The organism is Agrobacterium sp. Ap1, assembly GCF_017313375.1.
Classification (GTDB): Bacteria; Pseudomonadota; Alphaproteobacteria; order Rhizobiales; family Rhizobiaceae; genus Neorhizobium; species Neorhizobium cellulosilyticum.
In genome coordinates this window covers 336,804-451,680 of the sequence record NZ_JAFLMY010000001.1, presented here as the reverse complement: position 1 = coordinate 451,680, position 114,877 = coordinate 336,804, and the positions used below count along the sequence as shown (strand labels likewise).

104 protein-coding genes (2 of these 104 only partly in view) are annotated in these 114,877 nt (G+C 59.7%); 60 read left to right on the top strand and 44 right to left on the bottom strand.

Features of this window, described 5'->3' with window-relative positions; translation table 11 throughout:
- Both JZX87_RS02165 and JZX87_RS02160 read right to left on the bottom strand, forming a co-directional pair.
- Positions 1-838: the beginning of a hybrid sensor histidine kinase/response regulator gene (locus tag JZX87_RS02165; RefSeq protein WP_502711287.1), read on the bottom strand. The gene continues 1,100 nt to the left of window position 1, outside the view; the window shows 838 of its 1,938 coding nt (coding positions 1-838); the start codon lies at positions 836-838; its stop codon lies off the left edge, out of view.
- Positions 839-1,006: 168 nt separating this feature from the next.
- Positions 1,007-2,143, bottom strand: a complete 1,137-nt coding sequence (locus tag JZX87_RS02160) for a helix-turn-helix transcriptional regulator (protein ID WP_206823415.1) — start codon at positions 2,141-2,143, stop codon at positions 1,007-1,009.
- 181 nt (positions 2,144-2,324) lie between these two features.
- Between JZX87_RS02160 and JZX87_RS02155 the strand changes: the two genes are divergently transcribed.
- The 6 genes from JZX87_RS02155 to JZX87_RS02130 all read left to right on the top strand — a co-directional run bounded on the left by JZX87_RS02155 (position 2,325) and on the right by JZX87_RS02130 (position 9,601).
- Positions 2,325-2,876 (top strand): hypothetical protein, encoded by a 552-nt coding sequence (locus JZX87_RS02155; RefSeq protein ID WP_286194044.1) that lies wholly within the window; start codon positions 2,325-2,327, stop codon positions 2,874-2,876.
- Between the two features lie 44 nt (positions 2,877-2,920).
- A complete protein-coding gene (locus tag JZX87_RS02150; RefSeq protein ID WP_148143109.1) occupies positions 2,921-3,193 on the top strand; it encodes a DUF4242 domain-containing protein in 273 nt (90 codons plus the stop codon).
- A 163-nt stretch (positions 3,194-3,356) separates the two neighbouring features.
- On the top strand, positions 3,357-3,959 hold the full coding sequence (locus JZX87_RS02145) for a TetR/AcrR family transcriptional regulator (RefSeq protein ID WP_183685270.1): 603 nt from the start codon (positions 3,357-3,359) through the stop codon (positions 3,957-3,959).
- Between the two features lie 59 nt (positions 3,960-4,018).
- Positions 4,019-5,182, top strand: coding sequence for an efflux RND transporter periplasmic adaptor subunit (locus JZX87_RS02140; RefSeq protein WP_502711286.1), 1,164 nt, complete (start codon positions 4,019-4,021; stop codon positions 5,180-5,182).
- 28 nt (positions 5,183-5,210) lie between these two features.
- Positions 5,211-8,378 carry an efflux RND transporter permease subunit gene (locus tag JZX87_RS02135; protein ID WP_206823410.1) on the top strand — a complete coding sequence of 1,056 codons (3,168 nt, stop codon included), beginning with the start codon at positions 5,211-5,213 and terminating at the stop codon, positions 8,376-8,378.
- A 143-nt stretch (positions 8,379-8,521) separates the two neighbouring features.
- Positions 8,522-9,601, top strand: a complete 1,080-nt coding sequence (locus JZX87_RS02130; RefSeq protein ID WP_206823407.1) for an enoyl-CoA hydratase/isomerase family protein — start codon at positions 8,522-8,524, stop codon at positions 9,599-9,601.
- A 605-nt stretch (positions 9,602-10,206) separates the two neighbouring features.
- Here JZX87_RS02130 and JZX87_RS02125 read toward each other — a convergent pair.
- A complete protein-coding gene (locus JZX87_RS02125) occupies positions 10,207-10,605 on the bottom strand; it encodes a RidA family protein (protein WP_206823404.1) in 399 nt (132 codons plus the stop codon).
- 159 nt (positions 10,606-10,764) lie between these two features.
- On the opposite strand from JZX87_RS02125, the gene JZX87_RS02120 reads away from it, so the two are divergent.
- Positions 10,765-11,364: a TetR/AcrR family transcriptional regulator gene (locus tag JZX87_RS02120; protein ID WP_206823401.1), complete on the top strand. Its 600-nt coding sequence runs from the start codon at positions 10,765-10,767 to the stop codon at positions 11,362-11,364.
- 98 nt (positions 11,365-11,462) lie between these two features.
- Entirely contained in the window at positions 11,463-13,526 is a 2,064-nt protein-coding gene (locus JZX87_RS02115; protein ID WP_206823900.1) for an ATP-binding protein, read from the top strand.
- 17 nt (positions 13,527-13,543) lie between these two features.
- On the opposite strand, the gene JZX87_RS02110 is transcribed toward JZX87_RS02115, so the two are convergent.
- The 3 genes from JZX87_RS02110 to JZX87_RS02100 all read right to left on the bottom strand — a co-directional run bounded on the left by JZX87_RS02110 (position 13,544) and on the right by JZX87_RS02100 (position 17,193).
- Positions 13,544-15,190, bottom strand: a complete 1,647-nt coding sequence (locus JZX87_RS02110; RefSeq protein WP_206823399.1) for a hypothetical protein — start codon at positions 15,188-15,190, stop codon at positions 13,544-13,546.
- Positions 15,191-15,199: 9 nt separating this feature from the next.
- Positions 15,200-16,216: a glycosyltransferase family 2 protein gene (locus tag JZX87_RS02105; protein ID WP_206823396.1), complete on the bottom strand. Its 1,017-nt coding sequence runs from the start codon at positions 16,214-16,216 to the stop codon at positions 15,200-15,202.
- 77 nt (positions 16,217-16,293) lie between these two features.
- Complete coding sequence (locus JZX87_RS02100; RefSeq protein WP_353654155.1) at positions 16,294-17,193, bottom strand: DMT family transporter; 900 nt, start codon at positions 17,191-17,193, stop codon at positions 16,294-16,296.
- 277 nt (positions 17,194-17,470) lie between these two features.
- Between JZX87_RS02100 and cysP the strand changes: the two genes are divergently transcribed.
- From cysP to JZX87_RS02075, 5 genes are all read left to right on the top strand, one after another.
- Entirely contained in the window at positions 17,471-18,454 is a 984-nt protein-coding gene (cysP, locus tag JZX87_RS02095; RefSeq protein ID WP_206823394.1) for a thiosulfate ABC transporter substrate-binding protein CysP, read from the top strand.
- A gap of 198 nt (positions 18,455-18,652) precedes the next feature.
- Entirely contained in the window at positions 18,653-19,477 is an 825-nt protein-coding gene (cysT, locus tag JZX87_RS02090; protein WP_112458887.1) for a sulfate ABC transporter permease subunit CysT, read from the top strand.
- A 4-nt stretch (positions 19,478-19,481) separates the two neighbouring features.
- Positions 19,482-20,360, top strand: coding sequence for a sulfate ABC transporter permease subunit CysW (cysW, locus tag JZX87_RS02085; protein WP_206823392.1), 879 nt, complete (start codon positions 19,482-19,484; stop codon positions 20,358-20,360).
- A complete protein-coding gene (locus JZX87_RS02080) occupies positions 20,357-21,376 on the top strand; it encodes a sulfate/molybdate ABC transporter ATP-binding protein (RefSeq protein ID WP_206823389.1) in 1,020 nt (339 codons plus the stop codon). Before cysW ends, JZX87_RS02080 begins: the two co-directional genes overlap by 4 nt.
- A 539-nt stretch (positions 21,377-21,915) precedes the next feature.
- Positions 21,916-24,006 carry a DEAD/DEAH box helicase gene (locus JZX87_RS02075; RefSeq protein ID WP_206823386.1) on the top strand — a complete coding sequence of 697 codons (2,091 nt, stop codon included), beginning with the start codon at positions 21,916-21,918 and terminating at the stop codon, positions 24,004-24,006.
- 39 nt (positions 24,007-24,045) lie between these two features.
- Here JZX87_RS02075 and JZX87_RS02070 read toward each other — a convergent pair whose 3' ends face one another.
- From JZX87_RS02070 to JZX87_RS02060, 3 genes are all read right to left on the bottom strand, one after another.
- Entirely contained in the window at positions 24,046-25,152 is a 1,107-nt protein-coding gene (locus JZX87_RS02070; RefSeq protein ID WP_206823383.1) for a DNA alkylation repair protein, read from the bottom strand.
- 126 nt (positions 25,153-25,278) lie between these two features.
- Positions 25,279-26,715: an NAD-dependent succinate-semialdehyde dehydrogenase gene (locus tag JZX87_RS02065; RefSeq protein WP_206823381.1), complete on the bottom strand. Its 1,437-nt coding sequence runs from the start codon at positions 26,713-26,715 to the stop codon at positions 25,279-25,281.
- 166 nt (positions 26,716-26,881) lie between these two features.
- On the bottom strand, positions 26,882-27,478 hold the full coding sequence (locus JZX87_RS02060) for a cupin domain-containing protein (protein WP_206823379.1): 597 nt from the start codon (positions 27,476-27,478) through the stop codon (positions 26,882-26,884).
- Between the two features lie 597 nt (positions 27,479-28,075).
- Between JZX87_RS02060 and JZX87_RS02055 the strand changes: the two genes are divergently transcribed.
- Positions 28,076-28,990 (top strand): GNAT family N-acetyltransferase, encoded by a 915-nt coding sequence (locus tag JZX87_RS02055; protein ID WP_206823375.1) that lies wholly within the window; start codon positions 28,076-28,078, stop codon positions 28,988-28,990.
- A 60-nt stretch (positions 28,991-29,050) separates the two neighbouring features.
- On the opposite strand, the gene JZX87_RS02050 is transcribed toward JZX87_RS02055, so the two are convergent.
- A complete protein-coding gene (locus JZX87_RS02050) occupies positions 29,051-30,226 on the bottom strand; it encodes an acyl-CoA dehydrogenase (RefSeq protein ID WP_148143144.1) in 1,176 nt (391 codons plus the stop codon).
- 131 nt (positions 30,227-30,357) lie between these two features.
- Here JZX87_RS02050 and JZX87_RS02045 point away from each other — a divergent pair, with 131 nt between their 5' ends.
- From JZX87_RS02045 to JZX87_RS01970, 16 genes are all read left to right on the top strand, one after another.
- Positions 30,358-31,275, top strand: coding sequence for a LysR family transcriptional regulator (locus JZX87_RS02045; protein WP_206823371.1), 918 nt, complete (start codon positions 30,358-30,360; stop codon positions 31,273-31,275).
- Between the two features lie 108 nt (positions 31,276-31,383).
- Positions 31,384-32,445 (top strand): LacI family DNA-binding transcriptional regulator, encoded by a 1,062-nt coding sequence (locus JZX87_RS02040; protein ID WP_246712515.1) that lies wholly within the window; start codon positions 31,384-31,386, stop codon positions 32,443-32,445.
- 84 nt (positions 32,446-32,529) lie between these two features.
- Entirely contained in the window at positions 32,530-33,453 is a 924-nt protein-coding gene (locus tag JZX87_RS02035; RefSeq protein WP_206823368.1) for a nucleoside hydrolase, read from the top strand.
- Positions 33,450-35,237, top strand: coding sequence for an adenine deaminase (locus JZX87_RS02030; protein WP_502711285.1), 1,788 nt, complete (start codon positions 33,450-33,452; stop codon positions 35,235-35,237). The genes JZX87_RS02035 and JZX87_RS02030 overlap by 4 nt, the downstream gene beginning before the upstream one ends.
- Positions 35,238-35,256: 19 nt before the next feature.
- Positions 35,257-35,934, top strand: a complete 678-nt coding sequence (locus JZX87_RS02025) for a phosphoribosyltransferase (RefSeq protein WP_206823361.1) — start codon at positions 35,257-35,259, stop codon at positions 35,932-35,934.
- Positions 35,935-36,020: 86 nt separating this feature from the next.
- Positions 36,021-37,070, top strand: a complete 1,050-nt coding sequence (locus JZX87_RS02020; RefSeq protein ID WP_206823360.1) for a dipeptidase — start codon at positions 36,021-36,023, stop codon at positions 37,068-37,070.
- 49 nt (positions 37,071-37,119) lie between these two features.
- On the top strand, positions 37,120-38,760 hold the full coding sequence (locus tag JZX87_RS02015) for an ABC transporter substrate-binding protein (RefSeq protein WP_148143642.1): 1,641 nt from the start codon (positions 37,120-37,122) through the stop codon (positions 38,758-38,760).
- A 286-nt stretch (positions 38,761-39,046) separates the two neighbouring features.
- A complete protein-coding gene (locus tag JZX87_RS02010) occupies positions 39,047-40,051 on the top strand; it encodes an ABC transporter permease (RefSeq protein WP_502711291.1) in 1,005 nt (334 codons plus the stop codon).
- Entirely contained in the window at positions 40,048-40,980 is a 933-nt protein-coding gene (gene nikC / locus JZX87_RS02005; protein ID WP_206823358.1) for a nickel transporter permease, read from the top strand. Before JZX87_RS02010 ends, nikC begins: the two co-directional genes overlap by 4 nt.
- A complete protein-coding gene (locus JZX87_RS02000) occupies positions 40,977-41,828 on the top strand; it encodes an ABC transporter ATP-binding protein (protein WP_206823357.1) in 852 nt (283 codons plus the stop codon). The genes nikC and JZX87_RS02000 overlap by 4 nt, the downstream gene beginning before the upstream one ends.
- Entirely contained in the window at positions 41,825-42,577 is a 753-nt protein-coding gene (locus tag JZX87_RS01995) for an ABC transporter ATP-binding protein (RefSeq protein WP_286194043.1), read from the top strand. The genes JZX87_RS02000 and JZX87_RS01995 overlap by 4 nt, the downstream gene beginning before the upstream one ends.
- 124 nt (positions 42,578-42,701) lie before the next feature.
- Positions 42,702-44,225, top strand: a complete 1,524-nt coding sequence (locus JZX87_RS01990) for an ABC transporter substrate-binding protein (RefSeq protein ID WP_206823354.1) — start codon at positions 42,702-42,704, stop codon at positions 44,223-44,225.
- A 382-nt stretch (positions 44,226-44,607) separates the two neighbouring features.
- The gene (locus JZX87_RS01985) at positions 44,608-45,555 is read left to right on the top strand and encodes an ABC transporter permease (RefSeq protein WP_206823351.1); all 948 of its coding nucleotides are present in this window, start codon (positions 44,608-44,610) and stop codon (positions 45,553-45,555) included.
- Positions 45,555-46,379: an ABC transporter permease gene (locus JZX87_RS01980; protein WP_206823349.1), complete on the top strand. Its 825-nt coding sequence runs from the start codon at positions 45,555-45,557 to the stop codon at positions 46,377-46,379. Before JZX87_RS01985 ends, JZX87_RS01980 begins: the two co-directional genes overlap by 1 nt.
- A gap of 120 nt (positions 46,380-46,499) precedes the next feature.
- Positions 46,500-47,054, top strand: a complete 555-nt coding sequence (locus JZX87_RS31190; protein ID WP_286194042.1) for an ElaB/YgaM/YqjD family protein — start codon at positions 46,500-46,502, stop codon at positions 47,052-47,054.
- A 6-nt stretch (positions 47,055-47,060) separates the two neighbouring features.
- Positions 47,061-47,510: a hypothetical protein gene (locus JZX87_RS01970; protein WP_206823348.1), complete on the top strand. Its 450-nt coding sequence runs from the start codon at positions 47,061-47,063 to the stop codon at positions 47,508-47,510.
- A 328-nt stretch (positions 47,511-47,838) separates the two neighbouring features.
- Here JZX87_RS01970 and JZX87_RS01965 read toward each other — a convergent pair whose 3' ends face one another.
- Positions 47,839-48,420: an RNA polymerase sigma factor gene (locus JZX87_RS01965; protein WP_148143172.1), complete on the bottom strand. Its 582-nt coding sequence runs from the start codon at positions 48,418-48,420 to the stop codon at positions 47,839-47,841.
- Entirely contained in the window at positions 48,417-48,611 is a 195-nt protein-coding gene (locus JZX87_RS01960; protein WP_148143174.1) for a NepR family anti-sigma factor, read from the bottom strand. Before JZX87_RS01960 ends, JZX87_RS01965 begins: the two co-directional genes overlap by 4 nt.
- A gap of 165 nt (positions 48,612-48,776) precedes the next feature.
- Here JZX87_RS01960 and JZX87_RS01955 point away from each other — a divergent pair, with 165 nt between their 5' ends.
- Together JZX87_RS01955 and JZX87_RS01950 are read left to right on the top strand one after the other, a co-directional pair.
- On the top strand, positions 48,777-49,571 hold the full coding sequence (locus JZX87_RS01955) for a response regulator (RefSeq protein ID WP_148143644.1): 795 nt from the start codon (positions 48,777-48,779) through the stop codon (positions 49,569-49,571).
- 382 nt (positions 49,572-49,953) lie between these two features.
- On the top strand, positions 49,954-50,895 hold the full coding sequence (locus JZX87_RS01950) for a sensor histidine kinase (protein WP_183820971.1): 942 nt from the start codon (positions 49,954-49,956) through the stop codon (positions 50,893-50,895).
- Positions 50,896-51,300: 405 nt separating this feature from the next.
- Here the strand turns inward: JZX87_RS01950 and JZX87_RS01945 are convergent, their stop codons facing one another.
- From JZX87_RS01945 to JZX87_RS01935, 3 genes are all read right to left on the bottom strand, one after another.
- Positions 51,301-52,227, bottom strand: coding sequence for an ABC transporter permease (locus tag JZX87_RS01945; protein WP_206823346.1), 927 nt, complete (start codon positions 52,225-52,227; stop codon positions 51,301-51,303).
- Entirely contained in the window at positions 52,220-53,230 is a 1,011-nt protein-coding gene (locus JZX87_RS01940) for an ABC transporter permease (protein ID WP_206823341.1), read from the bottom strand. Before JZX87_RS01940 ends, JZX87_RS01945 begins: the two co-directional genes overlap by 8 nt.
- 178 nt (positions 53,231-53,408) lie before the next feature.
- On the bottom strand, positions 53,409-55,118 hold the full coding sequence (locus JZX87_RS01935) for a peptide ABC transporter substrate-binding protein (protein WP_206823338.1): 1,710 nt from the start codon (positions 55,116-55,118) through the stop codon (positions 53,409-53,411).
- 325 nt (positions 55,119-55,443) lie between these two features.
- Here JZX87_RS01935 and JZX87_RS01930 point away from each other — a divergent pair, with 325 nt between their 5' ends.
- Entirely contained in the window at positions 55,444-56,607 is a 1,164-nt protein-coding gene (locus tag JZX87_RS01930; protein ID WP_206823330.1) for a M20 aminoacylase family protein, read from the top strand.
- 36 nt (positions 56,608-56,643) lie between these two features.
- Positions 56,644-58,491, top strand: coding sequence for an ABC transporter ATP-binding protein (locus JZX87_RS01925; protein ID WP_206823328.1), 1,848 nt, complete (start codon positions 56,644-56,646; stop codon positions 58,489-58,491).
- Positions 58,492-58,507: 16 nt separating this feature from the next.
- Here JZX87_RS01925 and JZX87_RS01920 read toward each other — a convergent pair whose 3' ends face one another.
- The 4 genes from JZX87_RS01920 to JZX87_RS01905 all read right to left on the bottom strand — a co-directional run bounded on the left by JZX87_RS01920 (position 58,508) and on the right by JZX87_RS01905 (position 61,035).
- On the bottom strand, positions 58,508-59,107 hold the full coding sequence (locus tag JZX87_RS01920) for a dual specificity protein phosphatase family protein (protein ID WP_148143187.1): 600 nt from the start codon (positions 59,105-59,107) through the stop codon (positions 58,508-58,510).
- A gap of 98 nt (positions 59,108-59,205) precedes the next feature.
- Entirely contained in the window at positions 59,206-59,451 is a 246-nt protein-coding gene (locus JZX87_RS31720) for a PilZ domain-containing protein (protein WP_353654154.1), read from the bottom strand.
- A 136-nt stretch (positions 59,452-59,587) separates the two neighbouring features.
- Positions 59,588-60,469: a methylated-DNA--[protein]-cysteine S-methyltransferase gene (locus JZX87_RS01910; protein WP_206823325.1), complete on the bottom strand. Its 882-nt coding sequence runs from the start codon at positions 60,467-60,469 to the stop codon at positions 59,588-59,590.
- Between the two features lie 68 nt (positions 60,470-60,537).
- Entirely contained in the window at positions 60,538-61,035 is a 498-nt protein-coding gene (locus JZX87_RS01905) for a DUF2244 domain-containing protein (protein ID WP_148143192.1), read from the bottom strand.
- Positions 61,036-61,056: 21 nt separating this feature from the next.
- Here JZX87_RS01905 and nth point away from each other — a divergent pair, with 21 nt between their 5' ends.
- Entirely contained in the window at positions 61,057-61,848 is a 792-nt protein-coding gene (gene nth / locus JZX87_RS01900; protein WP_206823321.1) for an endonuclease III, read from the top strand.
- Here nth and JZX87_RS01895 read toward each other — a convergent pair.
- Positions 61,826-62,404, bottom strand: a complete 579-nt coding sequence (locus tag JZX87_RS01895) for a TetR/AcrR family transcriptional regulator (RefSeq protein WP_206823315.1) — start codon at positions 62,402-62,404, stop codon at positions 61,826-61,828. The two genes, nth and JZX87_RS01895, sit on opposite strands and share 23 nt — an antisense overlap.
- A gap of 89 nt (positions 62,405-62,493) precedes the next feature.
- Between JZX87_RS01895 and JZX87_RS01890 the strand changes: the two genes are divergently transcribed.
- The gene (locus tag JZX87_RS01890) at positions 62,494-62,919 is read left to right on the top strand and encodes a VOC family protein (RefSeq protein WP_206823314.1); all 426 of its coding nucleotides are present in this window, start codon (positions 62,494-62,496) and stop codon (positions 62,917-62,919) included.
- Here JZX87_RS01890 and JZX87_RS01885 read toward each other — a convergent pair.
- A complete protein-coding gene (locus JZX87_RS01885; RefSeq protein WP_206823307.1) occupies positions 62,916-63,629 on the bottom strand; it encodes a sulfate transporter family protein in 714 nt (237 codons plus the stop codon). The genes JZX87_RS01890 and JZX87_RS01885 overlap by 4 nt on opposite strands.
- A gap of 409 nt (positions 63,630-64,038) precedes the next feature.
- On the opposite strand from JZX87_RS01885, the gene mcpU reads away from it, so the two are divergent.
- On the top strand, positions 64,039-66,135 hold the full coding sequence (gene mcpU, locus JZX87_RS01880) for a methyl-accepting chemotaxis protein McpU (protein WP_206823306.1): 2,097 nt from the start codon (positions 64,039-64,041) through the stop codon (positions 66,133-66,135).
- Between the two features lie 78 nt (positions 66,136-66,213).
- Here mcpU and JZX87_RS01875 read toward each other — a convergent pair whose 3' ends face one another.
- Positions 66,214-67,146, bottom strand: a complete 933-nt coding sequence (locus JZX87_RS01875) for a LysR family transcriptional regulator (protein ID WP_286194041.1) — start codon at positions 67,144-67,146, stop codon at positions 66,214-66,216.
- 111 nt (positions 67,147-67,257) lie between these two features.
- On the opposite strand from JZX87_RS01875, the gene JZX87_RS01870 reads away from it, so the two are divergent.
- On the top strand, positions 67,258-68,010 hold the full coding sequence (locus JZX87_RS01870; protein ID WP_206823303.1) for an SDR family NAD(P)-dependent oxidoreductase: 753 nt from the start codon (positions 67,258-67,260) through the stop codon (positions 68,008-68,010).
- Between the two features lie 74 nt (positions 68,011-68,084).
- Positions 68,085-68,486 carry a nuclear transport factor 2-like protein gene (locus tag JZX87_RS01865; RefSeq protein WP_206823300.1) on the top strand — a complete coding sequence of 134 codons (402 nt, stop codon included), beginning with the start codon at positions 68,085-68,087 and terminating at the stop codon, positions 68,484-68,486.
- A 27-nt stretch (positions 68,487-68,513) separates the two neighbouring features.
- Here the strand turns inward: JZX87_RS01865 and JZX87_RS01860 are convergent, their stop codons facing one another.
- The 9 genes from JZX87_RS01860 to JZX87_RS01820 form a co-directional block, all read right to left on the bottom strand.
- A complete protein-coding gene (locus JZX87_RS01860; protein WP_206823298.1) occupies positions 68,514-70,094 on the bottom strand; it encodes an FGGY-family carbohydrate kinase in 1,581 nt (526 codons plus the stop codon).
- Positions 70,095-70,147: 53 nt separating this feature from the next.
- A complete protein-coding gene (locus tag JZX87_RS01855; protein ID WP_353654153.1) occupies positions 70,148-70,879 on the bottom strand; it encodes an HAD family hydrolase in 732 nt (243 codons plus the stop codon).
- Between the two features lie 8 nt (positions 70,880-70,887).
- Positions 70,888-72,372 carry a mannitol dehydrogenase family protein gene (locus tag JZX87_RS01850; RefSeq protein ID WP_206823296.1) on the bottom strand — a complete coding sequence of 495 codons (1,485 nt, stop codon included), beginning with the start codon at positions 72,370-72,372 and terminating at the stop codon, positions 70,888-70,890.
- 45 nt (positions 72,373-72,417) lie between these two features.
- Positions 72,418-73,422, bottom strand: coding sequence for an ABC transporter ATP-binding protein (locus JZX87_RS01845; protein ID WP_206823293.1), 1,005 nt, complete (start codon positions 73,420-73,422; stop codon positions 72,418-72,420).
- Positions 73,423-73,434: 12 nt separating this feature from the next.
- Complete coding sequence (locus JZX87_RS01840; protein ID WP_183820989.1) at positions 73,435-74,259, bottom strand: carbohydrate ABC transporter permease; 825 nt, start codon at positions 74,257-74,259, stop codon at positions 73,435-73,437.
- Positions 74,260-74,270: 11 nt separating this feature from the next.
- A complete protein-coding gene (locus tag JZX87_RS01835; RefSeq protein ID WP_148143216.1) occupies positions 74,271-75,143 on the bottom strand; it encodes a carbohydrate ABC transporter permease in 873 nt (290 codons plus the stop codon).
- A 201-nt stretch (positions 75,144-75,344) separates the two neighbouring features.
- Complete coding sequence (locus tag JZX87_RS01830) at positions 75,345-76,661, bottom strand: ABC transporter substrate-binding protein (RefSeq protein ID WP_183685267.1); 1,317 nt, start codon at positions 76,659-76,661, stop codon at positions 75,345-75,347.
- Positions 76,662-76,807: 146 nt separating this feature from the next.
- Entirely contained in the window at positions 76,808-77,761 is a 954-nt protein-coding gene (locus tag JZX87_RS01825) for a sugar-binding transcriptional regulator (RefSeq protein WP_148143219.1), read from the bottom strand.
- 114 nt (positions 77,762-77,875) lie between these two features.
- Positions 77,876-78,880: a sugar-binding transcriptional regulator gene (locus tag JZX87_RS01820; RefSeq protein WP_206823291.1), complete on the bottom strand. Its 1,005-nt coding sequence runs from the start codon at positions 78,878-78,880 to the stop codon at positions 77,876-77,878.
- A gap of 198 nt (positions 78,881-79,078) precedes the next feature.
- Between JZX87_RS01820 and tal the strand changes: the two genes are divergently transcribed.
- The 3 genes from tal (at position 79,079) to JZX87_RS01805 (ending at position 82,238) form a co-directional block, all read left to right on the top strand.
- Positions 79,079-80,044, top strand: coding sequence for a transaldolase (tal, locus tag JZX87_RS01815; RefSeq protein WP_206823289.1), 966 nt, complete (start codon positions 79,079-79,081; stop codon positions 80,042-80,044).
- 194 nt (positions 80,045-80,238) lie between these two features.
- Entirely contained in the window at positions 80,239-81,948 is a 1,710-nt protein-coding gene (locus tag JZX87_RS01810) for a methyl-accepting chemotaxis protein (protein ID WP_206823286.1), read from the top strand.
- A gap of 101 nt (positions 81,949-82,049) precedes the next feature.
- A complete protein-coding gene (locus tag JZX87_RS01805; RefSeq protein WP_206823284.1) occupies positions 82,050-82,238 on the top strand; it encodes a hypothetical protein in 189 nt (62 codons plus the stop codon).
- A gap of 4 nt (positions 82,239-82,242) precedes the next feature.
- On the opposite strand, the gene JZX87_RS01800 is transcribed toward JZX87_RS01805, so the two are convergent.
- The 6 genes from JZX87_RS01800 to JZX87_RS01775 all read right to left on the bottom strand — a co-directional run bounded on the left by JZX87_RS01800 (position 82,243) and on the right by JZX87_RS01775 (position 87,588).
- Positions 82,243-83,538, bottom strand: coding sequence for an MFS transporter (locus tag JZX87_RS01800; protein ID WP_206823282.1), 1,296 nt, complete (start codon positions 83,536-83,538; stop codon positions 82,243-82,245).
- A gap of 93 nt (positions 83,539-83,631) precedes the next feature.
- Positions 83,632-84,033 carry a MarR family winged helix-turn-helix transcriptional regulator gene (locus JZX87_RS01795; protein ID WP_206823280.1) on the bottom strand — a complete coding sequence of 134 codons (402 nt, stop codon included), beginning with the start codon at positions 84,031-84,033 and terminating at the stop codon, positions 83,632-83,634.
- A gap of 61 nt (positions 84,034-84,094) precedes the next feature.
- Positions 84,095-84,928, bottom strand: a complete 834-nt coding sequence (locus tag JZX87_RS01790) for a metal ABC transporter permease (RefSeq protein ID WP_206823269.1) — start codon at positions 84,926-84,928, stop codon at positions 84,095-84,097.
- Positions 84,925-85,800, bottom strand: a complete 876-nt coding sequence (locus JZX87_RS01785) for a metal ABC transporter permease (protein ID WP_206823266.1) — start codon at positions 85,798-85,800, stop codon at positions 84,925-84,927. Before JZX87_RS01785 ends, JZX87_RS01790 begins: the two co-directional genes overlap by 4 nt.
- Complete coding sequence (locus tag JZX87_RS01780) at positions 85,781-86,692, bottom strand: manganese/iron ABC transporter ATP-binding protein (RefSeq protein WP_206823265.1); 912 nt, start codon at positions 86,690-86,692, stop codon at positions 85,781-85,783. The genes JZX87_RS01785 and JZX87_RS01780 overlap by 20 nt, the downstream gene beginning before the upstream one ends.
- On the bottom strand, positions 86,689-87,588 hold the full coding sequence (locus tag JZX87_RS01775) for a metal ABC transporter substrate-binding protein (RefSeq protein WP_206823264.1): 900 nt from the start codon (positions 87,586-87,588) through the stop codon (positions 86,689-86,691). The genes JZX87_RS01780 and JZX87_RS01775 overlap by 4 nt, the downstream gene beginning before the upstream one ends.
- Before the next feature lie 226 nt (positions 87,589-87,814).
- Here JZX87_RS01775 and JZX87_RS01770 point away from each other — a divergent pair, with 226 nt between their 5' ends.
- The 3 genes from JZX87_RS01770 to JZX87_RS01760 all read left to right on the top strand — a co-directional run bounded on the left by JZX87_RS01770 (position 87,815) and on the right by JZX87_RS01760 (position 89,680).
- Complete coding sequence (locus tag JZX87_RS01770) at positions 87,815-89,110, top strand: prolipoprotein diacylglyceryl transferase (RefSeq protein WP_206823262.1); 1,296 nt, start codon at positions 87,815-87,817, stop codon at positions 89,108-89,110.
- A 67-nt stretch (positions 89,111-89,177) separates the two neighbouring features.
- Entirely contained in the window at positions 89,178-89,360 is a 183-nt protein-coding gene (locus tag JZX87_RS01765; RefSeq protein WP_206823253.1) for a hypothetical protein, read from the top strand.
- Complete coding sequence (locus JZX87_RS01760) at positions 89,360-89,680, top strand: hypothetical protein (protein ID WP_206823250.1); 321 nt, start codon at positions 89,360-89,362, stop codon at positions 89,678-89,680. The genes JZX87_RS01765 and JZX87_RS01760 overlap by 1 nt, the downstream gene beginning before the upstream one ends.
- Positions 89,681-89,754: 74 nt before the next feature.
- Here JZX87_RS01760 and lysS read toward each other — a convergent pair whose 3' ends face one another.
- From lysS to JZX87_RS01745, 3 genes are all read right to left on the bottom strand, one after another.
- Positions 89,755-91,254: a lysine--tRNA ligase gene (gene lysS, locus JZX87_RS01755; RefSeq protein WP_206823248.1), complete on the bottom strand. Its 1,500-nt coding sequence runs from the start codon at positions 91,252-91,254 to the stop codon at positions 89,755-89,757.
- Positions 91,255-91,455: 201 nt separating this feature from the next.
- Positions 91,456-92,913, bottom strand: coding sequence for a glutamate--tRNA ligase (gltX, locus tag JZX87_RS01750; protein WP_206823247.1), 1,458 nt, complete (start codon positions 92,911-92,913; stop codon positions 91,456-91,458).
- Between the two features lie 126 nt (positions 92,914-93,039).
- On the bottom strand, positions 93,040-94,809 hold the full coding sequence (locus JZX87_RS01745; RefSeq protein ID WP_206823245.1) for an SLC13 family permease: 1,770 nt from the start codon (positions 94,807-94,809) through the stop codon (positions 93,040-93,042).
- A gap of 245 nt (positions 94,810-95,054) precedes the next feature.
- On the opposite strand from JZX87_RS01745, the gene JZX87_RS01740 reads away from it, so the two are divergent.
- The 4 genes from JZX87_RS01740 to JZX87_RS01725 all read left to right on the top strand — a co-directional run bounded on the left by JZX87_RS01740 (position 95,055) and on the right by JZX87_RS01725 (position 98,740).
- Positions 95,055-96,176 carry an ABC transporter substrate-binding protein gene (locus JZX87_RS01740; protein WP_206823244.1) on the top strand — a complete coding sequence of 374 codons (1,122 nt, stop codon included), beginning with the start codon at positions 95,055-95,057 and terminating at the stop codon, positions 96,174-96,176.
- Positions 96,177-96,384: 208 nt separating this feature from the next.
- Positions 96,385-97,374 (top strand): FecCD family ABC transporter permease, encoded by a 990-nt coding sequence (locus JZX87_RS01735; protein ID WP_206823878.1) that lies wholly within the window; start codon positions 96,385-96,387, stop codon positions 97,372-97,374.
- A complete protein-coding gene (locus JZX87_RS01730; protein WP_206823242.1) occupies positions 97,374-98,132 on the top strand; it encodes an ABC transporter ATP-binding protein in 759 nt (252 codons plus the stop codon). The genes JZX87_RS01735 and JZX87_RS01730 overlap by 1 nt, the downstream gene beginning before the upstream one ends.
- Before the next feature lie 65 nt (positions 98,133-98,197).
- The gene (locus JZX87_RS01725; RefSeq protein WP_206823240.1) at positions 98,198-98,740 is read left to right on the top strand and encodes a glutathione peroxidase; all 543 of its coding nucleotides are present in this window, start codon (positions 98,198-98,200) and stop codon (positions 98,738-98,740) included.
- Between the two features lie 41 nt (positions 98,741-98,781).
- Here JZX87_RS01725 and JZX87_RS01720 read toward each other — a convergent pair whose 3' ends face one another.
- Together JZX87_RS01720 and JZX87_RS01715 are read right to left on the bottom strand one after the other, a co-directional pair.
- Entirely contained in the window at positions 98,782-99,552 is a 771-nt protein-coding gene (locus tag JZX87_RS01720; protein WP_183821011.1) for a TerC family protein, read from the bottom strand.
- Positions 99,553-99,659: 107 nt separating this feature from the next.
- A complete protein-coding gene (locus JZX87_RS01715; RefSeq protein ID WP_206823237.1) occupies positions 99,660-100,355 on the bottom strand; it encodes a TetR/AcrR family transcriptional regulator in 696 nt (231 codons plus the stop codon).
- Positions 100,356-100,488: 133 nt separating this feature from the next.
- Between JZX87_RS01715 and JZX87_RS01710 the strand changes: the two genes are divergently transcribed.
- The 5 genes from JZX87_RS01710 (at position 100,489) to xylA (ending at position 107,439) form a co-directional block, all read left to right on the top strand.
- Positions 100,489-101,694 (top strand): HlyD family secretion protein, encoded by a 1,206-nt coding sequence (locus tag JZX87_RS01710; protein ID WP_206823234.1) that lies wholly within the window; start codon positions 100,489-100,491, stop codon positions 101,692-101,694.
- A 58-nt stretch (positions 101,695-101,752) separates the two neighbouring features.
- Positions 101,753-103,354: a DHA2 family efflux MFS transporter permease subunit gene (locus tag JZX87_RS01705; protein WP_206823231.1), complete on the top strand. Its 1,602-nt coding sequence runs from the start codon at positions 101,753-101,755 to the stop codon at positions 103,352-103,354.
- 148 nt (positions 103,355-103,502) lie between these two features.
- Positions 103,503-104,528, top strand: a complete 1,026-nt coding sequence (locus JZX87_RS01700) for a LacI family DNA-binding transcriptional regulator (RefSeq protein ID WP_206823221.1) — start codon at positions 103,503-103,505, stop codon at positions 104,526-104,528.
- A gap of 22 nt (positions 104,529-104,550) precedes the next feature.
- A complete protein-coding gene (gene xylB, locus JZX87_RS01695) occupies positions 104,551-106,005 on the top strand; it encodes a xylulokinase (protein WP_206823876.1) in 1,455 nt (484 codons plus the stop codon).
- A gap of 123 nt (positions 106,006-106,128) precedes the next feature.
- Entirely contained in the window at positions 106,129-107,439 is a 1,311-nt protein-coding gene (gene xylA, locus JZX87_RS01690; RefSeq protein ID WP_206823218.1) for a xylose isomerase, read from the top strand.
- A gap of 105 nt (positions 107,440-107,544) precedes the next feature.
- On the opposite strand, the gene JZX87_RS01685 is transcribed toward xylA, so the two are convergent.
- Together JZX87_RS01685 and JZX87_RS01680 are read right to left on the bottom strand one after the other, a co-directional pair.
- Positions 107,545-108,174 carry a hypothetical protein gene (locus JZX87_RS01685; protein WP_206823215.1) on the bottom strand — a complete coding sequence of 210 codons (630 nt, stop codon included), beginning with the start codon at positions 108,172-108,174 and terminating at the stop codon, positions 107,545-107,547.
- Between the two features lie 187 nt (positions 108,175-108,361).
- Entirely contained in the window at positions 108,362-109,246 is an 885-nt protein-coding gene (locus JZX87_RS01680) for an aldo/keto reductase family oxidoreductase (protein ID WP_206823213.1), read from the bottom strand.
- A 135-nt stretch (positions 109,247-109,381) separates the two neighbouring features.
- Between JZX87_RS01680 and JZX87_RS01675 the strand changes: the two genes are divergently transcribed.
- The 6 genes from JZX87_RS01675 to JZX87_RS01650 all read left to right on the top strand — a co-directional run.
- Entirely contained in the window at positions 109,382-110,278 is an 897-nt protein-coding gene (locus tag JZX87_RS01675) for a LysR family transcriptional regulator (protein ID WP_206823210.1), read from the top strand.
- A 140-nt stretch (positions 110,279-110,418) separates the two neighbouring features.
- The gene (locus tag JZX87_RS01670) at positions 110,419-110,760 is read left to right on the top strand and encodes a DUF6665 family protein (protein ID WP_206823208.1); all 342 of its coding nucleotides are present in this window, start codon (positions 110,419-110,421) and stop codon (positions 110,758-110,760) included.
- A gap of 163 nt (positions 110,761-110,923) precedes the next feature.
- Positions 110,924-112,459 (top strand): sugar ABC transporter ATP-binding protein, encoded by a 1,536-nt coding sequence (locus JZX87_RS01665; RefSeq protein WP_206823205.1) that lies wholly within the window; start codon positions 110,924-110,926, stop codon positions 112,457-112,459.
- The gene (locus tag JZX87_RS01660; RefSeq protein ID WP_206823204.1) at positions 112,456-113,457 is read left to right on the top strand and encodes an ABC transporter permease; all 1,002 of its coding nucleotides are present in this window, start codon (positions 112,456-112,458) and stop codon (positions 113,455-113,457) included. The genes JZX87_RS01665 and JZX87_RS01660 overlap by 4 nt, the downstream gene beginning before the upstream one ends.
- An 82-nt stretch (positions 113,458-113,539) precedes the next feature.
- Positions 113,540-114,505 (top strand): substrate-binding domain-containing protein, encoded by a 966-nt coding sequence (locus JZX87_RS01655; RefSeq protein WP_183821021.1) that lies wholly within the window; start codon positions 113,540-113,542, stop codon positions 114,503-114,505.
- A 79-nt stretch (positions 114,506-114,584) separates the two neighbouring features.
- On the top strand, positions 114,585-114,877 hold the 5' end (the start) of the coding sequence (locus JZX87_RS01650) for a sugar phosphate isomerase/epimerase family protein (protein WP_206823201.1). 760 nt of this gene lie beyond the right edge of the window; only the first 293 of its 1,053 coding nucleotides appear in the window; its start codon is at positions 114,585-114,587; the stop codon falls past the right edge of the window.

The window sequence follows — 114,877 nt, the reverse complement described above, 5'->3', positions numbered from 1 at the left end:
TCGCCTCCATCTTCTGCGCCTGGAACAGGTCTTCACGGGTCTTGGTCAGCGCCTTTTGCGCCTCGACCTTTTCCGTCACGTCCCGGGTGATCTTGGCAAAGCCGATCAGATTTCCGCTTTCATCACGGATGGCATCAATGACGACATGGGCCCAGAAAGTGGTACCGTCATTGCGTTGGCGCAGCCCCTCCCGCTCGACCCTGCCGACACGGCGGGCGATATCGAGATTGCGCTCGGGCTCACCCTTCCCCTGGTCCTCGTCGGTATAGAAGTGGGAAAAGTGCCTGCCGATCGCTTCGTCAGCGGTATATCCCTTGATGCGCGCGGCGCCGGCATTCCAGTTGGTGACGAAGCCATCGGGATCGAGCATGTAAAGTGCATAGTCGCTGACGCCGTTGACAAGCAGCTGGAATTTTTCCTCGCTGAGCCGCAGCTCCGCTTCCGCTTTCTTTCGCTCCGTCAGGTCACGTGTCACCTTGGCGAAACCCAGAAGGTGGCCATTACGGTCCCAGATCGGATCGATGATGGCATGAGCCCAAAAGCGGGTGCCGTCCTTGCGGATGCGCCAGCCTTCGCTTTCGTAATGACCGTGGGCTACCGCGGCTTCGATGGCCTGCTCCGGCAGACGGTCGAGGCGGTCCTCATTGGTGTAGAAGCGGGAGAAATGGTGACCGAGGATTTCGGCCGCCTCATAACCCTTGAAACGCTGTGCGCCGGCATTCCAGCTGACGACATGGCCGGATGGATCGAGCATGTAGATGGCATAGTCCGAGATTGCATCCACCAGCAGCCGATAGCGCTCCTGGTCGAGCAGTGAAACGTCGTGACTTTCCATCATTGCATGCATGTTCCCCCCGAAGCCGCACTCTCTCGCGGCTGGGCGCTATCTAACGCACAAACCGAAATTTCGTTCCCGCGGATTTTCTCAATTTACGCTGTATCTTGCTGATACCACTTTATCCGATAGCCTGCCAGAAAAACGGCCATTAACTTGAACAACTCATTACTAAACGTTTCTTTGTACTGGCGGCGTCAATTCCCGTATCAGTTGCTGAAGGCTGCGCTGATCTGAAGCGCCCGTCTTATCGTAGACCGCGCCCAACTGGGATTTGACCGTTCCATCGGAGACGCCCTGCGCTTCGGCAATCTGGTTGCGTGTCAGGCCTTCGGCGACATAGCCTACGACACGACGTTCGGCCGGGGTTAGTGCAAAAAGTGCCGCGACGGCTTCCAATGCTGTCTGTGTCACGGTTCCTGCGGCAGCTACGAAAATTGCGGCGGCGGCGTTGCGCTCATATCCACCGCCCTCTCGTCGGCGCTGGAGAGGCAGGACATGCGCAACTGCCGGCCTTTCGCTCGAGCCAAGCGGAACGTCGATGCCCGCGGCGCCGAGCCTGATTTCATCGCGCGCACCAAGCAGGACAGCGGTCGATAATGCGTTGCAGGCATACTCATTCAGGCAGGTCAATTTGCCGGCATGGGCGCGCAGGACATGTTGTTCGCGCAGTCTTGCTTCAGCAGTCTCGTTGGCAAAGAGGATCGACATGTCGTCTGCGACGATGAAGACCGCATGGTCGAGCGCGTTGATCACCTGGCGAAGAACGGCGCTCTTATCCCGCTCGATCTCCAACATGTCATGGATCGTTACCGCCCGCCTGATATGCGGGCCGAGCAGGCCAAGGAGATTGAAGATCGCCGGATCCTTCGGTTGATATTTGACCGAAATGTTGATCGTACCGACGCGTTGCGGGCGTTTCAGGATCGCCATGTCGATCGAGTTCAAAACGCCGTAGCGGGAATGGAAATTGCGATAGAGATCGCCGCGCTGCCAGACGTCTTCGCCGTCTGGGCCGTAAAGTGCGAACATCCGCTCCAGCGTATCCGGTTCGTCGAGTTCCATCCGGTGCAGCAGATGGAAGAAGGGCACATCCTTCGCATATCGAATGAGGGTGCGTATGGCTTCCTCGTCATCGCAGGCGATTTGCGCAAGGCTTGCGGATCGGGTCTGCGTATCGAAGACCGCAATGGTCGTCAGAAAGCCGTCAATCCTTTCGTTGATCAGACGCATGGCATTGGGCCACGACGCCTCGCTGGCGACGCAGTCGTAAATCGCGCCGATGATTTCAGACAGTTTCTGGTCCATGCGATGATCCTGCGCCTGCCGTGCCATGGCGGTCAATCTTGACAATCTGCAATTGTGATAATGTTTCGGAAAATATTGTTCATCCCCCGCACGGGAGATGCGCGGAGCGCCGTCTTTCCTAGAAATTGCGCCGGCCGGACGGGAGTTCCGGCATCAAGCACATTTTTTGGAGATGACACGCATGACGCGAATAAAAACGTTGTTGGCAATGCTTCTCGTATCTGCCGCCTTGCCGGCGGTGGCTGTTGCGGGCGGCGGCCTGCCCGACAAGGTGCGGGAGGCAAATGCCCGGTTCAAGGATGTGAAACAAGCGGTGAAGGAAGGCTATTCGCCCATTCCCTGCACGAGTGGCGTGGATGGCGGGGCGATGGGCATTCATTATGTCAATGCCGAGCTGATCAAGGACGAGGCTATCGATCTCTCCAGGCCCGAGGCCGTGATGTACGAGCCGGACACGCATGGCCGTATGGAATTGGTGGCGGTGGAATATATCACGACCAAAGGTCCGGCCAATCTGGAGGGGCAGTTGTTCAGCCTGACCGGAGCGCCCAATCGATACGGACTGCCGGCTTTCTACGAGCTGCATGTCTGGGCCTGGCGCAAAAACCCCAAGGGCACGTTTGCCGACTTCAATCCGAATGTCAGCTGCGAGCACGCTCATGCCCAGGCAGAGACGCCCGGGCCGACAAAAAGGCAGGCATTGCTGTCGACGGCTGCCGGTCACGTCCAGTAACTGCGCCAGGCAGGCGTCTCATTATTCCATCAAGGAGAATTCCTATGCCTCAATTCGTTATCGAGCGAAACATCCCTGGTCTTGGAGACATGGACCAGCAGACACTGAAGGAAATTTCGGCCAAGTCGAACGCGGTCGTCGATGGGCTGGGTGAGCCCTATACCTGGATCACCAGCTATGTGACCGGCGACAAGATGTATTGCGTCCACGAGGCCGAAAGCGCCGAGGCGATCTATCGTCACGCCAGAGAGGGCGGATTCCCTGCGGACCGCGTGACGGAGATCACCGGCCTCATCGGACCGCATTCGGGCCGGTGAGCGCGGTGGAGGGCGGCCGGCGAGGGGGCCGCCCTCCACTTATTCAATCCGTCTTTCTCCTGCAGCCAGAGGTTTTGCCGCCTGCGCCAATGTTGACAGTTTTCCTTTTATGAATTACGACTGACGAAAATTAAAATTCGTCAGTCGTAATTTGTGAGGGCTTATGGATAGTGCCGACATGCAGGCCGAAGCCGTGCGTCAGGAAAACATCACCCGGATTCTCGATGCGGCCGAGCGGCTGTTCAAGCACTACGGTTATTCGAAGACGAATGTTGCCGACATCGCCAAGGATCTGGGGATGTCGCCGGCAAACATCTATCGGTTCTTCTCGTCCAAGTCTGAGATTCACCGGGCGCTGGCTGACAGGCTGTTGAATTCCGGCCGTGCGGTCGCGCTTGAAAATGCCGCGCGGCCTGTGAGTGCCGCAGAGCGAATACGCGACCATTTCCTGCAGCAGCACGCCATCACGGTGGAGACCCTGCTGCATGAGAACAAGGTGCACGAGATGGTAATCGTCGCCATTCAGGAGCAGTGGTCGGTGATCGAGGACCACATCATGCAGATGCGCGCGATCGTTGCCGGCATCATCCGCGAGGGTATTGTCGCCGGTGAGTTTCGCGCTCAAGATGCAGACGCTGCCGCGGAATGTCTTTGTGATAGTACGGTGACCCTCTGTCACCCGCAAATCATCGCCGAATGCCTGATCGAGAACCGTCGCACGACGCCGGCCGATCTGGTCGATTTCGCCATCAGGGCGCTGAAATAGAAACACCTCGAAATCAATAGCCGGTGTCTTGAGGGCACCTTCTTCAATCGCCACCGGGAGTGGGGGCCATGTCCGTGATCCAAATTCGACGTTCTTGCGTTTTCGCAAAAGGGCTGCTTGTCGCAGTCGCTCTCAGCGCCCTTACGGCTTGCTCGGAAGAGAAAAAGGTTGAGGCACCTGATCCCGTCCGGCCGGTGAAGGTCGTCGAGATCGGTGGACCGGAGATCGGCCGCAGCCTCGTCTATTCCGGTTCCGTACGTGCCCGCACCGAGATGAACCTCGGCTTCCGCGTTGCCGGCAAGATCACCGAGCGCCTTGTCGATGTGGGTGACCGGGTTGAGCCCGGCACCATTCTCGCAAGGCTTGATGCTGTCGATTACCAGCTTTCGGTCCGTCGTGCAGATGCCGATCTTACCTCGGCGCAGAAGCAGGTTGAGATTACCGGGCTTGCCCGCAAGCGCGCCGAAACGCTGGCTGAAAAGAGCGTTACCTCCCAATCGCAGCTCGAACAGGCACAACTTGCCGCCGATCAGGCGCAATCACAGCTGCAATCGGCTGAATCGGCTCTCGAAGAGGCGCAAAACCAGGTTGCCTATACCGAGCTGAAGGCAACGCAGAACGGCATCGTGACGACTGTCAGCGCTGATGTCGGCCAGGTTGTCAGCGCCGGAACGACGGTGGTTGCCGTTGCCGTCGATGGCGAGAAGGAAGTGCAGATTGCGGTGCCGGAAACGGATATCGTGCATTTCAAGCCGGGCAAGGCGGTCAAGGCCAACTTCTGGTCGGCAAGGGATCTGGTGCTCGAAGGCAAGGTTCGCGAAGTTGCCGGTAGCGCCGATGCGCAGTCCCGTACCTTTGCCGTCCGCGTCAGCCTTCCAGCCGACGACCGTGTGCTGATCGGCATGACGGCAACGATCGATGCGGTCGAGGACAATGTGGTGCCGACCTTCGGCGTGCCGCTCGCAGCGCTTGCCCAGAAGGACGGCAAGCCGGTCGTCTGGATCGTCGAGCGCGACAAGGGCGAGGTCAGCTCCCGCGCCGTCAAGGTCGCCGGTTATGGCGACAGTGTCGCCCGCATCTCGGAAGGGCTTGCCAAGGGTGACCTCGTGGTCTCTGCCGGTACCCAGTTCATGCGGGACGGGTTGAAGGTCAAACTGCCCGAGACGGTTGCGTCACGCTTCGGCAGCGTTTCGACCCAGTCCACTGCTTCGATACAGCCTTAATCGCCCTGCGCTGAAAAGGACAACCCCAATGAGTTCTTCCAATCAGGCACATCCGCAGCAAAAGGGCGGTTTCAATCTGTCGCGCTGGGCGATCGGCCATCCGAGCATCGCGCGCTTCCTGTTCGGCCTCATCATCGTCATGGGTGCACTCGGCATCATGAACATGGGGCAGAAGGAAGATCCCGACTTCACCTTCCGCGTCATGGTGGTGCAGAGCGCCTGGCCGGGCGCCTCGGTCGACGAGATGCAGAACCAGGTGGTCAACAAGATCGAGCGCAAGCTGCAGGAAACTCCGCATCTCGACTGGATCAAGTCCGATACGCGCGCCGGTTTTTCGATCTCGACCATCCAGGTCAAGGGCGATACGAATGCGCAGGACGTGGCAGACGCCTTCTACCAGGTGCGTAAGAAGATCAGCGACATCAAGCAGGACCTGCCGACCGGGCTGCGCGGCCCCTATTTCAACGACGAATTCGGTGACACCTATATCACCCTGCATGCAATTACCGGCGACGGTTACGGTTATCCGGAGCTGAAGAAGTTCGCCATCCAGGCGCGTGACATGCTGCTTACCGTGCCGGGTGTCGAAAAGGCGACCATTCTCGGCGACCAGCCGCAGAAGATCTTCATCGACGTTTCCTCGAAGGCGCTTGCCGAGCGTGGCCTGACCGTCACCGACATCCAGACGGCACTCGCCGGCCAGAACGATATCGATGCATCCGGCAGCGTCCAGACCGCCGACCGTTCGGTGCGCATCTCTGTCGAGGGCGGCGTGACGACGCCGGAGGATATTCGCGAACTGAGGATCAAGACCGGCAACCAGGTCATCCGGCTCGGCGATATCGCCACCGTCAAGGACGGGCTGGTCGATCCCTATGAGCGCAAGTTCCGTTTCAATGGACATGACAGCGTGCAGCTGGGCATCGTCATGGCGAACGGCTTCAAGGTGACGGATGTCGGCCACAACGTCGAGGCAATGTACGAGCGTTTTGCCGAAACGCTACCGATCGGTGCCGAAGTGCACCAGATTTCCAACCAGCCGGAAGTCGTGACCGAAGCTGTCGGCGAATTTACCCAGGCACTGATGGAGGCGCTGGCAATCGTGCTCGTCGTCTCGCTGATCTCGATCGGCTGGCGTTCGGGCATCGTGATCGCGATCGCCATTCCGCTGGTACTCGCAGCAACGCTCGCCATCATGTATTATCTCGGCATCGAGCTGCAGCGTATCTCGCTCGGCGCGCTGATCATTGCTCTCGGCCTGCTGGTCGATGACGCGATGATCGTGGTCGAGATGATGGAGCGGAAGCTGGAAGAGGGGCTTCCGCGGCTCGAGGCTGCGACCTTCGCCTATTCCTCCACCGCCTTCCCGATGCTGACCGGCACGCTGATCACCACTGCGGGCTTCATTCCGGTAGGCTTCGCGGATTCGACCGCTGGTGAATATGTCCGCTCGCTGTTCTATGTGGTCGGCATCGCGCTGGTCGTGTCGTGGTTCGTGGCAGTCTACTTCACGCCTTGGCTCGGCTACATGCTGTTGAAGCAGCGCGCCCATGCGGGGACAGGCCATCATCACGACGCCTATGATACGCGGATGTATCGCGGCGTGCGGCATGCGGTGACCTGGGCCGTCCGCCACAAGGCGATTATCCTTCTCTCCACGCTCGGCATCTTTGCCGGCAGCTTGTGGTCGTTCCAGTTCATTCCGCAGAGCTTCTTCCCGCAATCGTCGCGGCCGGAAATCCTGGTCGACATGTGGCTGCCGGAAGGGACCGCGATCGAGGAAGTGGAACGTCAGGCCAAGGCGCTCGAAGACAAGATCATGCGCGATCAGGACAAGACCTTCATCGCCACCTTTATCGGTGAAGGCGCACCGCGCTTCTTCCTGCCGCTCGACCAGCAGCTTCGCAACCCGAACTATGCCCAGTTGTTGATCATGTCCAAGGGGCTGGAAGAGCGCGAACGGATGATCGTCAAGTTGCGGCAGATACTGGCCGACGATTTCCCGACCGTGCGCAGCAAGGTTGACCGCCTGTTCCTCGGCCCGCCGACCGGCTGGCCTGTGCAGATGCGCGTCATCGGTCCGGACAAGGCGGAAGTGCGCCGTATCGCCGATCAGGTGAAGGAGCGTTACCATCAGAACCCGCTTTTCGGTTCGATCCACGACGACTGGATGGAGCCGGTGCCGGGCATGAAGCTGGTGATAGATCAGGACCGCGCCCGGGCGCTCGGCGTCTCGTCTCAGCGCGTGCGGCAAATGCTGCAGGCTGCAACCGCCGGTGCTCCACTTGCCGATTTCCGCGATGGCGAGGAAACAGTCTCGATCGTCCTGCGCGAACCGGATGCGACCCGCGACCTGCTCTCTGCCGTGCAGTCGGTCTATGTGCCGACCGATTTCGGTGGCTTCGTGCCGGTGTCGCAGATCGCCGAAGTCGTGCCCGTCATGGAGCAGGGGATCGAATGGCGGCGCGACCGCCTGCCGACGATCACCGTCAAGGCAACGCTGCCTGATGGTATCGAGTCGACCCAGGCATCGATCAACTTCTACAATTCCATCGCCGACCTGAGATCTGCACTTCCGACCGGTTACAAGATCGAGATCCAGGGTGGCGCGGAGGATGCTGCCGAAAGTCAGGCATCGATTGCCGCCAAGGCGCCGATCATGCTGCTCGTCATCATGTTGCTCCTGATGATGCAGCTGAGGCATTTCGGCAAGGCGATGCTGGTGCTGGCCACCGGTCCGCTCGGCATCATCGGCGCTGCAATGGCGCTGTTGATCACCGGCGCGCCTTTCGGCTTCGTGGCGATCCTCGGTGTCATCGCGTTGCTCGGCATCATCATCCGCAATTCGATCATCCTGATCGACCAGATCGACCAGGATATTACGGCGGGCATGCATCGTCAGGAGGCGATCATCGGCGCTGCCGTGCGCCGTTTCCGGCCGATCATGCTGACCGCAATGACGGCGGTGCTGGCGCTGATCCCCATCTCCTGGGGTCTGTTCTGGGGACCGCTCGCCTATGCGATGATGGGCGGTATCATGGTCGCCACCGTGCTGACCATCCTGGTCCTGCCTGCGGGTTACGCCCTGTTCTTCGGCCGCGAGCCGAAGGTGAAGGAGGGCGAAAACGAGAAGCCGCCTGCCAATCAGGGTGATCTGTTCGAAGGTCGTCGGGATCTACCGATGGCTGCGGAATAAGAGCTTGGGCGCCGGCCTGTTCAGGCAGGCGCCCTCGCTCCGTCTATCTCGCCGATGCGGCAATCCGGTCCGATATTTTGTCTGGCCTCACCGCTTTGCCGCCCGTTATGATCGGGAACCGTCAATGACATCTCGAGGCAGGCATGAGCGACAGCGCAGTTCAGACCGACGAAATCCTTTTCGACCGCATCGGGTCGGCGGCGATCATCAGGCTCAACAGGCCGAAGGCGCTGAACAGCCTCAACCTTGCCATGGTGCATGCGATGAAGCCGGCGATGGAGCGCTTCGCCGGAAGCCCTGAGATTTCCTGCGTTATCTTGATGGGCGAGGGCGAGCGTGGGCTTTGCGCCGGCGGTGATATCCGGGCCATCTATCAGCTCGGCAAGGCCAATGATCCGGAAGTTACCCGGTTCTGGCGCGAGGAATTTCCGATCAACTACACGATCGCGCGTTATCCCAAACCCTATGTGGCAGTGATGGACGGCATCGTCATGGGTGGCGGCGTCGGGGTCGCGTCGCATGGAAAGCACCGGATCGTTACCGAACGGACGAAGCTTGCGATGCCGGAAACCGGGATCGGTTACGTGCCCGATGTCGGTGCGACATGGCTTCTGCCGCGTGCACCGGGTGAGGCAGGGACGTGGATGGGATTGACCGGCGAGATCGTCGGTGCCGCGGACGCGATCTATGCAGGTTTCGCGGATTACCATGTGCCTTCGGAACAGCTCGGTGCGATGACAGAAGCGCTGAGCGCGCTTCGTGCCGGGGCGTCGGATGCGGATGTTGCTGCGGTGATCGGCAGGTTTTCGACCGCACCGGGAGAGAGCAGGCTTGAAGGGCAGCGGGCGCTGATCGACCGAGTATTTTCCTTCGATACCATCGAAGGGATCCTTGCGGCATTGGACAGGGAAGAAGGCGATTTCGCCGAGTTCACGCGGGGCGTGATCGTCAAGCGTTCGCCGACAAGCCTCAAACTGACGCTGAGATTGCTGCGTGCCGGGCGGAAAAGCTCAAGCCTGGTGGAATGCCTGGAGCGGGAATTCACCGTCGCTTCGGAGCTTCTACGCAACCGCGATTTCTATGAGGGCGTGCGTGCTGCGGTGATCGACAAGGATCGCAATCCGCAATGGCAGCCTGCGACGCTTTCCGAGGTGACGGAGGCGGAGCTGGATCGGTATTTCGTCGGCGGGCATGCGCCGTTGTTTGCCGATCACCGGTTGTAGTGGTCTGCGGACCTTGAGCGAGGATATACCCCCTATGCCCTGCCGGGCATCTCCCCCACAAGGGGGGAGATCAGCAAGATGCCTGCGCCCAGTCCCCAAGCAAATGTCATCTTTATCTTGGCTGAATTCTGCGCCGAATAGGAAGCGAAGGTCGTGCCAAGTGTGATCTCCCCCTTGTGGGGGAGATGCCCGGCAGGGCAGAGGGGGGTAATGGCTGCAAACTCCCATATACACGCAGGCTCGCGCCGGCGTGGTTGAAGCGGGAATGGGGCAGGCAGTGGGTATCGGGGTATGAGGTAGATCTTGGTCTGCCTGCCCCGGCCGGTTCATTTGGTCTTTCCGGGACTTGTCAGTTCCCGTTTGACCGCATTCACGACCATCACCGGAAACCGAGTTGCGACCCGTTGCGAAGGAGGCCGGTTCGCGAACCCGGTTCCCATCCGATGACGGGGATATTGTCGCGCTATCGCCCGGCGTGAGGATGAAACGGACCCGGCATTCGGGCCAAGTCCTTTCGGTGCCACGGGAATAATTTCGGTGCCGGGTGATATCATCCCCGCCAAACGCAGGCATTGTATCATGTCGCCCCGTGTGCAGGCGGCGTGTCAGGCCGACTGCGGAACGCGGGCGATGACCTTGATTTCGAAATCGAAGCCCGAGAGCCATGTGGTGCCGATGGCCGTCCAGTTGGGATAGGGGGGCGAAGGGAAGATCCGGCTCTTCACCTCCATGATCGTGCCGAACTGGTTTTCGGGGTCGGTGTGGAAAGTCGTGACGTCGATGATGTCGTCGAGCCCCGCGCCGGCCGCCTTCAGGACGGATTTGAGATTGTCGAAGGCCAATTTTACCTGTGCCTTGAAATCCGGTTCCGACGTGCCGTCCTCGCGGCTGCCGACCTGGCCCGAGACGAACAGGAGATCGCCGGAACGAATGGCGGCGGAATAGCCGTGCTGCTCATAAAGAGCGTGGCGGTTCGGTGGGAAAATGGTTTCGCGCTTTGTCATGATCTGACCTTTCCTTGCAATTTCTGGAATCGCGCATCCGATGGAATGCGACTTCACAAGCCGGGGTCGAATATGATATACGGCCCGTATGTAGATTGGTCGCATACGTCTCGTATGTCAAGTTCATATACGTAGCGTATCTGAAATCCGGAGTCCGTCATGGCTGGAAAACGTCTGGAAAAGATGGAGGAGAACCGCGCGAAGCTGATCGCGGCGGCGCGTAAGGCCTTTGCGGAAAAGGGTTATGCGAATGCCTCGATGGACGATCTGACGGCGGAGGCCGGGCTGACGCGCGGGGCGCTCTATCATAATTTTGGCGACAAGCGTGGCCTGCTGGCGGCGGTTGTCGATCAGCTAGACGGGGAGATGGCGGCCCGTGCCCGAGAGATTGCAGCAAAGAAGGCATGCGGCGACGAGGGAGATATCTGGCAGGCGCTGCTCGCCGAAGGAGCGGCCTATATCGAGATGGCGCTCGACCCGGAAATCCAGCGGATCGTGCTGCTCGACGGGCCGGCGGTGCTTGGCGATCCGTCGCAGTGGCCGAGCCAGAACAGCTGCCTTGCCGAGACGCGCAAGGGGGTGCGGTCTCTGGTCGAAAGCGGGGTGATGAAGCCCGTCGATATCGAGGCCGCGTCGCGGTTGCTAAACGGTGCGGCGCTCAACGCCGCGCTCTGGGTCGCAGCAAGCGACAACCCGGCGGAGGTGCTGCCCAAGGCGGTGGAAGCTTTTGCGCTGATGGCGGGCGGATTGAAGGCGTAGTCGCGATATTTGTTGGCTGGCAACCGATTTCCTTGTTTCGGCGTTATGGTATTCACGTCCATCGCCGTTAAGAGGATCTGTCCTTGAGTTCTGACGAAATGCTTCATTTTCCGGATGACGATGCCCTTTTCCGGAGCGAAGCGCGATATCGCGCGCTTTTCGAGGCGATCGACGAAGGTTTCTGCATCATCGAATTCATCGACGGTCCGCATGGGCCGCTAAGCGACTATGTTCATATCGAAGCCAATACCGGTTATGAACGGCAGACGGGGATTGCCGATATCGTCGGGAAAAGGCTGCGGGAGATCGAGCCCGATGCAGCGGACAAGTGGATTGCTCTTTACGGCGATGTGCTGAAGACCGGCAAGACGGTTCGCTTCGAGCAGAAATTCGAGGCGATCGGCCGGCACATAGAGGTGTCGAGTTCACGGGTGGAGCCTGCGAGCCTAAGGCAGGTCTCGGTCATGTTCCGCGACATCACCGCTCGCAAACAGGCCGAGGAAGCATTGCGTGCCAGCGAGGCGGTGGCTCGTCGAAACGTTCAGCGGGTACAGCTCGCACTCGCCGCAGGTGCTATCATCGGCACCTGGTTCTGGGACGTGCAGGCCGACCGCTTCACCGGAGACGACGCTCTGGCGACCGCCTTTGGACTGGATCCGGGACTCGGCCACAGCAATCTAACGCTCGACCAGGTTACAGAAACGGTCCATCCCGACGACAGGGCGGGGCTGTTGGAGGCAATTGCCGATGCCTTGAAGCGCGGTGGCCCGTATATCCATCAATATCGCACGAGGCGACACGACGGGAACTATTACTGGCTCGAAGCAAATGGTCGAGTAGAACTGGGACCGGACGGGAAAGCCCTGAATTTTCCCGGCGTGCTGATCGACATAGAACAGCGACGTTCGGTCGAGGCAGAGCGCGACAAGGCGACTTCTGACCTCAAGGCGCTGAACGAGACGCTGGAGCAGCGCGTGGCCGAGCGCACAGCCGAGCTGATGCGTGCCGAAGAACAGTTGCGCCACTCCCAGAAGATGGAGGCGGTTGGCCAGCTGACCGGCGGGCTGGCGCATGATTTCAACAATCTGCTGGCCGGCATTTCCGGCTCGCTTGAGTTGATGCAGACGCGGCTGGCGCAGGGTCGGATCAGTGACCTTGATCGTTATCTTACTGGTGCGCAGGGGGCTGCCAAACGCGCCGCTGGCCTGACGCAGCGATTGCTTGCCTTTTCACGCCGGCAGACGCTCGATCCGAAGCCGGTGCTTCTCAACCGCCTTGTTTCTGGCATGCAGGACCTGATTACCCGCAGCGTCGGGCCGACAATCCATGTGGAGACTGCATTTGCCGGTGGGCTCTGGACCACATTCGTGGATGTTGGGCAGCTCGAAAATGCTTTGCTCAACCTGTGTATCAATGCACGCGATGCGATGCCCGACGGTGGCAAGCTGACGATCGAGACATCCAATCGCTGGTTCGACGAGCGGGCTGGCCGCCAGCGCGGTCTTCCGCCTGGGCAATATGTGTCGCTCTGCGTCAGTGATACCGGGACGGGCATGTCGCCGGAAATCGTCGAACGCGCCTTCGATCCGTTCTACACGACCAAACCGATCGGGCAGGGTACGGGTCTCGGGCTTTCCATGGTCCATGGTTTTGCCGGTCAATCCGGTGGTACGGCGCGGATTTATTCGGAACCTGGCAAGGGAACGATGATCTGCATATACCTGCCGCGCCATCTTGCCGATGACGTGGGTGAGGAGGATGTGGTCGATGTGACCGCAACACCGCACTCCGCCGAGCACGAAACTATCCTGGTGGTCGATGACGAGCCGCTGGTGCGCATGGTGGCCGTCGAGATACTCGAAGAGCTTGGCTATCACGTGCTTGAGGCCGCTGATGCGCCGACGGCGCTGAAGATCATCAATTCAGGCCAGCCGATCGATCTCCTGGTAACCGATGTCGGTCTGCCTGGCGGCATGAACGGGAGGCAGCTGGCGGATGCGGTGCGTGCGGAGCGGCCCGACTTCAAGGTGCTGTTCGTCACCGGTTATGCCGAAAACGCTGTGCTGAACCACGGCCACCTGGAGCATGGCATGCATGTGATGACCAAGCCGTTCCTCAGCGATGCTTTTGCGCGGCGGGTAAAGGATCTGCTGTCGGAATAGGCCGGCGGTCATTGTCGTTACTGGCTCGGATGCTCGATGCGGTAGAGGCTTGCAAAACCTTCGTCGGCGACCAGATGAACGGTGTCGATTACCGGCATCGGATGGTCCGGGCTGGCCATATCCGCATTCAGCACCAGCACATAGTCGAAGCGGCTCTTCCAGTCCGCCATATAGGGTGCATAATCCGGTGCCGGTTCGTTGAGCATATCGGTGGGTATCGGAATGCCTTCCGGTACTGCGATCTCGCTCCAAGGCTCTCTGACGCGCAGCGGCTGCTTGCCGGTTGCCGTGAACAGATATGGCATGAAGGCATCCCGCTCGAAGCTTACCAGCGCGGGGTAATGGATATAGCTCGGAAACATGCTGCCGACTATACGCCCGACTGGCATGTTCACCAGATCTTCGGGAGCCGTTTGCGCATGGGCCGGCAGAACTGCACTGCCGGGCTCGACCTGTTGCAGCGCCCGTTCCATGGCTGCGATATCCGCATTACGCTGCAGCCACACATATTCGATGTAGACCGTGCGGGAGACGACAAGAATAAGGACCAAAGGCAATGCCAGGGATGACAATCGTCCCTTTACCTGCGGCCTTAACCCTGCTGCGGCAGCAAGGGTCATCATGCATGGCAGGCGGACGTCCATGCCTCCGGTCGACAGGACAGTCGTCGGCATGAACATCGACAGAATGCCGGTGACGATCGCAACCAGTACGAGACCCAAATGCACGGTCATGGTCCTGTACCGGATGGTTTCCCTGACAAGCACGATAAAAAGCGCCAGGTAGATCATATCGATGCGCGCATCATAGGTTCTGAAATAGATGAGCAGAACCTGCAGCGAGCGTATGGCTGACGGATTGTCCCAGTGCATGCTGTCGAGCAGAGATGTATCTGCCTGACCTGGCAATGAAGGGCCGAACAGAAGAAAGATGACCAGCGGCAGGAAAACGGGGATGATCGCGAGCATCATCCGGCCCGTGGCGGCAGCAAACGTTTTGGCTTGCCGCAGAGGGGCGGCCGATGGCCCAAAAGCCAGTGCTGCCAGCAGCGCGGTGTAGAACAGAAGGCCGAAAGGATGCGCGGTCAGGAGGATCGCTGCGCAGATTGCTCGCAGCGCAAGGACGACGGCAAGACCGCGATGCTTTAAGCATTCATCGAGATAGGCAAAGACCAAAGCAAGCCCAAGGCTGATCGAAAAGCTCAGAAAGCCGAAGAGAAGGACGGCATTCCAGGCCAGTGCGAAGCAGAGCAACTGCCACCAGTGAAAGCCGCCGAAGAGCTTGCGATTGAGGAGGGTGACACCGATCGGCGGCAGGAGGAGGGCCAGCCCGAGGACGAAGGGGGCGATAAAATCCATCGTTGCGATCTTGCCGATTACGAAGGCCAGAAGGTCGATGGCAATATTGGTCCAGGCGACGTTCCAGTCGATCTGGTAGAATTGCGACATCATCGGGCGCTCGATGCCGCCGGCGAGAAGCCAGAGCCGTACATAGTGGTTGGCATAATCGGTCATCGGCGGAAAGCGTACCGAAAGGACCGGGATCAGTGAAATGAGCGCGACGAGAATGATGAGAGCCACGATCCGTCGATCGGAAACGCGGGCGGCTTTCCTTTCGCCAGCCGTCGTTGTCGCGATGTCATCCGTTTCCGGTGTCATCGTCATACTTGCTCCCTAGCGAGAAATGCGGTTTTCCGATCGCGGATATTCGGTCACGGCTTTCCTGAGGCTCTGGATGTCACCCGGGGTTTCCGCCATCGCGTCCTTGCGGCAGATCCTGCCAATGGTGAACAGGGGGCGGCCCTTGACCTCTTGAACGACACGGCCGAGATATTCGCCGAATACCCCCATGACGAAGAGCTGCGTGCCGGAAAAGAAGGAAATCGCGACGACGGAGCTGGCCCAGCCCGGTACGACATTGCCGACCGACCACTGGAACACGGCGTAGAACAGGATGGCGAAGGCGAACAGCGACGACATGAGGCCAAGCCAGACGGCGGCGCGCAACGGCTTGGTGGAGAAGCTGGTCAGGGCGTCAATGGCAAGCGAGATCATCTTGCGCAGCGGATATTTGGTTTCGCCGGCAAAACGCGCATCCCGTGCATAAGGAAAGGCGGCCTGTCGCCCGCCGATCCAGCTGACCATGCCGCGGATGAAGCGGTGCCTTTCGGGCATATTGTTGAGGATATCGACGACCGGGCGCGACATCAGCCTGAAATCACCCGTATCTTCCGGAATGGCAACCGACGAGAGCCTATTCAGCAAACGATAAAAGACAGTTGCTGTCAGTCGCTTGAATGTGGTCTCTCCGGCGCGGGCAATGCGTTTCCCATAAACGACGTCGTAACCTTCATCCATAAGCCTTGCCATTAAAGGCAGCAATTCGGGAGGATCTTGCAGGTCGGCGTCGATCAGGAGAACGCGATTTCCCGCCGCAATGGAAAGTCCGGCTGTCGCTGCCAGCTGGTGTCCGTGATTGCGGAAAAGCTGGACGCCGACGATTCGCGGATCGTTTTGAGAAAGCGTTTCTATCATCGGCCATGTGCGGTCGGACGATCCGTCATCGACAAAGACGATCTCATAGTCCCGGGTGACCGCGGCGCAGGCCCGCGACATTCTGCCGGAAAACTCTTCCAGTACAGCCTCTTCGTTGAAGCAGGGGACGACGACGGACAGCTCGGTTCTGGTCATGCAACCAGAATAGTTTTTGCCGCTTAAGATAGAATTACTTTGCTATGTCCGGTTGCCGCCGACATATGCTGTCGATGTTATTTGATCCCGAGCCTGTGCTCCCGAAAGACGGTGAACAAACCGGCCGCAACGACGATAATGGCGCCGACGATCATATTGATCGTGATCGTTTCGCCGAAGAAGATGGTTGCGACAGCGACGCTGAGCACGATCTGCAGATAGGTGAGTGGCTGGACTTCGACGGCGGTCAGCGTCGAATAGGCCTTGATCAGGAAGAAATGGCTGGTCGCGCCGCAGACGCAGAGCGCAAACAGGGCCGGCCAGTGTTCCGGCGCGATAGGAACCCAGTAGAACGGGCCGATCGCAGTCGCGACGATCGCGCCGAAGACGCCGGTATAAAGCACGCTGGTGACGGCTGAATCCTCGCGGCCGACAGCGCGGGTGGAGATGCCGTAGAGACCGAAGGCCAGTGCGCCTGCCAGTGGCCAGAGCAGCTGGAGATCGAACCGGACGCCGACCGGATTGAGGATGATCAGCACGCCGAAAAGGCCGACCACGATCGCGGTTCCACGCCGCCAGCCGACTTTTTCCCCCAGGAGCGGCACAGAGAGGATGGTAATGATAAGTGGCGTCGCCTGAAGGATTGCCTGGGTCATGGCCAAGCCTGCCCCGGTATAGGCATAAACGACGATAAAGATTTCGAGCACCAGCAGCGGCCCACGCAGCATCTGCAGGAAAGGTCTGCGGCTGACGAACGCCTTGCGTAACCCGCCGGGTGAGAACGCAGCGAATACGACAACAAAGGCCGCAAAAGCCCAGAAGCGGATCATCGTGAAGCCGATGACCGGATATTTGTCGGCAAGGTATTTGGAGCATCCGTCCTGAATGGCGAAAATGGTTATGGCCAGCAGGACGTAGAAATAGCCAATGCTCTTGTTCTTCATGTGGGTGACGACTTCGGCAAGGAATGCGGACAAGGGAAATGAGCCGGGCTGTCGAAAAGGGCAGGAGGGCTGCATCCCGGTCCTATAAGGTTGTGCATCGCTTCGCCAGACCGACCTGTCCAACCGGAACCGATTTCTTGTCGCGGGCAAGAAAATATCGAGTGCAGGCACAACCGTTGCCGAATGTGGCGAAAAATGGACGGAATTTCTAAGATGGGCGCGGGCAGAGGAGGGCGATTTCTCGCGCTTGCCCATGCCTGCCGATAGTTTCCCCACACTCTCATTCTCGGCCCTTTTTCGGAGACACCTGATGAAACGCCTCCTCATTCTCGGCACTGCGATTGCAGCCCTTTTCGTCCAGCCGGCTTTCGCGCAGGAGCAGAAGCTGCTTAACGCCTCCTACGACGTCGCGCGCGAACTGTTCGTTGCCGTCAACGAAGCCTTCGTGAAGGGCCATCCGGGCGTGACCATCGACCAGTCGCATGCCGGCACGTCGAAGCAGGCGCGGTCGATCGTCGAAGGTCTTGAGGCCGACGTGGTGACCTTCAACCAGTCGACCGATATCGATTTCCTTGCCAAGCAGGGCTTCGTTTCGACCGAGTGGACTAAGGCGTTCCCGAACAACGCTTCGCCCTTCTATTCCTTCCCGGCCTTCCTGGTGCGCGCCGGAAACCCGAAGAACATCAAGGGCTGGGCCGATCTGGCGCGTGACGACGTGCATGCCGTCTTCCCGAACCCGAAGACGTCGGGCAATGCGCGCTACACCTATCTCGCCGCCACCGCATGGGCGAAGGAAGAGTACAAGGACGATCAGGAAAAGATCGAGGCCTACATCACCAAGATTTTTGACAACGTCCCGGTCTTCGATACCGGCGGTCGTGCGGCAACCACCACGTTCGTCGAGCGCGGCCAGGGCGACGTGCTGATCACCTTCGAAGCCGAAACACGCGGCATCGAAAAGCAGTTCGGCAAGGACAAGGTCGAGAGCGTCATTCCGTCCGTCAGCCTGCTGGCCGAATTCCCGGTCGCCGTTGTCGACAAGGTTGCCAAGAAGCATGGCACCGAAGCGCTGGCAAAGACCTATCTCGACTTCCTCTATACGGAAGAAGGCCAGAAGATCGCTGCCGAATTCGGCCATCGCGTCCATAACGAGAAAGTCGCCGGCGAGTTCAAGAGCCAGTTCCCCGAAGTCCGCCTGGTCAAGGTCGACGACGTGTTCGGCGGCTGGAGCAAGATCCAGTCCGAGCATTTTGCTTCGGGCGGCACGCTCGACAAGCTTTACGGCAGCCGATAGTTTTCCTCACCAAGAGGTTTTGCCACAAATTCTTCTTTCATGCTCGGGCTTGTCCCGAGCATCTGCCTTCGCCAAATTTTGGGCTCAGCAGATCCACGGCACAAGGCCGAGGATGACGACGAGTAAGGGGCGGGCCTGTCATTATTCTAACCGGCGGACACCCCTCCGCCGGCTTTTGCTAATTAAGGAACCGACCGCGTGAGACGACGCAATGTCCTGCCCGGCCTGCCTCTATCGCTGGGCGTGACCCTGTTTTATGTCGGCCTGATCGTCGTGCTGCCGCTGGCGGCACTGGCATTCAAGGCCGCGAGCCTGGGTTTTGAAGATTACTGGCGGATCGTTTCGTCGTCACGCTCGATGGCGAGCTATCGCGTCACGGTGCTTTCGGCGCTTGGCGCCACGACCTTCAACCTGTTTTTCGGTCTGGCGCTTGCCTGGGTGATCACACGGTACCGGTTTCCCGGCAGGCGTATCGTCGATGCCGTGGTGGACCTGCCGTTTGCGCTGCCGACCGCCGTTGCCGGCATTGCTTTGACGGCGCTATTTGCCAATAGCGGCTGGTTCGGCTCGGTGCTCGAAGGGTTCGGCATCAAGGTCGCCTATACGCCGATCGGCATCATGATCGCCATGTGCTTTACCTCGCTGCCGTTTATCGTGCGCACGGTGCAGCCGGTGCTGGAGGATCTCGATCCGGCGCTGGAAGAGGCGGCCCAATCGCTTGGCGGTTCCGACTGGACGATTTTTCGAAAGGTCATCCTGCCGCTGCTGGCGCCTGCGCTTCTTGCCGGCGTTTCCTTGTCATTCGCCCGCTGCCTGGGTGAATTCGGCGCGATCATCTTCATCGCCGGTAATCAGCCGATGTCAACGGAAATCACCGCATTGCTGATCTTCATCCGGCTGGAGGAATACGACTATCAGGCTGCTGCGGCGATCGCCTCGGTGCTGCTGCTGGCCGCATTCTTCATGCTTGCCGTCACCAACTGGCTGCAGGCACGTGCATTGCGTTACACGGTGAAGGGGTGAGACCATGAGCACAGTTTCCACCCGCCGCAAGCCGCCGCGCGTCGGTGATGCCCCGCTGTTTCGCCGCTTGCTGATCGGCATCGTTGTCGTTCTCGTCGCCTTCGTCATCATCGCGCCGCTGGTGATTATCGGCGTCGAGGCGTTTTCGAAGGGCTGGCAGCTTTATCGCGATACGGTCGTCCATCCCGATACGCTGCATGCGGTAATGCTGACGGTGCTCGCGGCGCTGATCGCGGTGCCGATCAATACCGTCTTCGGCATTGCCGCCGCATGGGCGATCACCAAATTCGATTTCTGGGGCAAGCGTTTTCTGCTCGTGGTGATCGAAATCCCGTTTTCCGTATCGCCCATCGTCGCCGGTGTCGCCTATCTGTTCGTCTACGGACTGCAGGGCCTGTTCGGGCCGTGGCTCGATGCGCATGACATAAAAATCCTGTTTGCCGTGCCTGGTATCATCATCGCCTCGATGTTCGTCACCGCTCCCTTCGTGGCGCGCGAGCTGATCCCGCTGATGCAGGCGCAGGGACGGGATCTGGAGGAGGCGTCGACCTCGCTTGGTGCTTCCGGCTGGCGCACCTTCTTTTCCGTGACGATGCCGAACGTGAAGTGGGCGCTGCTTTACGGCGTGATCCTGTGCAATGCCCGCGTGATGGGCGAGTTCGGTGCGGTCTCGGTCGTGTCCGGCAATATCCGCGGCCAGACCAATACGCTGCCGCTGCATATCGAACTGCTCTATCACGACTACAATGCGACCGGCGCCTTTGCCGCCGCCTCGATCCTGGCGTTGATCGCGGTCTTCACCATCATCGCCAAGGTGGCGCTTGAGCGGCAAGGGGCGGGCCGTGTCCGCAAAACCGAAAATCCGGCAGAGAAAACAGCATGAAAATCCGCCTCGAAAACGTCGTCAAAACCTTCGAGACCTTTCGCGCCGTCAAGGGCGTGTCGCTCGATATCGAAAGCGGTGAGCTGGTTGCGCTGCTCGGTCCATCCGGCTCGGGCAAGACCACGATCCTGCGCATGGTAGCGGGGCTGGAATATGCCGATGGCGGCGCGATCCATTTCGGCGATCAGGACGCGACCGACATTCCGGTGCGCGACCGCGGCGTCGGTTTCGTCTTCCAGCATTATGCGCTTTTCCCGCATATGACGGTGGCCGACAATATCGCTTTCGGCATGAAGGTGTCGAAGGTGAAGCGCGACCGGGCGGCGATCGACAGCCGTGTGGCTGATCTTCTTCGTCTGGTGCGGCTGGAGGGGCTTGGCGACCGGTTCCCGGCACAGATTTCCGGCGGCCAGCGGCAGCGCGTGGCGCTTGCCCGCGCGCTTTCTGTCGATCCGAAAGTGTTGTTGCTCGACGAGCCGTTCGGGGCGCTCGACGCCAATGTGCGGCGCGACCTTCGCCGCTGGTTGCGCGAGATCCATTCGGAACTCGGGATCACCACGCTGTTCGTCACCCACGATCAGGAGGAGGCGCTCGATCTGGCTGACCGGGTGGTGATCCTGAAGGACGGGCAGATCGTGCAGCAGGGCACGCCGCAGGAGGTGTGCCGCGATCCGAAGTCGGCCTTCGTGATGAAATTTCTCGGCGATGCGAATGTGATTGCGGCGCAGGTGAAGGATGGTCGGGCTTATGTTGGCGGGCTTTCCGTCGAGGCTGCGGATGTGGCGGATGGCAGGGGCGAACTTTATGCGCGGCCGAGCGATATCGACTGGTCTGAGGAAGGGCCGGGGATTGCGGCGGAGATCACGCGTGTGCTCGACCGGGCGGATGGCCGGCGCGTGCTGGCGATGACGGATGCTGGCGAGGCACTGGAATTCGATGTGGAGCCGGAGCGGGTGGTGAAGGCCGGTGAGGCCGGGTACGTGACGCTGAGAAGGGCGAAGGTGTTTGGGGTGTAAGATCTCAGCGCTTCGTCGGGTTGCGGATCGTGACTAAGCAGCGGTAGATGGTGTCATAGGATTAGGTTGCGATCTGATGTCACTCTATCGAAAGTCCTGGCTATACGTCGGATGGGCGTTGTTCGTTTTTATCACGTCAACCTTCTGGCTGTCTTATCTCACGCGGATATACGGCATTCCGGGACAGGTGGTTGGCTCCATTATTTGGCTGGCCCATAGTTTGCCTGTGCTGTTTTGGTTTAAATGCCGGATGTGTGGGGTCTCGATCTTCAGCGGACGTAAAACCATATCGCTCTTTCGAACTGACAAAATCAGCTGGTTGCCGCAACGAACATTTCCCGGCAAGCGCTGCGCAAATTGCGGTGCCGACCATACCATTATCAAATCAGCATAGCTCATTTCGATACACGCGCTTCCCGCGCAAACCACCCATGCTTTGACTTTTTGCAGCTTACCCTATAGGGACGGCGCAAACGTTCGGCTGCGATCGTTGCAGCCAAGGCGCCAGCAGGCGCGGTACATTCCGAAAGACAAGATTGATGACCGATATCAACGGCGCCGTTCCGGCGATCGCGAAGGCTTTGCAGAAGCGTGGTTACGAGACGCTGACCCCCGTTCAGCTGGCGATGCTGGACCCGGCGCTGGCCACGTCCGATGCGCTGGTTTCCGCCCAGACGGGGTCCGGCAAGACGGTGGCCTTCGGCATCGCCATGGCGCCCACCCTGCTTGAAGATCGCGACAGTTTTGGCCGCGCCGCCGCGCCGCTCGCACTCGTCATTGCGCCGACCCGCGAGCTTGCCATGCAGGTGAAGCGCGAACTGGATTGGCTTTACGCCGAAGCCGGTGCCGTGATCACCTCCTGCGTCGGCGGCATGGATATCCGCAACGAGCGCCGGGCGCTGGAACGTGGCGCGCATATCGTCGTCGGCACGCCGGGCCGTATCTGCGACCATATCCGCCGCAATGCGCTCGACATGTCCGAGGTTCGGGTTGCCGTACTCGACGAAGCCGACGAGATGCTCGATCTCGGTTTCCGCGAAGACCTGGAATTCATCCTTGAATCCGCTCCGGACGAACGTCGTACGCTGATGTTCTCGGCCACGGTTCCCGCCGCGATCGCGAAGCTTGCCAAGAGCTACCAGCGTGATGCCGTACGCATCGCGACGGCTGCCGAACAGAAGCAGCATGTCGATATCGAGTATCGCGCCCTGCTGGTCACGCCGTCCGACCGTGAAAACGCCATCGTCAACGTGCTGCGCTATTACGAAGCGCCGAATGCGATCGTGTTCTGCTCGACGCGTGCGGCCGTCAATCATCTGCATGCGCGGCTTTCCAACCGCAATTTCTCCGTCGTGGCGCTGTCGGGTGAATTGACCCAGAACGAGCGCACCCATGCGCTGCAGGCTATGCGCGATGGCCGCGCCCGCGTCTGCATCGCGACCGACGTTGCTGCCCGCGGCATCGACCTGCCGGGTCTCGAACTCGTCATCCATGCGGATCTTCCGACCAATTCCGAAACACTGCTGCACCGCTCTGGCCGTACCGGCCGTGCGGGCCGCAAGGGCGTCAGCGCGCTGATCGTTCCGGTCACCCAGCGCCGCAAGGCCGAGCGCCTGCTGTTCGGCGCCAAGGTGGAGCCGACATGGGCGAACCCGCCGTCTGCCGACGAGGTGACGGTACGTGACGAGGAGCGGCTGTTTGCCGATCCGATCTTCACCGAAGTGACGACCAATGAAGACGAGCAGGCTCTGATCGCCAAGCTCATCGAGCGTTTCGACGCCGAAAAGCTCGCGACCGCTTTCGTCTCGCTTTATCGCGGCAAGAATTCCGCGCCGGAAGATGTCAGCGTCGTGTCTCTCGAAGCACGCAAGCCGCGCGAAGGCGGGCAGGGTGATCCGGCCTCGCGACCGCTCACCCCGCGCGGTGATTTCGGCCCGGCCGTTTGGTTTTCGCTGTCGGTCGGCCGCAAGCAGCGCGCCGAACCGCGCTGGCTGATCCCCACCATCTGCAAGAGCGGTGATCTCAGCAAGAACGAGATCGGCGCGATCAAGATGCAGGCCGACGAGACCTTCGTCGAGATTGCCGAGGCGCATGCCGACAAGTTCATGGCCAAGCTCGGCAAGGACAAGATGATGGATCGCGGTATCCGCGTGACGCGTCTGGATGCCGCTCCCGATTTTTCGAAGTTCTCCCGTGGCACGGACGACGAGGGCTTCACAAAGCGCGACGGTCCGCGGATGGACAAGCCTTGGAAGGATGGTCCGAAGAAGGATGGTTTCCGCAAGGACAAGCCGTTCGCCAAGGATGGCCCGCGTGGCGACAAGGCCTTTGGTGACAAGCCTTACCGTGAAAAGAAGCCTTTCAAGGATGGCGACAAGCCGTTCGGCGATGCGCCGCGCAAGGACTGGAAGCCCAAGGGCGAAAAGGCCAGCGCCGAACGCCGCATGGACGACGACGTCTGGGGTGAAAAGCCGAAGGGCGACTTTGCCAAGAAAAGCGGCGACAAGCCTTTCGGTGATAAGCCGTTCAAGAAGAAGGCCTTTGGCGACAAGCCGTTTGCCAAGGGTGATGGCGACAAGCCTTTCAAGAAGAAGCCCGCGGCCAAGGGCGGGTTTGAGAAGCGGAAGTAAGGATCAGAGCATCGCCCCGGCGGTGCTCTTTCTTTTTGTTCAGGTGTCGAGCTCGAACGCGGCCTCGCCAAGCACTTCTCCATTCACGAGCAATTCTACCACATGCCGTCCCGGATAATGAAAGCGGGTGGTGAAGTTGCGGATAGGGCGGGTGATCGTGAGTTCGGCGCGGGCATGCGGCTCGAGCGTCAGTTCCTTCCACTTGAACACCTTTTTCGATGTGCCGCCGGTCTTCTTCACGTAATGGATGGCATAGTCGATCACTAATTTCTGACTCGTGGAGCCGGTCGAGGTGAGCTTCGCCGTTATCTGGACCGCACCGCCGAGCACGAGCGATGGCGGCGTTACCGAGAAGGTTTCGACTTTTACCTCCGCCTTGTGGCCTGCACCGAAGACGTGCAGGGCACGGGTGTCGCCCTTCTTGATCAGGGTGCGCAATGCCTGTTTGGTGATCCATGCGGTACGGGCATCCGACTGATCCCAGTGCGACAGCTTTGTCAGAACCCAGCCTGGATGATTCTTGGTGATGTCGTTCAGGTGGTTTGCTACGGACTTGCGGACATAAAGGCTCGGGTCGCTTTTCAGATTTTCCAGGATCGGGGTGACCGGCGAGGGGTCAGCGATCAGCTGTTTCAGCTGGAAGGACCACGGCAGTCGCGGACGGCAGCCTTCCGATGAGAGACGTCGGACATGTTCGTTTTCGTCCATCGACCAGTTCTGCATCATCGCGAGCGTGCGCGGCATGTCTTTCAAGAGGAAATGCCGGATGGCGAATTCGGATGAGCCGAAGCGAGTGAAAAAAGCGAGGGCCCTCATCGACAGGTCAAAGTGGTCCTGACCGTAAAGCGCCACATATTCCGGCAGGGTGATCGAGGCGAAGCCGTGGTTGATGCGTGGCGCGAGGTCCCAGAGGATCTCTATGTTCTTTTCGTAGGGGCCGGGTAATGTCGCATGGAAGGATACAGCGACCTGCCGCAGACGCTGCATGATACTCAGATCGTCCAATCCTTCGGATGCGAGTTGGAGAAAGCGCTCGCCATCGAAAGCCGGATGGATCGTGGAGATCTCGCGGGCGAAATGGCTCAGCCGGTCACGGTTGAAGATTTCCTTCAGGAGAGGGGCGGTTTCCATTTCCGGCTCGGCCATCATTATATCCATATGTTCACTATTTGTTTTCGTATTCCACTCCGTTGATGCAGGCAAGGCCCAAAAGAAAACCGGCCGGAGCGGTGGCTCCGGCCGGTTCTTTAGATGCGATCGTAGATGGATCGATCAGTTCATCTGGGTAACGTATTTGGTTTCGAGATAGGCGGCGACGGCTTCCGAGCCGCCTTCGGTGCCGTAGCCGGAATCCTTCATGCCGCCGAACGGGACTTCTGGAAGCGCCAGACCGTTGTGGTTGATCGTCAGCATGCCTGCTTCGACTTCGCGGCCGAGTGCATGGGCGGTCTTGACCGAGCCGGTGAAGGCGTAGGATGCAAGGCCGAAGGGCAGGCGGTTGGCCTCGGTGATCGCGTCCTCATAGGAGGAGAAGCGGTTGATGATGGCGATCGGGCCAAAGGGCTCGTCGTTCATGATCTTGGCCGTGGTCGGGACATTGGCAAGAACCGTCGGTTCGAAGAAGTTGCCCTTGTTGCCGATGCGCTTTCCGCCGGTCTTCAGTTCGCCGCCGTTCGAGACTGCGTCCTGGATCAGCGCTTCCATGGCCGGGATGCGGCGCTCATTGGCAAGCGGGCCCATGACGGTATCCGCTTCCAGGCCGTTGCCGACCTTGATGGCTTCGGCAGCCTTGACGAAACCGTCAAGGAACTTGTCGGCGATACCATCCTGAACCAGGAAGCGGGTCGGGGATACGCAGACCTGACCGGCATTGCGGAACTTAGACATGGCGCTGATTTCGATCGCCTTGTCGAGGTCGGCGTCGTTGAAGACCATGACCGGAGCGTGACCACCGAGTTCCATCGTGGCGCGCTTCATGTGCTTGCCGGCAAGCGCTGCCAGATGCTTTCCGACCGGGGTAGAGCCGGTAAACGAGATCTTGCGGATGACCGGATGCGGGATCAGGTATTCAGATACTTCAGCCGGGATGCCGTAGACGAGGCCGATGACGCCGGCCGGGATGCCGGCATCGGCAAAGGCGCGGATCAGTTCGGCAGGCGATGCCGGAGTTTCTTCCGGTGCCTTGACGATGATCGAGCAGCCGGTGGCAACGGCGGCGGAAAGCTTGCGGACGATCTGGTTGATCGGGAAGTTCCACGGGGTGAAGGCTGCGACCGGGCCGACCGGCTGCTTGATGGTCATCTGGGCGACGCCGGAGAAGCGGGCCGGGATGATCTGGCCATAGGTGCGGCGTGCCTCTTCGGCGAACCAGTCGATCGTGTCGGCGGCCCCCATGATTTCCATCTTGGACTGTGCCAGCGGCTTACCCTGTTCGCGGGTCATGAGGAAGGCGATGGCATCGGCACGTTCGCGCAGAATGTCGGCCGCCTTGCGCATCAGCTTCGAACGCTCGAAGGGAGCCGTGTCACGCCAGATCTTGAAACCCTTGTCAGCGGCTTGAAGCGCCAGATCGAGATCCGCCTTGCGGGCATGGGCGATCTTGCCGATCACTTCGTCGGTGGCCGGATCGGTCACTTCGATCGTTTCGCCGCCGATGGCATCGCGCCATTCGCCGTTGATGAAAAGCTTTACGTCGGGATAGGTCTGCATGGGGGTCCACTTTCGTTTTGAAACGTCGGGTCGCGCGGCGGAGTGCCGCGGGCAGAAGGGGCGGATGGGTTCCGGTGCCTGAGTTAAGACAATCACCGCCGACAATCAACCGGCGGCGCGGTCAAAAAAGTCATACTAATTGGATTAACGACTGGCGGTCTGCCGATTAGAGATAGGGCGGCGTAACGGCGCTGACGACTTCGCAGCGTTCCGTGCCGATATTTCGGTAACGATGCGGCAGGCGGCTGTTGAACAAATAGGCATCACCGCGTTTCAGGATGCGGGTCTGGCTGCCGACAGTCACTTCCAGTTCGCCGGCGACGACAACCCCGCCTTCCTCCGCCTCGTGGGCCAGCATGGTTTCGCCGGTATCGGCGCCTGGCTCGTAGAATTCGTGAAAGATCTGGACGCTATGGGATTTCGCATCGCCGACCTGAAGCAGCGTCAGCGCGCCTTTCGACAAGGGTGTCAGTTCGTCGGCGCGAAAGAAAATCTGGTCGACGGGCGGCAGGGAAAGCGCAAAGAAATCCGTCAGCGGATAGTTGATCGCCTCAAGAATCTTCTTCAACGACGCGACGGAAGGGCTGACCTTGTTCTTTTCGATCAGCGATACGAGCGAATGGGTAACGCCGGCCTTTACCGCCAATGCCCGCTGTGACAGACCGTAGCTCTGCCGCACGAGGCGCAGACGATCGCCGACATCGAATTGGTTCTCGGTATCGTTCTGAGAGACGGTTTTTCCCGCTTCATCCGTTGCGTGCATGCTTTGCGAGGTCTTTCCTGTGCGTGTTTATCGCTTTCTTTGAGCTGCATCGCGTTGATACACCCGGCGCATCGCCTTGGCCAATGACGAATAGCGGCGCGAACTGTGAGTTTCCATGCCTTGAGACCGGTTGTCGTCTTCTTCTCCAATTATTTGAGGAAATCTCGCTCTCAGCTCGTAAGTTGTCTTTTATTTCAGTTCTATGAATGTAAATCACGAAAGTGTATTTGTGATGCGCCTAAATATGCTTTGTTTATTTGGTGTTTGTTTGTTATCGATGAAATCAAGATGGGTTTTTATTTAGGCCCACGGTGAATCCGAAGGGGAGGTCGGATGTTGCGCTCTGTTTTAGTCGACGGCGTGGAGGCTTTTGTTCAACTTGAAGATGAGTGGAACGCCCTCGCGCGATCAGTCGTGACGTGCCACTACACGCAGACCTTTGAGTGGGCAAAGCTCGGGTGGGAGACGAGGGACGCTTCTGCAGGTGACCGGTTGATATGCGCGACTATCTGGTCTGATCGTCGGCTGGTTGCGGTCTGGCCGTTCCAGCGAAACAGGCTAGGCCCTGCGACCCGTCTCGAGCCGCTGGGGTGCGGCATGCATGAGGAGTATGGTGATCCGCTGATAGCGCCCGATATGAATACGGCCGAAATCTGCAGGGAGTTGATGGCGCTCCTGCGTCCGATGGCTGATATCATCGAGGTGCCGTTTGTTGAACAGGATGGCGCCGTGCGGCAGGTGCTGGAAAGAACGGGCGCTTTTCAAATTCCCAATCCGTTGGATAGTTACATGATCGAACGGCGTGGCGTGGAAAACCTCGATGATCTGCTCCCGTCCTATTCTTCCAAATTCCGCACCAACCTGAAGCAGGGGCGCAAGAGACTTCAAAAACTTGGTGAGCTGCGGTTCGAACTTCCGGAAGATTATGCCAGTTCCGTCGAGACGATCGATTGGGTGATCGAGGAGAAGCGACGCTGGCTCCGTCGCATGGACAAGTCATGCCCATGGCTTGGAAAGGGCGAGGCGCGTGCGTTTTTTCTGGCGGCTTCGATGAAGCGCGGTGAGCTGGGGCGCGTGGGGCTCTTTCGCCTTACGCTGGACGGCAAGCCGATAGCAGCGTTCCTGACCATGATCGACCGCACGCGCGTCGAGCTTTTGACCACCAGTTTTGACCCCGATTATTCGCGTTATTCACCAGGCATGTTGATCATCGAGGATACGGTGCGCTGGTGTTTCGAGCATGGCCTGGATTTTGACATGCGGATACTGCGCATGGATTACAAGGAGCGGTGGTCAAATGCGTGGACGACCCGGATACAATATCGGGTGCCGCTGACATTGAAGGGTGCAGCGGTTCTGCTGCCTGCCTATCTCGTCTATTCCTTCTACCGGACGGTTCACGCGATTTCTAATGCGGAGCAGAGGGCGGCAATCCGGCGGATGATGAAATGGCGGCCCGTGCCGAATGGCCGGAACCGGCCGCCAACAGGCCAGATCGAGCCGAACGCGTAAAAGCCCGGCTCGCAATGCGGCCGGGCTTCAGTGTGACATTACCTGCGTCGTTGGCGTCGATCAGAAAAACGCCTGAATGCCCGTTTGAGCGCGGCCCAGGATGAGGGCGTGGACGTCGTGGGTGCCTTCGTAGGTGTTGACCGTTTCCAGATTCTGCGAATGGCGCATGACGTGGTATTCGACCTGGATGCCGTTGCCGCCATGCATGTCGCGGGCTTGGCGAGCGATATCCAGCGCCTTGCCGCAATTGTTGCGCTTGACGATGGAGATCATTTCCGGCGCCATCCGATGCTGGTCCATCAGCTGGCCGACGCGTAAGCTGGCCTGAAGGCCAAGTGTGATTTCGGTCTGCATGTCGGCAAGCTTCTTCTGGTAAAGCTGCATGCCGGCGAGCGGCTTGCCGAACTGCTTGCGATCCAGCCCGTATTGGCGGGCGCGGAACCAGCAGTCTTCCGCCGCGCCCATGACGCCCCAGGAGATGCCGTAGCGGGCGCGGTTGAGGCAGCCGAACGGACCTTTGAGGCCTGATACGTTTGGAAGAAGCGCGTCTTCGCCGACTTCGACACTATCCATGACGATCTCGCCGGTGATCGAGGCGCGCAGCGAGAGCTTGCCGCCGATCTTGGGGGCTGAAAGGCCCTTCATGCCCTTTTCCAGAACGAAGCCGCGGATCTCGTTATTATGGGCTTCCGACTTTGCCCAGACGACGAAGACGTCGGCGATTGGTGCATTGGAAATCCACATTTTCGAGCCGCGCAGGCGATAGCCGCCCTCGATCTTTTCAGCGCGGGTCTTCATGCCGCCGGGGTCGGAGCCGGCATCCGGCTCGGTAAGGCCGAAACAGCCGATCAGTTCGCCCGAGACGAGGCCGGGCAGATATTTCTTTTTCTGCTCATCGGAGCCGTAGGCGAAGATCGGGTAGATGACCAGCGAGGACTGGACGCTCATCATTGAGCGGTAGCCAGAATCGATCCGTTCGATCTCGCGGGCGACGAGGCCATAGGCGACGTAGGAGGCATTGGCTGCGCCATATTCTTCCGGAAGCGTGACGCCTAGGAGGCCGGTCTGACCCATCAGCTTGAAGAGGCCGACATCGGTCTTTTCCTCGAGATAGGCTTCCTCGACCCGTGGCAGGAGTTCGGACTTGGCAAATGCGGCCGCCGCGTCGCGGATCATGCGCTCTTCTTCGGTCAGCTGATCTTCGATGAGGAAGGGGTCGTTCCAGATAAAGGCCAAGGGGGTCTCCGATGTTTTTGGACGGGACGGGTGTCTCAATCGCCAAGCAATTTCCCGTGCAGATTATCGTCCTGTGGTCGTTTGTCGCAAGGCCCGTTTACTCAATCGGCCATGAGGGTTAGTAATAGTCCATGAAAGAACTTTCGCGAAAACTCCTGCCTTCCACCTCGGCGCTTGCCGCCTTCGATTCCGTTGCTCGGCTGGGCAGTTTCTCGCTTGCGGCGGACGAGCTGTCGCTGACGCAAGGGGCGATAAGCCGGCAGGTTTCCGGGCTGGAAGAGCAGTTGGGCGTGCTGCTTTTCGACCGAACCAGCCGCGGCGTCGTGTTGACATCGGCGGGTGCGGAATTTGCGAAAGCGATTGCAGGTGCCCTGTCGCAGATCCGCTCGGCTTCGCTCCATGCCATGACCAAACGACATAGCGACCAGCTCAACCTGGCGATCCTGCCGACATTCGGTACGCGCTGGCTGATGCCGCGCATTCCGGGCTTCGTTGCACGGCATCCGGAGATTACGCTGAATTTCGCGACCCGTATCGGAGTGTTCGATTTCGACCGGGATGGTATCGATATGGCGATCCATGTCGGTCAACCCGAATGGCCGGGTGCCGAATGTATCTTCCTGATGGACGAGATGGTGGCTCCGGTCTGCTCGCCTGCGTTTCTTAGCTCTCATCCTGTCGGTCAAGCGCAAGATCTGTTGCGCCTGCCGCTTCTGCATATGGCGTCACGGCCGGGCGGGTGGAAGCATTGGTTCGAGAGTCTTCGGATTGCCGGCAGCATGAGCGAGGGCATGCGCTTCGAACAATTCGGCAGCGTGACGCAGGCTTGTATTGCCGGCCTGGGTGTCGGGCTGATGCCGCTTTTCCTGATCGATACGGAACTGGCGAGCGGGCAGCTGGTGGAGGCATTTCCGCATCAGGTGGTCAGTCCCAGCGCCTATTACGTGGTCGCGCCGCAAGCAAAGGCCGGTTTTCCGCCGGTTGTCGCGTTTCGGGCATGGCTGATGGAAGAAGTGGCGCGCTATCGGCAGGAAATCGTGGCGTGGTAGCAACGGCTGTGAATTACTCTATATGAAAGGTTGTGTTGCGCTCGACATTTGGCATGTATGCGGGTATAGTTGGTTAAACGATTAATCATCTTGGAACGCAGCAGGACGATGAGTGTCGGTCGGACGCCAGCGACGATGACGGAAATTGCCGCCGCCCTTGGTGTGTCCTCGGCAACCGTGTCCAATGCGCTTTCCGGCAAGGGGCGGGTCTCCGCCGAGCTTTCAGCGAAAATCCGGCAGGCGGCGGAAGAGCTTGGTTATGTGCCGAGCCATGCGGCGCGGGCGCTCAGAACAGGGCGGACAGGCGTTATCGGGCTGGTGCTGCCGGATATCTCCAATCCACTGTTTCCGCAGATCGCGCAGGCAATCGAGCAGGCGGCGGCTTCCGCCGGGTTCGGCGTGTTGATTGCCGACAGTCGCGGAGAGATTGCCCAGCAGACGGCGGCAATCGGCCGCCTGATCGAACGCGGTGTCGACGGGATGATCGTCGTTCCCCGTCGTGGATCGCGGATCGCAGATATAGGCACGCCCGTGGCGATCATCGATAGCCCCTCGACGCCCGGCAACACTGTGTCGTCCGACCATTGGGAGGGCGGCGTGCAGATGGGGCGTCATCTTGCTTCTCTCGGGCACAGGAAGGTGCTGCTGATCGCCCATAGCCGGGAATCGAATGTGCAGAATGACCGGATCGGTGGCCTGAAGGCGGGTCTCGGCAAGGATGTTTGCTGCGAGACCCTGTGGGTGGGAGATCTTGAGGCTTCGCAGGGAGTGGGTTGCGCGCTCGGTCTCTCTGCCCGGGTGGCCGACGGGTTTACCGGCTTTGCTGCCGTTTATGATCTTCTGGCGCTACGTGCGCTCACCGAATTGCAGCGTGACGGTATCGACGTTCCGCTTCAGGCCAGTGTCAGCGGTTTCGATGATCTTGTCTGGTCATCTGTCGTTATGCCGCCGATCACGACCTTGCGGCAGGACCTTGCGACGATTGCGGAATGTGCGGTCGAGGCTCTTGGTCACGCGATTGGAAACGGTGAGGCCGCAGCCGGCAGCATGATCGCCGCGAGGCCGGATTGTGATGGTGTGCCGATGAAGCTGGTGATCCGGCAATCGACGGGTCCGACGATGCATTCGGTTGTGGCTGCTGCCGCGCATGCTCGGAAGGATGGTAGGTGAAAACCCTTATCCTTTCTCCTCAATCTCTCGTGTATATGGACGCCCCAATGGATCGTCCGGTTGTATTTTTGGAGTGTGCTTGAAATGGGTGTTTGGATCGATACCGATATGGGGTTCGATGATCTGGCCGCCATCATGGTTGTCGCCCATGGCGGGCTTGCCATCGACGGGATTTCGCTTGTCCTGGGCAATGCGCCGCTGGATCAGGTGCGCCGCAATGCGGCTGGCGCCGCCGCTGCCTTCGTCTGGCCGTTTCCCATTCACGCCGGGCGGGCAAAGCCGGTTCTCGGCAAGCTGGAGACAGCGGTTTCGATCCTGAGCGACGCGGGCATGCCGACTGCGGGTGAAGCCCTGCCGGCCGGTCCGGATACGTTCGTCGAGGATGCGTTCGAGGCGCTTTGTTCATGGTTGGAGCGCAGCGAAGGCGAGCGACGCATTCTGGCGCTTGGGCCTCTCACCAATATTGCCGCCGTGGCGCTGGCGCGACCGGACCTCGCCGCCAAGATCACCGACCTGACATGGATGGGCGGCGGACTGACGGCCGGCAATCACACGGCCTCCGCCGAGTTCAACGCCTTTGCCGATCCGGAAGCGGTGGCGATCGTTCTTGCGCACGGCATTCCGTTCCGGATGGTCGATCTCGATCTATGCCGCAAGGTGCTTTGCGCGCCGGAAGATGTCGAGCCGGTGCGCTCTGCCGGTGGCCGAAATGCGACGCTCTTGGCCGATCTGCTTGCTGGTTTCGTTTCGATCGCTACCAGCCGCGGGCGCAAGGCAATGTCGCTTTATGACGCTGTTGCGGCGGTGGCCTTCGTGCAGCCGGATTTTGCGACATGGCAGGATGCACGGATCGAGATGGAATTGACGGGCAGCCATACGCGCGGTCGCACCGTGGTCGAGACACGAGCGGGCAGGGCCGAATTCAACGCGCAGTTCGCGGCGGATATCGATGCCGCAAAGGCCAAGCAATCCATTCTCGACGCATTGAAGGCGGAGGCAAGCTGGTGAAGGACATTATCGCAACCGTTGGCGAATTTACCGAACCGTGCTTTCGCGACAATGCCGTGAAGGTCGCACGCGGAGATGCGCCCTTCGACATTTTGATTTCCGGCGGCACGCTGGTGGATGTGGTGACCGGCGAGCTTCGTCCCGCCGATATCGGTATTGTCGGGCCGCTGATCGTCAGCGTTCATGAGCGTGGTGCACGCTCGGATGCGGCGCAGGTGATCGATGCGACCGGCGCGTTCGTTTCGCCGGGTCTGATCGACACGCATATGCATATCGAAAGCTCGATGGTGACGCCGGCGACCTATGCGGAGACCGTGGTGCCGCGCGGCGTGACGACGGTGGTCTGGGATCCGCATGAGTTCGGTAATGTCTGCGGTGTCGATGGCGTGGCATGGTCGGTGGAAGCTGTCCGCTCTTTGCCGTTAAGGGCCGTCGTCATGGCACCGTCCTGCGTTCCTTCCGCCCCCGGCTACGAGGTTGCCGGCGCGGATTTCGATGCCGATGTGATCGATGAAATGCTGCTGTGGCCGAAGATTGCCGGCCTTGCTGAGGTGATGAACATGCGCGGCGTGATCGACCGCGAACCGCGCATCAGCAATATCGTGCAGAATGCGCTCGTTTCGGAAAAGCTTGTCAGCGGCCATGCCCGAGGCCTCGCTGGCGGTGATCTTGCCGCTTTCATGACGGCGGGCGTCACGTCCGACCACGAGCTGACCTCCGCCGAAGACCTGATGCAGAAGCTGCGCGCCGGCCTGACGATCGAGATGCGCGGTTCACATGACCACCTTCTGCCGGAATTCGTCGAGGCGCTGAATAAGCTTGGGCACCTGCCGCAGACGCTGACAATCTGCACCGACGACGTGTTCCCCGACGATCTCGTCGATGGCGGCGGTCTCGACGACGTGGTGCGCCGGCTGGTGCGCTACGGGATGAAGCCGGAATGGGCGCTGCAGGCGGCGACGCTGAACGGATCGGTCAGGATCGGCCGCGCCGATCTCGGATTGATCGCGGCAGGTCGCCGGGCGGATATCGTGCTCTTCGAAGATCTCAAGGATTTTCGCACACGTGCGGTCGTGGCGAGCGGCCACATCGTCTCGCGCTATGGAAAGATGATGGGCGATGTGTGCCGGATGAACCCCAATCCGCTGCGCCGTTCGGTAAAGCTGCAGGCTCTCTCGGAAGATGATTTCAAACTTCGCTCTGAAGGTACCCGGGTGAGGGTCGCGACCATTGATCGGCCGCGGTTCACACGCTGGGGGCAGGCGGATGCGGTTGTCGAAAACGGGTTCGTGGTACCCCCGCAGGAATCGGTGTTGATCGCCGTGACTCATCGCCATGGCCGTGTCGACAGCCGCACCCGGTTGGGTTTCCTCACCGGATGGGGCAAGTGGAAGGGCGCTTTCGCGACGACCGTGGCGCATGACAGCCATAACCTCACCGTTTTCGGTTCTGATCCGCGCGACATGGCTGCGGCTGCCAATGCGGTGATCGCGTCGGGTGGCGGTATGGCGGTTGCGATCGGCGGCAAGGTGGTGAGCTTGCTTCCGCTGCCGCTGGCGGGCCTCGTGTCCGAAGAGCCGGTCGAGGTGGTTGCCGATCAGTTCCGCTCGATCCGTGCGGCAATGGACAAGGTCGCCGACTGGGAGCCGCCCTATCTGGTGTTCAAGGCCTGTTTCGGCGCGACGCTGGCCTGCAACGCAGGGCCACATCAGACCGACCGGGGCATTGCCGACGTGACCACCGGCACGCTAATGGAGAACCCGATACTGGAAGTTCTGGCATAATATAGGGTTGGGAAAAGCGATGCGGCCGCATGAATTCTGGCAGGAGCTGCATGCTCCCGGTTCTTTCGATGAGACCGGACCGTTTTCCGGTTTCTTTCCGGCACGGCTCGACAGCGGCGAACAGATCAGGCTGCCGATCCGGCCGCTTGCCGATGGACAACATGCTCTGGCATCGCTGATCATCAATCAGGCGAGTTTCGATGTGCAGGATGCGCTCGCCGCCGATCTGGCGCCGAAGATCGCGGCACTTCGGCCGGAAGTGATTGTCGGCCTGCCGACACTGGGCCTGACGCTTGCCGCTGCGGTGGCGCGGATGCTGGGTTTTGCCCGTTACGTACCGCTCGGAACATCGAAGAAGTTCTGGTACGACGAGGAGCTTTCGGTACCGCTTTCCTCGATCACCACGCCGGAACAACAGAAACGGCTTTATGTCGACCCGCGGATGATGCCGCTCATCGACGGCAAGCGCGTGGCGCTAATCGATGACGTGATTTCCTCCGGCACCTCGATCATTTCCGGCCTGACGCTGATGACCTCGCTCGGGATCGAGCCGGTGGTGATCGGCGCTGCCATGCTGCAATCGGATCGCTGGGAAAAGAAGCTCGACGATTTCGGGTCACAGTGGAAGGAGCGCGTGGTTTCCTGTTTTCGCACGCCGATACTGAGCAAGGCCGGCGAAGAGCTTTGGTCGCACTGATTTTTTCGGCTTGCGGACATGAGATTGCTGGCTAGGATCGCGACACCCTACCTCAAGACCCAAGCGAAATTTTCAGGAAGACTTTGATGGAACTGGTGTTCGACGGCCATAACGATTTGTTGTTGCGGCTCTGGCGGAACATGAAGGCGGGAGCTGATCCCGTTGTGGAATTCTCCAAAGGTACCCCCGAAGGCCATATCGATGCGCCGCGGGCGCGAGCGGGTGGTCTCGCGGGTGGTCTTTGCGCGATCTACATTCCCTCCGGCGATCTGGTGCTCAAGGATCCCGAACCGGACGGGAGTTATGTGACGCCGCTTGCCGCACCGCTCGAATACGCACCTTCGCTGGATATAGGGCTGGAAAAGGCGGCAATCGCGTTGCGGCTTGACCGGGCAGGGGCCTGGAAACTGTGCCGTTCCACCGCCGATATCCGGCAGGCGATGAAGGACGGCGTGTTTGCCGCCGTGCTGCATATGGAAGGCTGCGAACCGATCGACGCCGACCTCGCCAATCTCGAAGTCTTCCATGCGGCTGGTCTTCGCTCGCTCGGGCCGGTCTGGAGCCGCCACAACATTTTTGGCCATGGCGTGCCGTTCGCCTTTCCGATGACGACGGATACCGGGCCGGGCCTGACCGATCTCGGTTTCGAACTGGTCAAGGCCTGCAACCGGCTCGGCCTCCTGATCGACCTGTCGCATATTACCGAGAAGGGGTTCTGGGATGTGGCAAAAACTTCCGACCAGCCGCTGATCGCAAGCCATTCAAATGCACATTCTCTGACGCCAGTCGCGCGCAACCTGACCGACAGGCAGATGGACGCGATCAAGGAGAGCGGCGGGCTCGTGGGCCTGAACTATGCGGTCACCATGCTGCGCGACGACGGGCTGGACATTGCGGCCACGCCGATCTCCGAGATGATACGCCATGTGGACTACATGGTGGAGCGCATGGGGATAGACCATGTGGCGATCGGATCGGACTTTGATGGCTGCACCGTACCGGTCGAAATTCGTGATGCTGCGGGCAATCAAAATCTGGTTGCAGCTTTAAAAACAGCGGGATACGCTGGCGAGGATTTGGCCAAGCTGGCCCGCGAGAACTGGTTGAGGGTTCTCGGCAAAGCCTGGCACGAATAACGGCCCGAAGCGGGCCGGACATGAGCAAATGACAACAGGGGAACTGATCATGCTCCACTCTTTCCGCACTTCCGTCCGCATGCTTTCGACGAGCGCAGCACTGTCGCTGCTGCTGGTTGCGGCACCGCAGGCATTCGCCGCGACGCCGGCCGATACGCTGGTCGAAGGCTTTGCGATCGATGACATCATCACCATCGATCCGGGCGAAGCCTTCGAGCTTTCCACTGCCGAAGTGACTGCCAATACCTATAGCAAGCTGGTCATGCTGGATCCGGCCGACACGTCCAAGGTCATAGGTGATCTGGCGGCCAGCTGGACGGTTTCCGACGACGGCATGACCTATACGTTCAAGCTGAAGCCGGACCTGAAATTTGCGTCCGGCAACCCGCTGACCGCCGAAGACGTTGCCTTCTCGTTCGAACGCGCCGTCAAGCTCGACAAATCTCCGGCCTTTCTGCTGACCCAGTTCGGGCTGAGCGGCGACAATGTTGCCGAGAAAGCCAAGGCGACCGCGCCCGACACGTTCACCTTCACGGTCGACAAGGCCTATGCGCCGAGCTTCGTCCTGAACGTTCTGACTGCCACCGTCGCCTCCGTGGTCGACAAGAAGGTGGTGATGGAACATGCCAAGGCGATGACGCCTTCGGCGGACTACAAATACGACAGCGATTTCGGCAATGAATGGATGAAGACCGGCTTTGCCGGCTCCGGCCCGTACAAGGTGCTGGCATGGCGCGCCAACGAGGCCGTCATCATGGAAGCCAACCCGAATTACTACGGCGAGAAGCCGAAGCTGAAGCGCGTCATCTATCGCCACATGAAGGAAAGCTCCGGCCAGCGTCTGGCGCTGGAAAATGGCGATATCGATATCGCCCGTAACCTCGAGCCGAACGATGTGGAGGCCGTTTCCAAGAAGGAAGGCCTGTCGATCACGTCTGCGCCGAAGGGCACGATCTACTATTTCAGCCTCAACCAGAAAAACGAGAAGCTGGCAAAGCCCGAAGTGGCGGAAGCGTTCAAGTATCTGGTCGACTATGACGCGATCGGCGCGACGCTGATCAAGGGCATCGGCGAAATCCACCAGACCTTCCTGCCGAAGGGCCAGCTCGGTGCGCTGAACGACAACCCTTACAAGCTGGATGTCGCCAAGGCCAAGGAACTGCTTGCCAAGGCGGGGCTGAAGGACGGCTTTACCGTGACCATGGATGTACGCAACACGCAGCCGGTGACGGGCATTGCCGAAAGCGTGCAGCAGACGCTGGCGCAGGCTGGTATCAAGCTCGAAATCATTCCGGGCGACGGCAAGCAGACGCTGACGAAATTCCGCGCCCGCACCCATGACATCTATATCGGCCAGTGGGGTTCGGACTATTTCGACCCGAACTCGAATGCCGAAACCTTCGTCATCAACTACGACAATTCCGACGAGGGCAAGAACAAGACGCTGGCATGGCGTAATGCCTGGGATGTGCCTAAGGACATAGAAGAGGCGGCCCAGGGTGCGCTTCTGGAAAAGGATGCAGCCAAGCGCGCGGCAGTTTACGAGGACCTGCAGAAAAAGGCGCTTGCCCAGAGCCCGTTCGTGATCATCTTCCAGCAGACGGAAGTTGCCGGTTATTCGTCGAAGCTGAAGGACTTCAAGCTTGGGCCGAGCTTCGATACGAACTTCGTCTATCCGGTTTCGAAGTAGCAGGCTTGGCGGGTTTGAAATTCGGACGGTGCGGCTTGCCTCCTTCTCCCCGCCTGCGGGGAGAAGGTCCGGAGCGCTAGCGAGGGAATGAGGGGCAGTCGCGGGCGCTGAGTTCGCGGCATTTTCCCCTCATCCGCCTGCCAGCACCTTCTCCCCGTTTCACGGGGAGAAGGCCGCGTACCGCAACGCCCCAAATCCTTCGCGTTGCTCAAAGGAGAACTCCTTGACGCTTACCGATACGACGGCAGTGACACGGCGCAACCGGCGCCGTGCTTCCTCCTTTGGCATGGCTGTGGTCCGTTTCGTGGTCACGGTTGTTACGACCTTTCTCGGCCTTCTGGCCGTCACATTCTTTATCGGCCGGGTGGTGCCGATCGATCCGGCGCTGGCGATCGTCGGTGATCGCGCGCCGGCGCATGTCGTCGAGCGCGTGCGGGAGGAGCTTGGTCTCAACCTGCCGCTCTACCAGCAGTTCTGGATCTATATAAAGCAGGCGCTGACCGGTGATTTCGGCACGTCGGTACTGACCACCAATCCCGTGATGGCGGATATCGCGCGGGTGTTTCCCGCAACGATCGAGCTTGCGACGATCGGCACGATCATCGGAGCTCTGATCGGCGTGCCGCTCGGGGTGCTTGCCGCCGTCAAGCGCGGATCGATCGCCGACCAGATCGTGCGGGTGATCGGGTTGATCGGTTATTCGGTGCCGATCTTCTGGCTCGGTCTGCTGGCGCTGGTTCTGTTTTACGCCAAGCTTGGATGGGTCGCCTATCCGGGGCGTATCGACATCGTTTACGAATATACGTTCACGCCGGCGACGGGCTTTTTCCTGTTCGATGCGATCTGGCAGCGGCAGTGGGACGTGGCCTGGGATCTGTTCCGCCATATCATCCTGCCCGGTGGCTTGCTCGGCTATTTCTCGCTTGCCTATATCAGCCGCATGACGCGAAGCTTCATGCTCAACGAGTTGCAGCAGGAATATATCGTGGCGGCGCGCGCCAAGGGTCTGTCGGAGACGCGGATCATCTGGTTTCATGCGCTGCGCAATGCCGCGGTGCCACTGGTGACGGTGATTGCGCTTTCCTATGCGGGGCTGCTGGAAGGTTCGGTTCTGACGGAGACGATCTTCTCCTGGCCGGGGCTTGGCCTCTATATCACCAACTCGCTGCAGAATGCCGACATGAATGCCGTGCTCGGGGGTACGATCGTCATCGGTGCGGTGTTCATTGCCATCAACATATTGTCCGACCTTCTCTACCGGACGCTTGATCCGAGGACGAGAAGCCGATGAGTGTTCTTCAGGCAAGTGAAAAGCCCTATAGCCGCGAATGGCTGTTATCCGAACAGCCGACCTCGCGGCATCAGGCACGGCTTGGCCGCGCCTATGTGATCTGGCGGCGGTTTTCCGCCAACCGGCTGGCGCTGGCCGGTCTCGGCATCATTCTTCTTCTGATCCTCGTTGCGATCTTTGCCGATGTGCTGGCGCCGCATAATCCGGTGCAGGGCGACCTGCGCAATTCGCGGCTTCTGCCGCCGAGTTCTGCGGGTTACCTGCTCGGCACCGATGACCAGGGGCGTGATATTCTTTCGCGCCTGATCCACGGGTCGCGGCTGACGTTGTTTGTCGTTGTGCTGGTGGCGATCATCGCAGCTCCCGTCGGTCTCATCATCGGCACGGTTTCCGGTTATGCGGGTGGCTGGGTGGATGCAGTGCTGATGCGGATTACCGACATCTTTCTCGCCTTTCCGAAGCTGGTTCTGGCATTGGCGCTGGTGGCTGCTCTCGGGCCGGGGATCGAAAATGCGGTGCTGGCAATCGCTGTCACCTCTTGGCCGCCTTATGCGCGTATCGCCCGCGCCGAGACGATGACGTTTCGCAATTCGGAATTCATTTCGGCGGTGAAGCTGATGGGAGCCTCGCCGTTCCGCATCATCCTGCGGCACGTGATGCCGCTCTGCCTCTCCTCGCTGATCGTGCGTGTGACGCTCGATATGGCAGGCATCATCCTAACCGCCGCCGGTCTCGGCTTCCTCGGTCTCGGCGCGCAGCCGCCGTTGCCGGAATGGGGGGCGATGATCGCGTCGGGCCGCCGCTTCATTCTCGACCAGTGGTGGGTGGCGGCGATGCCGGGTGCGGCGATCCTGATCGTCTCGCTTGGTTTCAACCTGCTCGGCGACGGGTTGCGCGATGCGCTCGATCCGAAGGAGGCCGGGCAATGAGTGGCGCTGTGGGGACGGACAAGCTTCTGACGGTCGAAGACTTGCGGGTCAGTTTTCCGACGCGCACCGGTGTGATCGAGGCCGTGCGTGGGGTGTCGTTTACGCTCGGGCGCGAACGGCTGGGCATTGTCGGCGAAAGCGGTTCCGGCAAGTCGCAGACGGGCCGGGCGATCATGGGACTGACGCCGAAACATGCCAAGATTACCGCGAAGACGCTGAACTTTGCCGGACGTGATCTTCTGAGCATTTCCGACCGCGAGCGGCGGGAGATCCGGGGGAAACGGATCGGCATGGTGCTGCAAGATCCGAAATATTCGCTGAACCCCGTCTCGACCATCGGAAGGCAGATCATCGAGACGCTGAAGACGCATGAAAAGATCTCGACTGCGGAGGCGAAGGCGCGCACGCTTGCGATGCTGGAAGCGGTGCAAATCCGTGATCCGGAGCGGGTGTTTTCGCTTTATCCGCACGAGGTTTCCGGTGGCATGGGGCAGCGGGTTATGATCGCGATGATGCTGATCTGCGGGCCGGAACTGCTGATCGCTGACGAGCCGACCTCGGCGCTTGACGTGACCGTGCAGCTCGAAGTGCTCGGCATTCTCGACAAGCTGGTGGCCGAGCGCGGCATGGGGCTGATCTTCGTGTCGCACGACTTGCGGCTCGTCTCGTCCTTCTGCGACCGGGTGCTTGTGATGTATGCGGGGCGCGTGGTGGAGGAACTGCCGTCGGCGGATCTTTCCAAGGCTCAGCATCCCTATACGCAAGGCCTGCTCAATTGCCTGCCGACAATCGGCTCCGACCGGCATCCGCTACCGGTGCTCGACCGCAAGAAGGAGTGGGCGCTATGACGACGAATGTTCTTTCCGTCAAAGACATGGTCGTCACGTTCGACGAGTTTGTCGCGCTCGACCGTGTGTCGGTCGATGTGGCTGAAGGCGAGAGTTTCGGCATCGTCGGCGAAAGCGGCTCTGGAAAATCGACGCTGCTGCGCGCGGTGACGGGCTTGAATACGTTCAGCGCCGGGACGCTTTCGATCAACGGACAGTCCTATTCGGGCCGCAGCCGGTCGAAGGATTTTTATCGCACTGTGCAGATGGTATTTCAGGATCCCTACGGATCGCTGCATCCGCGCCAGACGGTGGACCGGCTGCTCCTGGAGCCGCTGGCGATCCACGGGTTCGACAATGTCGACCAGCGGATCATGCGGGCGCTGGACGAGGTGGGGTTGGGGTCGGGTTTCCGGTTTCGGTATTCGCACCAGCTTTCCGGCGGACAGCGGCAGCGCGTGGCAATCGCCCGGGCGCTGATCCTGGAGCCGAAGGTTCTGCTGCTTGATGAGCCGACCTCTGCGCTCGACGCTTCGATCCAGGCGGAAATCCTCAATCTGCTGGAACAGGCGCGAAAAGATCGCGGGCTGACCTTCGTGATGGTCAGCCACGATCTCGGTGTCATCAGCCATATGTGCGAAAGGCTGGCGGTGATGAAGTCGGGCAAGGTTGTTGAAACGGTTACTGCCGATGCGCTGGAAAGCCGTGCGTTCTCCGCTGACTATACACGGCAGCTCATGACCGCCAGCGAAGGATTTCGCCGCGTCTGACCCCGTGTTTCAGCAAAGTCGGAAGTGCTTGGAAGGTCGCGAATGAGCATTGTGTGCAGTTGCGAAATGCCCTTAGACTGCATTTAACAAAGCTGCAGGCAGCGAATAACGGGGAGCTTATACGATGCAGACGATTTTCTCCTGGTCTCAGGTCTCTCGGCGTGGCGTGATGGGGCTGGCGCTTGGCGCTGGCATCGTCTTGGCGGCACCCTATGCGCAGGCCGCACCCAAGACTGCCGCAACGATCGGCATGACGGTGGAGCCGGGCGGTCTCGATCCGACGATTGGCGCGCAGGTGATGATCGGCCAGGTGACCTGGCAGAACATCTTCGAAGGCCTGACGACGATCGACAAGGCGGGCAAGGTGCAGCCGCAGCTTGCCGAGAGCTGGGACGTTTCGCCAGATGGCAAGACCTATACGTTCAAGCTGCGGCAGGGCGTGAAATTCCACAATGGCGTGGCCTTTGACAGTTCTGTCGCCAAGTTCACGCTCGACCGCGCCCGCGGCGCTGATAGCGTCAATCCGCAGAAGCGTTATTTCACCTCGATCGACACGATCGAGACGCCTGATGCCGCGACGCTGGTCCTGAAACTCAAGCAGCCGACCGGCAGCCTGCTCTACTGGTTCGGATGGCCGGCGGCCGTGATGGTGGAGCCATCGACTGCTGCTGATAACAAGACCAATCCGGTCGGAACCGGGCCTTTTGTTTTCAGCAGCTGGGCCAAGGGCACGAAAGTCGATCTGAAGAAGAATGCCGGTTACTGGAACAAGGATGTTTCGGTGAAGCTGGAGACGGCTTCCTTCCGTTTCATCAACGACCCGCAGGCGCAGTCGGCCGCGTTGACGGCAGGCGATGTCGATGCTTTTCCTGAATTCGGTGCGCCGGAACTGGTTTCCTCCTTCGAGGGCAGCGACAAGCTGGCGACGGTGATCGGTAATACCGAGCTCAAGGTCGTGGCGGGCATGAACAATTCCCGCAAGCCTTTCTCCGATAAAAAGGTCCGCCAGGCGCTGATGATGGCGGTCGACCGGGCGATGGTGGTGGAGGGTGCATGGTCGGGCCTCGGCACGCCGATCGGCAGCCATTACACGCCCAACGACCGTGGCTACAAGGATCTTACCGGCGTCTATCCTTATGATGTCGAAAAGGCCAAGGCGCTTCTGGCGGAAGCGGGTTACCCGAACGGTTTCTCCTTCACCATGAAGGCACCGCAGATGGCCTACGCGCAGCGCTCGTCGCAGATCCTTCAGGCGCTGTTTGCCGAAATCGGCGTGACGATGAATATCGAAACCACCGAGTTTCCGGCGAAATGGGTGGCTGATGTGCTGAAGGCCGCCGATTACGACATGACCATCGTTGCCCATGCGGAACCGATGGATATCGATATCTACGCGCGCGACCCGTATTACTTCAATTACAAGAACCCGGAATTCAACGCCATCCTCGCCAAGGTCGAGGCAAGCACCGATGCTAGCGAGCAGGACAAGCTTTATGGCGAAGCGCAGACCATTCTCGCCAATGATGTGCCCGCACTGTTTCTGTTCGTGATGCCCAAGCTCGGGATATGGAACAAGAAGCTGAAGGGATTGTGGGAGAATGAACCGATCCCGTCGAATGTGCTGACCGAGGTGTTTTGGGAAGAGTGAGGGGGTTGGTGTGGCATAACGGGGCGGCATTCCGATCTCCCCCCTTGTGGGGGAGATTCCCGGCAGGGCAGAGGGGGGCTGTCGCGGCAAACTCATCCATCTCTGATTATCCCATGGCGGGCGGCGGCGTTTCACCCCCCTCTGTCACTTGCGTGACATCTCCCCCACAGGGGGGGAGATCAGTTGGAGATCGTTGCTCCTGCCTCGTTTCTCTCTCATCGCAACGCTTATCGATCATCCCCCAGAGGGCCGCACAAAAATCCAGTAACGCTGCGCCTGTGATGCTAAAAAGCCTCTTCACGCGAAGGACTTCGCGTAGCTGGATTCCTGTGACATACCGTGGGCAAAGCCCTAAGGGCACAGGAATGAGGGATGCCAATCCATGATCTCCATCCTCATCCGTCGCATTGTCAGCCTGATCGTCACGCTGCTCGTCGTCTCGCTATTGATCTTCACCGTCATGAACCTTCTGCCGGGTGATCCGGCGGCGATCATGCTCGGGACTTCGGCGACGCCGGAGACGCTTTCGGCGCTCAGGACACAGATGGGTCTGGATGAACCGCTCGTCGTTCGATATCTCGCCTGGCTTGTCGGTGTTCTGCAGGGGGATCTCGGGCAGTCCTATACTTATGGCGTGCCGGTTGCGGGGCTGATTGTCGAGCGGTTGGCGGTGACGCTGCCCTTAGCCCTGATGGCAGTGGTGATGTCGGTTGCGATTGCGGTGCCGCTCGGCGTGGCGGCGGCGCGGCGGCATAATGGATTGTTCGATTATCTTGCTGGCGCCTTTTCCTATATTTCCATCGCGGTGCCGGCCTTCTGGGTGGGGTTGCTGCTGATCATTGCGTTTTCGACCAAGCTTGGCTGGATGCCCGCCGGCGGGTTTCCGGGCTGGGATGCGGGGCTTGGGATGGGACTTGCCGCATTGCTGATGCCGGCCATTGCACTGGCGCTGCCGCAGGCGGGTGTGCTGACGCGGGTGGCGCGCAGCGCGGTGCTGGACGTGATGGGCGAGGATTTCGTTCGTACCGCCCGAGCCAAGGGTTTGAGCGACAAGGCGGCGGTCTGGCGGCATGCGCTGCCGAATGCGCTGATCCCGGTCGTGACCATGATCGGGTTGCAGTTCACTTTCCTGATCGCAGGCGCGGTGCTGGTGGAAAACGTTTTTAACCTGCCGGGCCTGGGGCGGCTGGCACTGCAGGCTTTGTCGCAGCGCGATATCATCGTGATGCAGGACGTAGTGCTGTTCTTTTCCGCGCTCGTGATCGTGATGAATTTCCTCGTCGATCTCGCCTATCTGGTGATCGACCCGAGACTGCGGGTGGCGACGTGATGGCCGGGATCTTTCGTCGTCCCGTGCTGCTGATCGGGCTTGTCGTGACGCTGGCGCTTGTCGGCGTGGCGCTTCTTTCGCTCGTCTGGACGCCGTCCTTGCCGTCGAAGATGAATATCGTGCAGCGGTTGAAGCCACCGCTCGGGCCGGGTGGGTTGCTCGGTACGGATCAGTTCGGCCGCGATGTCGTCTCGATGCTGATGGTGGGAGCGTGGAATTCGCTCTCGACCTCGTTCCTGGCCGTTGCGATCGGTGCGACGGTCGGGTCTGCGGTCGGTGTTATCGTGGCGATGCAGCGGGGGTGGCTGGAGCTGATCGTGATGCGCGGTTGCGACATCATCTTTGCGGTTCCGCCGATTCTGTCGGCGATGATGCTCGGCGCCTTTCTCGGCTCGGGGCGGTTTACGGCGATCATCGCGATCGCGGTATTCATGGTACCTGTCTTCGCGCGGCTGACGCTTGCCGGGGCGAAGCAGATCTGGGCGCGGGATTATGTGACGGCGGCGGTCGGGATCGGCCGGTCGAAGGCGAAGATCACGCTGGTGCATATCCTGCCGAATATTTCCAACCAGATAATCGTACAGGTGACGATCCAGCTCGGTCTGGCAATTTTGACAGAGGCCGGGCTCTCGTTTCTGGGGCTTGGCATGCCGCCGCCGGCGCCGACCTGGGGGCGGATGCTCGCAGACAGCCAGACGTTTTTCGGCCAGGCGCCGTGGCTTGCCATCCTGCCGGGCATGGCAATCGCGGTAGCCGTTCTAGGCCTGAACATGCTCGGAGACGGGCTACGCGACGTGCTCGATCCGAAAGCCAACGCGGGCTGAGACTTTCTCAGTTTTTGCCGTTCATGATTGGAACAAACGCACACCTCTGACGTTGTTCGCGTGCAGTCATTGGCATGCAGGTTTTGTCTTGCCTTGAACCATGGGTAGGGGAGTTATCGATTGAACGACGTTGCAGAAAAGCCAAAGGCGACGAGATCGCGTAGAAAGCTATCCGCCCAGCCGGCTGAGGCATCCGCCACCGTGACTTCGTCCAAGGCCGCGCCGAAGCGTGCGGCTAACGCTCCCGAAAAGACGAGAGCAAATCGTGCCTCGCGCAAAACCAAGGCATTGCCCGCAGCCAAAACGAACGTGATCAAACAGGAGACCGTCATGCCAGCATCGACCTCGACGACGACGACCGAATTTCCGCGCACCGGTTCTGCAGCTTCGACCAAGGATATCGAACTGCAGCTGGAGCAGCTGCGTGAAGATATCGCGGCGCTGGCAAAGACAGTTGCAGCTGTCGGCAACGAAAAGGCTTCTGAGATGAAGAGCAAGGCGAAGCGTGCCGCAGCCGACGCGAGTGATGCATCCTACCAGATCGCCGAGGCCGCAAAGAACCAGGCGTTGACCTGGGAGCGTGATCTCGAAGGCCAGATTCGTGCCAATCCGATCCAGTCGGTTGCGATTGCGGCCGGCGTCGGTTTCCTGTTTGCGCTCCTCTCGCGCCGCTGATCCTCGATGCTGACAGCACTGGGGCCGCTGATCGCATCCTTCATCGCAATGGATGTGGCAGCGATGAAACGAAAGATCAGGCGCAACGCGATCCTTTACGGGATCGCGGCTGCGTTTTTGTGGACCGCCTACGGTTTGCTCGTGGCTGCACTCGCCATTCATCTCGGTGAACGATGGGGGCTTCCTATTGCGATGCTGGTCATTGCTGGCGGCATGATCGTCATGGCACTGTTCATCATTGCCATCGTGATGATGCTCAACGCTGCCGAGGAGCGGCGCAAGAGGCGTGAGGCGGCTGCCAACAGTCAGCGGGCTCTTGCGATGACCGCGGCTGTTTCGGCGTTGCCGCTTCTGATGAAGTCGAAACCGTTGATGCTGCTTGCCGTTGCCGGGGGGCTTGGTTTCCTTGCGACGAAGGGTGGCGGGTCGAGGCAGGGGCCACCGGCAGCGGAGTAAGGTTTTCGCAGGGTTTGTGAGATGAAAGGCCGCTCGGAAATTTCGGGCGGCCTTTTGTTTTGGGTGATGGTTTCGGCAGGGGGGAGTTTGCGGCTTGCCTGGAGTTTACCCGCTTGCCCCTCATCCTAACCCTCTCCCCGCTTGCGGAGTGAGGGTGATATGCAGCGTTCGAGAGCGGTGGAGAAGCTTTGCTACGTATGTCCTTCTCCCCGTCTGCGGGGAGAAGGTTTCGGCAGGCGGATCAGGTGCAATTGTCGCCGCAAGAAGGCCGGTAGAAAAAGAAAAGGCCGCTCGGGGCGGCCTTTCTTAGATACTTGGTGGCAGGCTTTTAGCTGCCGAACGCTCTTGCAGTGATTGCGGCATCACCCGCATCCGGGCCGTAGTCGCTTTCGCCGGAAACGCCGAGCAGTTCCTGCAGACGGGTGCGGGCGCGCGAGACGCGGCTCTTGATCGTGCCGACGGCGCAGCCGCAGATTTCAGCGGCTTCCTCATAGGCAAAACCGGCAGCGCCAACGAGCACGATTGCTTCGCGCTGGTCTTCCGGAAGCTTGTCGAGCGCCTGGCGGAAGTCCTGAAGGTCGAGACGGCCATATTGTTCGGGGTGAACGGAAAAACGTTCGGAAAACAACCCGTCACTGTCCTGCACTTCGCGGCCACGCTTGCGCATCTGGCTGTAGAATTCATTGCGAAGGATGGTGAACAGCCACGCACGCATGTTGGTGCCTGCCGTGAAGCTTTTCTGGTTCGCCCAGGCCTTCATGATCGTATCCTGAACGAGGTCGTCCGCCTTGTCGTGGCGACCGGTCAGGGACACGGCAAAGGCACGCAGGTTGGGTAGCGACGCGAGCAGGTCTCGCTTGAAGACGCGGTCATCCGCATCTGCCTTGGTGGATTCAGCCTGTGCGCTCATTTTGCATCCACCGCCTTGGCGTTTGTCTTTTGAGCGTTTTCAGCAGCTTCCAACCGTTCGAGGAGATCGAGAAAGCGATCCGGAATGCCTTCTTCCTGCACGGCATCATAAAACTCCTTCAACTTCCGCGAGATGGAAGCATTCGGAGCTATGGTTCCTGGCTTGATTTGTGAGGTTTCGGCTGTGGTCATATCATGATTTTTTCTGATCTCGTCACTCATAACGCGGGCGCCTGCTATCAAATTGTCGGGTGGAAAATGCCCGAGTTTAAAAAAAGTTCCGTCTTGCGGAACTTATTTTGCATCGCCACGTTAAACTCAAGTCAATTGCCCAACAGGGTCCAGGGGAGAATTTGCATGTCACTCACCACGCGCGTTGCGTCACACCTTCCTTACCTGCGTCGGTATGCCCGAGCGGTAACCGGATCGCAGACGTCAGGAGACGCTTATGTGGCCGCCGTTCTTGAAGCGCTGATCGCCGATGTTTCCATCTTTCCGGAAAGCTCAAAGGATCGCGTTTCGCTTTATAAACTATTCGTCGCGATTTTTGGTTCCACATCCATAGAGATTAGGCCGATCGAATCCCCGTTCGCGTGGGAACAGCGTGCGGCTGTCAATCTATCGAACATTCCTTCCCAGGCACGTCATGCTTTCCTGCTGATTTCCGTCGAGGGCTTTACGCCTGAGGAAGCTGCAGAGGTGCTGGATGTCAGTGTAGCTGAAGTCAACAAGCTGCTCGACGAAGCGTCCCGCGAAATCTCGCGACAGGTGGCGACCGATATCATGATCATCGAGGACGAGCCGCTGATCGCGCTCGACATTGAACAGATGGTTCAGGATCTCGGCCACCGCGTGACAGGAATTGCCCGCACCCACAAAGAGGCGGTGTCGCTTTTCCAGTCTTCGCAGCCGAAGATGGTGCTTGCCGATATCCAGCTGGCCGATGGCAGTTCTGGCATCGACGCGGTCAACGAGATTCTCAAGACGTCCAGCGTGCCGGTCATTTTCATCACGGCCTTCCCAGAACGGCTGCTGACCGGCGAACGGCCTGAGCCTGCCTTCCTCGTTACCAAGCCGTTCAATCCGGATATGGTGAAAGCATTGATCAGCCAGGCGCTGTTCTTCAACGAGGCGGTGAAGGCGGCTGCGTGAGCGGCTCGATCTTTTGATCTTTATGCTTCAGGAACAAAATTATCAGGATAGTGTTGTGGCAAGTCGGCTCACGCGGCATGGCACCCCTTGTTTTAGTTGTCCTGTGCCTATTCTTAATGATGGTCTGACATTGCAGGTTCCGGTGCTTTAGGCACCGGACCAGCGCGTACGAAGTAAAGGCACCTGTCCGTCTTCATCACGCGAAGCATTTGGACATGTTCGATTGCCGTGGCAGCCGGGCGGTCCTAAGAGAGAAACACGAGCATCTGGCGCTGCCATTGGGGCGTCACAGGATGAAGCGGTAGATGGAGTGGCAAGATTGGCGCATCCGCTGACATGGCAGCACGCTGGTCAGAGTGATGACAAGCTGCGGGAATTTTTCATGCCCGCGCTCATCGACCTTGGCGCGAGTATCATTATTCAGAACAAGGCGCTGGACTATCTCTACTTCGCCAATTTACCCGAGGTATGGGCTCCTGAAGATATTCTGAGCCCTTCGGATGCCGCGCTCTTCGGTGATGAAGTTGCAGCAAAGCTGCTCATCCTAAAACAAGGCATGGCGGAAAGCGGCAAAAAAGGGCACATCGAGGTTACTGTCGGTTCCGACCAGATCTTCGAATTTCGCGTTCAGGCAGTAGAGTTCCAATCCGGTGGGCTGCATCTCGTGACGACGATCATCGATCGTTCGGAAGAACGGCATCGCGAGAGGCTGTTGCGCGCGTTGTTGCGCGAGGTGAGCCATCGCTCGAAGAACCTGCTCGCGATTATCCAGAGTATCGCGCTGCAAACAGCGCGTTATTCCGGCTCGCTCGATCTCTTCCTCCATAAGTTCCGGGGCCGGCTTTATTCGCTTTCGCAAAGCCAGGACCTGATCACCGATTCCAGCTGGCGTGGCGCCTATCTGTTCGATCTGGTGCGGCAACAGACGGAGAAATATATGCCGGACAACCGGCATATGGTGAAAATCTCCGGCGACAATGTGCTGCTTTCGCCCAATGCCTCGCTGCATCTGGGGCTGGCGCTGCATGAGCTGGTCGTCAATGCCGTGAGCCACGGTTCGATGTTGCGCAACGGAAAGCCGATCGACATCACTTCGACGCGGGTGAATGCCGACGGACATGATTACCTTGAGCTAAACTGGGAAGAGATGTTGAGCGGCTCCAACGATCGGGATGCCACGGAGGAAGGGCTGAAGGCTCATTTCGGCAGCACGGTTCTGGAGCGTGTCGTGCCAGCTTCCGTCAACGGCAAGGCTCAATATGTGATCTCCAGTCAGGGCATCAGCTACAAGCTGCGTTTTCCGCTCGATCACGGCGGCGAGTGACGCCGGGCCAATTTCAAGAGATCTACCGGGAGTAGTCAAACGGGAGCATCGCTCTGAAGCGCGTCGCGATCTTTCAGATTCGCTTGCCGCACTTTATCTCTTTGTTTTTAAGCATGTCTCCCGAAACCGGTGACCACTTTCGGGAGACATGCTGTAAGCGAAGGCATGTCGCCAAAACAGATCCGGCTCGGTTTCCTTGGGAAACCGAGCCGGCTCGTCTCTTCGAGGGGGATTGAAGAGTTTGTCCGAAAGCTTTTGTAGGGCGGGGGACGGGGGGTCGCCTTCGGACACTCGAATAACGGACGACGAAAAAGAAGGTTCCAACTTTTTCACGAAAAATTCTGCATCTTCATAACAGCCAACGGCGGCTTGCGCCGCCGTCTGCTGTTTGAGGCATCGACTTTCTCAACGCTTGACGGCGCGGGGATCCAGCGCGTCGCGGATCGCGTCGCCCATGTAGTTGACGCTCAGAACCGTCAGAGAGATGGCAAGGCCCGGCCAGAGCACGCGCGAGGGCGTTAGCTGCAGAAAGTTCGCGCCATCGAACAGCAGCCGGCCCCAGGTCGGAAAGTCCGATGGGAAGCCGAGGCCAAGGAAGGAGAGCGACGATTCCGTGATGATGGCCGAGGCGATGCCGAGCGTTGCCGAAACCATGATCGAGGAGAGCACGTTCGGGAGAATATGCTTCAGCACGATGCGATATTCGCGCATGCCGCTTGATTTTGCCGCCAGCACGAATTCCTGGCTTTTGACCGCCAGCACGTCGCCGCGGACGATACGGGCGGTGTGCATCCAGCTGGTAATGCCGATGACGACAACGATCAGGATGAAGATGCCGGTTTCGGGGCCGAAGGCAGAGCGCAGCGTGTCGCGGAACAGAAGCAGGATGACCAGCAGAAGCGGCAGGAGCGGCAGCGCCAGAAACAGGTCTGTCAGGCGCATCAGCGGCCCGTCGAGGCGACGGAAATAGCCCGACAGGACGCCGACCAGCGTGCCGAGGAAAAGCGCCAGCAGCATGGCGGTGATGCCGACCGCAAGCGAGATGCGGCCGCCGGCCAGGACCTGGGCCAGCATGTCCTTGCCGAGATTGTCGGTGCCGAAGGGATGCGCCAGAGACGGCCATTGGTTCTTGTCGCGAATGTTGATCTGGTTCGGCGCGACGCGGTGGATATAGGGCCCGACATAGACGGCGAGCACGATGAAGGTGAAGACGACGAGGCCGGCAACGCCACCCTTGTGGGCGCGGAACTGTTTCCAGATGTCGGCGAATGCCGAACGTGAAGGGGTGGAGGCCGCCACCGGTGCAGAGGAGGTCACGGTTGCGTCAGTCATAGCGGATCCTCGGGTCGAGAATGCCGTAAAGCACGTCGGCAATCAGGTTGAAGAGGACGATCAGCACCGCGAAAATGAAGGTGAGCGTCTGCACGAGCGGGATATCCGCGCCCTGAACGGCGGTTATCAGCAACTGGCCAAGCCCATTCACGCGAAAAATCTGTTCGGTAATGATGGCGCCGGAAAAGATGGTCGGCACGCCGAGGGCGATGACGGTGACGACCGGAATGAGGCTGTTGCGCAGTACGTGGACGAGCAGCACGGCCTTTTCCTTCACGCCCTTGGCGCGGGCGGTGCGGACATAATCCTGATGCAGGTTGTCGAGCATCGAGGCGCGGACGAAACGGGCGATCTGCGAGGCGTTATAGAGCGACAGAACGGCGACCGGCAGAACCATCTGCTTTACCTGCGCAACGAAGCTGGAAAAGTCCGTGACCCGCAGGTTGGTATCGTAGACCGAAGGAAACCACTGCAGATAGGAAGAAAAAATGACCACCAGCAGCACGCCGGTGAAAAAGGTCGGGACCGAATAACCGACCATCGAGATGAAGGTGCCGACCTGGTCGAAGATCGAATACTGCTTGTAGGCCGAAATGACACCGATCGGGATGGCGATCAGGATGCCGAAGACATAGGCGAGGCCGACGACCCAAAGCGTCTGCGGCAGGCGCTGGACGATAAGATCGACAACCGGGCTGCGCGTTGCCCATGACAGGACGCGCATGCGTTCGCCATCGCCAAACTGCCAGCCGGTGAGGCTTTCAATGATGTTGAGCGGCTCGTTGATGAAAAACTGCCGTAGCCAGGCCAGATATCGGAAGAAGAAGGGCTGATCGAGACCCAGTGAGGCGCGGATCTGCTCGCGCACTTCCGGCGGGATCGTCAGCGGCAGGTCGCCGGTCGGATCGTTCGGAGCCAGGTCGAGAAGTGCGAAAATGACGAAGCTGATTACCAGCAAGGTCGGGATTGCGAAGAACAATCGTCGCAATGTGAATGTGAACATCTGGAATTTTCTCCGGCTGCACATCCTTAAGGCCTGGCTGCGGACGACCGACGGCACGGGCTATGGGGCGCAGAATTATCTATGCTGGCAAACCTGCCCCGCCGGAGGGCAGGGCGGGCTTTGATCTTCTCGCAGAAGGACAAGGCCGGGCGGATCTCGGGCCGCCCGGCCTTGCGGATCACTTCTTGCGATACCAGTCAGCGACGTTCCAGAGCTGGCTGTCCCAGGAGTTCATCCTGACGCCATCCAGCGAAACGGCGAAAGCGGAGAGGTCGCCGCGGTGGACGAGCGGGATATGAGCGCCTTCTTCCGTCAGCATGTCGTTCAGCTGCTTCGCAAGCTCGGCGCGCTTTTCCGGGTCTGCGGTCTTGGAAAGGACGCCGACCATCTTGTCATATTCCGGGTTGCAATAACGCGGAATGTTCTGACCCTGCCAGCCGTTGGACGGGCCGGGCATCTGGTTGCACAGCCATTCCGCCAGATACTTTTCCGGGTCGGTGCCGTCGAAGTTGTTGGTGTACATCTCGACGTCGGCGTAGAATTTCTGGAACGTGTCCGGGCTTGCCGGGTCGCCGCCGAAGAAGACCGATGCCGAGGCGTTGCGCAGTTCAGCGCCGACACCGATTTCGGCCCACATGGACTTTACCAGTTCCTGGGTCGCCTGACGTACCGAGTTGGTCGAGGTGGAATAAAGGAAGTTGAGCTTGACGCCTTCCTTGGCGCGGATGCCATCCGAACCCTTTACCCAGCCTGCATCGTCGAGCAGCTTGTTGGCGGCTTCGAGGTCCTGCTTCAGGCACCAGCTGTCATTCTTGGTGGAAGCAACGGCTTCCGGGGCCGGAACGATATTGCAGGTGGCCTTGCCGGCAGCGCCGTAACCGGCCTCTACGATGATATCGCGGTCAATCGCGAGCGAAAGGGCGCGGCGCACCGCCGGGTCTTTCAGCGCCGGATGCGGACCTGCTTCCGTGGTGGAGCGCTTGTCGCCGAGAGCCGGATCGGGATTGGTCCAGTTGAGATTGATGCGTTCGACATTGGTGCCGAAAGCCGATTCAAGCCGGCCCTTGCCTGCGGCCAGCATCGTCTGCAGCACTTCCGGCTCGACCATGGTGTTCCAGGCATAGTCATATTCGCCGGTTTCCAGCACGGCGCGCGCGGCGGAGGCCGCATCACCACCACCCTTGAGGGTGACCGAGGCGAAAGCGGGCTTGGCCGGATCCCGGTAGTTCGGATTGGCCTTGAAGGTGATCACGTCGTTGGGCTTGAAATCTGCGACGACGAAAGCGCCGGTGCCGATCGGGCCGAAATTGGCAGCGGTGCAGCCGGGCGCCTTGGCACCGACGCAATCGGCAAACTGCTTGGCCTGGATGATCGGCGACTGAGAGCCGACAAAGGCGGAATAGGGGTAGGGTTTCGGTTCGGTGAAGGTGACCTTGACGGTGTGCGGGTCTATCGCTTCGACGTCCTTGACACCTTCATACTGTGCCTTCTGGGCGCAGCCGCCGTCCGGCGCCGTGCAGTATTTCCAGGTGAAGATCACGTCTTCGGCGGTGAAGGGAGAGCCGTCCGACCATTTGACGTCAGGCTTCAGCTTCCAGGTCAGGCTCAGCAGGTCCTTGGCCAGGCCGCCGTTTTCCAGCGTCGGGATCTCGGTTGCAAGATAAGCAACCAGCTTTCCATTCTCGTCGGTGCGGGCCAGAGGCTCGATGACCATCGAAGACGCGAAGACTTCTTTCGTGCCGCCGGACAGGAACGGGTTCATGGTGGAGACGGCCTGCCAGAACAGGATCTTCAGGTCACCATCCGTGCCGCGCTCGGCATGTGCCGTGGCGCTTGAAAGCGCCATGGCGGCAACCGTGCCGGCCAACAGAAGTTTCAATCTATGCATGCTGCTGTTCCCCTTTGTGGTTCTCTTTGCGAGTTTTGGTGATTGGTGGCGGGCGGTTCCGGTCGGGGCTCCCTGGTTGCGGCTTTTTAGCCTGTCAACCTTCCCGACGGGTGCCAATGATGCTGCCCGCAAGTTCTGTGTTCAGTCTATTTATGACACGTCCATTCCTTCACGTCTGGCGTGTTTGACCAAATTTTGAGCCATCAAAGCACAAGCCTATTTTTCGTTCAAGAGCGAAAATTGAAGCTTGCAAAAGCTTGCATAAGCGTCGCAATATCCGCTTCAACCCGCATGGGAACTTGAGAAAAATCAACGAGGTGCCGGAATGCCAGTGATCAATCGCGTAGCCGAGATGCAGGAACAGGTCGCCGAATGGCGTCGCCATCTGCACCAGAATCCGGAGCTGCTTTACGATGTTCACGAGACATCACGCTTTGTTGCGGAGAAGCTTAACTCCTTCGGTTGCGATGTGGTCGAAACCGGCATCGGCAAGACCGGTGTCGTCGGCATCATCAAGGGTAAACACGGTGATGGACCGGTGATCGGGTTCCGCGCCGACATGGATGCGTTGCCGATCTTTGAGACCTCTGGCAAGCCGTGGGCATCGAAGACGCCGGGCAAGGCGCATTCATGCGGCCATGACGGCCACACGGCCATGCTTCTCGGGGCTGCCCAGTATCTGGCCGAGACGCGCAACTTCAAGGGATCAGTTGCGGTGATCTTCCAGCCGGCCGAAGAGGGCGGCGCTGGAGCGCTGGCGATGATTGAAGACGGTTTCATCGACAAGTTCGGCATCAACGAAGTCTACGGCATGCATAACGAGCCGCGGCTTGCCGTGGGTAATTTCGCCATCCGCAAGGGCGGCATCATGGCGGCGGCCGACGTGTTCGAGATCACCGTCAACGGCCGTGGCAGCCATGCCGCACAGCCGCATAACTCTATCGATCCGGTGCTTGCCGCATCGCATATCGTGATTGCGCTGCAGTCGATCGTTTCGCGCGAAACCGACCCGTTGAAGTCGCTGGTTGTCACTGTTGCAGCGATCCATGGCGGGGAAGCAAACAATGTCATTCCCGATACGGTGAAGCTTGTCGGCACTGTGCGAACACTGTTGCCGGAGACACGCGATTTTGCCCAGAAGCGCCTGACGGCTGTGGCGGAAATGACTGCGACCGTACATGGCGCTACTACCGATGTTGTCTATCGCCGCGGGTATCCGGTCACTTTCAACCACGAAGCGGAAACCGAATTTGCGATCGGTATCGCCGGCAAGGTAGCCGGTCCGAAAGCGGTCAACGGCGAGGTCAATCCGCATATGGGCGCGGAGGATTTTTCCTACATGCTGGAACAGCGTCCCGGTGCATTCATCTTCATCGGCAATGGCGATACGGCGAGCCTGCATAATGCAGCCTACGACTTCAATGACGAGGCGATCCCCTATGGCGTCAGCTATTGGGTGACGTTGGCGGAAACCGCGCTCGCGGCCTGATCCGGGCAAGTTCATCGAGATAAAAAGGGGAACCCGATGCTGCTTTCCGGAAATGACATGGAACATGGGGGCGGCTCCGTCGCTCCCGTCCTTTCGGTGAAAAACCTCTCGACCTCGTTTCGAGTCGGCGACGAGTGGAAGACCGTAGTGCGCAACATCTCGTTCGATGTCGCGCCGCGGGAAACGGTGGCGATCGTCGGCGAAAGCGGGTCGGGCAAATCGGTGACGTCGCTGTCGATCATGCGGCTGTTGCCGAAGAAGACGAGCAGGATCGAGGGACAGGTGTTCCTGCAGGGCAAGGAACTGGTATCCCTGCCGGAAGAGCAGATGCGGCGGGTGCGCGGCAACGATATCTCGATGATCTTCCAGGAGCCGATGACATCGCTCAATCCGATCTTCCCGATCGGAAAGCAGATCGCCGAGGCGCTGACGGTTCACACGGATATTTCCAAGGCAGAGGCGAAAGCCGAAGTCATACGGCTTCTGGAGAAGGTTCGGATTCCGAACGCCAAGGGCCGTTTCGACGAATATCCGCACCAGTTTTCCGGCGGCATGCGCCAGCGCGTGATGATTGCCATGGCGCTTGCGTCGAAGCCGAAACTCCTGATCGCAGACGAGCCGACGACGGCGCTCGACGTGACGATCCAGGGGCAGATCCTCGACCTGATTAAGCAGCTGCAGGACGAGGAGGGCATGTCGGTTCTGTTCATCACCCATGACATGGGCGTGGTGGCGGAAGTGGCCGACCGGACGATCGTGATGTTCCGTGGCGACCAGGTGGAGACGGGTGCGACCGCCGATATCTTTCATCGCGGCAAGCATCCGTATACGCGGGCGCTGCTTTCGGCTGTGCCACGGCTGGGGTCGATGGGCGAGCGCAAACTGCCGCTGCGGTTTCCGATCATCGACGTCAAGACCGGTGAACAGCAGAAGCTCGCCGACGTCACCGACACGGTGGCGAAGGGTAAGACGCCGATCCTCGAAGTTCGTGACCTGACAACGCGTTTCGACATCCATTCAGGTCTGCTCGGTCGCAAAACCGGTGCCGTGCATGCAGTGGAAAACGTGTCTTTCAGCCTGCAGGAGGGCGAGACGCTGTCGCTTGTCGGAGAATCCGGTTGCGGAAAGTCGACGACCGGTCGTTCGGTAACGCGGTTGATCAACCCGACAAGCGGCAATGTCGTGCTTGATGGCTATGAAGTGATGAAGCTCGATCAGCCTTCGCTTCGCCGCATGCGCCGGTCGGTTCAGATGATCTTTCAGGATCCGTTCGCATCGCTCAATCCGCGCATGAGCATCGGGTCTGCGGTGATGGAGCCGTTTGTCGAGCATGCCCTCGGCACGAAGGCCCAGGCGCGTGACAAGGCGGCGGCGCTGATGGAAAAGGTCGGATTGTCAGCTGACATGATGAAACGTTTTCCGCACGAGTTTTCCGGCGGCCAGCGGCAGCGTATCGCGATTGCGCGTGCGCTGATGCTCGATCCGAAAGTGATTGTCGCGGACGAGGCGGTATCGGCGCTCGACGTCTCGATCAAAGCGCAGGTGTGCAATCTTCTGCTCGACCTGCAGCAAAGCCTGAAGCTCGCCTATCTGTTCATTTCCCACGACATGGCTGTGGTCGAGCGAGTGAGCCACCGAGTGGCGGTGATGTATCTCGGCGAGATTGTTGAGATAGGGCCGCGGGCTGCTGTGTTCGAAAACCCGCAGCATCCTTATACGAAAAAGCTGATGTCGGCGGTTCCCGTGCCGGACCCTGCACGCCGGTCGATCAAGCGCAACATGGCGACCGACGAGATCAAGAGCCCCGTGCGCTCGGTGGATTACGTGCCGCCGGTGCGGCAATACCGTGAGGTCTCCGAGGGGCATATCGTGCAGGTGGCATAAAAGGAAGGATGTCTTTTCAGATGGGGGCCGTGAACGGTTCCCGGGAAAGGCCGTAGTGGCGCTCCAGCATTTCCCATGTCCTGTCCATGGCATAGGCTTTTGAGACGAGCGGCAGGCCGACATGGCCGAAATAAAGCGACAGTTGCTGTTCCGCCTTCTCGGTGGGGACGCCGGCTATCTGATGGCTGTAGATGACGGATACGAGGCCTGTGCGGTCGGCACCTGCCTGGCAGTGGATCAGGATCGGTTTCGGCGCATCTTTCAGCAAGGCGACGAGCTGGTCCGCCTGTTCTGCTGTGAGCTCTCTGGAGGACACCATGCGGAAGTCGATATGCTTTATTCCAAGCCGCTGCGTTGTCGCCACTTCATCGGTGTACCATGCGGCGTTTTTGGAGGGGCCGCGCAGGTTAACGATGGTGCGGATACCGTAATTGCGCGCATATTCCTCGATCTGGCCGGCTGTCGGTTGGGCTGACCGGTAGAGTTCACCGGCGATGACGGTGTGGAAGTTGCCGGAAAGCTGAAGGAAGCCCAGATAGGCGCCGATGCTGAGCGCCGCGATACCAATGGCTGCCGCTCCGTTGCGAAGCCACTTCCGCTTGAATGTAACTGCCATTCGCCGATCCACCTTGCTGAACAGGACAGATTTCATCTGTCGTTGTCCGGTGGCATCTGCCTTTAAGCTGACTGTCACCTGAAGACGGGACTTCGATGTCAAGTGGTGCGGAACTCGACGCCGATTGCGTTGATACGGCGCCAGCGGACATCACATTCGAACTGGCGTCCATCGGAAAGCTGGAGCGTGAAGTTCTCAGGGACGGACATGGCGCTTTCGGTCCGGATCATCGCGCCGCCTTCCGACATTTCCTTGACGATGCCGTCAAAAGCCGAACGATGATCGTTGAACAGGATTTTTGCGCCGAGGAAGGCCCTCGATCGCGGAAATTTACGTTCTTGCACCCGGCTGGATCTCCAAGGTTCGATTGGAAATCCTGTAGCGTTCCGAGCCAATGTCGGAAAACCCCGCAAAAAACCCCGTAACTTCTTCGGGTAGATTGGCAGATGAGGTTTCTGATAGCCGTTCAGAATCGGAGCGTTACGCTTCGCCCGTTTCCCAGCCGAGCATGGCGCGCTTGCGGGTGAGGCCCCAGTGATAGCCGGTGAGAGCGCCATTCTTTGCGACAGCGCGATGGCAGGGGACGACAAAAGAGATCGGATTGGCGCCGACGGCTGCTCCGACCGCCCGGCTTGCGGACGGCTGGCCGATATCGTTGGCGACATCCGAATAGGTGACGGCCTTGCCGTATGGGATTTTCAGCAGACTCTGCCAGACGCGCATCTGGAAGTCGGTACCGATCAGCACGACCCGCAGGGGGCGGTCGCATAGCCATTTCGAGCGGTCGAAAACGCGGCCGACATAGGGTTCGGTTGCGGCCTTGTCCTCTACATAGGTTGCGTTTGGCCAACGGCGGGTCATGTCGTCCAGCGCCTCCTGCTCGCCGCCCTGATCGGCAAAGGCGAGGCCGGAGAGGCCGCGATCGGTGGCCATGACGAGCGCCAGACCGAATGGGGAGGGGTGAAAGCCGTAGCGGATCGTCAGGCCACCACCCTTGGCCTTCCATTCGCCGGGCGACATCGCCTCATGGGTGACGAAGAGATCATGCAGGCGGCCGGGGCCGGAAAGGCCAACCTCATAGGAAGTTTCCAGAAGCGGCAAGCCTTCGGTGCCGAGCAGGCGCTTGGCATGGTCGATCGTAACCGCCTGCAGGAAGGCCTTCGGAGACAGGCCGGCCCAGCGGGTGAACAGTTTCTGCAACTGCGTTGGCGACTGGCCGATCTCGGCAGCGATGGCTTCGAGCGAAGGCTGGTCGCGGTAGTCGAGCGTGATCATTTCGATCACCCGGCGCACGGTCTCGTAATCAGAGCCTTCCGGCGTCACGTCGATCGCGGGCGTTGAAAACTGAGCGAGAGCATTCATGGTCTGTCTCCTTTCGCTCATATTTGCCTTCTCCGCTTCATCGATACCACCCGTTTCTTGCGGCTTTCTCACAGGCGGCGGGTTACTGTTGCGAGCGCATTGCGGAAGGCGTTGGCAAAGCTCTCCCGGTCATCCGGATTGAGAAAGGAACCGACATCCGTCGCCCGACCCTCGCCGCTGACGAACATGGAGGTGATGCCGAATTCCTCGTGCCGGTTGATGCGGAAACGCGCCCAGAAGGGATTGAAACGATGCTCGATCATCCTGCCCGTCGGAGAGAATTTGCGGATCAGGATATGGGTTTGCGATACGCTGACTTCCTCGCGCTGGCGGCCTGAACGGTAGCTCATCTTCAGCGCGAAATAGAGAAGCAGGAAATCCGCCCCGAGAAACAGGCCGATCGGCCAGGCGCCGGTTACGGTGAAGAAGATGCCGTAAAAGGCGCAGACGGCGCCGGAGAGCGCAAGTACCAGCTTAAATCCCGTTCGCCCCAGCGACCGGTAGGGTGTGAGTTCGGCGGCAAAGACCGGCCGCTCCTCCACTATGTGCGCGTTGCTTTCCGTCATGGGGCGTGACTATACAGGCTGATGGCCATTTCCAAATCCCGATCCAGCACCGCTTCCTTGCAAAAGTCAAATCGGACGCCTGCAAAGACGGGTGCGACGAAGACAAAACGCTTCAAATCCGCCTATTCGAAGGACGAGATGGTTGAGATTTTTCGCCGGTTCTCGATCCAGCGGCCGGAGCCGAAGGGCGAGCTGGAGCACGTGAACCCGTTCACGCTCGTGGTTGCCGTGGCGCTATCGGCGCAGGCGACCGACGCCGGGGTCAACAAGGCGACGAGAGCGCTGTTCAGAATAGCCGATACGCCGGAAAAGATGCTGGCGCTGGGCGAAGAGGGTGTGATTTCCCATATCAAGACGATCGGGCTTTATCGCAACAAGGCGAAGAACGTCATCGCGCTCTGTCGCATGCTGATCGACGAATTCGGCAGCCAAGTGCCAAAGACGCGTGAGGAGCTGGTACGGCTGCCGGGTGTCGGGCGCAAGACCGCCAATGTAGTGATGTCCATGGCCTTCGGCATTCCGACGCTTGCTGTCGATACGCATGTCTTCCGCATCGGCAACCGCTGCCTGATGGCACCGGGAAAGACACCGGATGAGGTGGAGGAGCAGTTCCTCAAGGTCATTCCGGAAGAATATCTCTTCCATGCTCATCACTGGCTGATCCTGCATGGGCGCTATACCTGCAAGGCGCGCAAGCCGGAATGCGAGCATTGCGTTATCGCTGACCTCTGTCGCTCGCCGGAAAAGACGTTCGACATACCGGCGCCGCTAGTGGAGCTGCCGCCTCAGGTCATCGGCGGAGCTGCGCAGTGAGGCCGTCCAACAGGGCCGCGATTGCAGCTTCGTAATCGGCGCGCTTTCCGCCGCAATCGATCGCGATTACGGCTTTCTCAAAGGCCGACGAAATCAGCGATGTCAGCGGGTCGAGAAGCTTGAGGTTTTCCGAGCCTGAAAGCAGATGCGAGAGGCCGACTTTCAGGCCCTCTTCGGCCGGGTCTTCTCCTTCACCGCTATCGATCGCATGCTGCGCGGGGGCTTCTTTCAAGAGCAGCCGTGTGCGGCCCGGCACTGCCATCGCATCGAAATAGGCGGATGCACCCTGCAACAGCGCCTCGCGTGCCGACGAGGCATCCACCGAGCGGGCGTCGATATCGGCTGCTACATCCTTGGCTTCGCGTTCGATCACGGCCCAGAACAGCGCCTTTTTGTCTGCAAAGTGATGGTAGAGCGCGCCGCGCGTGACCTCAGCTGCGACGACGATGTCCGGGGTTGCCGTTTCGGCATAGCCCTTTTCGACGAACAAGGTCCGTGCGGCATCCAGAAGGGCGGTGCGGGTGGCATCGGTGCGTTCGCGGTTGCTGCGCGGCATGCGACTATCCTCCATTTACATACAGACAGAATGTATTTATAAAAAACATACAGCCTGAATGTATCTTGGATTTCAACGGAGGAAAAGAGATGAAAGCAGTCAGCTATTATCCCGTCATCATGACCAAGGACGTCACAGGGACGGCGGCGTTCTATACCCGGCATTTCGGCTTCGAAGCGCTGTTTACCGCCGACTGGTATGTTCACCTGCAATCGAAGGAGAGCGAGCATGTGACGCTCGCCATTCTCGACGGGAACCATGAGACGATCCCGGAAGGTGCGCGCGGCCAAGTGTCAGGCCTGTTGCTGAATTTCGAAGTCGAAGATGTCGATGCTGTCTATGCACGGCTGAAGGCGGCGGGGCTGCCGATAAGGCTGGATCTCAGCGACGAGGATTTCGGCCAGCGGCATTTCATTACCGCCGATCCGAATGGCGTGCTGATCGATATCATCAAGCCGATCCCGCCAAGCGCGGAGTTTGCCGCCCAATATGAGGCGTCGGCGCTTCCGGGCTAAATCCTGAAGTCCGGATTGCGCTTGGCCAGTGCCTTGTGCAGATGCACCATCAATCCCGCGGCAAAAAGCGGGGTCAGGAGGTTGACGATCGGGATCGCCAGGAAACCGGCGATCAGCATGCCGGCAAGCAGAACCGTGGAAGCGTGTTTTGCGCGGAAGGCGCGGGCCTCTTCCGGTGAGCGAAAACGCATGGCGGCAAATTCAAAGAATTCGCGGCCAAGCAGGTAGCCGTTGACCATGAAGAAGGCGATCAGGTTGACGCCCGGAATGAAGAGGAGAAGAAGCGCGATAAAGTTGAAGACGATTACGACGCCCAGGAACTTTATCGAACCGGCAATCGCCTGACCGAGCGGCAGTTCCTTGCCGGGTGGATCATTCGGGTAATCGCGTTTTTCAACGACGGCTGCGACATCATCGAGAAACAGGCCGGCGATCAGCGCGGTGATCGGGGCGATCAGAAGCGCCAATCCGAGCGCTAGGCCGATGCTGGCGGCAATCGCTGCAATCAGCGTCAGCCAGCCGGTCCATTCTGGCATTGTCGGAAGAAAGGCGGCAAACCACGGCCAGATGTAATAGGCGAAAGTCTCCCTGAGCGCGAACCACAGGCCGACGAGGATGAGCAGGGTGAGCCCCAGCATCTTCCAGAAGGCGGAGCGGGTTTCCGAGGCGAAAAGGTTGACGAGCGCAAGGCGAGCGGCGTCGAGGATCATGAATGCTCTCCGGCGGTTGGCCGGTCAGATGTAGGTGGCGATGCGTGGCGCGACAAGCAGTCCTGCGGCATGACGTCATGGTTGTCTTGAAACATGTGGAGATAGATCGCTTACCCAAGTAAAAGTATGACTAAATGCGTAGTTTGTACCGCCTATTCTTGCGGGCATTTGTAGTTTTGAGCAATTTTGCGATGTATGCTCTTTCGTTGCAATCTTCGCGAGCGCTTTATGGGTTATCCATTTTTAATCAAAGTTTAGATTTCTGTTTTATTCGTGCCGATGCTTGCGGTTTCGGCCGCGTCACGGTCGCATGATGCGTCCCGCCTTCGCCTCGCGGCATGTCTCCCCCAATTAGAACCATGCCAACGATCAGCCGGGTCCACCGGCGTTCATCAGAGGAACACCCCGTTTGACCAAAAGATCAAACCTCATGACGCGCATCCTGCTTGCCGCGTCGCTGCTTGTCGCGGCTGCCTTCGGCGCCTTTTCGATCTATATCGATAGCCTGCAGCGCGATGGCGTTGCCCAGTCCGTTTCACACAACATAGAATCCACCGGCAAACAGGCATCGCAGAGCATTGCCAACTGGCTCAACGGCCGCTTCATGTTGACTGACTCCGTCGCCAAGGCCATGGAGAAGAGCACGGACGTCGCCTCGCGCTCTGCCATCCTGCAGAACGAGGTCCTTGCCGACCAGTTCGTCTCCACCTATTTCGGCGGTGAAGCCGATGGCGAAATGACGCAGTGGCCGAACCTGCCCTTGCCGGCCGGTTATGACCCGCGCCAGCGCGGCTGGTACAAGCAGGCGGTTGCCGCAAAGGCAGCGGTGCTGACCGAACCCTATGTTTCCGCATCCGACAAAAAGCTGATGATCACGGCTGCCGTTCCGGTGAACAAGGATGGCAAGTTTGTTGGCGTTGCCGCCAGCGATTTTTCGCTAGACACGCTGGTATCGGCGATCAAGTCGGTCGATGCTGGTCCTGGGGGCCATGCCTTCCTCGTCAACAAGGCAGGCAAGATCCTGATCCATCCCGATGCGGCCTTCGTCAACAAGACGCTTGCCGACCTCTTCCCGACAGATACGCCGAGCATCGGTTCGCAGGTTGCGGAAACCGCAATCGGCGACAAGGGCAAGCTGGTCAGCTTTGTGCCGGTCAGTGGTCTTCCGGGTGCCGACTGGAGCCTTGGTTTCGTTGTCGACAAGGACAATGCCTATGCGGCGACGCGCGAATTCCGCCTCGCTGCCGCGATTGCGACGCTGCTTGCCGTTGTCGCCATGATGGTTTTCCTGGCGACATTGCTTAGCCGGATCGTTATCTCGCCGGTGACCGCGATGACGGCTGCCATGGAAAAGCTTGCGAGCGGCAATCTCGACACGACCATTCCCGGCCAGGACCGCCGCGACCAGATCGGCTCCATGGCCGCAGCCGTTGCCGTGTTCCGCACGAATGCGATCGAGCGCCTGCGCCTCGAGGGGGATGCACAGGAGACGCGTACGCTTTCTGAGCGCGAGCGCGGCGAACGCGAGCGGGTTGCCGCCCGCAATGCGGCAGATGTGCGCTTTGCCGTGGACGAACTGGCGAAGGGCCTGTCGCATCTTTCCGATGGCGACCTGCAATACCGCATCAATTCGCCTTTCGTGGCCGAACTCGACCGATTGCGCGAAGACTTCAACACCTCGATCGGCAAGCTGAACAGCGCGCTGACGAAGGTGGGCGACAATGCTCGCAATATCGATGCCGGCGCTTCCGAGATCCGCCATGCGGCCGACGATCTGGCCCGACGTACGGAGCAGCAGGCCGCCTCTGTCGAGGAGACCGCTGCGGCGCTTGAAGAGATCACCACGACGGTGCGCGACAGTGCCCATCGCGCCGAGGAAGTCGGCCGCCTCGTCAACCGCACCCGCTCGAATGCCGAGAATTCCGGCGGCATCGTGCGTGAAGCGGTGCGCACCATGGAAGACATCGAACGGTCGTCTTCGGAGATCTCCAAGATCATCGGCGTCATCGACGAGATCGCCTTCCAGACCAACCTGCTTGCACTGAATGCGGGTGTCGAGGCAGCGCGTGCCGGTGAAGCGGGCAAGGGCTTTGCCGTCGTCGCGCAGGAAGTGCGCGAACTGGCGCAGCGTTCCGCCCAGGCCGCCAAGGAGATCAAGGAACTGATCAACGCATCCGGCAATCTGGTTCAGCAGGGCGTGATGCGGGTTGGCGAGACAGGCACCAGGCTGGAGGCCATCGTTGCCGAAGTGCAGGAGATCAACGGCCACATCCAGGCGATCGTAACGGCAACCCGCGAGCAGTCGACGGGCCTGAACGAGATCAACACCGCCGTCAACACGATGGACCAGGGCACGCAGCAGAACGCGGCGATGGTCGAGGAACAGACGGCCGCCAGCCATGGCCTTGCAGCCGAAGCGACGGCTCTGAAGACCCTGCTTTCGCAGTTCCGTCTTGGTGGAGTGGCCACTTCGAGCGAGCGCGGAAGCTATAGCCGCGCTGCCTGAGCGGCAGCAGTTTCATCCGTAAACATGAATGAGGCGGCCCATCGGTCGCCTCATTTGCTTTGATGGCCATACGCAATGTCACGCAGCGGGCAGGCGGTTGCGAAATCGCGGATCATCCAGTGCATCTTTCGGAAAATTCGCAGCCAGGTGATCGATGAATTTCCGAACCGCCGGCGGCAGGCCGCGACGGGTGGTGAAGACCAGATGGACGATGCCGGTGATGCCGCGCCATGCAGGAAGAATGCGAACGAGGGTTCCATCTTCCAGCGCCTGACGGCAGGTATGGTCGGGCAGGAGGGCGACGCCGAGGCCCGCAATCGCCGCGGCGCGAACGGCTGAAAAATCGGCGCAGCCCATGCGCGGGGCATGGCGGAGAATGTGCTTTCTGCCGTCCTCGGTTTCCAGATGCCATTCCAGTTCGCTTGCATCGTCGCTTGTTGCCAGCGTCGGCAATGAGGCGAGCTGTTCGACATCCGCAATCCGGCTGGCGAGCTGCGGGCTTGCGACGAGGATGCGGATGGACTGACCGAGCGAGCGCATGGTGAGCGAGGCGTCGCTGTCGATCGTGGTGCGGACGCGCAGTGCGATATCGATCCGTTCCTCGATGAGATCGACCGGCCGGTCGAGTGCGACGAGCTGCAACTGTACCTTTGGGTGACGGTCGAGGAATGTGTTGACCAGGCCCGATATCGGCTCGACGAGGCCGGTCGGGCAACTGAAGCGGACGAGGCCTTCCGGTTCCGATTTTGCTTCCGCCACCAGCGCCTGTGCAAGCTCCGCCTCGGCAAGCATCGCCTTGCAGCGTTGATAAAAGACCTGCCCGACATCGGTTACCCTAAAACGGCGGCTCGATCGTTCGATCAGGCGCACGCCAAGCCGTGTCTCGAGCCCTGCCACGCGGCGGCTGAGCTTGGATTTCGGTTCGCGCAGCGCGCGCCCGGCGGGAGCGAATCCGCCATGGGCTACCACTTCGGCGAAATAGACAAGGTCATTCAGATCAAGCCGCATCATCGTTCTCCATATGGAACGATGAGTGTCGATTTTGCCGACTTTCGATCGCAGCGTTCCGAATGCATCTTTCATCCAGCGGAAAACAAACCGCAAGATCAAAGGAGAAAGACAATGGCTGCAAGATTTGAAAACAAGGTCGTCATCGTTACCGGCGGCACAAGCGGTATCGGGCTTGCCACTGCCAAGGCGTTTGCCGGCGAGGGTGCTTCGGTGTTCATTACCGGCCGCCGACAGGAAGCACTCGATGCTGCGGTGAAGGCGATCGGTGGCCGAGTGACCGGCGTTCAGGGCGACATGGGCAAGCTTGCCGATATCGACCGCCTGTATGACGCCGTGCAACAGAAGCACGGGCATATCGACGTGGTTTTCGCCAATGCCGGCGGCGGTGAATTTGCTGCACTCGGCTCGATCACCGAGGACCATTACCAGTCGACATTCGACAGCAATGTGAAGGGCGTGCTGTTCACCGTGCAGAAGGCACTGCCGCTGATGCGCGATGGCGGCTCGATTGTCCTGACGTCATCGACCACCAGCATTTCCGGCACGCCGGCCTTCAGCGTCTATTCCGCCACCAAGGCGGCGATCCGCAGCTTTGCCCGTAACTGGATCCTCGACCTGAAGGACCGGCATATTCGCGTCAATGCCATTAGCCCCGGGGTCACCGATACGGCAGGCCTGAACGAGCTGTTCGGTGGCGGTGATCAGGCGCAGGGTACGAAGGATTATCTTGCCGGGCTCATTCCTGCAGGTCGCGTCGGCCAGCCGGAAGAGATCGCCAAGGCAGTGTTGTTCCTCGCTTCCGATGATGCAAGCTTCGTCAATGGCGTCGAACTCTTCGTCGATGGTGGTCAGGTCCAGATTTAATACGATCGGATTTCTACGTTGAAGCTCATCCGCGCGTCCTTGAGGGACGCGTGGCTTTCTCAAGGAGACTGACGATGACTTACGACATTGCGACATTGCTGAAGCGCAATCTGCAGGAGGTTTTTGGCGAGGCTGACGATGTGCGCCGCCAGGCGGTTGCGGCTGAGATTTTTGCGTCGGATGCAGAATTTCACGAACCGCACGGAGTTTTTCGTGGCCCTGCAGAGATCGCCCGAATTGCGGGCGTGATCCGGGCGTCGCATCCGGATTTTCAGTATCGCGAACTCGGCCCGGCGGAAGTGCTGCATGAGACCGCGGGCAGAGTGCGGTGGGTTTCCGGTGCGCCCGGTGAGCCACCGGCCTATGCGGGAACCGACTTCATCATCGCCCGCGACGGGCGGATCAGCGGGCTTTACCTGTTTTTCGATACCCTGCCGGGCGAAGGAGATGTGTTGCATGACAAGACCCGGACGTAACCGGGTCTGCTTCAGCCATGTGACGACTCAGGCCATTTCCCGCAACTCCTCACGATGGCGGACCATGGTGAGGAAGCGCCGGTAATCGCGGTCATAAGCTGCCTTGCGGGCCGGATCGGGGAGATATTCGGTGCCGCCTGCCTGCATCGCCGAGCCTGCGGCAAAAAGGGATGAGTGCAGGCCGCCAGCGACGGCGGCGGTCATCGCGGTGCCGAGCAGGACTGCATCATTCGTCTGCGGCACCACCACCCGGCAGCCGGTGACATCGGCGTATAGCTCGACGAGCAGCGGGTTGTTCACATGGCCGCCGGTGACATGCAGGGTTTCGAACCGATAACCGAAACCGACCATGGTATCGAGGATGTGGCGGATGCCGAGCGCGATCGCCACACAGCTGCGCCAGTAGCGGCGGCAGAGGCCATCGAAGGATGTGTCGAGGGTAAGGCCCGTGATGACGCCGCGGACATGCGGATCGGCGAGCGGCGAGCGGTTGCCGTGGAAATCCGGCAGGATATGCAGGTTGGGGGCGATATCGCCTTCCGTCTCTGCGCGCAGCTCGGCAATGCGGGCGATGATGCGGCCATGCAGGTCGGTGGTTGGTTCGCCGCCGGCGGCATGCATCTGGACGATATGATCGAGAAGCGCGCCGGCCGCAGATTGGCCGCCTTCGACCAGCCAGTGTTCTGGAAGTACAGCCTCGTAATAAGGCCCCCAGAGGCTGCGACCCGGTTTCGGATCGCGCGAGAAGGCGACGATGCAGCTGGAGGTTCCGCCAATGAGTGCGACGCTGGTTTCGAGGTTTGCGTCGCTGGCGGCTCCGGCCAATGCGCCGAAAGCACCGGCATAGGCGTCGATAAGGCCGGGGGATACTTCGACTTCGATATCGAGGCCAAGCTCGGCCGCGGCTTGTTTCGACAACCTGCCAAGGCTTGTGCCGACCTCGGCGGTGCCTTCCGGCAGGCCGGCTTTTTCTTTCAGATTTTCGAGGCCGGCAAGTTTCAGGTAGTCGCTTTTCCAACCGGGCGTCTCATGCGCCAGATAGTTCCATTTGGCCGTGACAGTGCAGCGGGAGCGCTCAGTCGATCCGGTCGCCTTCCAGGTGAGGAAGTCGGCCAGATCGAAGATGAAACCGGATTTTTCCCAGCTTTCCGGCCGGTTCTCCTTCAGCCATTTCAGTTTCGGCATTTCCATTTCGGGTGACAGCGAGCCACCGGAGAAATCCAGAACATGGTGGCCGGAAGCGGAGAGTTCGTCGGCTTCGCGGATGGCGCGATGGTCGTGCCAGACGATCGTATCCTGTTCAGGGAGACCGGAGGTGGAGACGGAGAGCGGCTTGCCGTTCCGGTCGCGCATGACGAGCGAACAGGTGGCGTCGAAGCCGATCGCGGCGATACTTGAAGGCTTGATGCCGGCCTCGGTCATCGCTGCTTTCACGGCTTGGCAGGTGGCGGCCCAGATATCTTCGGAGGAATGTTCGGCATGGCCTTCCCTGGGGCGGAACATCCGGATCGGGTGTTTGGCCTTGGCAAGCATTCGGCCACTGCTGTCGAAAACGCCGGCACGCGCGCTGGTCGTGCCGATATCGACCGCAACGAGATGGTCACGCATCCAGATCTGTTTCCTGTCCCTGTACCGCTCGCGGCAAAATCTTCCTCACGGTGTCAAATTGCCCGCTGGGAAGATGTCGCTCCACGACCCTCCATGTGGTTTTTTACAAGGTGGAGCAAATCCGGCATGTCGTCAAATATGAGATCCGGCGAAAGTGTGTCGATCCGTTCACGATATCCCGGAACACAGGCATGCGATCCGCCGGTAAAGGCGAAAACCGACATGCCGGCACGCTGGGCCGCCTCGATGCCGGCGGGGCTGTCCTCGATGACGATGCAGTTTTCCGGCGAGATGCCCATTTGCTCTGCAGCGTAGAGGAAAAGGTCGGGTGCAGGCTTGCCGTTCTTGACCATGGAAGCGCTGAAGATATGCGGCTCCAGCCTGTCGAGAATACCGGTGATGCCGAGCGACAGGCGTATGCGTTCCGGCTGACTGGAGGAGGCGACACAGCGGGGAAGGTTGAGAAGCGCGAGCGCATCGAGCGTCTCGGCAATGCCTTCGATCGGTTTGAGGTCGGTCTTGAAGAGGTCGTAGAGATCAAGGCGCAGGGTTTCGAGAAATTCGGGCCCGGTGTGGAAGTCGTATTCCTCGTCCATCACTTGCCGCATGGTGGCAAGGCTGCGGCCGAGGAAGCGCTGATAGGCTTCCTCCTCGGCCATGTCGATGCCGTGGCGGTTCAAGGCTTCGACCAGAACCCGGACCGAAAGCGGTTCGCTGTCGACGAGCACGCCGTCGCAGTCGAAGATCACCAAGGGGCCGTCGTTGAAGCTTGCCTTATCCGCCACGTTTCACCTCACTCCTGAACCAGCTTGTCGTCGAGATAGAGCTGCAGGGTTTTTGCAGTTCCTTCGCTCCATAGCGTCTTCAGGGCATGGGCGAAACGCTTGCGGAACAGTTCGTTGCCGGAAACCTCACCGAAGATTTCATCGAAGACGAGGAAGGCTGCCGGATCGTCCTTAGCCTTGATGGCTGCTGCCTGCAGCTTTTCGGCGCTGGCGTCGTTGAAGACGATTTTGCGGCCGCTGTCGGACGTGCCGGCGAAGTAACGGCACCAGAGAGCTGAGACCAGCGACAGGCCGACGATATCCTTGCCCTGGGCGAGGCGATCGCGGGTCGAGGGCAGGATGAATTTCGGCTGGCGGTTGGAACCGTCCTGCGCCAGGCGCGGAATGGTGTCGCCGATCTTCGGGTTGAGGAAGCGACGCTCGATCAGGTTGAAATATTCATCGAGATTGGTATCCGGGACCGGCGGAACGATCGGGATGATCTCTTCCTTCTCGAGCTTGGCGAGGAAGGCGCGGATCAGCGGGTGTTCCATCGACTCGTGGACGAAATGGATGTCGAGCAGCTCGCCCGGATAGGCGATCGTCGCGTGGCCGCCGTTCAGGATGCGGATCTTCATCAATTCATAGGGCGCAACGTCGGGGACGAACTGGACGCCGACCTCTTCCAGCGCCGGGCGGCCGGCGGGGAAATTGTCTTCCATCACCCACTGCTTGAATTCTTCGCAGAAGACCGGCCAGTTGTCGTCAATATTGAAGTCGTTTTTCAGAATATCGACTTCGCGCTGGCCGGTGGCCGGTGTGATGCGGTCGACCATCGAGTTGGGGAAGGCGACGTTGGAGTGAATCCACTCGGCAAAGGCCGGGTCGGACATTTTGGCGAGGCCGATGACGGTGTTCTCGGTGACGTGGCCGTTACCCGGAATGTTGTCGCAGGACATGATGGTGAAGGGCTGCACGCCACGCTCGCGGCGCAGTTTCAGGCCGGCGAGGATGAGGCCGAAGACCGTTTTCGGGGCTGCCGGGTTTTGGCCGTCCTCGACCATTGCCGGATGGGCCGGGTTGAAGTGGCCGGCCGCATCGATGAAGTAGCCGCCTTCGGTGATCGTCATGGACACGATGCGGATCGTCGGATCGGCAAGCTTCTCGATCAGCGCATCCTTCTGGTCGGGTGCAATGATGTCGATCATCGGCGCGGTGACGCGGGCGCCGGTCTTGTTATTGTCCTGCTCGACGACTGTGGTCAGGTAATCCTGAGCCTTCAGCTTGTCGCGCATGGCGGCATCCGATGGCAGAACGCCGGCGCCGATCAGCGCCCAGTCATGGCCCTTGCCGGTGTTGAACAGGTCATCGAGGTAGACGGCCTGATGGGCGCGATGGAAATTGCCGACGCCGAAATGAATGATGCCCGGCGTCAGGCTCTTCGGATCGTAATTGGGCACGCCAGCGGTCGCAGCGGCATCCTTGAGGCTTGCCAACGAAAGCTTCACAGTCATTTTCTCATACTCCGGTTGGCCTGTCTGTCAGGCCGGTAGGATCAATCAGGCCCTGATAGCGAGGCCCTTGTCGTCGAAACGGTGCAGTTTGGTTTCATCCGGCGTCAGGTAGACGGTATCGCCGTGGCGGGCGCCGAACTCGCCGCTGGCGCGGGCCGTCATCTGGCCGATGCCGTCGACATCGAGATGCAGGAAGGTGTCGGCGCCGAGATGTTCGGCAACGGTGACGGTACCCTTCCAGGTGCCGCTCTCCTTGGACAGCGTCAGATGTTCGGGACGGATGCCGGCGGTGACGGCGCCCTTCGACCTGGCGTAATCGCCGGTGATCAGGTTCATCCGCGGCGAGCCGATGAAGCCCGCCACGAACAGGTTGCGCGGGGTCAGATACAGTTCCATCGGGGAACCGACCTGCTCGATATTGCCGCGATTGAGCACGACAATCTTGTCGGCCATGGTCATGGCCTCGATCTGGTCGTGGGTGACGTAGATCATCGTCGTCTTCAGCTGGTTGTGAAGATCGCTGATTTCGAGGCGCATCGTGCCGCGCAGGGCCGCATCGAGGTTGGAGAGCGGTTCGTCGAAGAGGAAGGCAGACGGTTCGCGGACGATGGCGCGGCCGATTGCGACGCGCTGGCGCTGGCCGCCGGAAAGCTGCGAGGGGCGGCGTTCCAGATAGTCGGTGAGGTTGAGCACCTTGGCGGCAGCCTCGACTTTCTTGTCGATCGCTGACTGTTCCATCTTCGCCATCTTGAGCGGGAAGGCGATGTTCTTGCGCACGCTCATATGAGGATAGAGCGCATATGACTGGAAGACCATGGCGAGACCGCGGGCAGCAGGTGCGGCTTCCGTCACATCCTTGCCGTCAATGGTGATCGTGCCGCCGGTCAGGTCTTCAAGGCCGGCGATCAGGCGCAGGAGCGTGGACTTGCCGCTGCCCGAGGGGCCGACGAAGACGACGAATTCGCCTTCCTTGATTTCCAGATCGACGGAAGGAATGACCTTGGCTTCGCCGAAATGCTTCTGGACGTTCTTGAGAGTAATGCTGCCCATGATCGGAATTCCTTACTTAACCGCGCCAAACGTGAGGCCGCGGACGAGTTGCTTCTGGCTGAACCAGCCGAGGATGAGGATCGGCGCAATCGCCATGGTCGATGCTGCCGAGAGCTTTGCCCAGAACAGGCCTTGCGGTGACGAGAAAGAAGCGATGAAGGCCGTCAGCGGCGCCGCGTTGGTGGTCGTCAGCTGGATGGTCCAGAACGCTTCGTTCCATGCGAGGATGATGTTCAGGAGCAGTGTCGAGGCAATGCCTGGTACGGCCATCGGCGTCAGGACGTAGACGATCTCTTTCCAGAGGCTGGCACCATCCATACGCGCGGCTTCCAGGATCTCGCCCGGAATTTCGCGGAAATAGGTGTAGAGCATCCAGATGACGATCGGCAGGTTGATCAGCGTCAGCATGATGGTGAGGCCGACGCGGCTGTCGAGCAGGCCGAAGGTGCGGAAGATGATGAAGATCGGCAGAAGAACCGCGACCGAGGGCATCATCTTGGTCGAGAGCATCCACATCAGGATGTCCTTGGTCCGCTTGGTCGGGGCAAATGCCATGGCCCAGGCGGAGGGGATGGCGATGATCAGCGCCAGGATGGTGGAGCCGACCGAGAGGATGACCGAGTTCATGAACGGCTTGAAGTAATCGCGCTGCGTCTGAACGGTGATGTAGTTCTCGAACGTGCCGGACGGGATAAGCGAGAAGCCGGCGATGGCCTCCTGCTCCGTCTTGAGGCTGGTGATGACGGCGTAGAGGATCGGAAAGAAGATGAGGAGCGCCACAACCCAGGCGGCAACGCTCCAGCCGATCTTAGCTCCGGTGGAAACTGAACGAGCCATGATCTTCTCTCCTACTTGTCCAGGTTCTTGCCGACGGCGCGCATCAGGAAGATGGCGACGATGTTGGCGAGAACGACTGCGATGATACCGCCTGCAGCACCACCGCCGACGTCATAACCGAGACGGGCCGTGCGGTAGATGAGGAAGGTGAGGTTGGTCGATGCGTAACCCGGTCCGCCATTGGTGGTGACGAGGATTTCCGCATAGATGCCGAGCAGGAAGATCGTCTGGATCAGGATGACGACCGTGACGGCACGCGAAAGATGCGGGATCGTCAGGTAGATGAAGCGGTTGAAGAAGTTGGCACCGTCCATTTCGGCCGCTTCACGCTGCTCGCTGTCGAGCGACTGGAGCGCGGTGAGCAGGATCAGGGTGGCAAACGGCAACCACTGCCAGGCGACGATGATGATGACCGAGAAGAGTGGAAACTGGGCGAACCAGTCGATCGGCTGCACGCCGAAGAATTTGGCGATATCGGCAAACACGCCATAACCCGGATGCATGATCATGTTCTTCCAGATCAATGCAGCTACCGGCGGCATGACGAAGAAGGGGGAGATGACCAGAATGCGGACGATGCCCTGGCCGAAGATCGGCTGGTCGATCAGAAGCGCTATCGCGGTACCACCGATGACGGTGATCGCCAGCACGCCGAGAACCAGCAGCAACGTATTCCAGATCGACTGGAAGAAGGCCGGATCGGTGTAGAAATACTGGTAATTGAAGAAGCCTGCGAACGAGACATTCATCGGTGTCAGCAGGTTGTAGTTCTGGAACGAGTAGTACAGCGTCATTGCGAGCGGTACGGCCATCCAGATCAGAAGAACGACGACGGAGGGCGCCATCATAAGGCGTGCCAACGTCCTGGTGTTCTGCGTTGCCATCTTAAAAAACCTCCCCGGAGCTTTGGCTCTCATTGCCGTCGTGGCGTTCTCATGGAACGTCAGCGCGGAAGCATGATCTTGTTTTTATAGGGTAGCTTGTGGATACGACGAGAGGCGCGGCTTCCGGTCGTTCTGGTCTCCATCTGAGGCGGGCTGCCCGGCAAAGGAGCCGGACAACCCTTATCCTTGGGAGGAAATCCCTTACTTGATGTAGCCGGCGCGGGTCATGTCGCGGGTTGCCGTTGCCTGAGCGGCGGCAAGCGCGTCGTCGACCGTGGACTGGCCGGCGATGACAGCCGAGAAGAGCTGGCCGACAGTGGTGCCGAGAGCCTGGAATTCAGGGATTGCGACGAACTGGCCACCGGTGTAAGGCACCGGCTTGACGGTCGGCTTGGTGATGTCGGCAGCGTCCATCGCAGCAAGCGTCGGAGCGGCGAAGGCTGCTTCCTTCTGGTAGTCGGCGTTCTTATAGAGCGACGTGCGCGTGCCCGGAGGAACGTTTGCCCAGCCTTCCTTGGAAGCGACGAGCGTCGTGTATTCCTTGCTGGTTGCCCAAGAAATGAACTTCTGCGCGGCTTCAGCCTTCTGCGAGGATGCCGGAACGGCAAGGTTCCAAGACCACAGCCAGTTGCCGTGGTTCTTCACGCCTTCCTTGGACGGGAAGATCGCGTAACCGACCTTGTCGGCAACCTTCGAGTCCTTCGGGTTCGATACGAAGGATGCAGCGACGGTTGCGTCGATCCACATGCCGCACTTGCCCTGCTGGAACAGCGTCAGGTTTTCGTTGAAGCCGTTGGACGAAGCACCGGCCGGGCCGGCTTCCTTCATCAGGTCGGCATAGAACTGCAGCGAAGCCTTCCATTCCGGCTGATCGAACTGGGGCTTCCAGTTCTCGTCGAACCAGCGGCCGCCGAAGGAGTTGTTGAGCGCAGACACGAAGGCCATGTTTTCGCCCCAGCCGGCCTTGCCGCGAAGGCACATGCCCGAGACGTCGTTGCCGCGATCGGTGATCTTCTTCGCCGCATCGGCGATGAATTCCCAGGTCGGGCTTTCCGGCATCTTGAGGCCGGCCTTTTCGAACAGGTCCTTGCGGTACATGATCATGGCGGATTCGCCGTAGAACGGAGCCGCGTAAAGCTTGCTGTCAACGGACAGACCGCCGCGGATAGCCGGCAGAAGGTCGTCCATGTCATACTTGTCGCCGAGGCCGTCGAGCGGCAGGAGCCACTTCTGCTTGGCCCAGATCGGAACTTCGTAGTTGCCGATGGTGACGATGTCGTACTGACCGCCATTGGCAGCGATGTCCGTGGTGACGCGTTCGCGAAGAACGTTTTCCTCGAGCGTGACCCAGTTTACCTGGATGTCCGGGTTCGCCTTGGTGAACTCCGAGGTCAGGCCCTGCATGCGGACCATGTCGCCGTTGTTGACGGTTGCGATTGTGAGGGTTTCAGCCGATGCGGCGGTGGCAACAAAAGCCATGGCCGAGCAGGCGCCCAGCAAAAAAGTCTTCAATGTCATATCTTCCTCCCGAGAAGATGATTGCGAGCATTCGCTTTGCTCGTGGGCAATTACTTATCAGGACTTGATGGAAGTCAACACGGATTCGTCGCTGCACTGCGATTGAACCGTTTTAAGCACTTGAATTTGAACGTAAAAATTTTTGCTCACAGGCGGAGCAACTGCTCAGCGGACGCTTCATCGGTGATGATGCCGTTGATCAGCTTGCCCCGAAGCGCTGCCGCGATGGCCTTGATCTTGCGCTGTCCTTTCGCGATTCCAATCACCGCGCTCGTGTAGCGGGACGGGATCGGGACGCTGGCGACGCGTTCGTTGACGGCGTTGTCCAGAAGTCGGCCCTGCTGGTCGTAGACCCATCCGCAGATTTCGCCCGCGGCACCGCTTTCGACAAGGCTTTGCATTTCTTCACGGCCGAGGAAGCCATCGACACAGAGAGGGCCGTCGACGCCCAGTTCGCCGATGCCGACGAAGGTGGCGGCTGCCTCCGCACCGAGCGCCAGCGTCGAGCGGACAAGCGCCTGGTCATGCAAAGTCTCGCGCTCTTCTGCCGAGGAACAGAGGACGGGAAGCGGCATGGGGAAATGGCGTGCCTTGATGGCATCCGCCATCGAGAAGATGACGTTGTAGAAGGCGGCGGAACCGTCAGGTCCGATATTGCCGGTGAGCGACACAATGCGGTGTTGCGGGCATTCCATCGGCGGCAGCTGATCGACCGCGGCCTTCAGCGTGCGGCCTGTGCCGACCGCAAGCACGATCGGCTCCGGCCGTCTGAGCCAGCGCTCTATCTCCGCGGCGGCTGCCTCTGCAATGCCTATCGTCGATGATGCTCCAGATGGATCGCTCGGCACGACTTCTGCATGGCGCAAGCCGTATTTTTCCTTCAGCCTTTCGGCCAGTTCCAGGCAGGCGGCGATCGGATGGTCGAGCCTGACCTTGATCAGGCGCTCGGCAACCGCGAGCGAGACGAGACGCTGCGCCGATTGCCGGGAAATGCCCATGGCGGCCGCTATTTCGTCCTGGGTGCGACCGGCGACGTAATAGAGCCAGCCAGCCCTCGCCGCATCATCCAGCCGTCCCTGGGTGTCAGACCGTTTTGCCATGGCAGAAATCTCCTCATCCAATTTGCTGCCATTTTTTCCGAGTGTCTGTCAAACGGTTGGCAGACCTGTTTCCGGCGCGTCCCATGAAAAGCTGTTTTTGCGGGATCGTGCCGGCTAGTCGGCTTCAGGCGTGGCTGTATCCTCTTCAGCCAGTCGCAGCAGCTCCTTTGCCGCCGTTTCGTCGGTGATCAGCGTGTTGCAGCCGATACGGCGGATGGTGGCGCGGATGGCGACCGCGCGGTGGGAACCGCCTGACGAGAGCACGATATGTCTCGCTTTTTTCAGTGTATCGAGATCGACCGACATGACCCGTTCGTTCAGCGCCTGATCGACGGAATGACCTTCCTCGTTCAGGAAGTTGAACATAGTATCGCAGACACAGCCTGACGCGATCAGGCGGTCCAACTCCTTCTTCGAAATGAAGCCTTCCGAGAGCGAGGTAGAATGCGGGCCGATATCGCCACAGCTGACGACGGCGAGATCGAGATTCTCGGCAAGGTTGTAGATGGTGTCTAGGCCGCATTTGTCGATCAGGGCGCGCTTGGTGGCGACCGTATCGACAAGCAGGGGCGCGAGGAACATGTAGCATTCTGCACCCAACTGTCCGGCAAAACGCCAGGTAAAGTCGATCGGGTTCGTCTGGTGGACGGCGACGATGCCGCCGAGCAGCGAGACGACCTTGACGTTGGAATGGCGCGCGGGGCGGAAGCTGGAGAGCGAGGCCGTCATGGTGCGGCCCCAGCCGACGCCGATCGTCATGTCATCCTGGATGACATCGGAGAGGAATTGCCCGAGTGCGAGGCCGACAGCGCCTGCAAGCGCATCTGCGCTGCTGTCGCGCGGTGTCGGAACCACGACCGCCTCATCCAGCCCATAGGCTTTTTCGAGCTGGATCGCGAGCTCGACGCAGCTTTCGACGCCTTCAGAGATCCAGATCTGCACTTCAGAGCGTTTCATGGCCTCGTCGAGCATGCGAATGACGGTGGAGCGGCTGACGCCCAGTCGCTCTGCCACATCCTTCTGGGTGAGGCCCTGATTGTAATAGAGCCATGCGGCGCGCAGCCTCTGCGAGGTCGCGTCGGAATAGGTCGTGTGGCTCTCGCGTCTCAATCTGGCCAAGGCGCTCAATCCTCCCGAAAAGCGGAATATGCAATTCCTGCGCGTCCGGTCATGATATCGTCTTCATTGGAACATATGTCAATTGAGAAGGACAAATGTCTTGACTTCTTTACCTTCCGCGGATGTTATCTAGATAACATGCCAGAGGAGCAAAATCGGTGCCTCCAGCACCGACAGCCATCAGTGAGGAACATTCGGATGACGTCAAAACTAGAGCAACTTCGTTCCATGACCACCGTCGTCGCCGACACCGGCGACATCGAGGCCGTTGCCCGTCTCAAGCCGGTCGATTGCACCACCAACCCTTCGATCGTTCTGAAGGCGATCGGTACCTCGATCTTTGCCGACAAGGTGAAGGAAGGCGTTGCCTGGGGCCGCAAACAGGGCGGCAATAACGATGCGATTGCGGTTGCCGTAGCCGATCGTCTGGCGATCGATGTCGGTGCTGCACTGGCCGGGATCGTTCCGGGTCGCGTCTCGACCGAAGTCGACGCCGACCTTTCCTTCGATACCGAAGCCTCGATCAAGAAGGCGCATGACATCATCGCTGCCTACAAGGCGCGTGGCATCGAGCGCGAGCGTATCCTGATCAAGCTTGCTTCCACCTGGGAAGGTATCAAGGCTGCTGAAGTGCTGCAGGCCGAAGGCATCGATTGCAACCTGACGCTGCTGTTCAGCCATGCCCAGGCCGTTGCCTGCGCGGATGCCAAGGCATTCCTGATCTCGCCCTTCGTCGGCCGTATTCTCGACTGGTACAAGAAGTCGACCGGCCAGGACTACACCGCTGAAACCGATCCGGGCGTCGTTTCGGTTCGTTCGATCTACAATTACTACAAGGCAAATGGCATCTCCACGATCGTCATGGGTGCCTCCTTCCGCAACACGGGCGAGATCGAAGCGCTGGCCGGTTGCGACCGTCTGACGATCGCGCCGAACCTGCTCGATGAGCTGGACAAGGCCGAAGGCACGCTGGAGCGCAAGCTTTCGCCGGAGAAGTTCGAAGCCGTCGCCCCGATCAAGATGGACGAGAAGACCTTCCGCTGGATGCTGAACGAGGACCAGATGGCGACAGAAAAGCTCTCGGACGGCATTCGTCTCTTCAACAAGGATCTGATTGCGCTTCGCAACCTTGTCAGCAAGGAACTGCAGCTCGCTGCCGCCTGATCACAAGAACCACCGCCAACATAGCAGAAAGGCTCGCCTCGATGCGGGCCTTTTTCATGGCGAACAGCCTTCTGATTGCGGGAGGCGTAGTGCTATTGAACACCGTAAAGTTGAATTCGATCAAGTGCTTAATTAACTTAAACTTTATTAAAGGTGGATAGCCTTCCGGCAAAATTAGCCAAGCGGAGATATCCATGGTCGGTTTGCCTTTCGGCCACATGCAGTCCAACGCAGCCCTTGTCGAGGCGCTCAATCGCTCGCAGGCGATCATCGAGTTCGACCTCAACGGCATCATCCTGACAGCCAACGAGAATTTCTGCCGGACGGTCGGCTATTCGCTGTCCGAGATCGTCGGCAAGCACCACCGCATCTTTGTCGATCCGACGGACGCCGCGTCGAAGAACTATGCGGATTTCTGGGCGGGGCTGGCGAAGGGCAAGTTCGACCAGGGCAAATACAAGCGTTTCGGCAAGGGCGGTTGCGAGGTCTGGATCGAGGCTTCCTACAATCCGCTTTTCAAGGGCAACAAACCCTACAAGGTGGTGAAGATCGCCACGGACATCACGGCATCGCGCAAGGATGCGCTGGAAAACCGCGGCAAGCTGGAGGCGCTGTCTCGGGCGCAGGCGGTGATCGAATTCACCCCGGAAGGGGAGATCATCACGGCGAACGAGAATTTCCTCCACGCGCTGGGCTACCAACTGGGCGAGATCGTCGGGCGGAATCATTCGATGTTCTGCGAGCCGGATTATGCGCGCTCCACTGAATACAAGCAATTTTGGCACGAGCTTCGCGCAGGCCGGTTCTCCACGGGGCAGTTTACCCGGGTCAACAGAAAAGGTGAGCCGATCTATATTCAGGCTTCCTACAATCCGATCATCGACGACAGCGGCCGTGTGTTCAAGGTGGTGAAGTTTGCCACGGATGTTTCCGAGCGCATGACTGTGGTGAAGGAACTGGGCGCAGGGCTCGGGCGTCTCGCGGACTGCAATATCCGACAGACGATCGATGTTCCGTTCAGCTCCGAGTTCGAGCCTTTGCGGCGGGACTTCAACGCCTCCATCGGCGCGTTTCAGGAAACGCTGATGGGCGTGCTGAGACAGACCGGCATGCTGAACGGCTCCAGCCAGGAGATGCACGAGGCGGCCGATCAGATGTCTGCCCGCACCAAGGAGCAGGCGGTATCGCTCGAGGAGGCGTCTGCGGCATTGGAGCAGGTGACCTCGACCATCCGCGCATCGTCTGCCAACACCGTCAAGACGCGCAAGCTGGTGAAGAATGCATTGGAGGCTGCAACGGCTTCGTCCACAGTCGTCAAGGAAACCATCACGGCGATGAAGCGGATCGAGGATGCGTCGGGCGAGATCACCAAGATCATCGGCGTGATCGACGAGATCGCTTTCCAGACCAATCTTCTGGCCCTTAACGCGGGTGTCGAGGCGGCACGCGCCGGTGAGGCAGGCAAGGGCTTTGCCGTTGTTGCGCAGGAAGTGCGCGAACTTGCCCAGCGCTCGGCAACTGCCGCCAAGGAGATCAAGACGCTGATCGATAAGTCGGGCCGCGAGGTGACGGAAGGCGTGCGGCTGGTGGATGAGACCGGTTCGGCGCTGCACGAGATCGAGACATTCGTCGTGTCGATCGACAGCAATGTTCAGTCATTGGCGACGGCTGCGCAGGAGCAGGCAACCGGCCTTTCGGAGATCAACAGCACGGTTTCGCAGCTCGACCGCATGACCCAGCAGAATGCGGTCATGGTCGAAAAGACGACGACGATCAGCCGGTCGCTGGCAGCGGGTGCAGCGCAGCTTGTCGAACTCGTCAATCACTTCAAGCTCAACCGGCGTAATCGCATCCGCGAACCGGAGGCTTCGGCCGGCCAGACTGGTTCGAAACGGGCGGCCTGATACGTCCTTTGACAAGGCCGACATATTTTGAAACGAAACGGAAATCAGCCGGTGATGTTGATCGGTAGATTCAATCCGAAGAAACAGGATTGGAGATACAGATGATGGATGCGTTTCACGACTATTCGGGCTTGCTCAGCACTTCGGCGATGGTGTTGCTGCTGACGATAATCGTGGCCTTTTATGTCAGTCTGACGCTGGAGGCCTTCAAGAATTCCAAGGACAGCCGGATTGAAGCGACAGTGCTTCGGCGGGGAGGGGCCGGCATGGATTGCCGGCCCGGAGTCTGAGTAGTCAGGCCGGTTGGGATAGCGGGGCAGGGCTTGCCGGCTTCCGGAGCAGCATGACAGAGACTGCGGCAAGCATGCACATGACACCTGCGATCTGCAGGGCGGGCAGGTAGGTGTCGTAGTCGCTCTTGAACCAGCCGGCACCGAAGGCTGCGGTTGCGGCCCCAAGCTGGTGGCCGGTGAAGACCCAGCCGAAGACGAGGCCGGCTTTCTCGCGACCGAAGCTTTCCGCCGCGAGCTTGACCGTCGGCGGTACGGTCGCCACCCAGTCTAGACCATAGAAGATCGCAAAGACGGAGAGTTCGAGCGTGCTGAAACCAGACATGGACAGGTAGATCAGCGATAGGCCGCGCAGTCCGTAGAACCAGAAAAGCAGGATGCGGTTGTCGTAACGGTCGGAAAGCCAGCCGGCGAAGATCGTACCGATAAAATCGAAAATGCCGATGACGGCAAGCGTGCCGGCGGCGGTGACTGCCGCCATGCCGAAATCACCGCAGATCGAGATCCAGTGGGTCTGTATGAGGCCGTTGGTGGACAGGCCGCAGACGAAGAAGGTGCCGAACAGAACCCAGAAGATCGGATTGCCGGAAACGCTTTTCAGGGTGACGAGCGGGGATAGAAGTGTGGCGAGAAGCTTGTGGTCCTGCTTCGGAGCCTTGTTGACTGCGGTTTCGCCATAGGCGGGCAGGCCGACATCGGCCGGGTGGTCACGCATCAGCAGCAGGATGAGAACGAAGGTCGTGGCGAGGACGGCGACGGTCAGCGTGAGGGCAGTGCGCCATCCATAGGCTTCCGTCAGGGCCGCGAGTATGGGCAAAAATACGAGCTGGCCGGTGGCGTTGCTCGCTGTCATCAGGCCGATGACGAGGCCGCGGCGCTTGGAAAACCAGCGGCTGGCGACGGTTGCGCCAAGCACCAGAGCCGTCATGCCGGTGCCGACACCGATGACGACACCCCAGAGCAGCAGCAACTGCCAGACCTCGGTCATGAAGAAGGAGGCGACGATGCCGAAGATGATCATGCCGAGCGCCGTCGATACGACCTGACGGACGCCGAAATGGTTCATGAAGGCGGCGGCGAAAGGCCCGAGCAGACCGAACAGCACAAGGCGAACGGCCATGGCGGTGGAGATGTCTGCGATATCCCAGCCGAATTCCTGGTGCAGCGGCTGGATCATCACGCCGGCCGAACCCATGGCACCAGCGGTTGCCAGCATGGTCAGGAAGGTGGTTGCTGCAACGACCCATCCGTAGTGGAGTTTTCTCGCCGCCATCCAGCCGGCAACGCCTGTCGATATCATTCGTGGTTCCCTTCGTTTGCTGCCGGGGTGCGGCTGCCTTTTGTGGGTATTTGCCCGCATTCGCGGGTAGATACCCGTATCTTGTTCAAAAAATCAGAGTTCTGCGAGCAGATCCTGCAACTGCCTTGCTTTTTCCTGTCCGAGGCGGGCCTCGATATCGTCCTGCACGCCATCCCAAAGAGGCGCGCCCTGTTCCAGTATTTCGCGGCCTTTCGGTGCGATGGTCAGTACCGCCTCACGTTGATCCTCGCCGTGGCCGATGGCGATCAGCTCCATCCGTTCCAGCACCTTGGCGTTGCGACCGACGGTCGATCGATCAAGTTCGACCTTGTGCGCCAGATCGGTCAGCGACACCGGCTCCATACGCCTGATGTTTCTGAGCAGGCTGAACTGGCCGATATTGACGCCAAGCGGTGCCAGCGCCTCGTCATAATAGGACGAGACCTTGCGGGTCGCCTTGCGCAACAGGATGCAGTGGCATGTATCGTTCGACATCTTGATGCGTGTATATACCCGGATCTGCTGTCATGCAAGCGGGTATATGCCCGCGACCTGATCAGGCCGCGGCGCGGGAGGCGAGCATGGTGCGAATAAAGGTGACGATGAAGGTTATCGTCATCAGAAGCACGATGGTGGGGGCGGGGGCGCTATCGAGGAAAAAGCTCAGATAGATGCCGCCGAGGGAGCAGCCGAGTGCGACCGCGACCGCCGTCAAAAGCATGGCGGTGAAACGGCGGGTCAGCAGGAAGGCGATGGCGCCGGGGGCGATCAGGAGGGCCACCGAAAGGATGATGCCGATTGCCTTCAAGGCTCCGACGACCGTCAGCGACAGGACGGCAAGCAGGCCGTAATGCAGCAGGCGGGTGGGCAGGCCGATCGCCTTGGCATGCTGCTCGTCGAAGGCATGCACCAGCAGGTCCTTGCGGAAGATGACGAGGAAGATGGTGGCGGCGATGGCGATCACCGTCGTCTCGATCAGGTCCTGCGGCAGGATGCCGAGCATGTCGCCGAACAGGATGTGATCGAGATGCACATCGGCCTGGACATTGACGTAGAGCACGAGGCCGAGGCCGAACATGCCTGAAAAGACAATGCCGAGGACGGTGTCTTCCTTGATGCGGCTGTTTTCTTTCAGGAAACCGGTTGCCAGTGCGCAGACCATGCCGGCGATGAAGGCGCCGATCGAGAAGGGGATTGCCAGCATATAGGCGATGACGACGCCCGGCAGGACGGCATGCGAGACGGCGTCGCCCATCAGCGACCAGCCCTTGAGGATGAGGAAGCAGGAGAGGATCGCCATCGGCAGCGCGATCATCAGCGTCACGGCAAAGGCGGTGCGCATGAAGTCGATCTGGAAGGGGAACAGGAGGAGATCGATGAAGTCGCTCATCTTGCACTCCCCGGGGCCGCTTCCTCCAGCGATGCCTTTACCCGGCGGCGGGCGGCGAGCATGCCGTGCTTGGGTGCAAAAACGAAAGCGATAAGGAATATGGCCGTCTGCAGCACGACGATGATGCCGCCGGTTGCGCCATCGAGGAAATAGGAGAGATAGGCACCGAAGAAGCTGGTGGCGGAACCGATGCCGAGCGCCAACAGGATGACGCGCTGGAATCGGTCGGTGAGCAGATAGGCGGTCGCGCCCGGCGTGACGACCATGGCGATGACGAGGAAAGCGCCGACGGTCTGCATGGCGGCGACGGTGGAGGCGGCGAGAAGGGCGAAGAACATCACCTTCAGCGCATTGGGCTTGAGGCCGATGGTTCGGGCGTGGTTTTCATCGAAGAAGGCGACCATCAGGTCTTTCCACTTCAAGGTCAGGACGATGAGGCTGACGGTGCCGATGATGACGAGTTGCAGCGTATCGCCGGGGCTGATGGCGAGCACGTTGCCCATGACGATGGTCTGGATATCGACCGAAGTCGGCGACAGCGACACCATGAACAGGCCAAGTCCGAAAAAGGAGGTGAAGATCAGACCGATAATGGCGTCTTCCTTCAGCCGCGTGCGCTGGTTGAGAAACAGCATGGCGAGTGCTGCAAGGCCGCCGGACATGAAGGCGCCGATCGAGAAGGGCAGGCCGAGCATATAGGCACCGGCGACGCCCGGAACGATCGAATGCGAGAGCGCATCGCCGATCAGCGACCAGCCCTTCAGCATCAGATAGGCGGAGAGAAAACCGCAAACGCCGCCGACCAGGGCCGAGACCCAGATGGCATTCAGCATGTAGCCGTAGGTAAAGGGTTCAAGAAGCGTCTGGAGCATCGACGCCGTCCTTCTTCTTCTTTTTCACCTTGGTTTTTTCCGTGCCGTTCCCATAGGTGACGAAGGGGCGTTCGTCATCGGTGATGACCTTGACGCGGCGCGGATCGGCGTCGTCATGCAGGTCGGCACCGCCGAGGATGAAATGGCGCAGCACGCCTCCGAATGCCTTTTCCAGATTGGCCTCGTTGAACGTGTCGGCCGTCTTGCCATAGGCGATGACGGTGCCCTTGACGAAGACGGTGCGGTCGCAGAAATCCGGCACGCTGCCGAGATTGTGGGTGGAAACCAGCATGACCCGGCCCTCGTCGCGCAGGGCCTTGAGGAGTGCGACGATCTGTTCCTCGGTCGTCACATCGACGCCGGTGAAGGGCTCGTCGAGCAGGATGACCTGGCCTTCCTGTGCCAGCGCGCGGGCAAGGAAAACCCGCTTGCGCTGGCCGCCGGAAAGCTCGCCGATCTGGCGCTTGCGGTATTCGAGCATGTTCACCCGTTTTAGCGCCTCGGTGACCATGTCGTGGTCGCGGCGCGACGGGATGCGGAGGAAATTCATGTGACCGTAACGGCCCATCATCACCACGTCCTCGACTAGAACCGGAAAATTCCAGTCGACCTCTTCGGACTGCGGCACATAGGCGACGAGGTTCTTTTTCAAAGCCTCACGGGCGGGCATTCCAAGGATTTCAACCGAGCCTTCGGTCAGCCTGACGAAGCCCATAATGGCCTTGAACAGCGTCGACTTGCCGGCGCCATTGACGCCGACAAGTGCCGTGATCGTGCCTTTAGGCACTTCGAAACTGGCATGTTTCAGCGCCGTATGACCATTTCGGTAGGCGACGCTGACATTGTCCAGCCTGATGCCGGTTGTCACCGGCTTGGTCTTGCCCATCCTCATTGCGCGAGACCTTTTGCAATGGTTTCGGAGGTGATGCGCAACAGATCGAGATAGGTCGGAACCGGGCCGTCGGCTTCGCTGAGCGAGTCCACGTAAAGCACTCCGCCATAGGTCGCGCCGGTTTCGGAGGCGACCTGTTTTGCCGGCTTGTCGGAGACGGTGCTTTCGGAGAAGATCACCTTCACATCATGCTCGCGCATGGCATCGATGACGGCGCGAACCTGTTGCGGCGTGCCCTGGCTGTCGGCATTGACCGGCCAGAGATACAGTTCCTTGAGGCCGAAATCGCGGGCAAGATAGGAGAAGGCGCCTTCGCTGGTGACGAGCCAACGGTGATTTTCCGGCAGTCTTGCCAGCTCGTCGCGGATCGGCTGAACCTCGGCCCGTATCTTGTCCGTATAGGCCTTGGCATTTGCGGCATAGGTTTCTGCATTGGCCGGGTCGATCTCGGTCAGGCCCTTGCGGATGTTTTCGACATAGATGACGGCATTTTCGGGCGACATCCAGGAATGCGGGTTGGGCTTGCCCTGATAGGCGCCCCCGGCAATCGACATGGGGGTGACGCCATCCGAAACGGTGACGTTTTTCACATCTCCGAGATTTTTGAGGAAGCGTTCGAACCAGAGTTCGAGGTTGAGGCCGTTGCGCAGAACCAGATCGGCGTCACGGGCGCGCAGGAGGTCGCGCGGCGTCGGCTGATAATTGTGGATCTCGGCGCCGGGCTTGGTGATGCTTTCGACATCAGCTGCATCGCCTGCGACGTTCTTCGCCATGTCGGCGATGATGGTGAAGGTGGTGACGACCTTCGGCTTCTCCTCAGCCGCAGCGGAAAAGGGCAGGGAGAGCAGGCCGGCAAGGAGGCCGGTGCCGAGGCATGCAATTCTCAAAAACGACATTCGTGATCCGTTATTGCTGTTGCAAATCATTCGCAATTTAATCTAGCGGCAAAAATCTGTCTGTCAACGCTGTTGCAAATCATTCGCAATAAGCATGGAGTCCCGATTTGGAACGGCGGCCTGACAAATCCGCTTAAAGTTTCTTCAATAAGATTGGGCGAATATGCCCTCATTGTTCCATGACTTGTATTGCGTAACTGGAGTTGACTATGCCGGGTGTTGGCGAATGAAGATCCGGCTGTCGAAGAAATTCATCTTCCTTCTCAGCGGTGCGTTGGTTCTTTGTGGCGCGAGCGGCTCGGCAGCGGTGCTGATCGGAACTGACAAGATCCTTGGCCCATCCTATAAAGATATAAACGGCCTGACCTGTACGACGCTGCAGACGCAGAAGATGCGCCGCGACGGCAGCATATGGGTGCGCAAATATGTAACCAGCGACCAGGCCGGTGACGGAATTTCGCGGCTGAAGACGGCCTTGCGCGTGGCACGGGCGGTGCAGGAAAAGGAAAAGGCCGGTCTCGTGCAGGTCGCCATGATCGACAGCGCCGGCCCCAAGGATACCGCGGACATGCGCGGCCGCGCGATTGCCGCGCAGGTCGTCTACATTCCAAACCCTGCCAAGATCCCAGCAGGTGGGCAGACCGAGAATTACTCCGCTTATTATCTCGATGGCGCACCGAGCGCCAGCGGCCATTTCTACGGCATGCGGGTCGATCTTCCGCTGGAGGATATCGAGCATCTCGACGCGCATCTGACCGACAAGGCAGACTGCATCGACCCGTCCTTGCCAGAGGGCAGTGAGGCGGCCAAGGCAGAACCAAAGGCGTCCGGACATGGAGCGCCGGCCGGCGGCAGCGAGAAGGCTTCTGGCCATGGTGCAGCGCCGGCGGCAGAAGGTGCCAGCGCCGAAAGCGAAGCAAAAAGCGAAGAGGTCGCCGCCGTTGAAAGCGGTGGTTTCCTCAGTTCGATTACCGGCATGGTTTTCGGTGCGAAGGAAGAAGCTACTGCCGGTCATGAGGCAGGTCAGGGCGAGGAAAAGGCTGTTCCTGCAGCAGCCGCGCCTTCCGGTGAAAACCATGGCGCGCAGGCTGCAAAGACAGAGACTTCCTCCACTGACAAGCCTGCCGCAGAAAAAAGCTTTTTCGATCAGGCAAAGAGCATGATCCTTGGCAGTTCTGCCGATGAGCCGGCCGCTCCCGCGCAGAAGGAAGCCAAGGCTGATGCAGGGGATGAGGCCAAGCAGGCCTCAGAACCTGCGCGTGAGCCGAGAACAACGGCCGAGGGTGGCAAGGGTTGGTCGAAGTCGGATGCGGCTGACGAGGTTCATTCCGGGACTGCAGCTGGCGGTGAAGGCCAGCCGAAGGCTACTACTGAGGCTGCGCAAGCAGAAGCTCATGCGGGAGGACCGCAGTCTGCGGCTTCCGGTGCAAGCGCAGCCGATACGGCCGGTGCCGCATGGCTGGAAAAATTCAGAGCGCAACAGGCAGCGCCTGCGGCGAATGCTGCACCGCCAGCGGATTGACGGGCCCCCCTGTACCTTCAAACGGCTGGCGCCTCATCGTTAAGGCCGCGGCTGTGGTGAGGGACATATGGCAAAACGGGACAAGCGCAGCCGCCAAACAGCTGAAATAGAACTCTATCTGCGCCAAGTCGCTAGGCCTGCGCAAAAGGGGCAGGAGCCTGACGATCGTCGATATGATCGTGATGCGGAGCGCCAACTGCGCAAGCTTTTGCCCGAGGCGTTAAATGCACTTCTGAAAGAAGAGCGATAATGACCAACGTCACATATCTGAACCTGCCCATGGCTTTGCTTGGGCGATGGAGAGCAGAGTGGGATAGTGATGACGGCCGCTCTGAGTATCACATCTTTGTTCGTGATGGCCGCGTGGCTGTGGAGGCAATCGACTATGTTGATCGGGAAGCTTATGTCATCTCGAACATCGTCTGCGACAGCAAGAGTGTAGCGTTTGATACGCTGATGTGCTCGACTGGTCGTAAAGGCCATCTCGTTCTGGAAGTGAAATCAGCCAGCCGAGTTGATCTGACTTTCACCTTTACCGACACTTGCGCTGCAGTCAGATGTGAGGACTGATGCCTTTGTTTGATTAGCTGTCTAATCAGGACTGCCTCCCTCCCATAGAGCGGAAGGAGGCAGAGTTTCGTTCCTTAGTCCGCCTTGGCCTTGCGGGCCGGGAAGAGGATGACGTCGCGGATCGACGGGGCGTTGGTCAGAAGCATGACGAGGCGGTCGACGCCGATGCCGAGGCCACCGGCCGGGGGCATGCCCTGATCGATCGCGTCAAGGAATTCGTCGTCGAGCTGCTTGTCCTTCTCGCCGCGCGCATGGGCCTGTTCGAGCTGCTCTACCATGCGCTTGCGCTGCTCTTCCGGGTCGTTCAGTTCGGAGAAGGCATTGCCGACTTCCCAGGCGTTGCAATAGGTCTCGAAGCGTTCGACGAGGCGCGGCTCGCCCGGAACTTCCTTGGCAAACGGCGAGATGTCCTTCGGGAAGTGGGTGACGTGGCTCGGCTGGATCAGCGTGCCCTCAACCTTTTCTTCAAAGATGAAGGCAAGGCATTCGCCCCAGGTCCAGTCCTTCTCGACTTCGAAACCGGCTGCCTTGGCGGCAGCGCGGGCTTCCTCGTCGGTCTTAATTGCGAGGAAGTCGATCCCGGTCGCTTCCTTGACGGCGTCGGGCATGGGCACGCGCTTGAACGGCCCCTTGAAGGAGATCTGCTTGTCGCCGAAGGTGACTTCCGGGGTGCCGTGGATCGAAACGGCGAGCGTTTCGAATAGGCGCTCGACGAGGTCCATGACGTCCTCGTAATCGGCGTAGGCCCAGTAGCATTCCATCATGGTGAATTCAGGATTGTGCCGGGTGGAAACACCTTCGTTGCGGAAGTTGCGGTTGATCTCGAACACCTTGTCGGACAGGCCCGAGACCAGCGTGCGCTTCAAGAACAGTTCCGGCGCGATGCGCAGGTACATGTCCATCTTCAGCGTGTTGTGGAAGGTCTTAAACGGATCGGCAGTGGCGCCGCCATAAACCGTCTGCAGCATCGGGGTTTCGACTTCCAAGAAGCCGTCGTTTTCCATGAAGTGGCGGATGCCGGAAACGATCTTCGAGCGCTGCTGGAAGCGCAGCTTCGATTCTTCGTTGCTCATGATGTCGAGGTGGCGTTTGCGATAACGGATCTCGATATCGGCGATGCCGTTCCACTTTTCCGGCATGGGGAGAAGCGCCTTTGTCAGCATGGTGATCTGCTGCGCGTTGATCGAAAGCTCGCCGCGCTTGGTGCGGCGCACGGTGCCGGTGACGCCGATAATGTCGCCGAGATCGATCAGCGGCAGCATGTTGCGCGCTTCTTCCGGCGTGACGTCCTTGTGGGAGAAGATCTGGATCTTTCCCGAGGCGTCATGGATGTCCATGAACATGCCGGAATTGCGAGAGGAATAAACGCGGCCGGCGACGGTGACGACGTCCTGAGTTTCCGTGTCCGGCTCCAGCGCCTCGTATTTCGCAGCCAGTTCCGCATTGGTCATGGTGCGATGGAAATGTGCCGGATAGACATCGCCGATGGTTTCGCGCAGCTTTGCAAGCTTTTGCGCGCGCACTTCGGTGACGTCGGAGGAGAGGGCGGTTTCGGTCTTTGTCGTGTCGGTCATATTCTAGTTCCTGTGACGGCTTGTGGTCTTGTGCCGTGTGACTGCCCCTCACCCGAACCCTCTCCCCGCAGGCGGGGCGAGGGGACGTGCCACGCTCGACGTTTGAGGGTGGCTGCAGAGTTTGCCTCTTGCGTCCTTCTCCCCGTCCTTACGGGGAGAAGGTGCCGGCAGGCGGATGAGGGGCCGGCACTATTTCCTAATTTACTTCCCGTCGCCCATCATTGAGGCGACGACCGTTGCTGCGATCTTCAGGCGCTGGCGTACGACGGAGCGGCCGAGGATGGCCATCGAGTCGAACAGCGGCAGCGAGCGCGACGAGCCGGACATGGCGATGAAGAGCGGCGGGGTGACGACGCGGAGTTTCTTCTCCAGCTTATCGGCAACGGCGCGCAGTTCCGCGTCGATCGCTTCCACGTTCCACTCGACCATCTTTTCGATGTCGGCCTGGACCGTGTTGATGATCAGCAGCGTATCTTCCGGCGAGGTCTTCAGGCCGGAGAAGGATGCCGGCGTGAGGCCGACATCGGCGGCGAGCAGGAAGCCTGCAAGGTTCGGCAGGTCGCCGAGCTTGGTGATGCGGCTCTGCGAGTGCAGCAGGCCCTGCTTAAGGCGATCGTTTTCCATGGCCCATTCGAGCGTGCGGGCGACGAATTCCTCCGGCGTCAGCTTTTCGCGCAGCCAGCGGCCGTTCAGCCATTCGAGCTTTTGCAGGTCGAAGATGGCGCCCGCCTTGGACAAGGCTTCCGGATCAAATTTTCCGGCCAGTTCTTCCATGGTCAGCAGTTCTTCGCCTTCGGCGATCTGCACGAAGAACAGGCCAAGGAAGTTCATCAGGGCTTCCGGCAGGTAGCCGAGCGCCGAGTAGTAGCTGATCGAGGTCGGGTTCTTGCGCTTGGAGAGCTTGGACTTGTCGGCATTGCGCATCAGCGACAGGTGCATCCAGACGGGAGCTTCCCAGCCGAAATAACGGTAAAGCAGGATGTGCTTCGGCACCGATGCCAGCCACTCCTCGCCGCGGGCGACGTGGGTGATCTTCATCAGGTGGTCGTCGATGACGTTTGCCATGTGATAGGTCGGCATGCCGTCGCCCTTGATGAGCACCTGCATGTCAACAGAATCCCACGGGATCGAGACGTCGCCATAAACGCCGTCGGTAAAGTCGCAGGAGCCCTCGGTCGGGATTTTCATGCGCACGACGGAGCTTTCGCCGGCAGCCATTTTCGAGGTGACTTCTTCCGCCGTCAGATGCAGGCAGAGACCATCGTATTTCGGTGGCTTGCCGGCGGCGCGCTGGCCTTCGCGCATCTGCTCAAGCCGCTCGGGCGTGCAGAAGCAGCGGAAGGCATGGCCCTTGTCGAGCAGGTCCTGTGCGAAAGGCTGGTACATGTCCTTGCGCTCGGACTGGCGGTAAGGACCGTAGGGGCCGCCGACATCCGGGCCTTCCGACCATTTCAGGCCCGTCCATTTCAGCGCATCCAGAACCCGCTCCTCGAATTCGAGCGTCGAGCGGGTGGCATCGGTATCCTCGATGCGCAGGATGAACTCGCCGCCATTCTTCTGGGCAAAGAGGTAGTTGAAAAGGGCGATATAGGCGGTACCGACATGCGGCTCGCCGGTGGGCGAGGGGGCGATGCGGACACGTGGGGTCGGATTGATCATTGTGCTGCTCTAATTCGAGGCGCAACTGGATGCGCCCAGCCTGTTCCGGGAATAGGGATTGGGGCAGGCTTAGGCCATATTCAGGCCGAAGCGTCAAGGTTTTTGGGAATGTGACGCCCCTCGGGGTTAGGCGACCGGCCAAACATAGAGCAGGGCCGGAATGCTGACGAGGATGATGAGGACGGACAAGGGCAGGCCGAGGCGGGGGTAATCGGAGAATTTGTAACCGCCCGGACCAAAAACCAGCGTGTTGCACTGGTGGCCGACCGGGGTGAGAAAATCGCAGCCTGCGCCGATCGCAACCGCCATCAGGAAGGCCTCGGGCTTGAAGCCGAGACTGGTGGCAAAGCTTGCCGCGATCGGCCCCATGACCAGCACCGTTGCCGCATTGTTGAGGAAGGGAGTGACGGCCATGGCGGTTATGAGGATGAGGCCAAGGGCGCCCCAGGCAGGCAAGGTGGCCGCGACCTCGCCAAGCCAGCCGGCGATGAGGTCGCTGCCGCCTGTCGTGCGCAGGCTGTCGGAGACGGGAATGAGCGCTGCCAGCATGACGAGGATCGGCCCGTCGACGGACTTGTAGAAATCGGTCAGCGGTATGCAGCGGAAGACGACCATGCCGAGGGCTGCGGCGAAGAAGGCGACCGGAACCGGGGCGAGGCTGACGGCAGTAGCCGCCATAGCGAGCGCAAGGATGATGAGCGGAATGAAGGCGCGGCGCCGGGTGCCGAGCAGCACTTCCCGCTGGGCTAGAGGCAGGAGGGAGAAATCCTGCATGATGGTGGGCATGGTCTTTCGCGAGCCCTGCAGCACGATCACGTCGCCGGCCGCAAGCGTCAGGCTGCCGAGACGCTCTTTCAGGCGTTCGCCGTGGCGGCTGATTGCCAGAAGGTTGACGCCGCGTGTGTAGGAGAGTGCCAGTTCCTTGGCGGAGAGACCCTTCAGCGGCGATTCCTGGCTGATGATCGCCTCGACCGATATGATGTCGCCCTGCGCCTGTTCGCCGGTCAGCGGCTTGCCGGATAATTGCAGCTTGGCGTTCGAGACAATGCGGTCCAGCGCCTTGGATGGGCCTTCGAGCATCACGATGTCGTTTTCCCGTAGGCTCAGGTCCGGGAATGGCGCCATGCGGGCGGTGCCGCGCAGCACGGCATTGGCGATCACTTCGCCATCGCCGAGTTTCAGCAGTTCGCCCAGCCGCTTTTCGAGCACGGTGGATTGCGCCGTCACCATCACTTCCGAGGTGTAGTTCTTGATCTCGACGGCTTCCTCGATCGAGTGGTTTTCCTTCGTGCGGCTGGGCACCAGCCAGTGGAAAAAGAGCAGGAAGGTGATGCCGACGAGACAGAGGATGACACCCATCGGGGTGAAGTCGAACATGGTGAAGGACTGGCCGGTCAGCTCTTCGCGGATGCGTGAGACGACGATATTGGGCGAGGTGCCGATTTGCGTCATCAGCCCGCCGAGCAGCGCCGAAAAAGCCATCGGCATCAGGTATTTCGACGGCGAGGCACCGGATTTCTTGGCGAACTGGAAGGCGACCGGCATCATGATGGCCAGCGCACCGATATTCTTGATGAAGGCGGAGAGAACCGCCACGACGATCATCAACAGCGCAAGCTGGGTGTGCAGCGTGTCGAGATTCGGGAAGAACTTCTTGATCGCCAGATCGACGATACCGGATCGGGCAACGCCCGCCGAGACGACCAGTGCCGAGCCGACGATAATGACGATGTCGTCGGAAAAGCCGGAAAATGCCTGGTCGGTCGGCACAACACCGAGCGCCACGGCCAGAACCAGCGCGCAACAGGCGACCACATCATAGCGAAACCGATCCCAGATGAACACTGCCATCATCGCGGCGATGACGGCGAAGGCGAGGATCTGCTGGGTTGTCATGCGGCTCCGGGGGGTATGCGTACGGCGAGGTGGGCGGTTTCGAGTGACGCAATAATGCCCGAGAGGCCTTATCGTTTCAAACGCGGATGCGAGATATCGCCGATTTGTACAATTCTACTGCGAATTGGGTGGGGTCGTCAGGACCTGTCCATTTTTCAAGTAAAAGTTGATTGTTTTGGTCAGGAAATAGGCGTAGGTCCGCAACCGGGAGGAGATCTGATGCAACGGACACACAGAGGACACCCATGAGACCGATCGTATTTTCCGCCTTTGCCCTTGCGCTTGGTGCATCCACCGCGTTTGCCACCGACTATCCGGCAACGATCATCGATGTCGCTGGCCGCACCGTGACGATCGCCAAGAAGCCCGAGCGGATCATTCTGCAGGATGGGCGTGACATGCTGACCGTTGCATTGCTCGATCGTGACAACCCTTATGCGCGTGTTGTCGGCTGGAGCTCCAATTTCGTCAAGTCGGATCCGGGCACTGCCAAGCTGATGGACCAGGCTTTCGGCAAGGCGCCGCCGGTGATGAGCCTGTCCGAGGACGGTGAAACCGATCTGGAAGCGGTCATTGCGGCCAAGCCTGATGTTGTCGTCGCTCAGATGCGGGCGCAAAAATCCTTCAAGGAAGGCGGTATCGAGGACAAGCTGAAGGCGCTCGATATCCCGGTCGTCTATCTGGACGTGATGGAAGAGCCGGTCGGCCACACGACGGAAAGCGTCAAAGTGCTCGGCAAGGTCATGGATCGCGAGAAGGAGGCTGGCGAATACGTGTCCTTCTACAAGCAGCACCTCGACCACCTGAACGACGTCATCGCCAGACAGACCGTGTTTCCGAACGTCTTCGTCGAAGCGAAGGCCGGCAACAAGGGCGACGGGTGCTGCTTTACCCATGGTGATACCGGCTTCGGCAAGCTGGTGACCTCGCTGAAGGGCAACAATATCGGCTCGAAGTTGCTGCCGGGCCAGACGGGTACCGTGTCGCTCGAGGCGCTGCTCGGCTCCAACCCGCCGGATGTCTACATCATGTCCGGTTCGCAGTGGACGAACCCGGAGAACTCGGCGGCTCCGTTCGGCTACAACGTCACGCTGCAGCAGGTTTCCGCAGCACTCGGCAAGCTGGAGCAGCGCGACGGCTTTGCCGCGATGAAGGCGGTGCGGGATGGCCGCGTCTACGGTCTCTATCACCAGTTCTACAACCACCCGTATAACATCGTCGGCCTCGAATACATGGCGAGTTTCATGTATCCGGAAGCCTTCAAGGATCTAGATCCCGCCGCAACCTATGCGACGCTGATCAAGACCTTCACCAAGATCCCCGATGCACCTGTCGTGCTCGGCGCGAGCGCGCCGGTAACGCAGTAATCTTTTGGAGCAGCTTCGCTTGATCTTTGAAACGCGAGGCTGCTCCATCTATCTGTTTCCAAGCAATTCCTGATGCAAGACCGGTTCTTTGGCATGCTGGAATTGCTCTCAAGCACCGGAGCATCGTGTGACTATTGCCGAACACAATCCGCCAGTCCTGCTGGCGGAGGCGGAGCGTGCCTATCATGGCAAAATCCGCGTGAAAGTGATGATGCTGATCGTTCTTGCCGTGGCACTTTGCGCCGCTGCAGTGATCGATGTCTGTGTCGGGTCTTCCGGTCTGTCGCCGAGCGACGTTCTGGCCGCGATCTTTGCGCCGGAGACTGTCAGCCGAGGGACGCATGCGATCGTCGTCGACGTGCGGCTGCCCTATTCGCTGATGGCCTTGCTTGTCGGCGCGTCACTGTCGCTTGCCGGTGCCGAGATGCAGACCATTCTCGACAACCCGCTGGCGAGCCCATTCACGCTCGGCGTGTCGTCTGCCGCATCCTTCGGCGCGGCGCTTGCCATCGTGCTGCAGCTCGGTATTCCCGGCTTGCCGCCGGAGTGGTTCATTCCCGCCAATGCCTTCATCTTCGCCTTCGGTTCGGTCCTGTTGCTGCAGGCGCTTTCCGGCCTGCGCGGTGCGGGTGTCGAGACGCTCGTGCTGTTCGGCATTGCGCTCGTTTTCATCTTCAATGCGCTGGTTGCCATTATGCAGTTTGTTGCTTCCGCCGAGGCGCTGCAGCAGCTCGTCTTCTGGAGCATGGGGAGCCTCACCCGCTCGACCTGGACGAAGCTGCAAATCATGGCGCTGGTCATGGCCTGCGTCGTGCCTTTCTCGATGGCTGCCTGCTGGAAGCTGACGGCGTTGAGGCTCGGTGAGGATCGGGCGCGTTCCTTCGGCATCGACGTGACGCGGCTGCGCTTCTTCTCGCTGCTGCGTGTCAGCATTCTGGCGGCCACCTCTGTCTCCTTCGTCGGCACGATCGGGTTCATCGGGCTTGTCGGCCCGCATCTCGCCCGGCTTCTGGTCGGCGAGGATCATCGTTTTTTCCTGCCGGCAAGCATGCTGTGCGGCGCGCTGGTCATGGCGCTCGCATCGGCCGCCAGCAAGATCATCGTGCCGGGCGTGCTGATCCCGGTCGGTATCGTCACCTCGCTGATTGGCGTGCCGTTCTTCCTTGCCCTGATTTTCAGCACGAAGGGGAAGGCCTGATGCTTTCGGTCGAAAAACTCTCTGCCGGTTACGGCAAAAAGCCGGTCCTGACGGATGTCGATATTTCCGCGATGCCTGCCGGGACGATCACCGCGTTTCTCGGCCAGAACGGCGCTGGCAAGTCGACGCTGCTGCGTTCGCTGGCGGGCCTTCACAAGGCGGGCGGGGTGTTGCATCTGGATGGCGCCGACATCACGCGGCAATCGCCGGCGCAGCGCGCACTGGCGATCACCTACATGCCGCAATCCCTGCCGCAGCGGGTAGCGCTGACGGTGCTGGAGGCAACGATCGGGGCACTTCGTGCTTCGTCGCGCGATCCAGATGCGGTCAAACGCTCGCTTGCCGTTCTTGATCGGCTCGGCATCAGCAATCTTGCCATGGCGCAGCTGGACTCGCTCTCCGGCGGCCAACGGCAGCTTGCCAGCCTCGCGCAGGCACTGGTGCGCAAGCCGCGCGTGTTGCTGCTCGACGAGCCGACCTCGGCGCTGGATGTTGCCCATCAGATCCGCGTCATGCGCACGATCCGCGAGATTACCGAGGAACAGGGGATCATCTCTATCGCAGTCCTGCACGATCTCGGTCTCGCATGCCGCTGGTGTGATCGGCTGGTGCTTCTGTCCGGCGGCCACGTTGTCTCAGATGGTGAGCCGCAACACGCTCTGACGCCCGATGTTCTCAACCAGGTCTATGGGGTTACTGGCCGTATTGAGCGCTGTTCGCGCGGATTTATCCAGGTGCTGATCGACGAAGTGGCATGAGTGATGGACAAGCCGGACGCGCGTATTAAGCTGGCGGGCATCTGCATTGCCTTGAGGAGTTTTCCATGACCGAGATTCTTTCCATTCCCGTCAAGCGTACTGACGGGAGCGAGACAACGCTTGCCAGCTACAAGGGGCAGGTCATGCTGGTCGTGAACGTCGCTTCCAAATGCGGGCTGACCAAGCAGTATGAAGGTCTGGAAAAGCTCTATGAGGACAAGAAGGACAAGGGGTTTGTCATCACGGCCTTCCCGGCCAACAATTTCAAGGGTCAGGAACCCGGCACGGATGCCGAGATCGTCGAATTCTGCCAGCTGACCTATGACGTGAAATTCCCGATCTTCTCGAAGATTTCGGTGAAGGGCGAGGACAAGCATCCGCTCTACAAGGCGCTCACCGGCTCAGGCGTCGCGACGACCGGCGACGGCCCGATGAAGGAACGGCTGAGAGGTCATGGCATGGAGGTTGCCGATGACGCGGAGATCGTCTGGAATTTCGAGAAATTCCTGATCGGCCGCGACGGCAAAGTGGTTGGGCGTTTTGCGCCGGATGTGACTGCCGATGACAGCCGGTTGGTCGAGGCTCTCGATCGCGAACTGGCAAAATAGCGGGAATAAAAAACGGCGCCTCAGGCGCCCTTTTCCTTGGATCAATGCAGTTTGGTGCCTCCGCCTTTGGCCTTGTTTTTGGCCTTGGCGTTTCTGGACCACATGTTGAGCATCTCGACCAGAGCCGAGAAAGCCATGGCGGCGTAGATGTAGCCCTTCGGCACATGGACGCCGAAACCTTCTGCGATCAGTGTCGCACCGATCATCAGCAGGAAGCCGAGCGCCAGCATGACGATGGTCGGGTTACGCTCGATGAAGTTGGCGAGCGGGGTGGCTGCAAGCAGCATGACGGTGACGGCTGCGACGACGGCGACGATCATGATCGGCAGGTGCGGCGTCATGCCAACTGCGGTGATGATGCTGTCGATCGAGAAGACGAGGTCGAGGATGAGGATCTGCACGATCGCGGTGCTGAAGCTCATCTTCACAACTTCCGCGCCGGCGCCGACCAGATCTTCCTTGTGGTCAATCGTATCGACCGAGTGATGGATTTCCTTGGTCGCCTTGTAGACGAGGAAGAGACCACCTGCGATGAGGATCAGGTCCTTCCAGGAGAAGGGCTGTCCGAACACCTCGAAAATCGGGTTGGTCAGCTGGACGATCCAGGCGATCGTGCCGAGCAGGCCGAGGCGCATGATAAGGGCCAGACCGATACCGATCTTGCGTGCCTTTTCGCGATGCTCAGGCGGCAGCTTGTTGGTCAGGATGGAAATGAAGATCAGGTTGTCGATGCCGAGCACGACTTCCATGACCACGAGTGTTACGAGCGCTACCCAGGCCCCCGGGTCTGCTAAGAGCGCTGCTATGTCCATCCATGTCTCCTGTTTTCAATCAAAGGCGGTAAATGCCCGCCGCATTTGGGGGCTTTCAGCCTAAAAACAAGAGGAGGTTGCGCCTATCAAGCGACAATTTGCCTAGTTCAGACGACCTTGGCGATCACGGATTTGTTATCCGATGCATAAGCTGCCATGAAAACGCGGATGGCGCCGCGTATAACACGTTCAATCTCCTGTCGCGACGGTGGCTCTGGCATCGTACCGAAAAGGCGGAATTTGAAGAAGCTGCCGCTGACAAGATCAAGGAACTGGCCGGCGGCGAGATCGAGATCGTCGATCTCCAGCGTGCCGGCGGCGGCGCCCTGAACCAGATAATCGTGCAGGACCGTTCTCAGATTCTGTGGGCCGCGGAAAAAACGGGAACAGAGATCGGGCATGCGTTCACGAACCCCGAGCACCGTGCGCATCGCGGTGACTACCTTTTCGTCGGTCATGTGTTCGAGAAAGGTGACGCCGAACTCGTAAAGGCCCTTTTCGATATTTTCGCTTTTGGCCAACACAGTCCTCATGGAGCCGAGAAACGCCTCGCGTTCCATCTCTACCATCGCGACGAAGAGGTCTTCCTTATTGGCAAAATAGACATAGATCGTCCCTTTTGAGACGCCTGCCTCCCGGGTAATGTCATTCATGCTTGCTGCATCAAAACCCATGCGCATGAAAACACGCTTGGCACCGTCGAGGATCTGCTCGCGCTTTACGGGGTCCTCGCCCGCTGCAAAGCGGCCGGATACCTTCACGGTTTCCTTAAGCAAGACCTTTTTTAACCCTTTCGGCGTCATTTTTTCCATTTCCAACTTTTTTCGAACCGGTTGGTTCGATCTGGACTTGATATGTGGCAAAGAAGGCTCTATGTCAACGCTCCGAACTGATCGGTTCGATTGGTTTCAACCTCCTTCAACGACGGTTATACCCATGACGGCTTCTAAAAATGCCGGCGCTCTGCGCACAGTAAAAAGCGATGACATCGACGTGAGCAAGACGCAGGAGCAGGGCGATGCAAGCCCTGCTGCGGCTGAGGCTAGTCCGGCTGCGCCGGCACAGTCGCAGGCTCCTGCCCAGACGGCAGATGCACCGAAGAAAAAGAAGCGCGGTTTCGTGCTTCCGGTTGTCGTGCTTGCGCTTCTCGCCGGTGGTGCGTGGTATGGCTATGAATGGTGGACCACCGGCCGTTTCATGGTGTCGACCGATGACGCCTATATCGAAGGCGACATCGCCACGATTTCTCCGAAGGTCACGGCTTTCGTTGCCAAGGTGAATGTGGTTGCCAACCAACAGGTGAAGGCAGGCGACGTATTGGCCACGCTTGACAATGGTGACTATCAGAACGCGCTCGATCAGGCCAACGCGGCGATCGAGACCGAAAAGCTGTCACTCTCGCGTATCGATGCGCAGGTCGAAGGTGCGGAAGCCAGTCTTGCACAGGCACAGGCTTCGAAAGTTGCGCTCGAAGCCGCCGTTCGTGGCGCAGAGATCACCCAGAAGCGCCAACAGGAACTTGCCACCAAGTCGGTCGGCACGGCTGCCGATCTCGATAGCGCCAATGTGGCTCTTGATCAGGCTCATGCCAATCTTGTCGGTGGCGAGGCGGCGATCAAGTCGGCCCAGGCCAATATCACCATCCTCGAAGCGCAGCGCAACGAAGCTGAAAGCTCTATCCGAACGCTGGAACTGCAGCGTGACAAGGCGGCCCGCGATCTCTCGTTCACGGTGCTCAAGGCTCCTTATGACGGTGTTGTCGGTAACCGCTCGGTTCAGGAAGGCGATCTCGTTTCGCCCGGCCAGCGACTGATGGCGCTGGTTCCGACCCGCCAGCTCTATATCGATGCCAACTTCAAGGAGACCCAGATCCAGCATCTGGAGCCGGGCTCCAAGGTGAAGGTGCATGTCGATGCCTATGGCGACGACCCGATCACCGGCACGGTAGAATCGATCTCGCCGGCTTCTGGTTCGGTCTTCTCGCTGCTGCCGCCGGAAAACGCGACGGGCAACTTCACCAAGATCATCCAGCGCGTTCCGGTTCGTATCGCACTGCCGCAGGATGCTCTCGACACGGGTCGCCTTCGGGCTGGCTTAAGTGTCGTGGTCGATGTCGATACGCGCACTGCGCCGAAGAACTAACAGCCGATTGTCCGGCTCCTCGTCAAACAGGCCCTGAGCGAAGGGCGGAGGTGGTCCCATGGCTGGGAGCGCAACAACAACTGCAGGATCAGTGCCGGCCGCTTCCATGCCGGCAGACGAGCCAATGGATCGGAGAAAGCTGATTGCTTTCTTCGCCATGGTGCTCGGCATGTTCATGTCGATCCTCGATATCCAGATCGTCTCGGCTTCGTTGTCTGAAATCCAGGCGGGCTTGTCCGCCGGTTCGGACGAGATCGGCTGGGTGCAGACATCCTATCTTATTGCGGAGGTCATCATGATTCCGCTTTCGGGTACGCTCGCGCGGATCATCTCGACACGCTATCTCTTCGCCGCTTCCGCTGCCGGTTTTACGGTTGCAAGCGCGCTCTGCGCCACGGCGACGAATATCGATCAGATGATCGTTTATCGCGCCATTCAGGGCTTTATCGGCGGGGGCATGATCCCCTCGGTATTCGCTGCGGCCTTCACCATCTTCCCGCCGTCGAAGCGCGCCATCGTCTCGCCGATCATCGGGCTTATCGCTACACTTGCGCCAACCATCGGCCCGACTGTCGGCGGCTATCTTTCCCACGCCTTCTCCTGGCACTGGCTGTTTCTCGTCAATATCGTTCCGGGCATCATAGTCACGATCGTTGCGTGGAACTTCATCGACTTCGACAAGCCGGAGCTTTCGCTTCTCAAGAAGTTCGACTGGTGGGGTCTCTTTTCCATGGGCGTCTTCCTCGGAGCGCTGGAATATGTGCTGGAAGAAGGGAATTCCAACGACTGGTTTAACGACCACCTGATCGTCATCGGCGCGATCGCTTCGGCTGTCGGCGCCATGGTTTTCTTCTATCGGGCTTTCACGGTCGAGTTCCCGGTGGTGGACCTGACGGCTTTCGCCAATCGAAACTTTGCGCTGGGCTCGATTTTCTCCTTCGTGATGGGGATCGGGCTTTACGGGCTGACCTATATCTACCCGGTCTATCTGAGCCGCGTGCGTGACTATGACAGCCTGATGATCGGCGAGACGATGTTCGTCTCGGGTCTGGCGATGTTCTTCACTGCGCCGATCGCGGGCAAGCTGTCGACGATCATGGACCTGAGAGCGATGATGGTGCTGGGCTTCGTTAGCTTCGGCGCTGGCACCTATATCATGACCGGGATTACCGTGGACTGGGATTTCTACGAGCTGTTCGTCCCGCAGATCCTGCGAGGTTTCGGCCTGATGATGTGCATGGTGCCGATCAACAATATCGCGCTCGGCACGCTGCCGCCCGCCCGTATTCGCGGGGCATCGGGCCTGTTTAACCTGACGCGTAACCTCGGTGGCGCCGTGGGGCTGGCCATCATCAGCACCGTGCTGTCCAACCGTCAGGATGTGCATTATGAGCGGCTGCGCGAGCATCTCGACTGGGGCAACCCGACCGCTGTCGACCAGTTGAACAGCATGACCTCCAATCTCAACGCAGCCGGACTGGATGGTGCCACCGGCGCAATCCGGCAGATGGTCAATCTTGTTACGCAGCAGGCCGTCGTCATGTCGTTCAGCGACGTCTTCCTGATCCTCACCGTGCTGTTCGGATTGATGGTGCTGGGTGTCGCGATGATCGAGAAACCTTCGCCGCAGATCACAGGGCGAAGTGGCGGCGGTCACTGAGCGTTCAGCGAAAATTTCAGGAAACCACCGCCGAAAAGGGGCCGTTACCGCAGGGTGACGGCCCCTTTTCAGTTTCGTTTCCCGATCGCCGTGATTTTCTGATTTACGTACCTCAAAAACTGAGATAGGACGCTTCACGGAGGAATTCATGAAGCCCACCGTCCATGATATCGCGCGTAGCGCAGGCGTCAGCCTAGCGACGGTCGATCGCGTTCTTAATGGTCGGCCCGGTGTGAGGCATGTTACCCGCGAGCGCGTCGAGCAGGCGATCTCCAGTCTTGGCTACGTGCGCGATGTGGCGGCGGCCAATCTGGCCAAAGGACGGACCTATTCCTTCGTCTTCGTGCTGCCGAATTACGACAATTCCTTCATGATCGGGATCCGTGACGAGGTTCATGCCGCAATTTCGCGGTCTGGCGCGGAGCGCACGCAAATCCGTATCGTGGAAGTGCCGCCCTTCGATGCCGCAGCATTGGCAGACGCGCTCAATCGTATCATTCCCGACAGGCCTGATGGCGTTGCATTCGTCGCCGTCGAGGGGGCCGAAGTGCATGCCGCGGTGGCAGGGCTGAAGGAGGCCGGCATCGCCGTTGTCACGCTCGTCTCCGATCTTCCCGGATCGGAACGGGATCATTTCGCCGGTATCGACAATCATGCGGCGGGACGCACGGCGGCCAATCTGCTCGGCCGGTTTACCGGTGGACGCAATGGGCGGATCGCTGTCATCGCCGGATCGATGCTGGTGCGCGACCATCGTGAGCGACTGGAAGGCTTTCTGGCGGTGATGGGCGAGAATTTTGCGCGGCTCGACGTGTTGCCGGTGATGGAAGCGCGGGACAATCCGGCGCTTACGGCTGAGGTCGTTTCGGCAGCGTTGAGGCGTTATCCCGATATTATCGGTCTTTACAGTCTTGGTGCGGGTAATCGCGGCATGGTGCATGCGCTGCGCGAGGTCGCTCGCGAGGCACGGCCTGTGGTCGTCGCTCACGAACTGACCGGAACCACGCGTGCGGCGCTTGCCGAAGACCTCATCGATGCCGTGCTCAATCAGGATGCCGGCCACGAGGTACGCAGCGCCATCCGCGTGCTGAAGGGCAAGGTGGAGGGCCTGTCGGTGATTGCCGCACAGGAGCGTATTCGTATCGACATATTCCTGAAGGACAACATGCCCTGAGGGCAGAATGAAAGGACAGTACATGTATCTCGGTCTCGATCTCGGCACTTCCGGCGTCAAAGCGATGCTGATCGATGGCGACCAGAAGATCATCGGTTCGGCGAGCGGTGCGCTCGATGTTTCGCGCCCGCATTCCGGCTGGTCCGAGCAGGATCCGGCGCATTGGGTTCGTGCCTGCGAAGAGGCGATCGCAGGCCTGAAAGTTGCGCATCCGGCGGAGCTTTCGGCGGTGAAGGGCATCGGTCTTTCCGGCCAGATGCACGGCGCGACATTGCTGGATGCAGAGGACAATGTTCTGCGGCCGTGCATTTTGTGGAACGACACACGCTCCTTCCACGAGGCGGCGGAACTCGATGCCGATCCGCGTTTTCGGGCGATCACCGGCAATATCGTGTTTCCCGGCTTTACCGCGCCGAAGCTGGCCTGGGTGAAGAAAAACGAGCCGGAGATTTTTGCCAAGATCGCCAAGGTGCTGTTGCCGAAGGACTATCTGCGTCTCTGGCTGACAGGCGAGTATATTTCTGAAATGTCCGATTCTGCCGGTACCTCCTGGCTCGATACCGGCGCGCGCAAATGGTCGTCCGAACTGCTTGCGGCGACCGATCTTTCGGAGGCGCAGATGCCGTCTCTGGTCGAAGGGACCGATCAGGCAGGCAAGCTGCGCGGCGAGCTGAAATCCAAATGGGGTATTTCCGGCGATGTGGTCGTGGCGGGCGGGGCAGGCGACAATGCCGCTTCGGCCTGCGGCATGGGTACGGTGAAGGAAGGGCAGGCTTTCGTCTCGCTCGGCACGTCCGGCGTGCTGTTTGCTGCCAACGGTTCCTATCTGCCGAAGCCGGAAAGCGCCGTTCATGCCTTCTGCCACGCTTTGCCGAATACCTGGCACCAGATGGGCGTCATCCTTTCGGCTGCAGATGCGATCAACTGGCATGCGAAGGTGATGGGGAAATCGGCGGCAGAACTGTCCGGCGAACTCGGCGATACGCTGAAGGCGCCGACCGGTGTCACCTTCCTGCCCTATCTTTCGGGTGAGCGCACGCCGCATAATGATGCGGTTATCCGCGGCGCGTTTATCGGCCTCGAACACGAGTCGAGCCGTGTGGTCTTGACCCAGGCGGTGCTGGAAGGCGTGACCTTTGCGATCCGCGACAATCTCGAGGCGCTGAAATCCGCGGGAACCTCGATTTCCCGTGTGACGGCGATCGGCGGCGGTTCGCGCTCGCGTTACTGGCTGTCCTCGATCGCGACCTCGCTTGGTGTTCCGGTCGATATTCCGGCTGACGGAGATTTCGGTGCGGCCTTCGGTGCAGCCCGCCTCGGTCTGATTGCGGCGACGGGGGCCGATCCGGTTTCTGTCTGCTCTGCACCGAAGACGGAGGCGACGATCGATCCGGTTTCTGCGCTGTCTAATGCCTATGAGGCTGCCTATTCGCGTTACCGCGCCGCCTATCCGGCAATCCGGGCGATTGCCGGCTGATTTTATCGGGGAGGGGGTAGACCCCTCCTCAAAAACCGAGCCGGAATATAAGCATTTTTTGGCTCACAATGAGGTACGTACCTCAATTTAAGTTTAGAGAAGCTTTCCAAGGAGGAAACACATATGAGCACAGGATTTTTCGGCGATATTTCGAAGATCAAGTACGAGGGACCGGACAGCACCAATCCGCTGGCCTATCGCTTCTACAATCCCGATGAGATTGTTGCGGGTAAGCGGATGGAAGATCATCTGCGCTTTGCCGTAGCCTACTGGCACTCGTTTGCCTGGGAGGGCGGCGATCCCTTCGGTGGACGCACATTCGACCGTCCGTGGTATGGCGACGAGATGGGCAAGGCCAAGCTGAAGGCCGATGTCGCGTTCGAAATGTTCTCGCTGCTCGGTGCTCCCTATTACTGCTTCCACGATGCCGACGTTCGCCCCGAGGGCAAGACGTTTGCCGAGAACACCAAGAACCTCAACGAGATTGTCGATTACTTCGCCAAGAAGCAGGAAGAGACCGGCGTTAAACTGCTCTGGGGCACGGCGAACCTGTTTTCCAACCGCCGCTTCATGGCCGGTGCCTCGACCAATCCGGATCCGGATGTGTTTGCCTATTCGGCTGCGACCATCAAGACCTGCATGGACGCGACGATGAAGCTCGGCGGCGAGAACTATGTTCTATGGGGTGGTCGCGAAGGTTACGAGACGCTGCTCAATACCGACCTGAAGCGCGAATTCGACCAGATGGCGCGGATGCTGCATATGGTGGTGGAATACAAATACAAGATCGGCTTCAAGGGCCAGATCCTGGTCGAGCCGAAGCCGCAGGAGCCGACCAAGCACCAGTATGACTATGACGTCGCGACCGTTTACGGCTTCCTGAAGAAGTACGGCCTGGAAAACGAAGTGAAGATGAATATCGAGCAGGGCCACGCGATCCTTGCCGGCCATACGTTCGAACATGAGCTGGCGCTCGCTGCCGCTCACGGCATCTTCGGTTCGATCGACATGAACCGCAACGACTACCAGTCCGGCTGGGATACCGACCAGTTCCCCAACAACGTTCCGGAAATGGCGCTGGCCTATTATCAGGTTCTGCTCGCAGGCGGGTTTACCACCGGCGGTACGAACTTCGATAGCAAGCTGCGTCGCCAGTCGATTGATCCGGCCGACCTGTTGATCGGCCATATCGGCGGCATGGATTGCTGCGCCCGAGGACTGAAGGCAGCGGCGAAGATGGTGGAGGACGGTGCGCTGTCGAAGCCGCTCGCCGACCGTTATGCGAAGTGGGACAGTGCGGATGCGCAGAAGATGCTGCGCGGCGAATTGAAGCTCGAAGAGATCGCCGCAAAGGTGGAGCGCGAAAACATCAATCCGGAACCTAAGTCCGGCCGCCAGGAATATCTGGAAAACGTTGTCAACCGGTATGTGTAATTTGAGTCATTAAGCTCCGCTGAACTTGATTTCGCTCACGCCATCCATCACAAGTTGGCGTGAGCATCCTTTGGGATTTGAAACCAAGCGCAAAGCAAGGCGGTTTTATTCTTCGTTTTCGAGACGGCCAGCACGCTCGCGACGACGTATCTCTGCGAAAACATGAAACATCTGACCGCGAGTGGCAGTGCTTCGAATTTTTGGCGAACGACCCTGTTCCTTTGCAGCAGAACGATTGCTTGGGCTTGCTTCGCGGTGCAAAGCCATCTCCTCAATCCACACAGACAGCATGCAGACAATCGGAATAACAATTAAAGCAGTAGCTACGGCACCTACACCAATGTTCGAAATCGGAGTATTTGGAATTGCTGAGGCTATAATCAGACCAATTACAGAAAAAACGCCGTTGATCCAAAGCAAAGCTTGGCGTCGTCTATCTCGGTCTTTGTATTGAGAAATCTTGTTATGGTAGCGAATCGTTACATCTCGTCTGTAATCGTTTAGATCAGTCGTAGACATATTTTTCCACTTGACTGTGTTGAGCAGTGTCCCTTCGGGAACCATCCGTGCAGAAATTTCCCCGTCCCGTTTTCTCAACTCGGCGATCTGTTGAACAGCCTCATCAGCCCATTTTTCCAGTTTGGCCTCTCTGGGTTGTCGATACGAGGCATGCGCACCGAGTACAAAGCTTAGGGCTGCGCCGAGTTGCAGTGCTGAAATCCAATTTTCGAGCAAAAATAATCTCCGTCCTTAAAAAATGTCGTCGATCATGACAGTGCATTTTTACCCGATCGGAGATTATCTTCTCGTTCGCCTAAAGCTTAGAATTTTAGCAGGCCACTTCCGTACACTGAAAAATGGTAGCGGTAATTGGCAAGAATTAAACAATGTCGATCTAAGTGTCCGGCGTCTCGCTGCAAACTCATTTGCCGGCGATGCCATCCAGTTTGCTCAGGGCGTCCTGAGGCAACTTCAGCTCACCCGCGGCGAGATTTTCCTTCAGGTGGCCAATTGAGGACGTGCCGGGGATGAGAAGAATGTTCGGCGAGCGCTGCAGCAGCCAAGCGAGGGCGACCTGCATCGGCGTGGCGTTCAGGCGTGCCGCGACATCTGAAAGCGTCGAGGACTGCAGCGGCGAGAAACCTCCGAGCGGGAAGAAGGGGACGTAAGCCATACCTTCCTTGGCCAGCTGATCGATGAACGCATCGTCTTCGCGATGGGCGAGATTGTACTGGTTCTGGACGCAGACGATCTCGGTGATCTTGCGTGCTTCGGCGATCTGGGTGGGCGTGACGTTCGACACGCCGATATGGCGGATAAGGCCCTGACGCTGTAGATCGGCCAGAACCGTCACCAGTTCCTCGATCGATCCTTCCGCCGGGCCGTGGATGCCGTGCATCGAGCGGAAGTTGACGATGTCGATGACATCGAGGCCAAGATTGCGGAGATTGTCGTGGACGGCGGCGGTAAGCTCCTCCTTCGACATGGCCGGCAGCCATTCGGCATTCGGGCCGCGTTTTGCGGAAACCTTGGTGACGATGGTGAGATTGTCCGGGTAGGGATGCAGCGCTTCACGGATGATCTGATTGGTGACATGCGGACCGTAGAAATCGCTGGTGTCGATATGATCAACGCCGGCCTCGATCGCAGCGCGCAGGACGGCGACGGCAGCTGCGCGATCCTTCGGCTGGCCGAAGACGCCCGGGCCGGCCAGCTGCATGGCGCCGTAGCCGATGCGCTTGACCGTATGGCTGCCCATCTTGAACGTGCCGGATTTTGCGAGATCGAATGTGCTCTGATCGGACATGGGGATGCTCCTTTTGCTGATCGCCAGTTGTTCGTGATCTTCGGCGAAATGGAAATAGCGCCGCTGCGTTCCCTTTATAAGTCTGAACAATTCGGATAGTCTGTACGCTGAAACGGACAATTGGATGAAAGCTCCATGGGCGTGGAAATCAGCGATTTGCAGGCCTTTCTTACCGTGGCGCGGGCCGGTGGATTTCGCGAGGGTGCGCGTATCAGCGGCGGCAGCGCATCGGGATTGAGCGATGCCGTGCGGAGGCTGGAAACCCAGCTTGGCGTGCGGCTGCTCAATCGGACGACGCGTAGCGTGGCGACGACGGAGGCGGGGCAGGGTCTCATCGACCGGCTGGCGCCGGCGCTGGCGGAAATGGAAGCGGCGCTCGATGTCGTCAACGGGTTTCGCGAGCGGCCTGCGGGTGTGCTGAAGCTGAACGTGCCGGTCAGTGCGGCGCGGCTGGTCTTGCCGTTGATCGTACCGCGATTTCTGGCGGCCTATCCGGACATTCGGCTGGAACTGATGATCGAGGACAGTTTTGTCGACGTGATCGCTGCGGGCTGCGATGCCGGTATCCGTTATGACGAGCGGCTGGCGCAGGACATGATCGCGGTGCCGATTGGCCCACGCACCCAGCGTTTTGCCGCGGTTGCCTCGAAGGATTATCTCGACCGGCGCGGTCGGCCCGCGCATCCGCGCGATCTGATGCAGCATGCCTGTATCCGCAATCGTTTCGCCAGCGGTTCCATGCCGGATTGGGAATTCGAGCGGGACGGCGAGACGGTGTTGATCGATCCGCCTGCCGCGCTGATCGTACAGACGGGCGGCGGCGTCGATCTTGCGGTCGATTGCGCCAAGGCAGGGGCGGGTATCGTGACGCTGTTCGAGGATTGGCTGCGCCCGCATATCGACAGCGGGGCGCTGGAGCCGGTGCTGGAAGAATGGTGGCCGGAATTTTCGGGGCCATTTCTCTATTATCCCGGTCGCCGGCTGGTGCCGGCGCCGCTCAGAGTTTTTATCGATTTCATCAAGGCAGCTTGAGCAGGGATGGCGCGCAACTTTCGCGTTCAAATTTTCATAACGCAGAGTTGAAGTTTGGCTCGGACAGCGTTTTGACATGGCGCATTATCGGGGAGCCAATTGGTCGGCTAGAACCTTGCGGCAAACATAAGGAGATCTTCATGTCAGTTCGTGCACCGCAATTCTTCGGTTCGCCGTCGCTTCAGAGCGGATTGAGCGCCCTGGAATACGAGATTGCCGAGGAGCGTGCGAGCGCACTTGGACGAAACGGACGGCAGGTAGAAGCCAACCTTGAAAAGCTTCGTAAATGGGATGCTGATTCTGCTGGCAAGGCTGAGGCAAAGCGCCTTGATCTGGTGCAGGACGCTGCCGAAGCCGTCTGGGGGCTTTTTGTCCAGCGGGAATTGTGTGGCCTGAGCAATGGTCCCGATGTCGCGAAGGATTATCAGATCCCCGGCGAGGTGATGGCCAAGGTCGGGACCTTCAGACGTTCGGCATCATGACGCAGAGTTGACGTTCAATTCTGCTTTACGTACCTCATATCTTTGGATAGCCTGAAATACAGGGAGGATTTCAGGTGCACCACATCGCTTGCGAGGAGGCAGGCGTTGGGGGCGTGTCGCATGGCGACCGTTTCACGACGCTCGTGAATTTGAGGTCGGGTGGATGACAATATCCCCCGCAACCGCTGATTCATCCACCAGTTCGCCGCTGCTCGAAGCAAGCGGCCTGTCGAAGACGTTCGGGATCATCGAGGTCTTGAAGGATATTTCGCTGACCGTTCGCGCCGGCGAGGTTCATGCGATCATCGGCGAGAACGGTGCCGGCAAATCCACATTGATGAAGATCCTTGCCGGCAACCATCAGCCGACGCGCGGCGAGATCAATATCGATGGAACTCCGGTGAGTTTCTCCGGTCCGGTGGATGCGGAAAACCACGGTATCGTGCTGGTGCATCAGGAGATATTGCTCGCGCCCGACCTGACGGTGGCGCAAAATATCTATCTCGGTCGTGAGCTGAGGAAGGGGCTGGTCGTCGACGATCAGGCTATGCGTTCCGGTGCACGGCAGGCGATCGTCGATCTCGGTGGCTATATCGACCCGGATACGATCGTCTCTCGGCTTTCCATCGCTCAACGCCAGCTGGTGCAGATCGCCCGCGTACTGCTGGTGCCGCACCGGATCGTCATCTTCGACGAACCGACCGCATCCCTGACGCCGCATGAGACCGAGGCCTTGCTGAAGGTCATCCGTGATATCCGCGCCAAGGGTGTCGGCGTGCTCTACATTTCGCATCGCCTGCCGGAGGTGAAGGAGATTGCCGACCGTGTTACCGTTCTGCGTGACGGGAGGCTTGTCGGTTCACATGATGCCGCGGAACTTCAGCCGGCGGACATGGCACGGCTGATGGTGGGGCGCGATGTTGCGAAGCTTTATCCCGACCGGCATGCGGCAGAGGTGCGTCAGGCGGTGCTCGAGGTCGAAGGGTTCGACGTTCCGGGTTTTGCGCGCGATGCCGGTTTCACACTTCGTAAAGGCGAGATCCTCGGTTTCGCCGGGTTGATCGGCGCTGGGCGGACGGAGCTGATGGAAGGGTTGGTCGGATTGCGCCCGGCCAAGGGCAAGGTGGTGCTGAATGGGCATACGGTCTCATTCACTGACGTGCATTCGAGCCTGAAAGCCGGCGTCGCCTATCTTTCCGAGGACCGGAAGGGCAAGGGATTGCTGCTGACCAAGGATCTTCGGGTCAACCTGACGCTTGCCTCGCTCGGAAAATTCATTCGCGGCCTGCAGATCGACAGGAAGCGTGAGGCCGAAGCGCTCGACAACGCGATCAGGGATTTCGATATCCGGACGGGGACGAAAAACATCCTTGCCGGACAGCTTTCCGGCGGCAACCAGCAAAAACTCCTGCTTGCCAAGATGATGATGCTCGACCCGCAGGTCGTCATCATCGACGAACCGACCCGCGGCATCGATATCGGCAACAAGGAACAGATCTACAAATTCATCGCGGCCTTGGCCGAAGAGGGGCGGTCGATCATCGTCGTTTCCTCCGAGATGCCCGAACTGATCGGCATCTGCGATCGCATTCTGGTGATGCGGACGGGGAGGATCGTCGGCGAGGTTCAGGGAGAGAACATGACCGAAAACGAGATCGTTCAGCTAGCCACGGGCGTGAATGCAGGAGCGGTGGCATGAGCGCGGCGACAACAGATAAGGCCAAGGTGCCGAAGACATCGCGGGATTGGGATATGGCGGCGATTGCACCATTCGTGGCGCTCGCCCTGCTTCTGGTGCTCGGATATTTCGCCAATCCGAATTTCGTTTCCGTTGCCAACCTGACCAATGTCATCACCCGCAGCGCCTTCATTGCGATCATCGCGCTCGGTGCGACCTATGTGATCTCATCCGGCGGGCTCGACCTTTCCGTCGGGGCCATGGTCGCTTTCGTGGCGAGCCTGATGATCCTGTTCATGAATACCGGTGCGATCGGTGACCCGATGCTGATGCTGGTTGCCGCGATGCTGGTGGCGCTTGGTCTTGGAGCCGCCTGCGGGCTGGCGAACGGGCTAATCACGACCGTCGGCAAGATCGAGCCTTTCATTGCCACGCTCGGAACCATGGGCATCTATCGAGGCCTGACGACATGGCTCAGCCAGGGCGGTTCGATCACGGTGCGGGACCGCGAGCTGCAGCAGCTTTATCGTCCGGTTTATTTCGGTGATGTCTTCGGTGTTCCGATCCCGATCATCGTCATCTTCGCCACCGCAGCACTGGCCGCCTTCGTGCTTTATCGCACTCGTTACGGCCGGCACCTGATCGCCGTCGGCTCGAACGAGGAAGTGGCACGGTATTCGGGCATATCGGTGCAGAAGGTGCGCACCATTGCCTATATCGTGCAGGGGCTTTGCGTCGCGGTTGCGGTGATCATCTATGTGCCGCGCCTCGGCTCGACTTCGGCAACGACGGGCATTCTTTGGGAACTGCAGGCAATCACGGCGGTTGTTGTTGGCGGCACGGCATTGAGGGGTGGTGTCGGGCGGATCTGGGGCACGGTCTGCGGGGCGTTCATCCTCGAGATCGTCGGCAATATCATGCTGCTTTCCAACTTCGTCAGCGAATATCTGATCGGCGCAATCCAGGGGGCGATCATCATCATCGCCATGCTGGTGCAGCGGTCGCTGATGCGGAAGTGAGGAGGCATTCGCAATAGGCCGGGCCATCTGGGGTAGGTCCGGTCAGGAGGAGATCACCCCGCATAACCTTGGGAGAGAGAACATGCACAAGAGATTATTGGGCTATGCCGCAGCGGCGCTGACGGCATTTGCCGTGGCAGTGCCGGCGACGACTTTTGCCCAGGAGGCAAAGAAGGTGACGATCGGCGTTTCCATTCCAGCGGCTGACCATGGCTGGACTGCCGGCGTGGTGTTCCATGCCGAACGTGTCGCCAAGCTTCTGATGGCCGAGCACAAGGGCTTGAATGTCATCGTGAAGACTTCGGCCGATCCGGCAAGCCAGGCGAATGCAGTGCAGGATCTGGCGGTGCAGGGCATTGATGCACTGGTCATCCTGCCGACCGATCCGGATCAGCTCGTATCGGCCATCCAGCAGGTGAAGGACGACGGCAAGTTCGTGGCGCTGGTCGACCGCGCGCCTTCCGTCAACGACAACACGATCCGCGATCTCTATGTGGCCGGTAACAACCCTGCACTCGGCGAAGTCGCCGGTCAGTATATCGCCAAGACGACGCCGGAGGCCGAAGTCGTCATCATCCGCGGCCTGCCGATCCCGATCGACCAGCAGCGCCAGGACGGTTTCGACAAGGGGATCGAAGGCTCGAAGGTGAAGGTTCTCGACCGCCAGTATGGCAACTGGAGCCGCGACGACGCATTCCGCGTGATGCAGGACTATCTCACCAAATACCCGAAGATCGACGTGGTCTGGTGCCAGGATGACGACATGGCTGTCGGCGTGCTGGAAGCCATCGAGCAGGCGAAGCGTACAGACATCAAATATGTCATCGGCGGCGCCGGTTCGAAGGACATGATCAAGAAGGTCATGGATGGCGACAAGATGATGCCGGTCAACGTGCTCTATCCACCGGCCATGGTGGCGACCGCTATGGAACTCACGGCCGGCAATTTCTATGACCAGGTTCCGGTCAGCGGCAATTACATCCTCGATGCCACGCTGATCACCAAGGACAACGCGGAGAGCTTTTACTTCCCTGACTCGCCGTTCTGATAGGCCTTTTCGAGCGCGCACGGTTGTCAGCCTGCGCGCTCGTACCATGTTCTGAATTGTATAAGCGGAGGAATTTTTGATGAAGACGATCAAGGGACCCGGCATTTTTCTCGGGCAGTTCGCGGGTGATGCGGCGCCGTTCAATACCTGGGACGGGATTACCAAATGGGCGGCGGAGAAGGGCTATGTCGGCGTGCAGGTGCCGACCTGGGCGAGCCAGCTGATCGACTTGAAAAAAGCTTCGACCTCCAAGGATTATTGCGACGAACTGGCCGGCAAGGCGCGGGAAAACGGTGTCGAGATCACCGAACTCTCCACCCATCTTCAGGGTCAGTTGGTAGCCGTGCATCCCGCCTATGACGAGGTGTTCGA

Excerpts from the sequence above, each read along its gene's own strand:
- cysP (WP_206823394.1), top strand. The coding sequence starts at position 17,471 with ATGAAACGCCTCCTCATTCTCGGCACTGCGATTGCAGCCCTTTTCGTC.
- JZX87_RS02045 (WP_206823371.1), top strand. The coding sequence starts at position 30,358 with ATGAAAGAACTTTCGCGAAAACTCCTGCCTTCCACCTCGGCGCTTGCC.
- JZX87_RS02150 (WP_148143109.1), top strand. The coding sequence starts at position 2,921 with ATGCCTCAATTCGTTATCGAGCGAAACATCCCTGGTCTTGGAGACATG.
- JZX87_RS01655 (WP_183821021.1), top strand. The coding sequence starts at position 113,540 with ATGCACAAGAGATTATTGGGCTATGCCGCAGCGGCGCTGACGGCATTT.
- JZX87_RS01780 (WP_206823265.1), bottom strand. The coding sequence starts at position 86,692 with ATGAGGATGGGCAAGACCAAGCCGGTGACAACCGGCATCAGGCTGGAC.
- JZX87_RS02015 (WP_148143642.1), top strand. The coding sequence starts at position 37,120 with ATGCTCCACTCTTTCCGCACTTCCGTCCGCATGCTTTCGACGAGCGCA.
- JZX87_RS01670 (WP_206823208.1), top strand. The coding sequence starts at position 110,419 with ATGTCAGTTCGTGCACCGCAATTCTTCGGTTCGCCGTCGCTTCAGAGC.
- JZX87_RS02115 (WP_206823900.1), top strand. The coding sequence starts at position 11,463 with ATGCTTCATTTTCCGGATGACGATGCCCTTTTCCGGAGCGAAGCGCGA.
- xylA (WP_206823218.1), top strand. The coding sequence starts at position 106,129 with ATGAGCACAGGATTTTTCGGCGATATTTCGAAGATCAAGTACGAGGGA.
- JZX87_RS01840 (WP_183820989.1), bottom strand. The coding sequence starts at position 74,259 with ATGGCTCGTTCAGTTTCCACCGGAGCTAAGATCGGCTGGAGCGTTGCC.
- JZX87_RS01965 (WP_148143172.1), bottom strand. The coding sequence starts at position 48,420 with ATGAGCGCACAGGCTGAATCCACCAAGGCAGATGCGGATGACCGCGTC.
- JZX87_RS01860 (WP_206823298.1), bottom strand. The coding sequence starts at position 70,094 with ATGCGTGACCATCTCGTTGCGGTCGATATCGGCACGACCAGCGCGCGT.
- JZX87_RS02130 (WP_206823407.1), top strand. The coding sequence starts at position 8,522 with ATGAGCGACAGCGCAGTTCAGACCGACGAAATCCTTTTCGACCGCATC.
- JZX87_RS01765 (WP_206823253.1), top strand. The coding sequence starts at position 89,178 with ATGGCAAAACGGGACAAGCGCAGCCGCCAAACAGCTGAAATAGAACTC.
- JZX87_RS01990 (WP_206823354.1), top strand. The coding sequence starts at position 42,702 with ATGCAGACGATTTTCTCCTGGTCTCAGGTCTCTCGGCGTGGCGTGATG.
- JZX87_RS02155 (WP_286194044.1), top strand. The coding sequence starts at position 2,325 with ATGACGCGAATAAAAACGTTGTTGGCAATGCTTCTCGTATCTGCCGCC.
- JZX87_RS01775 (WP_206823264.1), bottom strand. The coding sequence starts at position 87,588 with ATGTCGTTTTTGAGAATTGCATGCCTCGGCACCGGCCTCCTTGCCGGC.
- JZX87_RS01680 (WP_206823213.1), bottom strand. The coding sequence starts at position 109,246 with ATGTCCGATCAGAGCACATTCGATCTCGCAAAATCCGGCACGTTCAAG.
- JZX87_RS01835 (WP_148143216.1), bottom strand. The coding sequence starts at position 75,143 with ATGGCAACGCAGAACACCAGGACGTTGGCACGCCTTATGATGGCGCCC.
- JZX87_RS01885 (WP_206823307.1), bottom strand. The coding sequence starts at position 63,629 with ATGATCCTCGACGCCGCTCGCCTTGCGCTCGTCAACCTTTTCGCCTCG.
- JZX87_RS01980 (WP_206823349.1), top strand. The coding sequence starts at position 45,555 with ATGGCCGGGATCTTTCGTCGTCCCGTGCTGCTGATCGGGCTTGTCGTG.
- JZX87_RS01875 (WP_286194041.1), bottom strand. The coding sequence starts at position 67,146 with ATGATGCGGCTTGATCTGAATGACCTTGTCTATTTCGCCGAAGTGGTA.
- JZX87_RS02020 (WP_206823360.1), top strand. The coding sequence starts at position 36,021 with ATGGAACTGGTGTTCGACGGCCATAACGATTTGTTGTTGCGGCTCTGG.
- JZX87_RS01760 (WP_206823250.1), top strand. The coding sequence starts at position 89,360 with ATGACCAACGTCACATATCTGAACCTGCCCATGGCTTTGCTTGGGCGA.
- JZX87_RS01700 (WP_206823221.1), top strand. The coding sequence starts at position 103,503 with ATGAAGCCCACCGTCCATGATATCGCGCGTAGCGCAGGCGTCAGCCTA.
- JZX87_RS01665 (WP_206823205.1), top strand. The coding sequence starts at position 110,924 with ATGACAATATCCCCCGCAACCGCTGATTCATCCACCAGTTCGCCGCTG.
- JZX87_RS01730 (WP_206823242.1), top strand. The coding sequence starts at position 97,374 with ATGCTTTCGGTCGAAAAACTCTCTGCCGGTTACGGCAAAAAGCCGGTC.
- JZX87_RS01960 (WP_148143174.1), bottom strand. The coding sequence starts at position 48,611 with ATGACCACAGCCGAAACCTCACAAATCAAGCCAGGAACCATAGCTCCG.
- JZX87_RS02120 (WP_206823401.1), top strand. The coding sequence starts at position 10,765 with ATGGCTGGAAAACGTCTGGAAAAGATGGAGGAGAACCGCGCGAAGCTG.
- JZX87_RS02080 (WP_206823389.1), top strand. The coding sequence starts at position 20,357 with ATGAAAATCCGCCTCGAAAACGTCGTCAAAACCTTCGAGACCTTTCGC.
- JZX87_RS02040 (WP_246712515.1), top strand. The coding sequence starts at position 31,384 with ATGAGTGTCGGTCGGACGCCAGCGACGATGACGGAAATTGCCGCCGCC.
- JZX87_RS01720 (WP_183821011.1), bottom strand. The coding sequence starts at position 99,552 with ATGGACATAGCAGCGCTCTTAGCAGACCCGGGGGCCTGGGTAGCGCTC.
- JZX87_RS02035 (WP_206823368.1), top strand. The coding sequence starts at position 32,530 with ATGGGTGTTTGGATCGATACCGATATGGGGTTCGATGATCTGGCCGCC.
- JZX87_RS01925 (WP_206823328.1), top strand. The coding sequence starts at position 56,644 with ATGCTGCTTTCCGGAAATGACATGGAACATGGGGGCGGCTCCGTCGCT.
- JZX87_RS01705 (WP_206823231.1), top strand. The coding sequence starts at position 101,753 with ATGGCTGGGAGCGCAACAACAACTGCAGGATCAGTGCCGGCCGCTTCC.
- JZX87_RS01810 (WP_206823286.1), top strand. The coding sequence starts at position 80,239 with ATGGTCGGTTTGCCTTTCGGCCACATGCAGTCCAACGCAGCCCTTGTC.
- JZX87_RS01795 (WP_206823280.1), bottom strand. The coding sequence starts at position 84,033 with ATGTCGAACGATACATGCCACTGCATCCTGTTGCGCAAGGCGACCCGC.
- lysS (WP_206823248.1), bottom strand. The coding sequence starts at position 91,254 with ATGACCGACACGACAAAGACCGAAACCGCCCTCTCCTCCGACGTCACC.
- JZX87_RS02105 (WP_206823396.1), bottom strand. The coding sequence starts at position 16,216 with ATGACCAGAACCGAGCTGTCCGTCGTCGTCCCCTGCTTCAACGAAGAG.
- JZX87_RS01905 (WP_148143192.1), bottom strand. The coding sequence starts at position 61,035 with ATGACGGAAAGCAACGCGCACATAGTGGAGGAGCGGCCGGTCTTTGCC.
- JZX87_RS01930 (WP_206823330.1), top strand. The coding sequence starts at position 55,444 with ATGCCAGTGATCAATCGCGTAGCCGAGATGCAGGAACAGGTCGCCGAA.
- JZX87_RS02070 (WP_206823383.1), bottom strand. The coding sequence starts at position 25,152 with ATGGCCGAGCCGGAAATGGAAACCGCCCCTCTCCTGAAGGAAATCTTC.
- JZX87_RS02060 (WP_206823379.1), bottom strand. The coding sequence starts at position 27,478 with ATGCACGCAACGGATGAAGCGGGAAAAACCGTCTCTCAGAACGATACC.
- JZX87_RS01870 (WP_206823303.1), top strand. The coding sequence starts at position 67,258 with ATGGCTGCAAGATTTGAAAACAAGGTCGTCATCGTTACCGGCGGCACA.
- JZX87_RS01890 (WP_206823314.1), top strand. The coding sequence starts at position 62,494 with ATGAAAGCAGTCAGCTATTATCCCGTCATCATGACCAAGGACGTCACA.
- JZX87_RS01770 (WP_206823262.1), top strand. The coding sequence starts at position 87,815 with ATGAAGATCCGGCTGTCGAAGAAATTCATCTTCCTTCTCAGCGGTGCG.
- JZX87_RS01660 (WP_206823204.1), top strand. The coding sequence starts at position 112,456 with ATGAGCGCGGCGACAACAGATAAGGCCAAGGTGCCGAAGACATCGCGG.
- JZX87_RS01710 (WP_206823234.1), top strand. The coding sequence starts at position 100,489 with ATGACGGCTTCTAAAAATGCCGGCGCTCTGCGCACAGTAAAAAGCGAT.
- JZX87_RS01995 (WP_286194043.1), top strand. The coding sequence starts at position 41,825 with ATGACGACGAATGTTCTTTCCGTCAAAGACATGGTCGTCACGTTCGAC.
- JZX87_RS01985 (WP_206823351.1), top strand. The coding sequence starts at position 44,608 with ATGATCTCCATCCTCATCCGTCGCATTGTCAGCCTGATCGTCACGCTG.
- JZX87_RS01935 (WP_206823338.1), bottom strand. The coding sequence starts at position 55,118 with ATGCATAGATTGAAACTTCTGTTGGCCGGCACGGTTGCCGCCATGGCG.
- JZX87_RS01895 (WP_206823315.1), bottom strand. The coding sequence starts at position 62,404 with ATGCCGCGCAGCAACCGCGAACGCACCGATGCCACCCGCACCGCCCTT.
- nth (WP_206823321.1), top strand. The coding sequence starts at position 61,057 with ATGGCCATTTCCAAATCCCGATCCAGCACCGCTTCCTTGCAAAAGTCA.
- JZX87_RS01910 (WP_206823325.1), bottom strand. The coding sequence starts at position 60,469 with ATGAATGCTCTCGCTCAGTTTTCAACGCCCGCGATCGACGTGACGCCG.
- JZX87_RS02065 (WP_206823381.1), bottom strand. The coding sequence starts at position 26,715 with ATGCAGACCTATCCCGACGTAAAGCTTTTCATCAACGGCGAATGGCGC.
- cysW (WP_206823392.1), top strand. The coding sequence starts at position 19,482 with ATGAGCACAGTTTCCACCCGCCGCAAGCCGCCGCGCGTCGGTGATGCC.
- JZX87_RS01715 (WP_206823237.1), bottom strand. The coding sequence starts at position 100,355 with ATGACGCCGAAAGGGTTAAAAAAGGTCTTGCTTAAGGAAACCGTGAAG.
- JZX87_RS01920 (WP_148143187.1), bottom strand. The coding sequence starts at position 59,107 with ATGGCAGTTACATTCAAGCGGAAGTGGCTTCGCAACGGAGCGGCAGCC.
- JZX87_RS01970 (WP_206823348.1), top strand. The coding sequence starts at position 47,061 with ATGCTGACAGCACTGGGGCCGCTGATCGCATCCTTCATCGCAATGGAT.
- JZX87_RS02075 (WP_206823386.1), top strand. The coding sequence starts at position 21,916 with ATGACCGATATCAACGGCGCCGTTCCGGCGATCGCGAAGGCTTTGCAG.
- JZX87_RS01740 (WP_206823244.1), top strand. The coding sequence starts at position 95,055 with ATGAGACCGATCGTATTTTCCGCCTTTGCCCTTGCGCTTGGTGCATCC.
- JZX87_RS01745 (WP_206823245.1), bottom strand. The coding sequence starts at position 94,809 with ATGACAACCCAGCAGATCCTCGCCTTCGCCGTCATCGCCGCGATGATG.
- JZX87_RS02145 (WP_183685270.1), top strand. The coding sequence starts at position 3,357 with ATGGATAGTGCCGACATGCAGGCCGAAGCCGTGCGTCAGGAAAACATC.
- JZX87_RS02000 (WP_206823357.1), top strand. The coding sequence starts at position 40,977 with ATGAGTGGCGCTGTGGGGACGGACAAGCTTCTGACGGTCGAAGACTTG.
- JZX87_RS01955 (WP_148143644.1), top strand. The coding sequence starts at position 48,777 with ATGTCACTCACCACGCGCGTTGCGTCACACCTTCCTTACCTGCGTCGG.
- JZX87_RS01735 (WP_206823878.1), top strand. The coding sequence starts at position 96,385 with ATGATGCTGATCGTTCTTGCCGTGGCACTTTGCGCCGCTGCAGTGATC.
- JZX87_RS02160 (WP_206823415.1), bottom strand. The coding sequence starts at position 2,143 with ATGGACCAGAAACTGTCTGAAATCATCGGCGCGATTTACGACTGCGTC.
- JZX87_RS01805 (WP_206823284.1), top strand. The coding sequence starts at position 82,050 with ATGATGGATGCGTTTCACGACTATTCGGGCTTGCTCAGCACTTCGGCG.
- JZX87_RS02135 (WP_206823410.1), top strand. The coding sequence starts at position 5,211 with ATGAGTTCTTCCAATCAGGCACATCCGCAGCAAAAGGGCGGTTTCAAT.
- JZX87_RS01850 (WP_206823296.1), bottom strand. The coding sequence starts at position 72,372 with ATGACTGTGAAGCTTTCGTTGGCAAGCCTCAAGGATGCCGCTGCGACC.
- JZX87_RS01845 (WP_206823293.1), bottom strand. The coding sequence starts at position 73,422 with ATGGGCAGCATTACTCTCAAGAACGTCCAGAAGCATTTCGGCGAAGCC.
- JZX87_RS01825 (WP_148143219.1), bottom strand. The coding sequence starts at position 77,761 with ATGGCAAAACGGTCTGACACCCAGGGACGGCTGGATGATGCGGCGAGG.
- JZX87_RS02025 (WP_206823361.1), top strand. The coding sequence starts at position 35,257 with ATGCGGCCGCATGAATTCTGGCAGGAGCTGCATGCTCCCGGTTCTTTC.
- JZX87_RS01725 (WP_206823240.1), top strand. The coding sequence starts at position 98,198 with ATGACCGAGATTCTTTCCATTCCCGTCAAGCGTACTGACGGGAGCGAG.
- JZX87_RS01945 (WP_206823346.1), bottom strand. The coding sequence starts at position 52,227 with ATGACTGACGCAACCGTGACCTCCTCTGCACCGGTGGCGGCCTCCACC.
- gltX (WP_206823247.1), bottom strand. The coding sequence starts at position 92,913 with ATGATCAATCCGACCCCACGTGTCCGCATCGCCCCCTCGCCCACCGGC.
- JZX87_RS01830 (WP_183685267.1), bottom strand. The coding sequence starts at position 76,661 with ATGACATTGAAGACTTTTTTGCTGGGCGCCTGCTCGGCCATGGCTTTT.
- JZX87_RS02055 (WP_206823375.1), top strand. The coding sequence starts at position 28,076 with ATGCATGAGGAGTATGGTGATCCGCTGATAGCGCCCGATATGAATACG.
- JZX87_RS01940 (WP_206823341.1), bottom strand. The coding sequence starts at position 53,230 with ATGTTCACATTCACATTGCGACGATTGTTCTTCGCAATCCCGACCTTG.
- xylB (WP_206823876.1), top strand. The coding sequence starts at position 104,551 with ATGTATCTCGGTCTCGATCTCGGCACTTCCGGCGTCAAAGCGATGCTG.
- JZX87_RS02110 (WP_206823399.1), bottom strand. The coding sequence starts at position 15,190 with ATGACGATGACACCGGAAACGGATGACATCGCGACAACGACGGCTGGC.
- JZX87_RS02125 (WP_206823404.1), bottom strand. The coding sequence starts at position 10,605 with ATGACAAAGCGCGAAACCATTTTCCCACCGAACCGCCACGCTCTTTAT.
- JZX87_RS01865 (WP_206823300.1), top strand. The coding sequence starts at position 68,085 with ATGACTTACGACATTGCGACATTGCTGAAGCGCAATCTGCAGGAGGTT.
- JZX87_RS01800 (WP_206823282.1), bottom strand. The coding sequence starts at position 83,538 with ATGATATCGACAGGCGTTGCCGGCTGGATGGCGGCGAGAAAACTCCAC.
- JZX87_RS01790 (WP_206823269.1), bottom strand. The coding sequence starts at position 84,928 with ATGAGCGACTTCATCGATCTCCTCCTGTTCCCCTTCCAGATCGACTTC.
- JZX87_RS01950 (WP_183820971.1), top strand. The coding sequence starts at position 49,954 with ATGCCCGCGCTCATCGACCTTGGCGCGAGTATCATTATTCAGAACAAG.
- tal (WP_206823289.1), top strand. The coding sequence starts at position 79,079 with ATGACGTCAAAACTAGAGCAACTTCGTTCCATGACCACCGTCGTCGCC.
- JZX87_RS01675 (WP_206823210.1), top strand. The coding sequence starts at position 109,382 with ATGGGCGTGGAAATCAGCGATTTGCAGGCCTTTCTTACCGTGGCGCGG.
- nikC (WP_206823358.1), top strand. The coding sequence starts at position 40,048 with ATGAGTGTTCTTCAGGCAAGTGAAAAGCCCTATAGCCGCGAATGGCTG.
- JZX87_RS01785 (WP_206823266.1), bottom strand. The coding sequence starts at position 85,800 with ATGCTCCAGACGCTTCTTGAACCCTTTACCTACGGCTACATGCTGAAT.
- JZX87_RS02010 (WP_502711291.1), top strand. The coding sequence starts at position 39,047 with ATGGCTGTGGTCCGTTTCGTGGTCACGGTTGTTACGACCTTTCTCGGC.